Genomic DNA, 115,343 nt, shown 5'->3' with positions numbered 1-115,343 from the left:
TCCGGCGAAGCAGCGCGACCGCCGACTTTCCCGGCGGCTCGAATTCGAGTGCGGGCGGCAAGCCCCATGATTGGGAACGCGAGGATTTGATGCTCGGTACGTCGACGACTCCCTACGACCTGAGATTCCGCCTGCTGGGCATTCCCGTCCGCGTTCATCCCATGTTCTGGCTCGTCTCGGCGATCCTCGGCTGGCAAGACCAGCATTTCGAGCGGGTCGTGCTCTGGGTAGGCTGCGTGTTCCTCTCCATTCTGGTGCACGAGTTCGGCCACGGCCTGACGTCCAAGCACTTTCGCGACGCCCCCTGGATTCTCCTCTACAGCATGGGGGGGCTCTGCTACTCCGAGCGACAGGGAACCAAGGGGCAACGACTCGCCGTGATCCTGGCGGGCCCGGGCGCGGGTTTCCTCCTCTTCCTGGTCACCCTGGTCGTCTGGACGATTTTGCTCGGGATTTCGCCGCGCGAACATTTAGCCCTCATCCTCTTCCTCATCGTCGGCGTCAAACCCGATCCCGTGGCCCTCTTGAACGCCTTTGGGAAGTTCGGTCTGGGCGAGACCGGCATGATGTTCTGGGCCTATTACTTCCTCATCCGCATCAACTTGCTGTGGACGTTCGTCAACTTGTTGCCGATCTGGCCGCTCGACGGCGGCCAGGCGAGCCAGATCATCTCCTCCGTCGTCGACCCGAGAAACGGCGTCCGGCGCAATCACATCCTCTCGTTGGTGACCGCCGGAATCCTGGCCGTGATCGCGGGGGTTCGGACCTCGGACCTGTTCCTGACCTTCTTCTTTGGGATGTTCGCCTACCTGAATTTCCAGGTCCTCCAGTCGATGCACGACGCCCGGTCGCTGGGCGTCGGCGACGACGACTGGTGGCGGCGTTGACCGAGACCGAGGTACTTAGTCGACGAGGTGTCTCAATCCGCCATCTATTTCGTATGGTGTTCCACGGAATCAGACCAGGCGTCAAGACGGCAGGTCGGGGGGTCCCCTCTTTCTTTTGCCGGCCTCATGCCTGAAAATCACTTGGGCCTTTCCACGAGTGGATTCCCAACAAGGGATGAGGCCCTTCGGCCAATAGAGCGCGAGAGCAGAACGAACATACATGCGCCCACGCATCAAGAAGTCACAGGCATCGCGAGGGAAGCAGTCGGACGAAGCGGAAGCGAAGGTCGGCGACGCCCCTCGGAAGGGGGCGGGCTCGCGACGAGTTCGCGCGGCGAGCGATCACGAAGCGGCCCCCGTCCTCCACGCCAACCGGTTGCCTCTCTTGCCGTTGCGTTCCGATCTCGTCTTTCCTCAGACGGTCGTTCCGTTAGTGATCAACCGTGCCAGCGGGATTCGGCTGGTGGACGACGTGCTGGTCGGCGAGCGCCTCGTCGGTCTGGCCAGTCAGCTTCACCCGGAGATCGACGACCCCGGCGTCAACGACCTGTTCCCGACGATCTGTGTGGGAACCGTGCTCAAGATGCTCAAGTTCCCGGACGGTTCCACACGCATCGTCTGTCAGGGGCAAACGCGCGCCAAACTCGTCCGCGTCGTTCAGACCGAGCCGTATTTGATCGGTGAAGTCGAGCCCCTCGAAGAGGTGGAAGAGGAAGGTGTCGAGCTCGACGCCCTGGTGCATCACGTCAATCGACTCTTCCAGCGGATGGTCGACCAGAGTCAGCAGATTCCCGAAGAGCTTCAGGTCGCCGCGATGAACACCCGCGAGCCCGGCCGGCTCGCCGACCTGCTGGCGTCAAGCTTGCCGTTCTCGATCGAGGAACGGCAAACCCTGCTCGGCGAGGTGAACGTTCGCATTCGCCTGGAGCGGCTCGGCCAGTATCTGTCGCGCCAGCTTGCAGTCCTCGAACTTTCCACGAGGATTCAGGAGCAAGTGGGCTCCGAACTTTCCAAGGCCCAGCGCGACCACTTCCTCCGCCAGCAGATCAAGGCGATTCAGGAAGAGCTCGGCGAAGGGGAAGGCGAGAACCCCGAAGTCGCCGAGCTGTGGGAGCGGATCAAGGCCGCCAATCCGCCGGAAGAAGTCCAGCGCGAGGCGGAGCGAGAGCTTGAGCGTCTGGTCGGAATGCACCCGAGTTCGGCCGAATATTCGATCGTCCGAACCTACCTCGACTGGCTGGCGATCCTGCCCTGGGCCGTCGCGAGCCGCGACCGGCTCGACCTTCGGCGGGCGCGGAAGGTGCTCGACACCGACCATTACGATCTCGAGAAAATCAAGGAACGCATCCTCGAGTACCTGGCCGTTCGCAAACTCAAAAAGGATATGAAGGGCCCGATCCTCTGCTTCTCCGGCCCTCCCGGCACCGGCAAGACCTCGCTCGGCAAGAGCATCGCCAAGGCGCTCGGGCGCGAATTCATCCGGATCAGTCTGGGAGGCGTCCACGACGAGGCCGAGATTCGCGGACACAGGCGGACGTACGTCGCGGCCATGCCCGGGCGGATCATCCAGGGGCTGCGCAAGGCCGGCACGAACAACCCCGTGTTCATGCTCGACGAGGTCGACAAGCTCGGCGCCGACTTCCGGGGCGATCCGTCGGCCGCGCTCCTCGAAGTGCTCGATCCCGAGCAGAATTCCAGCTTCCGCGATCATTATCTGGACGTGGACTTCGATCTTTCGAAGGTCATGTTCATCGCCACGGCGAACATGCTCGAAACGATTCCCTCGCCGCTCCTGGACCGGATGGAGGTGCTTCATCTGCCGGGGTACAGCGAGGAAGAGAAGACGCTGATCGCGCAGAAATACATCATCCCCAAGCAACTCGAAGCCCATGGGCTAGTCGCCGACGATCTCGAGGTGACCGATCAGGCGGTCAGGAAGGTGATCGCCGATTACACGCGTGAAGCCGGTCTCCGGAACCTGGAGCGGGAAATCGCGGCCCTCTGCCGCAAGGTCGCCCGCCGCCGGGCCGAGGGCAAGCGCCGATCGGTGACCATCGGCCCCACGCAGGTCGCCGAGCTTCTGGGGCCGTCGCGCTTCTTCCGTGAGCTGGTCGATCGGACGGGTGTTCCCGGCGTCGCCACCGGCCTGGCCTGGACGCCGACCGGCGGCGAGATCCTGTTCATCGAGGCGACCGGCATGGCGGGCAAAGGGGGGCTGACGCTCACCGGCCTGCTCGGCGACTCGATGCGCGAGAGCGCCCAGGCTGCGATGAGTTACCTTCGCAGTCACGCCAAGCTGCTCTTGCTCGACCCCTCGCGGATCAGCAAGACCGACGTTCACATCCATGTTCCGGCCGGCGCCGTGCCGAAGGACGGCCCCTCGGCGGGGGTCGCCATCGCCTCGGCCCTGATCAGCCTCTTCCGGGATCAGCCGATCACCAATGAGCTGGCGATGACCGGTGAGGTGACGCTCACGGGGCGCGTGCTGCCCGTCGGCGGCGTCCGAGACAAGATCCTCGCGGCTCGGCGGGCCGGAATCCGGACCGTCTTGCTGCCCCGGCACAACGAAAAGGACCTGGTCGAGCTGCCGCCGGAGGTCAAGGCCGACCTGACCTTCCGACTGATCGACACCCTCGACGACGTGGTGCCGCGGTTGTTCGAGCCCCCCTCGGCCAAGCCGCGACAGAAACCGGAACCGGTCAAGCCTTCGACTGATCCGCTCGATTCGGTGAAGCGCAAGAAGGTGGCCGCGCCGAGCGACCCCAAAAGCGACCTGCCGCCCCAGAAGCCGCACCGCCGCTCACGAAGTCTCTAACGAATTCGGACAAGACTCCCGCCCCGGCCGGAAGTCGCGCCGCCATCAGGCGGTTGGCTTCCCGGCCTGATCCGATCGACTGATCCTGGCTCTGCTTTCTCATGCGATCAAATTCTTCCGACGGCTGCCGTGTTTCGCTGAACGGCCTCACGCGATCGTTCGCCGGCGCCCAGGCTCTGAAAGGCGTCGACCTCGAGTTGATCGGGGGCGAAGTCCACGCCCTCTGCGGGGAGAACGGGGCTGGAAAGAGTACGCTCATCCAGATCCTCGGCGGCGCCATCCGGCCCGACGGCGGGTCGATCTCGATCAACGGCCGTGAGGTTCGCTTTCCCAACCCCGCTGTCGCGATCGAAGCGGGGATCGCCGTCATTCACCAGGAACTCAGCCTGGTCGACGCCTTCTCGGTCGCGGAAAACCTGGCGCTCGGGAGTGAGCCGCGGATCGGACCCTGGATCGATCGCCGAGCCATCCTGCGGCTGGCTCGCGAGCGACTCGAAACGCTCGGCTTCCCACTCGACCCCGCCGCGAACGTCGCGTCCCTGTCGGTCGGCCAGCGGCAGCAGGTCGAGATCGCCAAGGCCCTGGGAGGCGAGGTGCGGGTCCTGGTCCTCGACGAGCCGACGGCCGCGCTCTCCCGCGCCGAGACCGAGCGACTCTTCGACGTCTTGAGGAGCCTCCGCGAGCGAGGGGTCGCGATCCTCTACGTTTCCCACCATCTCGAAGAGGTTTTCGAGATCTCGGATCGGATCACCGTGCTCCGCGACGGCCGGCGGATTGGAACCTGGCCGAGGTCCGAGCTTTCCCTCGATCGGGTCGTCGCCGAGATGGTCGGCGAGGCGGTGGACGTCCGCCAACGATCGGCTCGCAAAACGTCGGGCGACCCCATGCTTCGGGTCTCGGGGGCGACCGGCAAGACGCTCCGAGGCGTCGATCTGACGGTCGCGCCCGGCGAGGTCGTCGGGCTGACCGGGCTCTCCGGCGCGGGCCAAGAAGAACTGGCTTCGGCCCTCTTCGGCTCGGCCCGGCTCGCCTCAGGCGAGATCGTATGGAAAGGCCGTCCCTTCCGCCCCCGGCACCCGATCGAGGCGAGCGAACAAGGCGTCGCGATGGTGCCGTCCGACCGCCGTCGACAGGGGCTCATCCCGACGCAAGGGATCACCGAGAACGTGGCGATCGCCAGCTACCCTGCCCTGTCCCGCTGGGGATGGATCAACGGGAGACGTCGACGCGCGCTGGCCGCGCGCTGGTGCAAGACGTTCGAGGTGGCCGCGGCAAGCCTCTCGCAAAAGGTGCTCACGCTCTCGGGAGGGAATCAGCAGAAGGTTTTGCTCGCCCGCTGGGCGGCCCGCGATCCCGAGCTGTTGATCCTCAACGAGCCGACCCGAGGGATCGACGTCAAGACGCGAGAGGCGATCCACCGCTGGGTCGACGACCAAGCCGACGCCGGGCGCTGCGTCTTGCTGGTCTCGTCCGACACCCAAGAGCTGACGCGCCTGGCCGACCGCTGCGTCGTGCTGCGAGCGGGCCGCGTCGCGCGACGACTCGAACCGCCGGACTTGAGCGAGCACGCCATCGTTGCGGCCATGGTCGAGAGCTGATTCCCCTCAGCACACGCCCTCCAGGAAACCCGACATGCCCTCCCAGCTCCGCCCGTTACTCACTCGCCTTCCCCAGATCCTCCTGATCTCAGCCGCGCTCGTCTTGATGCTGCGCACCGACCGCTTCTTCACGCCGGGCACGCTGGCGAGCATCCTGACGCAGGCGAGCATCGTCGGCGTGCTGGCGATCGGCCAGACGTTCGTTTTGATCGGCGGCGGGTTCGATCTCTCGCAAGGAGCGATGCTCGCGCTGACGGCGGCCGTGGTGGCTCACCTGGCCCAGTGGACCGGCTCCGGCCCGGCCTGCATGGCGGCGGCCCTGGCCGTGGGCCTCGCGCTGGGCGCGCTCAACGGCTTCTTCGTGGCGGTGGTGCGGACCAATCCGTTCGTCACGACGCTCAGCAGCCTCCTGATTTATCGAGGGGCCGCGTTCATCGCCCTCGGCGGCCAGCCGTTCGCCAACATCCGGGTCTTCCAGGCGATCGACGCCGGTTTCAAGATCAAGATGAGGATGGGCGACACGTACTTGCCTTATCGCGGTCTGATCTTCCTTGTGGTCACCTTGCTGGCGTGGATCACACTCCGGAGAAGCGTGTTCGGGCAGCACATCTACGCCCTTGGCGGCAACGCCGAGGCCGCTCGGCTGGCGGGGGTCCGCACGGTTCGGCTGCGCGTCGCCACGTTCGCCCTCAGCGGCCTGGCGACGGGCGTCGCGACGGTCCTCTACCTCTCCTGGGTGCGGGTCTCGAAGGCCGACACGGGGACCGGCTTCGAGTTCGATTCGATCGCGGCGTGCGTGGTCGGCGGCGTCTCGCTTCAGGGGGGCCGAGGGAGCGTGGTCGGAGCGGCGGCCGGCTGCCTGTTGCTCCAGGCGCTCCGGACCCAGATCACGATGAGCGGGTTCCCCGAGGAATACCGGACGCTCGTCACCGGCCTGGTGATCCTCACGTTCGCCGCGGCCGACGCCCTCGCCCGCCGGAGCGAGCGAGCTTGATCCCCAGATGATCTGGCAGGAAAGCCGGCTTTCGCTTAGCTTTCCGGATCGTTCGTCGGCCGTTCGGGCCGATGCGCTTCCCACGGAAGGAAGGCGAGGTTCGCATGAAGATCCGGCATCCGCTCTTGATCCAGGCCGTCGGGCATGCAGGCTCGTTCCTGATCCGTCGCCTGGGCCGAACGCTCGATTTTCACTTCCGATACGACGATCCGGTCGTCGACCCGGAGGTTGCGCGTCGGCTCGGCCAGCGGTACATCTACGCGTTCTTTCACGAGGTCATGCTGTTTCCGGCCTATTACTGGAACTGGCCGGAGATGCACATCCTCATCAGCGACCATCGCGACGGCGAGATGATCACGCAGGTGGTCAAACGACTGGGCTTCGGCGTCGTCCGAGGCTCGACGACGCGCGGCGGCACTCGCGCGCTTCGTGAGATGAGCGTGCGGATCGATCACGGCAACCTCTGCGTCACCCCCGACGGCCCGCGCGGACCGCGGCGGCACGTTCATCAGGGGATCGCCTATCTGGCGAGCCGGACCGGTCTGCCGGTGGTGGGAGCGGGGATGGCCTTTCAGAACCCCTGGCGCGCGAAGAGCTGGGACCGCTTCTGCGTCCCCCGCCCGTTCTCCAAGGCCGCCTGCGTGACGCCCGCGCCCCTCTTCGTGCCCCCCGACGCCGATCGCGAGACGCTGGAAGAATGCCGCATCGAGATCGAGCGGCGGATGCAGGCCGCCACCGTCGAGGCGGAGGAATGGGTGGAAAAGCTCTGACCAGGGCTCTTTGATCTTGCAAGAAAACCTCGTCGCCACTACTTTGCGGATGCATTTCCTGGCGATCCCATCTCGGCGGCTGGTCACTCCGGTCTTCGGCCTGCGATGCGACGACATCCCTTGAAACAACCCCCACTCAAGCAGCCGATCCGGTGTTTCCTCCTGGTACTGGCGGCCGGCCTGGGAGGCATGCTGGGCGTGGCGCGTTGTTTAGAACCTGATCCTCGCGGCTTCGGCACGCACAGGCAGCTTGGACTCGGTCCTTGCGCCTTCGCGGTGATGACGGGTCGTCCCTGTCCCTCCTGTGGAATGACCACGGCGGTCGCCCACGCGACGAGGGGCCGGCTGGATCGGGCCTGGAATTCCAATCCGGCCGGCGCGTTGCTGGCGGTCTCTTCCGTCCCTCTGATCGGCTGGTTGATTTTATGCTCATGGAAGCGGAGGCCGATCGGCTTCCGGACGGTCGAAGGGCCCCTGCTGGGGCTGCTTCTGTCGATCGTCGTGGTAAGTGCGGCGTTCTGGTTGATGCGAATTCTCGGTGGTCCGGTCTACCTGGCCCCAACCGGCGCGGCGCCGGTTCCTGGCCCGGTCCAGCTCGCCCCCGAAACAAGGAAGGAGGGGCTGTAGGATGAACCCCCGAACGATGACAAGGATGCGACGTGCCGCCGTCTTGACGACGGCCCTGGTAGGGATCATTGCGCTGACGGGTTGCGATCCGCGCCCTTTCTTTTATTTCCTCCAGCCGTTCGAGCCCACGATTCCGGCCCCTGGGCCCTCGCTCAAGGGTAAGAAGGTCGTGGTGCTGACCCACGTGACCGCGACCACGCAGGCTCACTTTCCAGGTCTCGAGCGCGACCTCGCCCGCCAGTTCACGAGCAACCTGCGGAAGGCCAAGAAGGTCACCGTCGTCGAGCCCGAGAAGGTGGCGACCTGGATCGAAGGCCATCCCCAGTGGACCGACCCCTCCGACGCCGCTCGCGACTTCGAGGCCGACTTCGTGATCTTCCTCGAAATCGAGCAGTTCCAGATCCAGGAGCCGGGCGACCTGAACGTCCTTCAGGGGAGCGCCAAGGTTCACATCCAGGCCTTCGAGCTGGCGCACCCGAAGAACAGCAAGGGCAAGGAACTCAAGGATCAACCCAAGGAGTCGTTGTCGAAGTACGACGACTACCAGGAGACGACCTTCCCGGTCCGCGGCCCCGTTCCGATGGACTCGGGGATCGGCCAGGCGGCGTTCAAGAACAAGCTGCTCCAGGTGGTCTCCAACGAATGCTCATGGCACTTCATTGAGCACGCCCAGGAAGACGTCGTGCAGGACGTTCGCTTCAATCAGCGCTGACGCGTCGACGTCCCCTTAACGCATGACTCGCAACGAACCCACGAGAACCAGGAAGGCCGGGCGGTCGATTCGTCGACCCCCGGCCTCCTCTTCGTTCCAGGACTCGGGCGGCGCCGGCGGCTGGTGACCCCAGCGGCCGGGGCGACTTCATCATTTCCGCACCGATCAAATGGAAGCCTGTTGAGATCGGCCGATCCGCGTTGTATGATTCATCTTGAAGTCAGCGAGAGCTTCATCCCACCGCAAAATTTCCGCCCCGCCTTCGCCTCCCTCCCCCTGGTGTCTCGGTCTCCGCTCGCTCGGGGACGACCGAAGCACTGCTCACGAGGAGAATTCCCATGCACGTCGATCGCCGATCGTTCGTGCGCACCCTCATGCATTCGATTCCGACGATTGCAGTCGCCCGCGCGCTTCGGGCGGACGATCAATCGTCGAAAGGGGCTTCGCGGCCGATCCGGGTGAGGATCTGGAGCGAAGGTCTGGCGGCCCGTTCGGTCTACCCCGATGGGATCGACGGCGCGCTGGCCGGACCTCTCGGCCGAACCGCCGACGTGGAGGTCGCCCGGGCGAGCCTCGACCAGCCTGAAGCCGGCCTCTCGGACTCGGCCCTGGACGCCACCGACGTCTTGATCTGGTGGGGTCGCTACCGACACGACGAGGTTCCCGACGATCGCGTCGAGGCCGTGGTCGAGCGCGTGCGCGCGGGGAAACTCGGTCTGCTGGCCCTGTATACGTCCTGCGGCAGCAAGCCGTTCCGTCGCCTGATGAACAGCATGCCGTGCGAGCCTGGAAGCTGGCGCGAGGACGGCAAGCCTGAGTTCGTCACCGTCCGCTCCCCGGAGCATCCGATTGCGCGCGGGATCGGATCATTCACGATTCCGCAGAGCGACATGTTCTCGGAACCGTTCGCGGTCCCCGAGCCCGAGTCGGTCGTGCTCGTCTCGAACTGGGAGCGCGGCGAGACGGTCCGCAGCGGACTGACGTGGTCCGTCGACAAGGGCCGCATCGCGTATCTACGGACTGGGTCCGAATCCTATCCGATCCTCTTTCACCCCTCGATCCGCCAGATCGTCTCCAACGCGGTTTTCTGGTGCGCCCATCGATCGTGAGCGAACCATTCGCCGCCGGGCTTCGTATTGGCTCCGACGACGGGCGGACGTCGGCCGTCTCGGAAGTCCACCAAGTGGTTGACCGGCGCGGGGCGCCCCTTATAATCAGACCAACCTCGTAGGAAAAGCGAAGTCAAACTTCGCCGTTGAGTCGTCGGCCCAGAAAAAAACCGGGATGAAGCGATTCGCCCGGCCTCAGTGACCAGCTTCAACGCTTTCTACGGAAAGCTGAATGTTCGGATGAGCGCTGATCGACCGGCTCGTCGAGCCGGTGCAAAGCTCCTCGTTGAGAAACCGATCGGTTGTTCGAGTTGACGACGCGGAGACGCCCCACCCAGGTCTCCCGTCCAGAACCCAAACCCCAGACGGAGTGAGCATCGATGCGGAAAGTCCTTTTCAGCATGGTCGTTGTCGCGTTGGCGATCCCGGCGTTCGCGGGCGAGCACTACAACAAGGCCGTCAAGATCGGCCAGAAGGCCCCCGCCTTCTCCGGCATCCCGGCCCAGGCTCCCAACGGCGAGGAAACCAGCCTCTCGCTGTCCGACATCAAGGAGGATGTGGTCGTCCTCGCGTTCCTCGCCAACCACTGCCCCGCGGTCCAGGCGGCCGACGACCGGATCATCGACTTCACCGCCGACTACAAGGACAAGAACGTCCGCGTGATCGCCGTCAGCGTCAACGACGTCCAGGAAGACAAGCTCCCGGGCATCAAGAAGCACATCGCCGAGAAGAAGATCAACTACGTCTACGGCTACGACGAGAGCCAGGCGATCGGCAAGGCGTACGGCGCCTCGGCCACCCCGCACTTCTTCGTTCTCGACAAGGATCGCAACATCCGCTACATCGGCGCGATGGACGACAGCGTCATGAAGGAAGAAAAGGTCACCAAGCACTACCTGCGCGACGCCGTCGACGCCTTGCTCGCCGGCAAGACCCCGGCGGTCGAAGAAACCGCCCCGAAGGGTTGCGGCATCCAGTTCAAGAAGGGCTGAGCCGGCCTCGCCTTTGCGCGAGCACACGACGGTAAACCGCATCGAGCCGCCGAACCCTCGTTCGGCGGCTCGATTTGATTCGGTCGCAAGCGCCGACGCAGCCCGGCGACGCAAGGGGCGCGTCGGACGCCGCGACTTCCCCGCCCGGACATCGACCCAAGGGATCGAAAACGCATGAATCTCCCACGATATGCAGCCGTCGCGGCGGTTTCCCTGGCCGGCCTGCTCGCCTCGGCGGGCCACGACCTCACGCCCGCTCGCGCCGACGATTCGAACGCGGGTTCCGTCAAGCTCGAACGTCTCTCCTGGTCCGACTTCCAGAAGCGCATCGCCTCGAACACGCAGGCGAAATGGACGGTCGTCGACGCCTGGGCCACCAACTGCGGCCCTTGCAAAGAGAACTTCCCCCACCTCGTCGAGTTGCACAAGAAGTACGGCTCCAAGGGGCTGGCCGTCGTTTCCCTCTCGCTCGACGACCCCACCGACGAGAAGGCCGTCGCCGACGCCGAGAAGTTTCTCAAAGAGAAGAAGGCGACCTTCACCAACGTCTTGCTCAGCGACGATTCCGGCGACGGATTCGACAAGTTGAACATCAGCGCCATCCCAGCCGTATTCCTGTATGGGCCCGACGGCAAGGAAGTCAAACGGTTCACGATGGACGACCCCAACAACCAATTCACCTATGAAGAGGTCGAACGCGAGGTCGCGTCGCGACTGGCCGACGGCAAGGCTTCGAATTGATCTTGGGAAGCCGCGCTCGCCTGTGATAAGATGAAAACTTCGACCAGCGATCATCGAGCAGACTCGTTCGTGTCGATCGTCGCCGGATTCGCTCTGGTCGTCACTCCCAATCAGACAGAAACGACGGCAATGAAAGACGCCATTCATCCGAAATACGTTGACTCCGTGGTCACCTGCGGTTGCGGCACCACCTTCAACACGCGCAGCACCAAGCCGAAGATCTCGGTGGAAGTCTGCTCGCAGTGCCATCCGTTCTTCACCGGCTCGGTGAAGTTCGTCGACGCCGCGGGCCGTGTCGACAAGTTCAACAAGAAGTTCCAGGGCACCTACGGCAAGGCCAAGAAGACCGCCGAACCCGCGAAGGTCTAGTCCGGTCGTCGGTTGATCATGAAGCGGCCCGCGGGACCCAAAACGTCCCGCTGGGCCGTTTCCTTTGACCACGGCGAAGCCGTCCCGAAGTCTTCGCCGGGTCGCGATTCCGTGCGTTCGCGAGTTCTCGACGCTCTCATCTCCTGGATTCCCCCTTCGTGTTCGAGAAGCTTCAGGCGGACTATCGACGATTCCTCGAAATCGAGCAGGCCTTGCTCGATCCGGCCGTCACGGCCGACGTCTCCCGGGTCACCGCGCTTTCAAAAGAGCGTGGTCGGATCGCCAAGATGGCGGTTCTCTACGGCCGTTACCTCGACCTCGGCAAGCAGATCGAGGAAGCCGAAGCCCTGCTCGACGCCGAGTCCGACGCCGACATGCGCTCCTACGCCGAGGGAGAACTGGCGATCCTCCGCGGTCGCCAGGAAACCGACGCCGAGAATCTCCGGAACCTGCTCTACGACCGCGAATCGGGCGCGGATCACGCGGCGATGATCGTCGAGATCCGGGCCGGCGCGGGGGGCGACGAAGCGGCCCTGTTCGCCCGCGACCTGTATGAGATGTACCGGCGATACTCCGAGACGATGGGCTGGAAGTTCGAGCTCCTCGACATGGAAGCCACCGAGCTCGGCGGCTTTCGCGAGGTCTCGTTCAGCCTGAACGGCGAGGGAGCGTTCCGCTGCCTCCAGTTCGAGAGCGGCGGTCATCGCGTTCAGCGGGTCCCCCAAACCGAGACGCAAGGACGCATCCACACCTCCGCCGCCACCGTGGCCGTCTTGCCGGAGCCCGAGGACGTCGAGATCGAGATTCGCAACGAGGACCTCCAGATCGACGTGATGCGGTCCGGCGGCCCCGGCGGCCAGCACCAGAACAAGACCGAGAGCGGCGTGCGGATCACCCACCTGCCGTCGGGCATCGTGGTGAACTGCCGCGACGAACGCAGCCAGCACAAGAACAAGGCCAAGGCGTTCCGGGTTCTCCGTACCCGACTGTACGACCAGCTCCACGAAAGCGCCCAGAACCAGCGCGACCAGGCGCGCCGGACCCTGATCGGGTCGGGAGACCGCTCCCAGCGGATACGCACATACAACTTTCCGCAGAATCGCGTGACCGACCATCGGATCGGCCTGACGCTGTACAACCTGGATCAGGTGATCCAGGGGGATTTGGCCGGATTGACCAAGGCCCTGATCGACCACGATCGTCGCGAACAACTGGGCGACATCTGAGGCGTCCGCGCGGAAAGGGAGAGTCAGTCATGGGAGACGCGCACGTCGGAACCCCCTCGACGCCCGCTGGGGCCGCCGTGGGCGCGGCCGAGAAGTCGGAAGACTCCTGGTCGGTCGGTCGACTGCTGACCTGGACGACCGACTACCTCCGCAGGCGAGGGTCGGAGAGCCCGCGGCTCGACGCCGAGGTCATGCTGGCGTCGGTCCTGGAATGGGAGCGGGTCCAGCTTTACACCCACTTCGAGGACGTCGTCGGCGAACGCGCCCGCGACCGCTATCGAGAGCTGGTGAAACGCCGGGCCGAGGGCGCGCCGGTGGCGTACCTCGTGGGCCGGAAGGAATTCTACTCGCTGCGCTTCGACGTCGCGCCCGGGGTCCTGATTCCACGTCCCGAGACCGAATTCGTGGTCGTGGAATTCCTCGAAGTCGCGAAGGCGCGCGAGTCGGTTCGCGCGGTCGACGTCGGCACGGGTTCGGGATGCCTGGCCGTGGCCTGCGCGTACCATCATCCCGCGGCGGAATTCGTCGCCGTCGACCTGTCCCGCGACGCGCTCGACCAGGCCCGCAAGAACGCCGCTCGACACGATCTCACCGGGCGGATCGAATTCCTCGAAGGCGACCTCCTCGCCCCGGTCGCCGGCAGGCCCGCGTTCGACGTGATCGTCTCCAACCCGCCTTATATTCCGAGCCGCGAGATCGAGGCGCTCGAAGCGGGGGTCAGGGATCACGAGCCCTTGCTCGCGCTCGACGGCGGCCCCGACGGACTCGCCGTCGTGACCCGCCTCATCGCCGACGCCGTGCCGCTGCTGAAGTCCGGCGGGCATCTCATCCTGGAGATCGGCTCCCCCCAGGAGGCCGACGTCCGCGACCGGATCGCGGCGCATCCGGAGTACACCCTGCTGCCGACGGTCCGCGACCTCCGCGGTCACCCGCGCGTCATCCAGGCCGTGCGGAACTGAAGCGACATCTTCGCCTTGGGTCGCGCAACGAACCTCAACGCGGCGCGTCGGGCGCCAGGTTCAGACCGACCTGAGGAGGCCGATGGTCGTGAGCCGGCGTCGGCGCTTCCCCGTGCGACCGCATGCCGACGAGCTTCAACGCGGCCCGGTAACGATTGCTGACGCCGAGTTGAGGATAGAGACCGCCGACCAGGATGAGGGCGGAAATGATCAGCACCGAGGCTCGTTCGGAAGGGCGAACCTGAAGATCGATCGTCGAGGGATAAGGCCGACCCGTGAAGATCCGGAAATACGCCTGGATCACCGCAAGACCGTTGAGCGCCGTGACGACGACGACCAGGGGCGCGACGAGCGGCAGGGCCTGAACGGCACCCTCGACGACCAGCTCCACGCCGACGAACCCGACGGTGCCGGGAAAGCCGATACTGGCCAGCCCCGTCAGCAGGAACAGCCCGGCCATCATCGGGATCTGCTCGTACAAGCCGTGAAACTCCGTCAGCAGGATGCGGCCCACGCGCGACTCGACGCAACGCAACGCCAGGCCGAACCCGGTCATGGACAGCGCGACGGAAAGCCAGAGGCTGAGCGAGCCGGTGAGCCCCACGGGCACGGCGGTCTCGATGCCGACGAGCACCAGTGAAGAATGGCTCAGGAACAGGTAACAGAAGAAGCGACGCGCCTCGCGTTGGACCAGAGCCATCCCGGCCGCATACAGGGCCGTGAAGAGGGATATCATCGAGATCGCCTGGAGAGCCCACTGCGGCGCCACGGGCAGGATGATCCGGGCGACGCCGTAGACCCCGACCATCGGCGTGACGAACAGGATCGCGGTGCCCAGGCTCGCGTGCTCGAAGAGGTCGGTCATCCAGCAATGGACCGGAACGACGCCGCTCCGCACCAGGACGGCGGCCGTCAACAAGAGGATCGCGATGAGCGATTGCTCTGACGACGAGGCCGTCCGCTCGACGGCGATCTCGCCGAGGACCAGCAGCAGAATGAACAGGCCCATGTGGGCGAGGTAGACGCGGGTCGGCTTCTTGTTTTGGCGAAGCTCCAAATAGGGAGGAACCGTGCCGAGAGCCAGCAGCGCCACCAGGCCCCAGGGGATCGCGCAGGCGAAGGTGGCCAGCAGGATCGCCTCCGACGTCAACGACCGCTCGAAGGAGAACACGCGAGCCTTGGCCCGCATCGTCGAGAGGATCGTCAGGAAATAGAGCAGAGCGGTCAGCGCCAGCAACGGCGCGCTCAACTCGTCGACCACGAAAACGTTGCGGCCGAACAAGTACGCCAGCGGGCTCCACGAATCCCGAGCGTCGTTCGTCTGGAGCGATTCGAAGTCGACCCAGCCGCCGATCATGCACACGAGAGTCAGACCCGCGACGATCAAACCGTGCCGGCGCGCGTCGTCGGGATCGCTTCGGAATCGGACCCACAAGGCGCCGATCAGCGGGATGAAAACTCCCAGCTCGAGCCAGGGAAGGCGAAGCACGTTCATCACAACTCCTCAGCCGTCGGCGCGACGGACGCGACGTGGTCCGACTCGCGCGAGATTCGCCCCGTAAGTAGATCGGTCCAACGTCGCTCCATCCGGTCGCACCACCGGAATCCCCTCATGAACGGGCGAACGATGAAACGGTCGAGCCCACCGTCGAGCTGACCCCGGTCCAGTCCGATCCGGTAGAGCCTCTTCCGCGTCGCGGCCGAAAGCCAGCGCCTTGAGAGGCTGTCGTCGTAATGCAGATGGCCGCCGATCGCGTTCTCGAGCTGGTGGTAGTCGTGAAGTAGCGAGGGCGAGCGAAGCAACTGAAGCGTGCGCTGGCACACGTGGCCAATGATGTGGATCAACGGCAGGTAGCGAAAGCCCAGGCCGATCTCCGCCGTGATGATCCCGACCTGAGTCAGCGACGCATAAGCCAGCGCGCATTTCACGTCGGTCTGCACCCGGCCGGCGATCACTCCGAAGGCGGCAGACGCCAGGCCGATCGCCACGACCGCGATGCACAACAACGTCGACAACTCCAGGATCGGGCTGACGCGGAGCAGCAAATAAACCCCGAGGTGTACCGAGAGCGCGCCGTAGAAGGCGGCGCTCGACGGCGTCGGTCCTTCCATCGCCCGAGGCAGCCAACCCGAGAACGGGATCAAGCCCGACTTGCCCGCCGCAGCGATCAGGAGCAAGAGCCCCACTCCCAGCGCCTGGGCCGACGTGAGCGCCGCCTCGCCGTGCGGCCAGGGCCCTGATCCCGTCAGAACGGCGAAGTCGCCCGAACCCGTGACGTGATGGAGCATCAAGGCCGCGATCAAGAACGCCGCGTCCGAAATCCGGTAGACCGACCAGATCCGCTGCGCGTTGAAGACCGGGGCGGGCCGCTCGTGGAAGAACGCCACGAGCAGGGCCGACGACAGCCCGACCAGTTCCCAACCAAGGAACAACGTCTCGATCGTGCCGGCCAAGGCCGCGACGATCATGCCTAGCAAGAACACCGCGAAATACAGGAAGAATCGACGGTAGCCCGGCTCACGGTGCAGGTAGCGGTTGGCGAACGCCCCGACGACGCCGACGATCACGAACGACAACGCGGCGAAGGGTATGGAGAGACGGTCGAAGACGAACTTGAGCTGAAACCGGAAGCTCTCCTCGGGAAGGGCGACCCAGTCGCCGATCTCGACGGGGACGTACCGAAGTCCCGTCCAGAGCATGATTGAGAACATCGTGACGACCGCGAACAGGCCGCAGCAAACGCAAGAGGCGGTCCAACGCGCTATGGCCTCTTCGCTCAGAGGGCGCGACGCCAGACTCGCGAGGCCGAATACGCTCAACAGCAGCGCCGGCGCCCCGATCGCGGCGAGCCCGAGCACGTCGAAAATCCACGGATTCATGATCGAGGCTCCTGGTCGTTCCGGGCTTTCGGCGCCGAGCTGGGAAGAATCGAGGCGAACCCCAAGTAATCGCGCCAGCCTCGATACCACGCGGACGACGAAGGCGACGTCGGCAGGCTCTCGATCGGACCGTCGTAACATTGAAACCGGCCGTCTCGGTAGACGCGTATGGTCGGAGAATCGTAATCGAGGGTCGCCATGTGGACCCAGCCGTTACGGACGAGGCGTTCGACGTTCGGGTCGGCGGCGATCAACGCGGCGAGGATCTCGGGCGTCGTCTCCACGATGAACAGCATCCGCATCGGCTCGTGAAGCTCGACCATCTGCCAGGGAAGCCCCGGGCGAAGGTCGCTGGCCGCCCCATCCATCACGCCCAGGAGGGCGGTCACGTTGTGCGGCAGCTTCGTCCCACAGCCGTAACCCGTCGGATCCACTCGGGAGAAGTAGTACTCCAGGCTGATGCCTCCGCAGACCGGAACGACGGCGCGCATCAAGCCCCTGAGGATCGTGCCCTGAGCATCGTCCTGCGATGCGTCGTACGAGGTGAGGAAGGCCCGGCGATCCATGAACAGCCCGCGTGTCCGCGAGCGACGCCCGACGAACGTGAAGGCGTTCGTGGCATGGCCGCATTCCGCTCGGGTCTGCGAGAGGTCTTCGGCCCGTCCCTCCACATGGCGGAGAGCCTCGTCGACCGTCAAAGTCAGCGGGGCCGACTGGAACCTCCGGCATCGTTCGTGCGCATCCCGTCGGCGAGCTTCCTCAAGGGCGTTCGTCGCCCTCTTGAGGTTCTCCTCATGCGACGATGGCAGGCGATCGAGATCGAACCAATCGAAACCGTCGCTGCACGTATTGTGGTAGGCGCCGACGAAGTGCACGTCGTCGGGAATCACCAGGCCGGTCTGGGCGAGTCCCTGCCGCACGCGCGGGTCGTTCGCCATCTCGGCGAAGGCGCGGGCATTCGGCCCGCCGCGAGCTCCGCCACAGGCGCCGCAGTCATAAGCCGCCGCCTGGGGGTTGTTGAGGCTCGACGAACCGTGGCCTGCAACGATGACGAGAGGCGCGAACCCAGCCGTCATGCCGCAACCTCGGAGCAAGCCGTCGACGATCGCGGTCCTTTCCCCGAGGGAGTATCCAAGCCGCCCGTTCCCGGGATCGTCCACCTGTTTGCATTGTTCCAGGGTGAGCTGAGTCAGCGGCGGCGTCATGATCCGGCTCAAGAACCGCCTCAGTCGCGCGGTCCTTCTTGGCAGCAGGACGCGCATGACCAACGGGACCGTCGCCAGGGAACCGAGCAATCCCGTCAGGAAGCCGCCGACGAAGCTCCGAGATCCGATATGCAGGCGATGCGAAGTCCGGCCGATCCAGCGTCGCACCAACTCCTGAAACCGGCTGGCGTCGCCCAACGAGCGTAAGGGGACTTCGCGGACGTAGTGGGTCGGCTTGATATTGACCGGGCAAAGGGGACGGTAGTGCGCCTCGGCGACCCCGCGATAGTACATCGCGACGCCGTAGAAGCCGGCCACGCCGAACGTCTCGCAATCGGGGTCGACCTCTTCCAGGTGGCGGCGAAGCGACTCTTCCCGGTCGTCGAGGCAGTGGACGGTCTGGAAGGCGGGTCTGGCCGCGGCCTCGACGCCGGTCACCGATCCAACGGTCGAGTTCGGGTGCGTGATGAGCGCGTTGAAGACCTGGTGGTAGTAGCGCCGTTCGTACGCCAGATGATAGATGCGTCGGCGATCGAAGCTGCCGAACGACTCGATCTCGGCGACGAGCCGCGCCCACTCGGTCTTCGAGAGACGAGTCAGCTCGGCGGGGCTCCAGCCTCGAAGTTGCGCCAACTGGAACACGAGATAAGCTCGCTGATCGGCGCTCGACCGTTGCGGTGGAGGAAGAAGGGGGGTCAGCTCTCCCCGCATTTCACGCAGGTCGACGTCCTTCTGAAGAACTTCGCGACCCGCCCATCGCAGGGCCAGCCGCTCGAGGATCAGTCGCACGGCCAGGAATTCCGTAAGCGTCCCCGCCGGCGCGGGGCGGACAGTCCATTCCGCGTTCGTCTCCATCTGCCTGAGCATGCCGGCCCAGCCGCGCAGGGCGATCAGCGTCTGCGTGATGTATTCCTCGCGATCCGACTCCGGGACACCCAGGAGATCCAGCGACTCGGCGATGGACCCCAGCGGCGAGAGTCCGGCTCGCTCGATTCTTCGCAGCTCCTCGGGCAAGGGAGCCAACCACTCGAGGACGGGGCGGGAATCGCCGTACAGGTCGAGGAAAGCCCGATAGAAGCCATCGTCCCGATTCGGTAGGGGCCACGCGCCAAACCCCTGATCGAGGAAGGCCCCGCAGAAGCGAATCAGCACCTCGTGGGCCAGCAGGTCGGTGTCTTGCCCCGAAGCCTGGAGCAGAAGATCTCGGTGGCGGAGAGGGGGCGGCGGCGAGACCGGCTGCTTCGCGGACTGGACGCCGTTGCGGCAGATTCGCCAGAGCAGCGTGAGCGTGAAGGCTTCCCAACGCTCGGTCGACCAGTTTTCCGACTTCGAGGCGCCGAACTTCGCGATCAAGGAGTCGACGAGCTGACGACTCTCATCAGCCGATTGGGGCGACTGCGTCAGATACTCTCTCATGACCCAGTGCCGGGTGTGGTCGACGAGCTGGAGCCGAACGTCGGGCGACGTTTCGCTTCGGAACCGACGGAGCGCGTCGGACTCGACGATCAACCAGTGCAGCTCCGCGTCGGTGCCGAGCCGGAGCGGATGCTCGAGCATGGCGAGGCGGAGGTGGTATCGCGTCCCCATGAAACCGATCAACTGGTCGGCCTGATCGCCGAGGTCGTCGATCAGCACCGAGGCCAGGTCGTCGGGTGTGATCCGACCGCGCGCCAGCTCGCGTCGAAACGACTCCTCGGGCGGATAGGGATGACACCCGTAGGTCGTCGCCCCTTTTCGAACCGCCACATCGAACGTGTCTTCTTCGAAAGCGTGCAGCGTGTTGTGATGCACGAAGACGGTGATGGGCCCTTGCGACGGCAAATAGTGGGACGCGTGTTCGATCTGGTGTTCAAGATCGCGGAAATTCGTGGATTCGTCGGAAGTGGTACGAACGAGTGCTTCGCTGACGCTTGTGTCATTCACGGAAGGTGCGCCCCGAATCCCTGAGACCTGAGCCATTGGCGAATCGCTATATCGAATTATTCCACGGAGGTCCAACCGTGCAGCGCCTCCGCTGATTCATGCTCGATACGCGCCCGGGCGCACGTCCGCATGTCGAGAAGTTCGTAAGACCACGAAAACAGTCGAAAGCACGTGAGTCGACGGTCGAAACGAAACCGCGATTGGACGGCCTCCAAACCGGCACCGCCGACCAGACGAGAAACTTCAAATTCGTCTGGTCCCACGCGGACCAAGGGCTTCACCCGAGTCGAAAACAGCTCGACGCGTCGAGTCAGGGGGAAATCGACGGTCCGAGTCCAATGGGAGGGAACTGAGCCTCGGACGATTTTTACATTAAATATCTTCAACGTAAACGTCATCGCTGTCAATGCGGTTCCGGACTTCATTGATCCATGCAACACATCGACATTTCGCGATGGCGTCTGCGCCGCGCTTCGGCCCAAACGTCGAAAGCCGCGAAGCCCCGGCGGCGTCTCGGCGCCTCTGTTTGGAGAGAGTCGCCGAGACGCCGCTGGAGCCTCGCGGCATCGTGGTTGGATTGGAGGCGAACAGCGAGGACGTTCGGTCTGAACGTCTTTACTCGCCGGCCGATGCGGTGGTCGGCTTGACCGGCGTTCGGACGTGGACGATCTCGATTTCCGCCGTCTGGCTCGACGCCTTGGAGGCGCCGCCGACCGCGAGGATCGAATCGTCGGGGCCGGGCAGCAGCCGGTGAGTCAGGCGCGGGAGGGCCCAGGCGCCGACGGCTTCCCATTTGTCGCCGGCGTCGTCGAGGCGGTAGATCCGTCCGGACGAGCCGCTGTAATAGAGCCGACCGGCGATGTCGAAAGCCGAGGTTCCGAAACCTTCGGTCCGTCCGCCGCCGGGGAGTTCGGGCCCGCGCGACCAGGCGCCGGACGCCGGGTCGTAGACGTCGACCCGACGGTCGACCGTCATGCCGCCGCCGACGAGCCCGCCCAGAACATAGAGACGGCCGCCGTGACTGGCGACGGAGAGCGCCCGGCGCTTGAAGGGCTGAGCGATCGTCTTCCAGCCGTCTTCCGGCTTATCGAGGTTGAAAGCGACCGCCGAATCGAGGAAAACCGACTCGTCGGACTCGCCTTTCATGTGCCATCCGCCCGCGACGTAGACCGTGCGGCCGACCACGATGGCGTCGTGCGTCGAGCGCGGTTCGGGGAGCGGCGCGAGCGCGGTCCAGCTCTTGGTTTCGGGGTCGAACCGGGAGAAATCGGCGACCGAGTGAAGGTCGTGCTCCTCACCCGTCTTGTTCTTGGCGACCATGCCGCCGATCCGGTAGAGCGACTTGCCGTCGGAGACCAGGGCGAGCCCCTGGAGATCCTGCTGGAGCGGAAGTTCTTCCCAGGTCTTCCGATCTTCCAGGTTCAGACGGCGGAAGTGCTTGGCCGTCGTCTCCTCGCTGTAGCTGTGAGTCTTGCCGACGTGGCCGCCATAGACGTAGAGCCACTTGCCGAGCACGGCGCCGCCGAAGCTGTTGACGGCCGGAGCGGGGATCGTGGCGAACGTCGTCGCCTTGACCGCCGACTGTCCGCCGAGCGCCTTCTCGGCGGGCGTGAACGTGAGCGTCGCGTAGTAGCGGGTCTCGGCGTACGCCTTGCCGTCCTTCTCGCCCGGCGTCCGATCGATGAAGTTGGCCCACAGAGCCGTCTTGCCCTGCTCGAAATTCTCGACGACGGCGCGGCCCTTCTCGTCGGTGGGCAGCTCGGTCGACTCGCCGGCGGCGGGGTAGACCTTGATTCGAGCCTTGTCCACCGGCTTGCCGTTGAACAGGACCTCGATCTGGGGCTTGCCGTCGGTCTTGACCAGGCGAACGCGGAGCTTGTCGCCGTGCTCCTTGACCTTCTCGCCGACCGGCTCGGTCTGAGCGCGGGCCGTGTAGTAGAGGTGGTAGGTCTTGTCCCCCTTGGTCTTCACGCCCAGGTCGCGCTCGGCGTCGACCAGGGTCGGCGGGTTGCCGGCCCAGTAGGCGTCACGCGTGGCTTCGGTCAGCTCGGAGGGCGTCGTCTGGCCGTCGACCGTGATTCGAAGGTCGGTGACGTACTTGACGAACTTCGAATCGGGCTCCGGATCTTCATTGAAGAAGGCCTGGATCTTCGACTCGCCGGCTTTTCCGGCGGACTCGACCTTGATCCAGATGAAGTGGGCCCAGGCGGCTTGAGGCAGAATCAACGCGGTCGCCAGGGCGGCGCCGAGGAGTGCTTTCGATCGAACGGATGTCATGAAAGTTGGCTCGCTAGAGAACGGAGGGAAATCAGGTTGATGTCGAAGGGGTCGGGTTGATTCGAGGTGTCGCGCTCAGCCTTCGGCCGGCAGTTTGAGGCCGCGTTTGCGGGAGGCCGCCTTGGCTTCTTGCTCGCGACGAAGCTTCCGCAGGGCCTCGTCCGCGGCCTGGGCCTGCTTGCCCTCCTCCGAGTCGGCGCTGACCACCGGACTCGAGGGGGGGGACACGCCGCCACCGCCGCATCCGGACGCCGCCCTGGCGGCGGAGAGCGCCAGGAGGATCGCAAGAAGTCTCGTCAAGGTCTTCAGTGTCATGAACTTCGGACTCCTCTATAGATCCCGATGGCCACGATTAGAACGCGTCGGAAGAGACGACTTCGCCGGCGTTCATGGTGGAAAGCGCCTGGTACACGCTCGGGGCGATCGAGTCCTTGATGGTGCGAACGGTGCCGTCGCCGAACAGGAAGTTGGTCGCACCGGGGTGGGCCGACCGGAAATTCGGCAAGGCCTGACCGGGAAGCGGATACGCGGCGCCGGGGGGTAGATCGAACAGGTCGGTAGTGGATGCGGCGCCGCAATCGTTGAGCGCGTAGGCGGTGCCGACCGAATCGACGGTCCGGGCGATGAGGCCGCCGATGATCCGAGCCGTCACCCCACCTCGCGTCCACGTCCGCGAGCGACCGTAGGCCATGAACATCAAGTTGTCGTAGTAGACGGGAACCGTCGGATAGGCCGCCGCCAAAGGCAGGCAGACCCGCGTCGTGGTGCCGGAAGCGTAGAATTTGTTGCGAGCGTTGCCGCCGGCCGCCTCGCCCATCAGAAATGTGTTGCTGGCGCCGTCCTGGAATTCGGCCAGTCGCGTGGCCGAGTCGAAACCGAACGGCCCCATGCGGTTGGTTTCGCCGTACCCGCGAACCACGAACCGTCCGGCGCCGCCGTTGAAAAGGTAATCGGTCACGGCCGCCTTCTCGACCGACCAACCGTCGCTCGTCGTCGTGCCGACTTCACCCACCGCACGATTCGACGGGCAGAGGAACATGCCGAACTGGAGAGTGAAGGCGGTGCTGTTGCCCCACTGCGACCACCCCTGTATCGGGAGCGACCCGCCGGTGTTCAAACTGAAATTGAAGACGTTGTAGCCGTTCGTCTGCTCGATATAGGGCAGCAAGAAGCTGTACCCCGTGTAATTCATATAAACATAGCCGTAGCCCCCCTGCGAGGCCGGGGGCAGAGAGTTGACCGAGTCGACGTAGTTGTGAAGCGCCAGGCCGAGCTGCTTCAAGTTATTGGTGCACTGGATGCGTCGGGCGGCCTCGCGGGCCGACTGAACGGCGGGTAGAAGCAAAGAGATCAACACCGCGATGATCGCGATGACCACCAACAGCTCGATCAAGGTGAAGCCGCCGGTTGAGCGTAGATTTCGTTTCACGGGAGGAATCTCCGGTCAGTGGCTCGGCAGGAAGTTGACACTGAGTTCAAGTGTCAACGGTGAGATTCAGGAGTCGCGTCCGAACAAACCCTCTGCTCGGCATGGCCATGGCCCCCTAAAGGGCCCCCAAGCCGTGGCGGACGGGGTTTCTTCGTCGTGGGTTGAGGCGGAAGGCTGGCCCATTACATTGCGACTGAGATTCAGTCTCATCGCCAGACTATAAGCGGCGTTTCCGCGCAAGTCAATGAACGGCCTCGAAGATTGGGGACATTTAAGAGAGGGGGGCTCTGAGCCACGGCGCGCAAGCGGAAGGCGGCGACGGGGCCGGAAGGGAGGAGACGTCGGTGGAACCGGACGATTACGCCGGCGGCCGCTTGGGAGGGATGGAGCGAAGGCGTTCGGAGAGGGTCGCCATCAGGGGCCAGCGATCACGCTTGTTGACGGCGGTGAGACTTCGAAGGACCTCGCAAAGCTCGTCGGAAAGCTTGGGTTTCAGCCTAGCGGGGTCGTTTGCGGGGAGGCTGAACCTCTGGAGCAAGGTATTGGCGGAGGCGGGCGTATCGTAAGGGTGCCGATCGGTCAGAAGCGCGTACGCGACGACCCCGAAGCCGAAGATGTCGATCCGTTCGTCGATGGGTTCGCGGCGAAGCAGTTCCGGAGCCATAAAGAGCAGGCAGCCCGTCCGGTTCCCGGGTTTTCTGAAGGCGGCGGTGTTGGGCACGGAGAGCCCGAAGTCGATGAGCTTGACCTTCTGGTCGCGATTGATCAGGAAGTTGCGCGGATTGACGTCGTGATGAATGAAGCCCGCCTCGTGGACGGCCGCCAGCCCTTCGGCGGCCTGGGCCAGCCACTCGACCCGCTCGGCCGTGCGCCCGAGCTTGGCTTCTTGAACCCGGTCGAAGCTGACTCCGTTGATGTATTCCATCACGAGATAATGCTCGCCGTTGCTGGTCGAGCCGTATTCGAGGGTGCGGATGACGTTGGGATGTCGGACCTGGATCGCGATGGCCCCTTCCGGCGGACGGGCCTCGTGACGCGACGCCCGGGCCACCGCGGCCTCGTTCTGCTCGCGATTCTGGACCTTCAAGCAGATCGTCTTGCCGGTCTCGGTATCCATCGCCTTGTAGACGCGCGACATGCTCCCCTGCGAGGAGATGTCGGACTGGATCATGAATCGCTTCTGAAGAACCACCCCGGTCCGGCAGGGCTGACCTTCCGAAGGGCTGGCGGCGAACATCCCCTTCAGCCTGCCGATCATATCGCCACCCTCCTCGCATGCACGTCTTTAGATAACTATCGGGAGCCGACGAGACCGGGAAATCACGAGGTTCCCGCTTAAGTGCTTCCACGCGCTCCAAACAATCCCCGGATTACTACGATCGATTCGATCCCGCGTGACGTTTCTGAGGGGAGAATTCGCGTGACCGGCGAGAATGACACGAATCTGGAGAACCCAAAACTTTCGTAGTCCCGTGCCGATACGACATAAGGCTCAGCGTAACAAGCATAGAACCAACGACTTAGGTTAAACCGAGTCACTCGACTGGAGGAACGCGCGAGAAGATGCGTCCCGAGTGGGTGTAAAGCACGCCCGCCGTTCGCGCGAGAATTCGTTTGCGGCCGTCCTGGTCGTGGAAGGTCGCGACCTTCGTCAATTTCGGGGCGTTCGCGGGCCAGTTGTCGAATTCGGATTCCAGCAAGAGTGCGTGCCGACTCTCCGGCGTGACGGGGTATTCGATGTGCTGGGGGCTGTGGAGTTGCTGCATGGGCCGACCGATCGCCCACGCCAGATCTTCGGGCCAATCGTGGATCGTGTAAAGGGTCCAGTTCGGCAAGATCCATTGGCCGATCGCCCGGCCCCAGGGCCCCTGCCCATGCCGGTAATTCCACTCGGGAGTGTAGTATCCCCAGTGGACCAGCTTGAGGCAGACGGTCATCAGCAGCATGGCGGCGACCGATCGCCGGGCGCTTCGGGTCTCGACCGCCCGCCAGACCAGGCCGAATACGGCGATGCTCATGACCACCACCACGACTCCCAACGGGCGATAGTAGGGCATGGCGACGGTCATGATGAAGCCCCCGTACAGGGCGACGACCATCCAGACGGCCGTCAGCGCCAGAACCGTCCCGAGGAAGAGACGGCGCGTCCGAGGGTAAAGCACCCCGCTCCAGGCGGCTTCGAGGGCGGCGGCGGCCGCAACGAGGATTCCCACCAAGGCGACCGTCCTGCAAACCGTCGCCAGCCCGGGGATGATCGTGCCGCCGATCATCGCGGCGACGCCGAGCTGGAGCCAATCCAGCACCAGGCCCGATCCATTCTCCCTGACGGTCTTTCGCAACGAGGGACTGAGCATCAGCAAGGCGAACGGAGCGAGCGGGAGAGCCAGCAGGAAGACCTCGACCCCCAGGGTCCAGTCCGGTTTCTGGGTCAACGGCCACGCCAGCGCCGCGGCAGCCGCCTCGATCGACCCGACTTTGATGGTCCAGGCGAGCCAGGCCGACGACGCGATCATCGGAGGCAGGATCAGCCGGTAGGAAAAATCCGCCTCCCGGCGGCCCAGGACGAGGATCGCCATGACCAGCAGAACGAGCGGCGGCCACCCCCCGGAGAGGAAGGCGAGGGCCGCCCAGATTCCCGTCTTCCAGTCCGAGGCCCCGTTGAGCAGCCGGTCGATCGCGGCGATCGTCGCCAGGCCCGTGACCAGGTCGAGCCCCGCGCTGCTGGAGTGGTCGAGCAAGGCCACCGAGCCGAACCAGGCGAATCCGAATAGAAGGCTCAGGCGGACTTTGCCGGCTTCGATCAATCGCCGTGCGACGATCCAGCCGGCGACCATCCCCGCGACGGCGGAAGGCCAGAGCACGGTGCCGCTCTCTGGACGGCCCGGCTCCTGGGTGAAGAAAAGCAGCCTGCTGAGGGCCACGCGGAGCGGCCAGACGTCGGGCTGCCACTGGCCGAAAACCTGTCCCAGGGGGCTGAAGGCGGTGCTCGCGGCCAGTCCGATCCGGGCGTCGGCGGATCTCAGGTCCGAATCGGCGCCGCCGAACAGGACGAAGCAGAGGCCGAGAGCCACCAGGACCGGACCGCACCAGGCGACCGGGTCGGGCAGTCGCAAGACGACCCTGGCCTCGTCGGCCCTGAGCTTTCGAGAGCCGTCGACGCGCGTGGTCTGAATCCCGTCAATGGCCATGATCCGCCTCCTCGACGACCGGAAGTTCCGCAAGTTCCGCCTTCTCGACCGCCGGGCGTTCTGGCTGAACACGGTCGTCGATCGTGACCGGGTTATGCAGGACCGTATCCGGCTTGATCTTGGTCATCGCGAAGATGTAGCCAGGAATCCAACCCTCCCGGTACGTCTGCCTGCGCATCTCGGCCGCCACGTCTTTCACCGTCCACCCGTCGCGTTCATACCGGTAAAGCGCCACCGCCGAGCCGGTCCGGCACGTCCCCCGGGCGCAGTGAACCAGGACCGGGCGGCGGTCGGGATCGTCGACCGCTTCGAGGACCTTGCGGAACTGGGCTTCCTCGCCGAAGCCGTCGCCAGGCATGGGAAGGTTGAGGAAGCCGACGCCAAGCTGCTTGGCGAGCTCCCGCTCCCTCTGCATTTCCTCACCGGGGAGCTGGAAATTCACCACGGTCCGGATTCCGTACCGCTTGACGGCCTCGGTGAGCTGGTCGCTCGTGAGCTGGCCGCTGCGATACAGGACCCCGTGCTTGACCACGTCCCAGTGATCCCATTGCAAGCGGTTGTGACGGTCGAGCCAGGCCATCCATGCGGCCCCGCCCGCGGTCGTCAAAATGATCGCGCCGAGGAGGATTCTGCGCATCCGCCGTTATCCTGTGCTGAAAGGATGAACCGTCCATGGTTCCGCACCGCTCGGAACGGGTCGGCAAACAGTCCAGAGGGGCGAGAAAGCCCATGCCGAGGCGGCCGGGCATGGTAGGAAACCCCCTGGGTTCGGTCAATCCGAACCGAGGCCCCGTCTGATCGCGCCGACGGGCGACCTGCTCGCGGAATTGGGTTCGTTCGCTCCCACCAGGACGCCCACGAACACGCTGTAATACACTGAAGTCAAACAGTTTATAACCATCTGGCCGATTGGGTCCGTTCGCGCTGAAACACGCCCGGTCGAGACGATCCAGCACCGTGGCCGGCCTACCCACCGGCTTGGAGGCCGCGGACGTCGAATTGGGTTCCTTCGCGCCGAACTACGCCTCGTGGATACGCTTCAACCCCGCTCGACGCAGCTCGGGCGGATTGGGTCCGTTCGCGCCGAAAGCCGCCGATTCCTCGCCCCGACGTCCTTCCCGCCGTCCCGGCCGAATTTGGGTCCGTTCGCGCCGAAAACCTTGGAACGGCGACCGGCCGTTCTCCCTGTAAGGCATTTGCACAACACTCTTTGCATCGACACAGAGGATTCGGGGATTGGGTTCGTTTGCTCACGTTTCCCGTGCTGGCGCTTGGTCGGAGCCGCACGGCTCTCCCGTTTCAACGACGCGCCGATTGGGTCCGTTCGCGCGTTTTTTTTTGGGTCCGCCCGCGTCCTGTCCGCCTCCTCTCGAGGGCCGATCACGATTGGGTCCGTTCGTCGCTTTTTCGATGCCCCCAGCGCCGGCGGAGGGAGGCTCCCGCCTGTGAAACGCGCACCTACCGCCAGATTGACAAAGAGACGATCACCCGCTGATTCACCATTATGAATATACGACCTGGGACGACCCGCCGAAGACGCTCTCCGAGGTTCGGCATATTGATCCTGGAGAGTGGAGGGGCGTCCGATCGCTGGCGCTTCGAGTTGCCCTGAGAATTCCGGTCTGTGGTTTGCCGTAGGGGCCCGATCGCCGAGCGTGAGCGGTCGGTGTGAAACGAACCGGGCACCCACAAGGGGCGCCCCTACCGGCCTCGGGCGACCGCAGGCCCCCATTTTCATCAGGATGGGTGCCGCCTCGGCGGCATGACCGATTGCTCTGTAAACAACCCGTGGGACGATCGGGGAGCGAAATGGAAGCCCGAAGCGCCAGCGAGTGAATTCCCCGCTGGCATGCCGAATCAGCGAACGCAAAACAATGCACTCGCTGGCGCTTCGGGCTTGTACTCGGACCCGGCCGACGCGCCACCCCATTCTCATGAGGTCGGGTGTCTCCACGGCGTCATGATGGTTAGTATCGCGGACCTACCCGCCTCGCTCTGCTCGTGGTCCGACTTGCCCCCCTGGTTTTTAAGCCATACGATGAGACGAACGACACGAGTTCTTCGCGGCTGCGCGCCGCGATTCGATTCACACAGGGCCCCCCTCGATGCCGCAGCTTCAATCTCCCGGCCTGCTCGGACGCCGAAGCGGAACGGTCCGAGCCATCGCAATCGGGCTCGTCTTGACCAGCCTCGCCGTCGATCGGGTGCAAGCCGACCCGCCGCAGCCGGCGAAAAAGGACAGCAGCGTCCGGGCCAGGCCCAAGGACGCCGTCCTGACGACGTCGATCGAACCGGCCGAGGCCAAGCCCGGCGACACGGTGCAGTTCCGTGTCCACGTCAAGCTGAATCCGACCTGGCACATCTACACCCAGGCCGAGAAGCAAGTTGGCGACGGCCCCCGCAATACGATCTTCGACCTGTTCGACGCTGGCGGGCTCGAAACGGCCGGCGACTGGTCGGCGTCGAAGAAGCCCGAGGAGAAAGCCGAGCCGGCCTTCGAGAACAAGGTGTTCCAATTCTTCGAGGACGAGGTCGTCTGGAGCATCCCGCTCCAGATACCGGCGACCGCCGAAGCCGGCAAGAAGACCGTCCGGTGCCAGGCCTACTATCAGATTTGCAACCCGAAGCAATGCAGTATTGCGGGCCGCTGGACGTTGCCCGACGCCGTCGTGACCATCGTCGGAGGCGGCAAGGCCAAGGCTGAGGTCCAGGCTCCCGCCGGCGCCGATTTCGACGCACCAAACTCGGCGGCGGGCCCCGCGAAGAAAGACAGTAATCCACGCGTCCGACCCAAGGGCGTGACATTCACCCCGACCGTCGAGCCCGTGGATGTGAAGCCCGGGCGGACGGTGAAATACAAGGTGACGGTCAAGCTCGATCCCGGTCTTCACGTCTACCAGTTCGCCAAGCCGGGGGTGCCTGGCAACGGCCCGACGCCGACCTCGTTCGACTTCTTCGACACCGGCACGCTTCGGCCTTCCAAGGAGTGGAAGTCGTCCAAGGACCCGGTCGCCAAGCCGGAGCCGGCGTTCGGCGACAATGTGATCGTCGAGTACTTCGAGAACGAAGTGACATGGTCTCTCGACCTCGAAGTGCCGTCCGACGCAAAGCCCGGCAAGCACACGCTCCGTTCCCAGGCTGGATACCAGATCTGCAACGAGAATTCGTGCTTTCCCCCGGTCTATCAGACGCTCGCCGACGTCGAGATCAACGTCGTCGCCGGCGACGGCCCGGCCGCGAACGTGACGGCCCCCCCCGCGCCGGCCGCTCCCTCGGCCCCACAACTGACAGCGACCGAGTTCAAAACGCCGGCCCCGGCCGCCAAGCCGGCCGCGCCGATCAGCGAGACCCCGGCGGGTGCCGAGGCCAAGACGCCGGCCGTCGCCGAAGCTCCAGCCATCGCCGCAACCTCAGGCCCTGTCGTTGCGTCGGCCGAAACGCCGGCCCTGGCCGCCAAGGCGGACGCGCCGATCAGTGAGATCGCGCGCACGGCTCAGCAGGGGTTGATTCCGTTTCTGATCGCGTCGGCCATCGGCGGCCTGTTCGCCCTGGCGATGCCCTGCGTCTGGCCGATGATCCCGATCACGGTCAACTTCTTCGTCAAGCAGGGCCAGAACGGCTCGGGAAAGACGACGGGGCTGGCGATCGCCTATTGCCTGGCGATCATCGGCATCTTCACGTCCGTCGGGGTCTTCTTCTCGTTCTTCTTCTCGGCCGCCTTCCTTCAGAACCTCGCCAACAACCCATGGCTGAACCTGGCAGTCGCCGGGCTCTTCCTGGCCTTCGGGATGAGCCTGCTCGGGGTGTTCGAGTTGAGCCTGCCCAGCTTCGTGCTCAACGCCTCGTCGCGCGGCGAGAGCCGGGGCGGCCTGATCGGCGTCTTCTTCATGGCGCTCACGCTGACGATCACGTCATTCACCTGCACGTTCCCGGTCGTCGGCGGGCTCCTGGTCATGGCGGCGGGGGGCAATTTCCTCTATCCGATCCTTGGCCTGGCGACCTTCGCCTCCGTCGTCGCGTTGCCGTTCTTCGTGCTGGCGCTGGCGCCCGGCATGCTTTCGAAGCTGCCTCGGAGCGGCGACTGGATGAACTCGGTCAAGGTCGTCGGCGGGCTCGTCGAGATCGGCGCGGCCTTGAAGTTCATCAACACCGCCGAACTGGCCTACGTCACGCCGGAGAACGCCTGGTTCGACGCCCAGTTCGTGCTCACCGCCTGGATCATCCTCTCGGTGGTTTGCGGAATCTATCTGCTGGGTCTGTTCCGCACCGATCATGACTACGACGAGGTGAAAGTCGGCCCCGGCCGGATCATCTTCGGCTGCATGTTCCTGGGGCTGGGACTCTACATGGCCCCCGCCCTTTTCAACAAGCCGCCGCAGGGCCTCATCTGGGACCGCCTGATCGTGGGCATCCTGCCGCCGGACTCGTCGGAGTTTTCGGCGCCGGATGTCCCGCTCCTCGCCGCCGGCGGCGAGTCCGCTCGCGAGGTCAAGGCGACGTCGACCGACCCTGTCCAGGCGGAACGGGAAGAGAAGAAACTCCACGGCGTGATCTGGGGAATGAGCCTCGATCTGGCCAAGGAGGAAGCCAAGACCCGGAAGCAGCCGATCCTGATCGACTTCACCGGCGTCAACTGCGCCAATTGCCGGTTGATGGAACGGCGGGTGCTGCCGCGACCGGACGTCGTCAAGCTGCTCAAGGAATTCGTCACGGTCCAGCTCTACACCGACTTCGTGCCGATCGCCTCGCTGACGGCCGACCAGCGCGAGGACCTGGCCCGCAAGAACCAGGATCGCCAGCTCGACCTCGCGGCCGAGCAGACGAACCCGTTCTACGTCATCATCGCCCCGGACGGCAAAATCCTCGGCTCGCTGGGCGGCTACAACGAGCCGGCCGTGTTCCAGGACTTCCTCACCAAGGCGCTGGGTAAAGCGCATGGGGAAACGAACGTCGCCCAGGCGAATAGTCGTTGAAGCCTCTGACAGCCATCAAGATTGGCTGTCGCGAGCATACCTTCTCCCCTTGCGGGAGAAGGTGGCCGAAGGCCGAATGAGGGGTGGACGTAACAGGGGTTCGCCCAACGCCTCGGCGATCGAATACCCCTCATCCGCCGCTGCGCGGCACCTTCTCCCGCAAGGGGAGAAGGGGTTCGACCGCTCCCCGCGCTCTACAGCATCGATCGATAGAGCGGTTCAAGGCCCAGTTCTTTGCGCACCCGCTCGACTTCGAGCGGATCGTTGACAGGGAATTCCGGGGTGTGTCCGGATAGAACGGCCAACACGTCGCGGGCGACTCCCGTCGCCATGTTCTTGAGCCCTTCCTCGGTCTGGGCCGCGCTATGGGGCGTGAGCATGACGTCCGGACGGCAGATCAAGGGGTGATCGAGGGGGGGCGGCTCCACGTCGAAGACATCGCCGCCGTATCCCCAGAGCAGTCCCGCGTCGAGGGCGTCGGCCACGGCTTCCTCGTCGACGACCGGCCCTCGGCTGGTGTTGATCAGGATGCAGCCCGTCTGAACCTGGGCGAGCGCCTGGCGGTTCATCATCCTCCGCGTCGTCGCGTCGAGCGGGACGTGCATCGAGATATAGTCGGCCGTGCGGAGCAGCTCGTCGAACTCGACGCGCCGGGCCGCGGCGCGAAGCTCGACGTCTTCCGGAGCGGGAACGACGTCGTGATAAATCACCTTCATGCCGAACCCCAGATGGGCGATCTCCGCCAGCTTACGTCCGATCCGCCCGAAGCCGACGATCCCGAGCGTCTTGCCGGCGATCTCGCGGCCGCGCATGCTCGTCCGCGCGTGGTAGTTGCCGGCGATCAGCTCCCGCATCATCTTGGGAAAATGCTTGGATAGACCGATCATCATCGCGAAGACGTGCTCGCAGACGCTCTCCGTATTCGCCCCCGGCGTGTACACGACCTGAACGCCGTGCTGGGTCGCGGCGGGGATGTCGATGTGGTCGAAGCCGACCCCGTGACGGCCGACGACCTTCAGCCGCTTGGCCCAATCCAGGACCGAGCCGTCGATCTTGCCGGCGGTCCGGAGGATCAGGCCGTCGACGTCCTGAATTTCCTTTTCGAGAGCCACAAGGTCGGTGGCGCTGACCGTCCGGACCTCGGCCGCCTCGTTCAAGAGGCGCATCCCGGATTGATCCATACTGGTCAACATGAGAATGGTCGGCCGATCGGCCATGGCGTGTCACCCAAAACTTGACGATTCGACGGCGTCCGACCCCGGGCGCACCGCGCGGTGGACCAGGTCCAGACTGACATCGCGGTCGAGACGATCTATTATAGGAAGGACCCCAGGCCCGCGACGCGGGTTCGGGACGTCGAAATACATTAAGACCAAACCCGGTTCCTGGCAATCCACACGGATTCGAGCCCCCATTGTGAACGACCAGTCCAAGGCGAAGTGGTTGCTCGGCCTCGTCGTCTTGACGGCTCTCGCCCTCCGGCTGGCCGTGATGTCGACCGGCTCGGGCCGGTTCGACGACCCCGACAATTACCTCCCATTGGCCCGGTCGATCGCCGCCGGCGACGGCTTGACGCTCCGAGGACGGCCGACGGCCTATCGTCCGCCGCTCTATCCGCTGATCCTGGCGCCGCTCGCCGCGCTTTCCGGCGAGCGCCTGCTCGCGGCCGTCGCCGGGCTTCACCTGCTGCTGGGAGCGGCGACCGCCGGCCTCGCATTCCGCACCGCCGAGCGCCTCGGGCTGGGGACGATGCGGGCCACGGCCGCGGGTCTGATCGTCGCCTGCGATCCGGTGCTCGCCTGGCAGGCTCGGTTCGTCATGACCGAGACGCTCGCCGCCTTCTTGCTCGTCGCCGCCCTCGCCGAGTTCGCCCGAGGAGGCCGATGGAGTCCCTGCCTGGCGGGAGGAATCCTCGGCCTGGCGGGACTCTGCCGGCCCAGCGCCTTGCCGGGCGCGGGGCTCACTGTACTGGCCGCTCTGGTCGTCCCGCCGGGAGGAGCCCGCGAACGGTTCCGCCGGGGCGCGGGGATTGCGATCGGCGTGGTCGTGGTCCTCTCACCCTGGGTCGCGCGGAACGCCTGGGTCTTCGGCGAACCGGTCTGGACGACGACGCACGGCGGTTACACCCTGGCGCTCGGCAACAACGAGGTCTATTACCGCGACGTCCTGGAGGGGCCGCCGGGGCGGGTCTGGACGGGCCGCGATCAGTGGCTCTGGTGGGATTCGGTCAACAAACGCACGGCCGGGATGAGCGAGCCCGAGGCCGATCGATTGCTTCGGAATTCGGTCGTCGAACTCGCCCGAAGCCGGCCCCGGATGTTCCTCCGCGCCTGCCTTGCGCGGCTGGCGACGTTCTGGAGCGCCGTCCCGGCTGAAGGCGTCTACGGCCGCGCGACGCGCCTGATCACCGGCGCGTGGACGATTCCGCTCTGGACGGCCCTCGTGCTGGGCGCGTTCCACCCTCGTTTCCGACGCTGGCCGGGGATCGCGGTTCCCATGGCGATCGTCGGCTTGTCGGTCGTCCACACGCTGTACTGGACCGACATGCGGATGCGAGCGCCGATCGTGCCGGCGATCGCCCTCGTGGCGGCCTCGGCCTGGTGGAAAAAGGATCAGCGGGCCATCGCGGTCTCTTGCGTCGTCTCGTCTACGACGGGCTCGGCCTGACGGATGAAGACGACCCAACGCGACATCGAGAAGCTGATGGCCGTCGCCGCGATGATGCCGACCACGGCCGCCGCCAGACGGTGATCCGAGAAGAAGGCGAACCGGCCCGGCAGGTAGAGCCGCAACGAGAGGCTTACCGCGATCCCGAGCGCATTGCCCAGCGCGTAGGTCAAATACTGTCGGGGAATCGAGCCCGCGCGGGAGTCGCTGAACGTCAACCGGCGGTTGAGCGCGAAATTCCAGGTGAGCGCGACGAGGATGGAGAGCGAGCCCGCCACGGCCAGCGGCCACGCGAATCCCGATCCCGCGCCTTCAGGCGATTCAAAGCCGATCCGCTTGAACAGCCATTGCAAGAAGGCGTAAAGCGAGAGGTCGACGAACATCCCGGACGCGCCCACGAGGCAGAACTGGACCAGTCGTGAGAACGTGCCGAACCGATGGTCGAGGACGCGCTTGATCTGCTTCACGTCGTCGAAGCGGACCGGAACGAGCTTTCTCTGATCGTCGCGTCCCGTGTTGACCGGAACGTCGAGGAGTCGGCCGGAGCACCAGGTCAGGACGTCGAGGAGGATGCGCGAGCCCGAGATCGTCGGGGATTCGGTGATCAGCGTGCGGACGGCCGAGCGGCGGATCGCGGCCAGGCCGGAGAGCCCGTCCGACGTTCCCAGCGCCAGCCGGCCGAGGACCGCCAGCGCCTTGAGCCGCATGCCGCGCAGGGTCAACCCGTTCCGCCCGGGCCGCGGCACGCCGACGACGACGTCGGCCGTGCTCGTTCGGAGCGATTCCAGGACCTGCAAAAGCGCCTCGGGGGCGTACTCGCGGGTGGGGTCGAGAACCAGGAGGATGTCGCCCGTCGCGGCGGCCAGTCCTCTCCGGAGCAAGCTGACGTGGTTGGCGTCTTCCTCGACGATGCGGATCAACGGGTGAAGACCGACGAATGCGTCCGCATCGGCGATCCGTTCCGAGAGCACGACTTCCACCGAGTCCGCCCCGCCCTGCTCCTGGAGAATCCGCTGGTAGCTCGCCAGGTCGTCGCCGCGGATCGTTTTCTCCGCGGTCCAGGGAATGATCAGGCTGATACGGCTCATGCGGTCGGTAGACTCCAGACAGGCCTTCCGTGTCGGTGAAGCTCGGCGTTCAGATCGGCGTCGCGCGCTCGATCCAGCCGCCTCCCAGGACCAGGTCGTCCTGATAGACGGCGACAACCTGGCCGGGCGTCACGGCGGTTTGCGGCGAATCGAAGACCACGCGCGCCTCGCCGTTCGCAAGCGGGATCACCGTGGACGGGACGGCGGTGTGCTGGGCGCGGATCTGCGCCAGGCACCGGGTCGGGCCGTCCGGAACGGGCCCCTGCCAGTTGAACCGAGAGGCTTCCAGCCCGGACTTGGCCAGCGCTTCGCGCTTGCCGACGGTGACGGTCCGGGTCGTCGGCTCGATCTGGACGACGTAGCGAGGCGCGCCGACGGCGATCCCCAGCCCGCGCCGCTGACCGATCGTGAAGCCTTCGATCCCCGCGTGCGTTCCCAGCACCTGGCCCGCCTCGTCGACCATCGTCCCCGAGGTGTCGCGGTCCGGGCGACGCTCCTGGACGAAGTGGAGGTAGTCGTCGTCGGGAACGAAGCAGATTTCCTGGCTCTCCGGCTTGTCGTGGACCGGAAGATTCTGTTCGCGGGCGATCGCCCGCACGTCGGCCTTGGCGAGTTCGCCGATCGGGAACAGCACCCGGGCGAGCAGCTCGGGAGCGAGGCCGAAGAGGACGTACGACTGGTCCTTGGCACGATCGAGCCCCCGGGCGACCCGATTCGATCCGTCGGCCGCCTGGGCGATCCGCGCATAGTGCCCGGTCGCGACGAAATCGGCCCCCACCTGCTTTCCGTACTCCCAGAGCCGGCCGAACTTCAGCCAGATGTTGCACATCACGCAGGGGTTGGGCGTCCGACCGCCGAGATACTCGTCGGCGAAATAGTCCTTGATCCGCCCGAACTCGCGCTCGAAATCCAGCACGAAGAACGGGACGTCCAGGCGGTCGGCCACGCGCTGGGCGTCGACGGCGTCGGCGACGCTGCAACAGGTCTTGGCTCGCCGTTCCTCGCCCTCGGCGTAGGCTCCCGTGCGCATGAACAGGCCGACGACGTCGTATCCGCGCGCCTTCAGCAGGTACGCGGCCACGGAGCTGTCGACGCCTCCGCTCATCGCCAGAACGACACGCTGGGGCTTGGTCAAGGGTCAGGGTCCGTCGAGGAGAATCCGGGGCGTCCATTCGACCGCCGGGCACGACGCGGCGGTCGCGGGAGGATCGTCCCAACAAATGAGACGAACCCCTCTGAGATTATAGGCGGGCGTCAAAGCAAAGATCCGGCCGCGACCTCTCGCGAGGGACGCGGCCCTTGATCATTTGCCGGCGGCTTCGGCCTTGGCCTTCTTGGCGGCGATCTTGACGGCGCGTCGTTCCACCTTGGCGGCCTTCGCCTCGATGGCGGCGGCGCCGGTGTTGAAACGCTCCTTGAGGCGGACGGCCTTGCCCGAACGCTCGCGCAGGTAGTAGAGCTTGGCCCGACGGACCTTGCCCGACCGCTTGACGACGATGTTGGCGATCCGGGGCGAATGGATCGGGAACTTCCGCTCGACGCCTTCGCCCTGGACGATCCGGCGGACGACGAACATCTCGCGGGTGTTGGCGCCCGACCGGGCGATCACCACGCCGTTGAAGATCTGGATACGCTCTTTGTCGCCTTCGAGGATTCGGACGTGGACGTCGACCGTGTCGCCGATCTCGAACTTGGGCGTCTCCGCCTTCATGCTGCTCTTTTCGACTACCGTGAGCAACTGGTTCTGCATGACTCTGACCTTTCCAAACGGCCCATCGTGTCGCGGGCCAAGAATTCCGCGTTCCGATCTCTATCTATTTTTGGGTGGATTCGCGTCCGGGAGGGTCCCCGGTCGGCTTACCGGCGATGCTCGCGACGCCATCGGGCGATCGCCGAATGATCGCCGCTGAGGAGAACTTCCGGGACGGTCAGGCCTCGAAACTCGCGAGGCCGGGTGTAGTGCGGATACTCAAGACCGCCGTCCGGCCCGAACGATTCGTCGACCGCGCTTTCCGCGTCTCCGAGCACTCCCGGAATCAGTCGGACGACCGCGTCGACCACGACCATCGCGGCGACCTCGCCTCCTGAGAGGATGAAATCGCCCACGGAGAGCATTTCCGGTTGCAAGATCTCGATGATACGCTCGTCGAAGCCTTCGTAGCGACCACAAACAAGGACGATTCGACGCTTTCCGGCAAGCTCCCGGGCGCGGGCCTGGTCGAACCTCGGCCCTTGCGGGGAGAGGACGATCAAGTCGCCCGGCGGCTCGGCCATCGCCCGCACGGCTTCCGCGGCGGCGACGACCGGAGGGCTCATCAGGACCATTCCCGGCCCCCCCCCGAACGGTCGGTCGTCCACCTGCTTGTGCCGCCCCTCGGCCCACCGGCGGATGTCCCACCGCTCGATCTGGACGAGTTTCTTGTCGATGGCCCGGCTGACGATGCTCTGGTCGAGGAACCCGTTGAAGAGATCCGGGAACAGCGTGAGCACATCGATCCGAAGCGGCGGCGCGGGAGCGGAAGCGGAGACGGACATGACCGACCCGTTCTGATTCAGGAGGCCTGCGGCGCGACGGTTTCCGCGGCCGCGGGGGCCGGAGCCGCCGCCGGAGTTGCAACCGGCTTGGGCAGTTCCCAGTGCTCGCCCGGAGCCGGCTTCTCGATCTTGAACCGACGCAGCAGGGCCGCGACCTTGTCCGACGGCTGCGCGCCGACGCTCAGCCAGTAACGAATCCGGTCGGCGTTCAAGACCGTCTGGGTCTCGTTGTTGCGCGACATCGGATCGTAGTGGCCCAGTTCCTCGATCGACCGTCCGTCGCGAGGAGCGCGGGAGTCCATGGCGCAGATCCGGAAGAAGGGTCGGTGACGGCGTCCAAACGATTTCATTCGAATACGAACCACTCGCGTTCTCCTCTCAAAACTTCGGGGTCGATCCCCACTCGGGTCCCGCCGGCGCGGCCGGATCAGGACGTCAGCAACACGACTTCTGAGACGGGGCCCCGGGCCGTCTCGGGCGTTCGACCGGCTCGTCGCCGGTCGGGGCGGGCGTGGATTCAAATAGGCGGGGCGAGAGCCGCGAACCTCACGGAGCGGCGCTCACGAGGGCGTAGGCCGGTCGCGCTCGTCGCGTCGTTTTTTCCGTTCTTCTTTTTCTCGCTGCTTGCGGAGCTTTTCCTTCTCTTTGGGCGTCAGCCGCTTGCCGGTGCCCACTTTGGGAGAGAACAGGCGAGCCCCGGGGTTGTTGGCGGCGGCCCGACCCAGTCCGGTCAACGCCTTGAGCTTGTCGAGCATCGTCATCTGGGCCATCTGCTTAACGAAGGCGGCCATGGCGTCGAACTGCTTGACGAGGCCCGAGACGTCCGAGGGGTCGACGCCGGCGCCCGCCGCGATCCGGCGGCGACGGGAGATGTCGATCAGGTCGGGACGGCTCCGCTCGCGCTGGGTCATGCTGTCGATGATGCCCTGGATGCGCTTGATCTCGCCGTCGGCGTCCAGGCCGCTGAGGTTCTCGGACATCTGGCTCATGCCCGGGAACATGCCCATGACGTCCTGGACCGAGCCCATCTTCTTGATCTGGACGATCTGCTGGCGGAAGTCGTTGAGGTCGAACTTCCCCTTGGCCATCCGCTCTTGCTGGCGAAGCGCCTCTTCCTCGTCGACCGCGGACTGCGCCGCCTCGACCAGGCCGACGACGTCGCCCATGCCCAGCATCTGGCCGACCAGCCGCTCGGGGTCGAACGGGTCGAGCTTGTCGAGCTTCTCCCCCTTGCCCACGAACTTGACGGGGACGCCGGTGACGCGACGGACCGAAAGCGCGGCTCCGCCTCGCGCGTCGCCGTCGAGCTTGGTCATGATCACGCCGTCGAGTTCGAGCGCGGCGTTGAACGCCTCGGCCGAGGCGACGGCGTCCTGCCCCGTCATGGCGTCGCAGACGAAGAACACCTGGTGCGGCTTGACCTTCTTCTCGATCTGGACCAGTTCGGCCATCAACTCGTCGTCGACGTGTAACCGGCCGGCGGTGTCCAGGATCAGGGTGTCGCACCCGCGCCGATTGGCCTCGATCAGGGCGTCCTGACAGACCTTGACGGGGTTCGAGTTCTCCTGCGTGTAGACGGGGACGCCGAGCTGGGCTCCGATGACCTTCAACTGCTCGACGGCGGCGGGGCGCTGCAAGTCGGCGGCGACCAGCATGGGCTTGCGGTTCTGCGACGTCAGCAGCTTCGCGAGCTTGCCGCTGGTCGTCGTCTTGCCCGAGCCTTGCAGGCCGCAGAGCATCAGGACCGTCGTGCCGGTCTTCTCGAACCGGATCGTCGGGTCGGACGGCCCCATCAGGTCGACCAGCTCGTCATGGACGATCTTGACGATCTGCTGCTCGGGGCGGACGCTCTTGACGACCTGGGTGCCGACCGCCTTGTCGGTGACGCGCGTCATGAAGTCTTGGACGACGTTGTAGTTCACGTCGGCCTCGAGCAAGGCCGTGCGGACTTCGCGCAGGCCTTCCTTCATATTCGCTTCGGTCAAGACGCCGCTGACGCGAAACTGCCGAAAGGCTGATGAGAGACGCTTTTGTAGATCGTCGAACATGCTCGTCGGGCTCACAGTCGAAAAAGATCGCGAACCGACGAGTATAATGCGAAGCAACCCGCCTGGCAACGCAACTTCAAGCGATCCACTCCTTGCGGAGCGATTGGAGCCGCGAGAAGACCGGCTTCGCGGTCGAATCGCCGCGGTGCAGGCCGCCGTTGGGGTAGACGTGCGGCGACGCGTCGCTCGCTTGAAGCCATTTGACCGACCGGACGAACGGCTTGGCGATCGCCAGCGAGACCCAGCGGGCGGCCCAATCGGCCTGGAGCGCCTCGCTCGGCGGCTGCGGCCACTGCCAGGGTTCGACCTGGACGTTCGGATCGGCGGCGGCGTCGGACTCGACCGAAGACGGCGCCACGAGCTGCAGATGCAGCGGCACGTTCAGCAACGCATAAAGATCGAGCAATCGTGAGAACTCGAACAGATCCCGCATCTGGCTCCCGGGGTCGGAATACCCCGGCGCGATCTCCAGCGCGATGCATGAGACGCCCACGTCGGACCGGATGAGGTAGTCGCACAGATGAAGCGGGCCGAGCTGGAACCGGCTGCCGCTCATCCATTCCGCCCAGGGCCGGTCGACTCCCAGGCAGAGCTGGGCGCTGGAATCGGCCTGTCGGGCGACCTGGATCGCCCGCGCGGCGATCCGGATCTGATCCTCCTCGCCAAGCCCGAGGATCTCGTGGCCGGCGGGGCGGTGCACCACTTGCCAGAACGAGACCTTGCCCTTGTACCTCGTCACAGCCTGCCGCACCAGATCGGTGGCGAAACCGCTGATCGCGTCGGGATCGCCGTCCCAGAGCCAGATCCAGTCGGGCAGCGCCGCGTTTCGGAACTCGATCAGCGGCCCGACCTCGACGTTCAGACGATGGCGGCGACACCACGCGAGCTGGGCGTCGATCAGGTCCCAGCGGAATTTCCCTTCCGTGGGGGCGAGATCCCGCCACGAGACGCTGACCTGCGCCGCGTTCATCGCCGACGGCCACTGGGCGGAACCGGCGATCTTCTCGGGGTCGCCGCCGAGGACGCATCCCAGTTGGGTCGTGAGCTTGCCGGCCGAGGCCAACCGATTCTGGAGGACTTGCCCCAGGTACGACTCGGTCAAGAGATCGCCGGCCTTGCTCGAAGCCTCAAGGCTCGCCTGAGACGCTTCGAAACAGACTTCGGGCTCGTCGCCGTGCATCGCGGCGCGGACGAAGGCGCGGCGGGCGACGGACAGCACGTCGGCCAGCTCCGAGGTCGTTCGCAGGCCCATCTGGGTCCAGTCGGCCATCTGGTTGCGGACGTCGTTGAGCTTGCCCCGGGCCAGTTCAAGCGACAGCACATAAGGCGACGGCCGCTCGCTGAGCGTCGCCGTGCCGACGACGGGCGTGCCGTAGCCGGCGATGGGCCAGGGAACGAACAGACGGCCGCTCTCGCTGTTGTCACGCGAGCATGTCATCAGACCGTTGCGGATATCGACGCCGAGTCGGCCCGGCGTTCGATCGAGCCCCGCGATGTACGCCTTCCGAAAGCCCGCCGACCGCCGATCCGAATCGTTTGAAGGCAGTCGAAACTTAAGTACCCCCATGCCTTCCGTCCATCCGAGACCATCGGTCTGCGTTCCTGACACCCAGCGGGTCGAGCGACGAATTCCTCCGGCCGACCTTCGTAAAGGCCCGCGCCGGGTCGCGATCCATCCCTGCGCCTCGCACGTCCGGCCGGAGCTGGACCAGCCCCGGAGATTCGACTGTTCGTCGCTCCGGCTGGCTTTCCCTCCCTCCAAGATAGCCCAGCGTCAAAGAGTTGAACAGAGAGCGACCCAATCAGAGCCCGCCGCGCGAGTTGGGCGGGCCGCCGTCGCTCCCCCGTTTTCTTCTCCAAGAAGGCCGGATACTCTAGTCCAAATGTCGCCATATCCGATCGAGGACTTGAGTCGGCCCTTGAACGGCGACGCCGAATCCTCTCACCGCTTCGTCGACGACGGCGGACTGCGAGCCTCGCGCCGAGTCGCTCAGTCGACGCTCAACGAAGAGTCAACCCCATGCCCTCCGTACTGATCGGTCCGTTGCTCATTCGCAACCAGCCCGGCCCCTTTCGCACGATCTTGACCGAGGCCGGCTTCGACGTGATCGACCCGGCCGGCGAAGACAACGCGGTGAGCCGCGACGAGCTGGTCAAGCATCTGCCGCACGTCGACGCCATGGTGGTCGGAGCGGAGCGGCTGACCCCCGACCTCTTCGCGATCGCCCCCAAGCTCCGCGTGGCCGCCCGCACCGGGGTCGGCTACGACATGGTCGACCTCCCCGCCGCTCGCGCCCACGGGGTCGTGGTGACCATCACCCCGGGGACGAATCAAGAGAGCGTCGCCGAGCAGGCGTTCGCCCTCCTGTTGAGCCTGACGCGCAGCGTCGTCCGCAACCACGAGGCGATCCGAGACGGCGGGTGGGATCGGCGCATGGTCGTTCCGCTTCGTGGCAAGACGCTCGGACTGATCGGCCTGGGACGGATCGGCCGCGCGGTCGCGACCCGCGCCCAAGCCTTCGGCATGCGCGTCGTCGCCCACGACGTCGGCCCCGTGACGGAGTTCGACGCCCAGCACGGCATCGAACGCCTCGGCCTCGACGCGCTGCTCGCCGCCTCGCACGTGGTCAGCCTGCACGTCCCCGTCACGGAGGAAACCCGCAACCTGGTCGACGCTCGGTTCCTGAGCAAGATGCGGCCGGGCTCTTACCTGCTCAACACCGCCCGCGGCGGCCTGGTCGTGGAGGCCGACCTCCGCGACGCCCTCGTGGCCGAACATCTCGCCGGCGCGGGGCTCGACGTCTTCCAGATCGAGCCGCCGGAGCCGGGCAACGTCCTGCTGAGCGCGCCCAATCTGGTGTTCAGCCCGCACGTGGGCGGGACCGACAGCCAGTCGATGAGCGACATGGCCGAGATGGCCGCCCGCTGCATCGTCGATCTCCATCAAGGCCGATGGCCCGCCGCCTGCGTGGTGGACGGCTCGCTTCAAAACGGCTGGAAGTGGTGACGCGAGGCGAGAACCAAAAAAAGTGAGCGGGGAATTCGCCCCGCTCACTTTCGATGTAATCAACGGCCGACGAGCGAACTCGATCAGACCTGGAACGACGACCCGCAGCCGCAACTCTTGGCGACGTTCGGGTTGTTGAAGACGAACCCGCGCTTTTCGAGGCCGTCGTAGAAGTCGAGGACCGTGCCGTCGAGGTAGGGGTCGAACTTCTTTTCGACGGCCATCTTGACGCCATGGACCTCGACCACCCGGTCTTTGTCCGAGGTGTCGGTGTCGAAATTGAGGCTGTAGGAGAAGCCGCTGCAACCGCCGCCCTGAACGCCGACGCGAAGCACGGTGCCCTCGGGCAGGCTCTGATCGGTGATGATCTTCTTGACTTCGCCGGCAGCCTTCTCGGTAAGGGTCACGCCCATCGAACAATCTCCTTGTTTCCAGACCGACTCGAAAAACCACCTCGGAACCGCATCGATCCCAGACACTCAATCATACCGCGTCGTCAACTGATTCACACGCCCGTCGTCGCCGACCACGCCGCGCTGTGGGTTCGCAACCGGCCGACGGACTCGGCGACGAGGTCGATCGCATAATCGATCTCGTCCTCGGTATTGAACCGCCCGACCCCGAACCGAAGGCTGGCCCGGGCGGCTTCATCATCGCGCCCCATCGCCCGAAGTACATGGCTCGGCTCGGGTTCGACCGACGTGCACGCCGCCCCCGAGCTGACCGCGACGTCGCGCATGGCCATCATCAGAGCCTCGCCGTCGACGAAGGCGAAGCTGAGGTTGAGATTGCCGTCGAGTCGCAACGTCGGGTGGCCGTTCAACTGAACCTCCGGCACCCGGCCGCGAATCCCGGCTTCCAGCCGATCGCGGAGCCCGCGAATCCTCGTCGAATCTTCCGCCTTGTCGCAAATCATCAACTCGACCGCCTTGTCCAGCCCCACGATCAAGGGAACCGGCAAGGTGCCGCTCCGCAAACCGCGCTCGTGGCCGCCGCCGTCGAACAGCGGCTGCAACCGCACCTGAGGGTCGCGCCGCCGCACGTAGAGAGCGCCGACGCCCTTGGGACCGTAGATCTTATGGCCCGAAAGGCTGAGCAAGTCGACGCCGTCGACCTGGACGTCGACGTCCACCTTGCCCACGGCCTGGGTGGCGTCCGTATGGAAAACGATCTTGCGATCGTGGCAGAGCCGCCCGATTTCCCGGATCGGATTGAGCGTCCCCACCTCGTTGTTCGCCGCCATGATCGAGACCAGCACGGTCGCCGGCGTGAGGGCGGCTTCGATCGCCTCGGCCGAGACCCTGCCGGTCTCGTCGCAAGGAACGAAAGTCACGTTCCAGCCTTCCCGACCCAGACGCTTCATGACGTCGACGACGGACTTATGCTCCGAAGCGGCCGTGATCAGATGATCGCCGCGCCGCTTGAGGGCCGGCAGCGCGCCCTTGATCGCCAGGTTGTTGGCTTCCGTGGCGCCCGAGGTGAACACGATTTCTTTCGAATCGGCCCCGATCCACTCGGCGACACGCGTCCGTGCGCGCTCCACGGCCTCGGCCGCCTCCCACCCGAAGCGGTGCGAGACGCTGGCCGCGTTGCCGTAAATCTCGGAAAAATACGGCAGCATCGCCGCGACGACCCGTGGGTCGGTCCGCGTCGTCGAATGGTTGTCGAGATAAACGGGCGATCGGGACACGAGAGCAGACCTCAATCGCCGTGATCGCTCGCGCGGCGAACTGGATGGGCGGGTCGAAGACGTGCCGGCTGCGTTTTTCAACACTTATCATGCACATTTTATCCTACGCGTCGTCGTCGGTCGAATCAAGTTGAGCAAGAACCAGCCGAAGATCGGCGATCCGGAAAGAATTCCGGGTTGTCGAAATGATGTTGAGGGTGTAGAACGCCGAGTGATTCGCCGGGCGCCAGGGTGGGCGTTTGACTTGCAACAGGACAGGATCGAGCACGGCAGGGAGGCTGGCATGGCATACGACAAGCGACAGGCGGCGGAGGAATTTGCGCGCTGGAGCGAGAGCTACGACCGCTGCGTCCTCCAGTGGCTTTTGTTCGGGCCGTCGCACCGCGCGTTGATCAAGCGGATCGAGGCCGTCGCCGGCCGTAAACCGATCTCGGTGCTTGACATCGGCTGCGGAACTGGCCTGTTCGCGTCGCGGCTTCAGGCCGCGCTGCCTGAGTCGCGGGTCGTCGGCCTCGACCTGGTCGCCGGGATGCTGGCCATGGGGGAGCGTCGCTGGCGATACCACGAGGAGACGGTCTTCCCGGTGCAGGGCGACAGCGAACGCCTGCCGTTCGCCGCCGGCTCGTTCGACTTCATCACCTGCGCCAACAGCTTCCACCATTATCCCAACCAAGAGCAGGCCGTCGCCGAGATGCATCGCGTCCTGAAGCCGGGCGGCCGGCTCCTCCTGATCGACGGATATCGCGACGCCCCCTGGGGTTGGTTCATTTACGACGTCTGCGTGACGTATCGCGAGGGGAACGTCCACCACGCGTCGTCGCGGCGGTTTCGCGAGATTCTGGATCGCGCGGGGTTCCAGGCCGTCGCGCAGAAGGTCCATCGCGGTTTCGCCCCGTTCTTGCTGAATGAGGCCGTCGCCGCCGAGCCGATCCCCGCGTTCTCGGGTCCGCATTTCCGGGTTCGGTCGCCGTCGTCGGTCGCCCAGCGATCGGAAAGCTGATTCGACCAAGGTAAGAGCTTGCTCATGCCGAGCGGCCGAGGGAGTCCGGCCGCCGGCGCGCGTCGGACTCGTGCTTTGCACGCCAGACCGCTTTGGTCCGCCATGTCGGAATCGGCGAGCGAGAAATCGCCTGCTGGCGGTCACTTTGGAGAATGGTCCGGATTGATCCTGACCCGGGATGTGGACTGTCGGCGACGGCTCCGCGCTGGTATATCTGCTCAATCCGCGAGCGAAGCGGACGAGTAGAGACAACCCTGCCGGAAGGCCCTCCCTTTCGCGTCCGTGACCTTCACCATTGCTAGACGCCGGTCGAACAGCCGGCTTGACCGGTCCCAACGAGCCGCGTCTCGTTGCGGCGGGTGGAGCAGGATCGTGCAGCTTGACGTGACAGAATGCAGCCGGTGGGAAGATGCGCTCGGCCAGGTCGGCCGTGGGCTGTGGACCGCCGTCGACGGCGATGGCTCGGTTCGATTCGACCCCGCGCCGGCTCCCTCCGACCGGTCTCGATCGGTCTTCATCCCCGCTTGCCCGCTGGAAAAACTCGGCGAGCCCTCGTTTCGATCCACGCACGGCGTCCGCTACGCATGCGTGGCCGGTGCCATGGCGAACGGGATCGCCTCCGTGGAACTCGTCGAGGCCATGAGCCGGGCGGGAATGCTTGGAATTTTCGGAGCGGCGGGCCTGGCGCTCGAAGTCGTCGACGCCGCCGTGCAGCGAGTTCAGAGTAGTTTAGGAAACAAAGCACCTTACGGCTTCAACCTGATTCATAGTCCGCAGGACGGGGCATTGGAATCGGCGGTCGTCGACCTGTACCTGCGCCGCGGGGTGCGGCTGGTGGAGGCTTCGGCGTTCCTCGACCTGACGTTGCCGGTCGTCCGGTATCGCGTGGCCGGCGTTCATCGCGATGAACAGGGGCGGGTGGTCGCCCCCAACCGGATCATCGCCAAGGCGTCGCGCGTCGAGGTCGCCCGCAAATTCCTGTCGCCGCCGCCGGAACGCTACCTGAGAACGCTGGTCGAGCAAGGGACGATCACCGCCGATCAAGCGGCGATGGCCGCGACGATCCCGATGGCGGAGGACCTGACCGCCGAGGCCGACTCCGGGGGCCATACCGACAACCAGCCGCTGGTCGTGCTGCTGCCGACCATGATCGCCCTTCGCGACCGGCTCGCCGCCGAGCATCGGTACGACCGTCCGTTGCGGATCGGCGCGGCGGGAGGGATCTCGACCCCTTGGGCCGCCGCTGGGGCCCTCGCGATGGGGGCGTCGTATCTGGTGACCGGCTCGGTGAACCAGTCATGCGTCGAGGCCGGAACCTCCGAAGCCGTCCGCGCGTTGCTCGCCCAGGCCCAGCAGGCCGACGTCGCCATGGCGCCCGCGGCCGACATGTTCGAGATGGGAGTGAAGGTTCAGGTCCTCAAGCGAGGAACCATGTTCGCGATGCGGGGGGCGAAGCTCTACGAGTACTATCGGGCTTATAACAGCCTCGAACAGATCCCCGAGGCGGACCGCCAGAGCCTTGAGAAGACGATCCTGCGAGCGCCGGTGGCGGAGGTCTGGGACCAGACCCGCGCGTTCTTCGCGCGCCGCGACCCGGCCCAGATCGTTCGGGCCGAGGCCGACCCCAAGCACAAGATGGCCCTGGTGTTCCGCTGGTATCTGGGCCAATCGTCGAACTGGGCCAACGTCGGCGAGCCGACCCGGACCCTCGACTATCAGATCTGGTGCGGCCCCGCGATGGCGGCCTTCAACGATTGGGTTCGCGGTTCGTTCCTGGAACGTCCCGAGAACCGACGAGCGGCGACGGTGTCGCTCAACATTCTTTACGGGGCGGCCGTGTTGCTTCGTGCTCGTTTCGCCGCCTTCCAGGGCGTCGCGCCGCCGTCCGGCGTCCCCCGATTGACGCCCTTGCAGCGTGAAGAGATTGAGAACCGGAACGTGGGACCTTAACATAGCTGCTCCACCTACAGCCGTTGTGTCGCCCAGATGACCGAGAGCCCCCACCCAGCCCGCATCGACGCTCGAAAGGGAAGTGACTTGACTCAGGCCGACTCCTCGCGACCCGTTCCGGTGGCCATCATCGGGATGGGCTGCCTGTTCCCGATGGCCGACGGCCTCGAGCGCTACTGGTCCAACATTCGCGGCCGACTGGACGCGATCACCGAGGTTCCGCCCACTCACTGGCGGCCCGAGGATTACTTCGACCAGGATCCCAAAGCGGCGGATCGGACGTACGCGCATCGAGGCGGATTCCTCTCGCCGGTCGACTTTCCGCTGCTCGACTTCGGGATCGCCCCACATACCGTGGAAGCGACCGACACGACCCAGCTTCTCGGGCTGCTGGTCGCGAAGAAGGCCCTCGAAGACGCCGGCTACGGCGCGGGCCGCGATTACGCCCGCGACCGGGTCAGCGTGATCCTCGGCGTCACCGGAACCCTTGAGCTGGTGATCCCCCTGGGCGCGCGACTGGGCCACCCGATCTGGCGACGGGCGCTCGACGAGGCGGGCGTCGACGCGGAAACCGCCGCCGACGTCGTCCAGCGGATCTCCGATTCGTACGTCGGCTGGCAGGAGAACTCGTTCCCCGGGCTCCTGGGCAACGTGGCGGCCGGCCGGATCGCCAACCGGCTCGACCTGGGGGGGGCCAACTGCGTGGTCGACGCCGCGTGCGCCAGTTCGTTGGGCGCGGTGAACCTGGCGATGCACGAGCTGGCCTCCGGCCGCTGCGACGTCGCGCTCTCGGGCGGGCTCGACACGTTCAACGACATCTTCATGTACATGTGCTTCAGCAAGACGCCGGCCCTGTCGCCGAGCGGCGACGCGCGGCCGTTCGCCGCGTCGGGCGACGGCACGATTCTGGGCGAGGGCCTGGGCGTCCTCGTGCTCAAGCGGCTGGACGACGCCAAGCGCGACGGTGATCGGATTTACGCGGTGATCCGGTCGATGGGGGCTTCCAGCGACGGCAAGGGGCAGTCGATCTACGCCCCAGTGGCGAGCGGGCAGGTCAAGGCGCTCCGCCAGGCTTATGAGCAAGCGGGCGTCACTCCCGACTCGATCGAGCTGATCGAGGCCCACGGCACCGGCACCCGGGTCGGCGACGGCGTCGAGGTCGAGGCCCTCGAAGAGGTCTACCGAGGCGCCCGGCCGGACGGTCCGTGGTGCGCTCTGGGCTCGGTCAAGTCGCAGATCGGCCACGCCAAGGCGGCGGCCGGCGCGGCGGGGCTGATCAAGGCCGCCCTGGCCCTTCATCACAAGGTCTTGCCCCCCACGATCAAGATCGACCGGCCCATCGACCCGTTGGCGAGGGACGGATCGCCGTTCTATCTCAACGTCGACAATCGCCCCTGGGTTTCGACCGGAAGGCATCCTCGCCGCGCCGCCGTCAGCGCGTTCGGCTTCGGCGGCAGCAATTTCCACTGCGTGCTCGAAGAGGTCGAGCCCGATCGCGCGGCCGTCGACTGGGGCGGCGACGTCCAGCTCCTGGCCTATTCGGCCGACGACCCGAAGGCTCTCGACAGCCTGCTGCCGCGCTGGTCCGATAAAACGTCGTGGCCCGAGGTTCGGGCCGAGGCCGCTCGGAGCCGATCGGCGTTTCGGTCGACTCATCGAGTGCGGCTCCTGATCGTTGCGCAACGCGGCGAGGAGAACCTGCCGGGCTTGATCGAGGAGGCCCGCGACCGCCTGAAATCGTCGGCCGCCGCCACGAAAACGGTCAGGGCGCGACGCGTCTTCTTCGGCGAGGGGGACGCACCGGGACGGCTGGCCTTCCTCTTCCCCGGTCAGGGCTCTCAGTACGTCGGGATGCTTCGCGACCTGGCCTGCCGGTTTCCGCGCATGCTCTCGGCCCTCGAAGCGGCCGACGCGGCGACGACGTCGATCGGCGCGCGGCTGAGCGATCGGATCTATCCGCCGTCCGTCTTCTCGGACGACGAGCGCCGACGGCAGGACGAGGCCCTCCGCGACACCCGATCCGCCCAGCCGGCGATCGGCGCGGTCTCGCTCGGGCTGCTTCAGATCCTCGGTGATTTTGGCCTTCGCCCCGACATGGTCGGCGGCCACAGCTTCGGCGAGTTGACCGCGCTGCACGCGGCGGCAAGGATCGACGCTCGCGCTCTCGCCATCCTGGCGAACGAGCGCGGCGCTCTCATGGCCGATTGCGCCGGCGACAAAGATTCCGGCGCCATGCTTGCGACGTTCGCGCCGGCCGACCAACTCGCCGAATTCTTGCGGCGGCATGCGCTCGACGTCGTCGTTGCCAACAAGAACGCGCCTCGTCAATGCGTTCTTTCCGGCCCCAAGGCCGAGATCGAGCGAGCGGAAGCCCTGCTCGCGACCGAGAAGATCACGGCGAGGCGGCTGCCGGTCTCGGCGGCCTTCCACAGCCGGTTCGTCGCCAAGGCGCGCGGGCCGCTGCTCGACGCGCTCGGCGGCGTCGAGGTGAAGCCGGGGACGATCCCGGTCTTCGCGAATGCGACCGGCGAGCCTTACCCCGCTTCGGCCGATGGCGCTCGTGAGTTGCTGGCCGACCAGCTTGCCCAGCCGGTCGAGTTCACGGCCATGGTCGAGGCCATGCACCGCGACGGCGCCCGGACGTTCGTCGAGGTCGGGCCGGACGCCAAGCTGTCGGGCCTGGTGGCGTCGATCCTTGAAGGGAAAGCCCATGCCGCCCTCGCCGTCGATTCGGCGCGCGGCGAGGCCGGCGACCTCGTCGGCCTCGCGACGGTCCTCGCGAGCCTTGCCGCGTCGGGCTATGCGCTCGATCTCCCGCAATGGGATTTCGGCTTCCAGCCGCCGCCCCCGGCGACCAAGCGAAGCGGCCTGACCGTCCCGGTCTGCGGCGCTCATCCTCGCCCTGTCTCGAAACCCCGACCCGCGACTCCGGCCCTCGCGAAACCGGCTGTCAAAGCCGAAGCCCCGCCGCGGCCGATCGCATCGCCCACGACTTCCACCGCCGGCCTCGTCGCCCCGTCGCCGACGCGGACAAACCAGCAAAAAGCCCTTGTCGAGCGGACCATGAATTCCTCTCAGAACCAAACCCTCGCCTCCTCGAACGGCCACGCGCACGCTCCCGCCCCTTCTCGACTCCCGGCGCCGCGAACGACGTCCGCTTCGAACCTGGCCCCGGTCTTCCAGCAGACGCACGACCACCTGCTCGCCCTCCAGCAACTCGCCCAGCAGACGGCGCAGCTCCATCAGCAGTTTCTCGAAGGCCAGGAAGCGACCCAGCGGACCTTCCAGACGCTCCTCGAACAGCAATTGCGGCTGGCCGGCGACGTCGCGCCTCGTCCCGCCGCGCCGGTTTCGCAACCCGCCGCCGTCCAGCCCGCCAGCCTGCCAGCCAAGCCGCCGGCTCCCAAAGCCGTGACGCCCCCACCTGCCCCGGTCGCCCCTCCGGCCCCGGCTCCGGTCAAGGTCTCGGCGCCGGCCACCAACGGCCGACACGTCGAAGCCCCGCCCGCCCCCGTGTCGAACGTCTCGGAAACGGCAAAGGTGTTGCTGGAGACGGTGGCCGAGAAGACCGGCTATCCCGCCGACATGCTCGAGCTCGACATGCAGCTCGACGCCGACCTCGGCATCGACTCCATCAAACGCGTCGAGATCCTCTCCGCGCTCCAGGACCGGCTCCCCCACGCCCCGGCCGTCCAGCCCGACCAGCTCGGAACGATCCGATCCCTCCGTGACATCGTCGCCCTGCTCAATGTGGGAGGCGGAACGATCGCGACGCCGCAGCCGGCGCCGGCCGTCAGCGTCAACGGCGACGCCAAGGTGGCCGAGGTGTTGCTGGAGACGGTGGCCGAGAAGACCGGCTATCCCGCCGACATGCTCGAGCTCGACATGCAGCTCGACGCCGACCTCGGCATCGACTCCATCAAACGCGTCGAGATCCTCTCCGCGCTCCAGGACCGGCTCCCCCACGCCCCGGCCGTCCAGCCCGACCAGCTCGGAACGATCCGATCCCTCCGCGACATCGTCGCCCTGCTCAATGTGGGAGGCGGAACGATCGCGACGCCGCAGCCGGCGCCGGCCGTCAGCGTCAACGGCGACGCCAAGGTGGCCGAGGTGCTGCTGGAGACGGTGGCCGAGAAGACCGGCTATCCCGCCGACATGCTCGAACTCGACATGCAGCTCGACGCCGACCTCGGCATCGACTCCATCAAACGCGTCGAGATCCTCTCCGCGCTCCAGGACCGGCTCCCCCACGCCCCGGCCGTCCAGCCCGACCAGCTCGGAACGATCCGGTCCCTCCGCGACATCGTCGCCCTCCTTGACGGCGGCGCGGCCGAACAAGCCCAGCCTGTCGCGCGTCCCGAGCCCGTCGTTCAACGAGAGACGCGGCCGGCGGTCCGCCTCGATCGCCTGACGCCCCGTCCTCGTCCGCTCGACGCTCCCGACACTCGCGAGACGATCCGCCTGACGCCGGGGGGGGAAGTCTGGATCACGGACGACGGATCATCGCTCACGGCGGCCCTCGAAACGGCCCTAGTCGAGCGGGGCCTTCGCGGCCGGGTGATCTCGACGTCCGATCCAGTCGCGGCGACGAATGGTCAACGGCCCTGCGGTCTGATCGTGGTCGCGCCGGCCTTGGGCGCCGACGACTCGTTCGTCAAGAACGCGTTCCGGCTGATCCGCGCGGTGGGCCCGATGCTGCGAGGCCAGTCGGCCCAGGGAGGCGCGGCGGCTCTCTTGACGGTCTCGCGGCTCGACGGCGCGTTCGGTCTCGAAGGGCTCGGGGCGTCGGTCGAACCGACGTCCGGCGGTCTCGCCGGGCTCGCCAAGACGGCGAGCTGGGAATGGCCCGAGGTGCATTGCAAGGCCGTCGACCTGGACCGAGACGCGTCTAACGTCGATGACTCGGCGCAGAGGATAGTCGAGGAGCTGATCCGATCGGGTCCCGCCGAGGTCGGTCTGTCGGCGAGCCGGACGATTCAGGTCGCGCTCGACCGCGTGGAATGGCTGTCGGGCAATCATCGCCGCCGGCCGGTCGTCGATCCGGGGGATCTGGTCGTCATCACCGGGGGCGCCCGGGGGATCACCGCCGAGGCGGCCGTCGCGCTCGCCGCCGAGTTCGGTCCTCGGCTGCTCTTGCTGGGCCGGACGCCGGTTCCTGATTCCGAACCCGCGTGGCTGGCCGCTCTCGACGATGAGGTCGCCGTTCGCTCGGCGCTCCGGCTCCATGCGACCGAGCCGATGACGCCCCAGAAGCTCAACGAGCGCGGCCGGCAGATCATGGCCCAGCGCGAGATTCGCCGGAACCTCGAACGGATCAACCGGGCTGGTGGCAAGGCGATGTACCAGTCGGTCGACGTCCGCGACCGCGCGGCCGTGCGGGCGCTCATCGATCAGGTCCAGGCCGTCCACGGGCCGGTTCGCGGCCTGATCCACGCCGCCGGGGTGCTGGCCGACCGTCGAATCGACGACCAGACCGACGACCAGTTCGCCCTGGTTTACGACACCAAGATCGACGGCCTGAACGCCGTTTTCGAGGCGATCGAGCCGACCGCGCTCCGCGTCCTCGGCCTGTTCTCGTCGTCCACCGCGCGGTTCGGCCGAACCGGTCAGGTCGCTTACGCGGCGGCCAACGAGGTGCTCAACAAGTGGGCCCAGGTTCAGGCCCGTCGGCTTCCCGACTGTCGCGTCGTCTCGTTCAACTGGGGCCCCTGGGACGGCGGCATGGTGACCTCCGCCCTCCGGCCGTTGTTCGAGAGCGAAGGCGTCGGGCTGATCCCGCTCGCCGACGGCGCCCGCCTCGTCGTCCGTGAACTCCAGGAGTCGCGCGAGAATCCGGTGGAAGTCGTCGTCCTCGCCGATCCTCCGCAAACCGGCGAGCCGACTCCGACGCCGACGCCGGAACCCGAGCGTTCCGCCAACGACGACCTGCGCCCGGCCTTCGACCGCATCGTCGACGTCCACGCTCTGCCGGTGCTCAAATCGCACGTCATCGACGGTCACGCCGTCCTGCCGATGGCCTTGATCATGGAATGGCTGGGCGAGGCGGCTCTCCACCGGCATCCCGGCCTGGTCGTCGAGGGTCTCGACGATCTGCGGCTGTTCAAGGGGGTGGTTCTTCGCGACCACAAGCCGGTGACGGTGGCGCTGCACGCCGGCAAGGGAGATCGCCGAGGTTCGGCTCTGGCCGTCCCGGTCGAGATGCGTGGCTCACTCGACGGCGGCCGCGAGATCGTCCACGCTCGGGCCGTGGTGAACCTGGCCGAACGGCACGTCGAAGGCCGTCGCACGCTGACCGAGGGGAACCTGCTTCCGCTCGCCGCCGATCGTGACGAGATCTATCAGCGAAGCCTGTTCCACGGCCCGGCCATGCAGGCGATCGAGCGGGTCGAGGGCTGCGACGAACAGACGATCGCCGCCTGGGTCTCGACCGCCCCCGCGCCGGCTTCTTGGATCGCCAAGCCGTTGCGTCAGCAGTGGCTCACCGACCCGCTGGCGATCGACGCGGCGTTCCAGTTGATGATCCTCTGGTGCCTTGAGCGGACGGGCTCGGGCTCGCTGCCGACGGCGATCGGGTCGTATCGGCAATTCCGCCGTCGGTTCCCGGACGACGGCGTCCGGGTCGTGGCGACGGTCCGGCAGTCGAGCGATCGTCGGGCCGTGGCCGACGTGGAGTTCCTCGACTCGCGCGACGAGCTGGTCGCGCGGATGGAGTCGTACGAGTGCGTGATCGACGCCTCGCTCAACCTGGCGTTCCGCCGCAATCGCCTCACGCATCTTGAGACGGCTACGAACTGACGATGATCGAGCAACGCACGTCCGCTGTGGCGATCGTGGGCATCGGGGCGATTCTCCCCGGCTCACCGACCGCCCGAAGTTTCTGGCGCCTGGTTTCGGCGGGACTCGACGCGACGACGGAGCCGCCGCCCGGTCGTTGGCTCCTCGACCCGTCGCGGGCCTACGATCCGCTCGTCGGCCGGGCCGACCGCGTCTACACGACGCGCGGGGGCTTCACCGACGACGAGCCGCTCGACGTCGGCGATCTCGCCATCGACCCCGCGCTCGTCGCCCGGCTCGATCCGACCTTCCGCCTCGCGCTGCGTACGGCCCGCGACGCCTGGAACGCGGCGAGGACCGAGACGATCGACCGCTCCCGCGTCGGCGTGATCTTCGGCAACATCGTCCTGCCCACCGAGACGACGTCGTCCCTCACCCGGGAAACCCTGGGACGGACGATCGAGGACGCTCTCGGAGTTCCGCCGTCCGGTCCCTCGAACGACGAGCCGTATAACGCGTTTCCCGCCGGCCTGCCCGCGAGCCTTGTCGCCCGCGCGTTGGGCTTCGGAGGCCCGGCCTTCACGCTCGACGCCGCCTGCGCATCGTCGCTCTACGCGCTCAAGCTGGCCTGCGACGAGTTGACGACGGGCCGGGTCGACGCGATGCTCGCGGGGGGCGTCTCGCGTCCCGACGCACTCTACACCCAGATGGGCTTTTCCCAGCTTCGCGCGCTCTCGCCGCGCGGCCGGTCGGCCCCGTTCGACGACGAAGGCGACGGCCTGATCGTCGGCGAGGGCGCGGGCCTCTTCGTCCTCAAACGGCTCGATGACGCCATCCGGCAAGGCGACGTGATCCACGGCGTCATTCGCGGGATCGGCCTCTCGAACGACCTCCACGGCGACCTGCTCGCCCCCAGCAGCGAAGGTCAGTTGCGCGCCATGCGCGCGGCCTACGACCAGGCGGGATGGTCGCCCGACGACGTCGACCTCGTTGAGTGCCACGCGACCGGCACGCCCGTCGGCGACGCGGTCGAAGTCGAGAGCCTCAAGGCCCTGTGGTCGGATCATTCCATCGAGATCCCGGGCCGCTGCGTGATCGGCTCGGTGAAGTCGAACGTCGGTCACATGCTCACGGCGGCCGGCGCGGCGGGGCTGCTGAAGGTGCTGCTGGCGATCGAGCACAAAGTGCTGCCGCCGACGGCCAACCACACGAACACGTCGCCGCGACTCGGACTGGACGAGAGCCCGTTCCGCGTCCTCAAGACCGCCGAGCCGTGGCCGCCGGCCCCGTCCGGCCGCCCTCGACGCGCGGCGATCAGCGGGTTCGGGTTCGGCGGGATCAACGCTCACATGCTGATCGAAGAATGGACCGGCCAGCCGGTTGCGATTGAGTCGACAGTCAAAGCGCCCGCCTCGCCGAGCAAGCCGGTGGCGATCGTCGGCGTCTCGGCCCATTTCGGCCCCTGGCGCGGGCTGCCGGCTTATCAACATCGCGTGCTCGGCGGCGAGACTGATTCGAAGGCGGGACACCTGCTCGACGGCCTCCGGGTCCGGGTGGGACGATTTCGGATACCGCCTCTCGAACTGGAGTCGATGCTTCTCCAGCAGTCGCTCATGCTTCAGACGGCGGCCGAGGCGATCGACGACGCGCGCTGGTCGTCCGATACCGGCCTGCGAACCTGCGTCGTGGTCGGTTTGGGCCTCGACCTGAACACCACGAACTTTCAACTCCGCTGGTGGCTGACCGCTCGGGCGCCGGAGTGGAACGCGGAACTCGGCTGGAATCTCTCCCCGCGCGAGCTAGACGACTGGATCGTCGAAGCCTGCGATGCGATCCACCCCGCGCTCTCGCCCAACCGGACGATGGGATCATTGGGAGGTCTGGTAGCCAGCCGGATCGCCCGCGAATTCCGGATCGGCGGGCCGAGCTTCACGGTCTCGTGCGACGAGAACTCGGGCCTGGAAGCCCTCCGCGTGGCGGCCGATTGGCTCGCCCGGGGCGAGGTCGATTCGGCCGTCGTCGGCGCCGTCGACCTGGCGGGCGACGAACGGACGGCACGCGCCGCCGGCAGGCTCGTGGGCGCGTCGGAACCCTTCACGCCCGGCGAGGGGGCCACGGCCCTCGTCCTCAAGCGCCATGCCGACGCCGTCCGCGACGGCGATCGAATCTACGCGGTGATCCGCGATCCGCGAGCTGTCGGCGTCTCGCTGGATTCGGTCCGTCGCTCGATCGGCTGGACGGGCGCGGCCGAGGGACTGGCGGCCGTCGCGGCGGCGGCCGTCGCGCTCGACCGGGCGATCCTTCCGCCTTCAGACGCGATCGGTCCCCGTTACTGGCTCCAGAACCGCGAAGACGGCCCGCGCGTCGCCGTGGTCCGTCAGCAAGGGCTCGGCGGGCTCGATCAGACGATCGTCCTCGAAGGCGTCGACGACCCGTCGCGGCCCACTCGAACCCGGTCGCTCGGCCCCCATCCCCGGGCGATTTTCGCGGTTGGCGGGCGTGACGCGACCCAACGCGCCGCGCGTCTGGCGAAGCTTGAGAGCCTGGCCGCCGAAGACCCGTCGCGGCCCATCGAAACCCTCGCGCGGCTCTGGCATCAAGCCGGTCTCAACGAAGCGGAAACGCCCGCACTGGCGCTGATCGCCGCCGACGCCACGTCGCTCGCGCGGGCGATTCGAGCCGTCCGCGACGATCGACCGATCGAGGGAGTCGAGTTCTTCCCGCCGAGGCTCGACTGGGACGGCCCGCCGCAAGTCGCGCTGACGTATCCGGGGCTCGGCAACGTGTTCGCCGGCATGGGGAGCCAGCTCTCGGCGCTCTGGCCGGAACTGCTGGGCGAGCTGGAGAGTCGTTACGCGACGGTCCGCGACCAGTTCGCGCCCGATGCCTGGTGGAACGGTCCGCTGCCGACTCGAATCGACGACCACCGCCCCGCGATCCTCGGCCAGATCTCGGTCGGTTCGCTGACGACGGCTCTCTTTCAGAAGCTAGGCGTGAAGCCCGTCGCGGCCGTGGGTTACAGCCTGGGCGAGTCGGCGGCACTCGTCGCGCTCGGCGCGTGGGCCGACCGCGACGACATGCTGAAGCGTCTCATGGCCTCGCCGCTGTTCGCCACCGACCTGGCGGGCCCCTGCTCGACCGCCCGCCGCGCGTGGGGACTGGCCGACTCGGAGCCGGTCGACTGGGTTGCGGGGATCGTCCCGCGCTCGGGCGACGACGTCGACGCGGCGATCGCCGGCGTCGACCGCGTCTACGTTTTGATCCGCAACGCGGTCGACGAGTCGGTGATCGGCGGCCAGGGCGACGCGGTGCGCGGGGTGTTGCAAACCCTGCGTTGCCCGTTCCTGCCGCTCCCGCTGGTGAGCACCGTCCATTGCGAGGTCGGCCGGGCCGTCGAGTCCGAGTACCGGGCGCTCCACGAGCTGAAGACCGCGCCGGTGGACGGCGTGACATTCTACAGCGGCGTCTGGGGGACGGCCTACACGCCCGATCACGAGACCGCCGCCGCCGCGATCACGGCCCAGGCCGCTCATGTGATCGACTTCCCGCGCGTGGTCGAGAAAGCCTACGCCGACGGGGTTCGCGTCTTCCTCGAAATGGGGCCGGGCTCGTCGTGCACGCGACTGATCGGCCGCATCCTCGGCGATCGTCCCCACCTGGCCGTCTCGGCCTGTCCCGCCGAGGGGGACGCCCTCGACGCGGTCTTGCGAGCCCTGGGCGAACTGATCGCCGCCGGGGTTCCGGTCGACCTGGGATTCCTTTACGACGGAGCCCTTGAAGGTCAAGCCGACGACGCCCCCGGCGATCGCCGTGAGATCGTGATCGATCGCGGCCGCGCGGTGGTCGGGCTGCCTTCGGCGCCGCGACTCGTCCCCGCCGAGCGGGTGGCGGAACCCGACCGGCCGATCGATCCCGAGCCGGCGCTCGGCCTCGTCGATGTTTTTCTTGCGCCTGATTCGCCCGCCGCGGTCCTGGATGATTTATCAAGCATGTCCAATCCGATCGCTCACCAACCGACGCTCAACCTCTCGGCCGAAGGCCCGAGCGAATCGTCATCCCCCTTGCTCCGTCAATTCCTGGAAACCCAGCTCGCCGCGAGTCGGGCGCATGAAGCCTTCCTGCGGTTGTCGCAGGGGTTTTCCGAATCGATGGGGCGACAGATCGCCCTCGAATTCGACCTGCTCGACGCCGGCGAACTTCCTGTGACGGCCGCGCCTGTCCTGGAAATGCATAGAAACGAAGCACCGCCGGCCGTCTCGACACCGTCGCCCGCGATCACGTTCGAACCCGTCGCCCTCGACCGCGCGCAGTGCCTGGAATTCGCGATCGGATCGATCGGCGCGGTGCTCGGGCCCGCGTACGCCGAGATCGATTCGCATCCGACGCGGGTCCGGTTGCCGGACGAGCCGTTGATGCTGGTCGACCGCATACTGACCATCGAGGGGCGGCTGGGCTCGCTCACGAGCGGCCGGGTGGTCACGGAGCACGACGTTCTGCCCGGCGCCTGGTATCTCGACGGCGGCCGGATCGCGCCTTGCGTGGCCATCGAGTCGGGTCAGGCCGACCTGTTTCTCGCGGGTTATCTCGGCATCGACCTGATCACCAAGGGGCTGGCGGTCTACCGTCTGCTCGACGCCACGGTGACGTTCCATCGCGACTTGCCGGCGCCGGGCGACGTGATCCGCTACGACATCGTGATTTCGAGCTTCTTCCGGCAGGGCGAGACCCACCTGTTCCGGTTCGGGTACGACGCCACGGTGAACGGCGAGCCCCTGATGACCATGCGCGACGGCTGCGCGGGGTTCTTCTCGGAAGCGGCCCTCGCCGCCGGCAAGGGGATCGTGCCGCGACCGCTCGACGCCAAGCCGCGCCCCGGCGTGCGGCCCGACGACTGGCGCGACTTGACGCCGTCCACACCGACGACGCTCGACGCCCGGCAGGTTGACGCCCTTCGCGCGGGGGACCTGCACGCGGCCTTCGGGTCGCCGTTCGATCAGATCGATATGGCCGATCCGCTGCCGTTGCCCGGGGGCCGGATGACGCTCGTCCATCGGGTCGAGACGCTCGATCCTCGGGGAGGCCGGTTCGGGCTGGGCCTGATCCGGGCCGAGGCCGACATCCATCCCGACGACTGGTTCATGGTCTGCCACTTCGTCGACGATCGGGTGATGCCCGGCACGCTCATGTACGAGTGCTGCCAGCACACGCTGCGGATCTTCTTGATGCGGCTAGGCTGGGTGGGCGCGGCCGACTCGGTCCGCTACGAGCCCCAGACGGGCGTCGCCAATCGCCTGCAATGCCGCGGCCAGGTCGTCGCGACGACCCGGACCGTGACGTACGAGATCACGATCAAGGAGCTGGGCTACGGCCCCGAACCGTACGCGATCGCCGACGCCCTGATGTTCGCCGACGGCAAGCCGATCGTCGAATTCACCGACATGGGGCTGCGGCTCTCGGGGACGACCCGCGAGGAGCTGGAACGGCTCTGGGAAGGCGCCCGGACGTCGAAGCTCGTTTATTCGCTCGACCAGATCCTCGCCTTCTCGACGGGCGCGCCGTCGGACTGCTTCGGCGAGCGGTTTCGGCCGTTCGACTCCGAGCGGTTCATCGCCCGGCTGCCTCGGCCGCCGTATCAATTCTTGGATCAGGTGACGATCCTCGAAGGCGACCTCTGCGTTCAAGCCGTCGGCGCGTCCGCCGAAGCGGAATATACGGTCCCTCCCGACGCCTGGTACTTCGACTCGGACCGTCAGCCGCACGTCCCGTACGCGGTGCTGCTCGAAGCGGTTCTTCAGGCGTGCGGCTTCGTTTCGGCCTTCATGGGCTCGGCCCTGACGAGCGACGGCCCGCTCAAGTACCGCAACCTCGGCGGCCGAGGCCGGCAGCATCGGATCGTCGATCGGAACTCCGGAACGCTCCGGTCGAGCGTCCGCGTCGTGAAGATCAACCGCTCGGCGGGGATGCTGCTGCATCATTTCGAGATGTCGATCCACGACGCCTCGGGCCTGGTGTTCGACGGCGACACCTACTTCGGCTTTTTCCACCCCGACGCGTTGATCGATCAGGTCGGCGTCCGCGAGGCGGTTCCTTACGAGCTGACCGACGACGAGCGGCGGATTTCGCGGTCGTTCCCGTTGCCGGACGCCGCGCCGTTTCCCGACCGGAAATGGCGGATGGTCGAGCAGGTCGACGCGTTCGTGTCGCAAGGAGGTCCGAACGGACTCGGTTTCATCGAGGGGAGCGGTGCCGTCGATCCCGGGGCCTGGTTCTTCCAGGCTCATTTCCTCGGCGACCCGGTCTGGCCCGGTTCATTGGGGTTGGAATCGTTGCAGCAACTCCTTAAAGTCGTTGCTGCCGAGCGTTGGGACGCGGGCCCGGACGCGGTGTTCGATTCGCCCGGGCTGGGCGTCGAGCACGGCTGGACCTACCGTGGGCAGATCGCGTCCACCAATCGCCGCGTGACGACGCAGGCGGTGATCACCGCCGTCGACGACGATCGACGGCTCATCACCGCCGACGGCTTGTTGCGGGTCGACGGCAAGGTCATCTACCAGATGAGCGGTTTCACGCTCGGCCTGCGATCGCGCTAGACGCGGTCGGTCGAGGGCGACGGCATCCAGGACCGGCGGGGCCCATGGGATCGATGAAATACGAGAACGTCTATATTGAGGCGTTCGGCTACGAGGTCGCTCCGGTGGTCGTCTCTTCCTCCGAACTGGAGGAGCGGCTTGCGCCGGTGTATGAGGCTTTGCACCTGATCCCCGGCCAGCTCGAAGCCCTGACGGGGATCATCGAGCGGCGTTGGTGGGAGGAAGGGCATCGGATCTCCGACGGCGCGATCGTCGCCGCACGCCGCGCCCTTGAGGCCGCCGACATTCCCGCCGACCAGGTCGAAGCCCTGGTTTACGGGGGCGTCTGCCGCGAGTACTTCGAGCCCGCGACGGCCTGCCGGATCGCGTCGGAGCTGGCGATCAGTCCGGGGGCCGTGATTCACGACCTGAGCAACGCCTGCCTGGGCGTGCTCAGCGGCATGATCGACGTCGCCAACCGGATCGAGCTCGGCCAGATCCGCACGGGGATGGTCGTCGCCTGCGAGACGGCCCGCGAGATCAACAACGTCATGATCGAGCGGATGTGCCAGAACCCGAGCATGGATTTCTTCAAAGAGGCGCTGGCCACGCTGACCGGGGGTTCCGGGGCGGTCGCGGTCCTGCTGACCGACGGCCAGCTTTCGCGAACCAAGCGGCGGCGGCTGCTCGGCGGCGCGGTCCAGTCGGCGCCCCAGTTCCACGACCTCTGCCGCTGGGGCGTCGAGGCGGTGAAGCCGCTGACGAACGGTCCGCTGCAACAGTTCACGTCGACCGACGCCACGGCCGTGCTGACTCACGGCGTCGAACTTGGGGTGAAGACCTGGCAGTCGTTCCTCCGCAAGCTGGGCTGGGTCAAGGAGCAGGTCGACAAGGTCGTCTGCCACCAGGTCGGCGGGTCGCATCGCGACACGATCTTGCGATCGCTGGGACTGCCGATCGAGAAGGATTATTCGACGTTTCCGTATCTCGGCAACATGGGAACCGTCTCATTGCCGCTGACCGCCGCGCTGGCCGAAGACCGGCAGGTTCTCCACCCTGGCGACCGGGTCGCGTTCCTCGGAATCGGCAGCGGCCTGAACTGCCTGATGCTGGGCCTGGAGTGGTAAGCAGGATGACGGGAACGACACGCAACTCCAGCCCCGAACTCGGGGAATTCCTGGCCGCCCACCCGGGCCGCGACTTCGATCGCGACGGCCTGCGCTATCATTACCTGGACGAAGGCGAAGGCCGCCCGGTCGTCATGGTCCACGGCAATCCGACGTGGTCGTTCTACTATCGTCGCCTGGTCGAGGCGCTTAGCCCCTCGCACCGCACGATCGTCCCCGACCACATCGGCTGCGGGCTCTCCGACAAGCCCGGCGACGACCGGTATCGCTACACGCTCGAAAGCCGCGTCGACGACCTGGAACGCCTGCTCGACCACCTGGGGATCGTCCGCGACGTGACGCTCGTGGTCCACGACTGGGGGGGCATGATCGGGTTGACGTACGCTGCTCGCCGGCCCGAGCGGATCGCCCGCCTGGTCGTGCTCAACACGGCGGCGTTCCACATGCCGACGGACAAGCGGTTCCCCTGGTCCCTCGGCGTCTGCCGCAACCCGGCGCTCGGGTCGCTCGCGGTCCGGGGGCTCAACGCCTTTGCTCGCGGGACGGCGGTCATCGGCTGCACCAAGGAGCGGATGCCGAAATCGCTCCGCGACGCCTACGTCGCCCCTTACGATTCGTGGGCGAACCGGATCGCGGTTCATCGGTTCGTCCAGGACATCCCGCTTCGCCCGTACGACCGGTGCTACGACCTGGTGAGCTGGGTCGAGAGCCGGTTGCACTTGCTCCGCTCGGTCCCCATGTTCATCGGCTGGGGGATGAAGGACTTCGTGTTCGACGCGCCGTTCCTCAGAGAATGGGAGCGACGCTTCCCGCTCGCCGAGGTCCACAAGTTCCCCGATGCGGGTCATTACATCCTCGAAGACGAAGCCGAGACCTTGATTCCGCAGATCGCGAGCTTCCTGGACGCGCCCGAGTCGCCGTCGTCCGTGACCGCGACGCAGGCCGCCGAGGGTTGACCCGGACATGAACACGCCGAGTCAAGACGTCGAGGACGCCCCCGCGTCCGTTCCCATCGCCGACGATCACCTGGCCAACATCGCCCAGCACCTGCACGACATGGCGAACCGCCAGCCGCACCGGGCGGCGGTCGTCGTGCCCCAGGGGCGCGGGGCGGCGGGCCAGATCCGTTACGGCCACTTCACGTACGGCCAGCTCGACCGCGACAGCGACGCGATCGCCGCCGGTCTGATCGAGGAGGCCGTTCCCCGAGGCAGCCGCGCCGCGGTGATGGTCCGGCCGGGGCTCGACTTCTTCGCGCTGGTCTTCGGCCTCTTCAAGGCGGGCGTCGTCCCGGTGCTGATCGATCCGGGGATCGGGCTCAAGAGCCTGGGACGCTGCCTCGACGAGGCCGAGCCGGAAACCTTCATCGGCATCGCCCCGGCGATCGTCGCCCGACGCGTCCTCGGTTGGGGCCGCGACACCGTCCGGCGCGTCATCCTGGCGGGCCAGGGCAAGTGGCTGAACAGCCTGGCGACGGCCTCGCTCGACACGATTCGCCGGCGAGGTCGCGAGGCGATCGCGAGCGGGCGGATTGCGACGCCGGTCTTCCGGGGCGTGAAGCCCGACGAGCCGGCGGCGATCCTCTTCACCAGCGGCAGCACGGGCCCTCCCAAGGGGGCCATCTACACCCACGCGATCTTCCTCGCGCAGATCGAGTGCTTCCGATCGCTCTACCAGATCGAGCCGGGCGAGATCGACCTCTGCACGTTTCCCTTGTTTGCGCTCTTCGCCCCGGCGCTCGGGATGACGTCGATCGTCCCGCAAATGGACCCCACGCGCCCCGCCCGGGTCGCCCCGGAGAAGCTGTTCGAGGCGATCGACGATTTCGGCCCGACCAACATGTTCGGCTCGCCGGCGCTTCTGAAGCGCGTCGGCCCGGCCGGCGTGGCCAAGGGCCTGAAAATCCCGACCCTCCGCCGCGTGGTCACGGCCGGTGCGCCCGCGTCGCCCCGGGTGCTCGAAACCTTCGCCCGGCTGCTCGAACCTCCCGCCGAGATCTTCACGCCGTACGGAGCTACCGAGTCGTTGCCCGTCGCCTCGATCGGCAGCGCCGAGATCCTCGGGGAGACGGGTCGCCAGACGGACCTCGGCCGAGGCGTCTGCGTCGGCCGTCCGGTCGGCGACATCACGGTCAAGATCATCCGGATCAGCGACCAGCCGATCCCCGAGTGGAGCGATGATCTGGTCGTCCCGGACGGTGACGTCGGCGAGGTGATCGTCTCCGGTTCGGTCGTCACGCGCGAGTACTACGGGCGGCCCGAAGCCACGGCGCTCGCGAAGATCATCGACTCGGCGAACGAAACCTTCTATCACCGGATGGGGGACGTCGGCTACCTCGACGATCGCGGCCGGATCTGGTTCTGCGGCCGGAAGTCGCACCGGGTCGTGCTGAAGGACGCGACGCTGCACACGATCTGCTGCGAGGGCGTGTTCAACGCTCATCCTGAAGTCGCGCGGACCGCGCTGGTCGGCGTCGATCGCCCCGAAGGAAGAATCCCGGTCCTGTGCGTCGAGCCGGTCCGCCGGCTCGGCCGCCGCGACCGCGAAAGGGTCCGGGGCGAGCTGCTGGAACTCGGGTCGAAGTTCGATCACACAAGGCGGATCACAACGATCGTGTTCCACCGCGCGTTCCCCGTCGACATTCGCCATAACTCGAAGATCTTCCGCGAAAAACTGGCGGTCTGGGCCGCGAGGAAACGGCCATGACGCTCGACCCGTCCCGCCCCGTGCTCGTGACCGGAGGCGGCGGATTCCTGGGATCGGCCGTCGTGGCCCTGCTCCGCGCCAAGGGGCAGGCCGTCCGCACCCTGACCCGGCGTCACTATTCTCAGCTCGACGCGCTCGGGGCCGAGCAGATTCAGGGGGACATCGCCGACGCCGGTGTCGTCGCCCGCGCGGTCGAAGGTTGCGACGCGGTCTTTCACGTCGCGGCCAAGGCGGGCCTCTGGGGGCCCGAGCACGAGTACCGGCGGACGAACGTGCAGGGCACCAAGAACGTCGTCGACGCCTGCCGTGCTCACGGCGTCCGCAAGCTGATCTACACGAGTTCCCCCAGCGTGATCTTCAGCGGGAAGGATCTCGAAGGCGTCGACGAGTCGATCCCCTATCCCGACCACTACGAAGCGGCGTACCCCCGCACGAAGGCCGAGGCCGAGAAGCTGGTTCGCAAGGCGAACGACGGCGCGCTGGCTACCGTCGTCCTCCGGCCGCACCTGATCTGGGGGCCGGGAGACAACAACATCCTGCCCCGGGTCTTCGCGCGAGCCCGGGCGCGGCGGTTGTTCCGGATCGGGCGTCGCAACCCGTTGATCGATCTGACGTACATCGATAACGCCGCTTCAGCCCACATTCTGGCCGCCGACCGCCTGGACGTCGGCTCTGCGGTCGCCGGCAAGGTCTACTTCATCGCCCAGGGCCAGCCCGTGCCCGTCTGGGACATGATCAACCGGTTTCTCGATATCGCCCATCTGCCGCCGGTGAAGCGCACCGTGCCGAAGTCGCTGGCCGTCGCCCTCGGCCGAGCCTTCGAGGTCTGCTACGGCGTGCTAAGGCTCTCCGGGGAACCGCGGATGACGCGGTTCCTCGCCCATGAGCTTTCGACGGCGCACTGGTACAATCTCGACGCCGCGCGCCGGGATCTCGGCTATGCTCCTCACGTCAGCATCGAGGAAGGCCTGCGCAGGTTGGCCGCCTCGCTACAACAGGACCAGACCGAGATTTAGCGCGGTATGCTTTTGGGTTGCAGACCCCCGGTGTGCGCAGGAAGTCCGTTTCGTTGTAGGGGCGCCCCTTGTGGGTGCCCGAGTCGCCAAGGCCGCCGCAGTTGCCGACGCCGATCGGGCGCCCACAAGGGACGCCCCTACGCATGCAACCCAATCGCAAAACCTGTCTGGATCGCGGGCCGAGGAGAGACGACATGAGCCCTTCCGTCTATGCGATCGCCACGATGGACACCAAAGGGCGAGAGCTGCTGTACACGGCCGATCGGCTGCAGTCGGCGGGCGTGTCGGTCGTGATCGTCGACGTCGGGACGCGAAACGATCCCGACGACGAAGCGGACGTGTCGCGCCAGACCGTCGCTTCGTTTCAACCCGAGGACGAGACAGGCTCAAGCCTCGATCGCGAGGAACGGGGCGCGGCGATCTCGTCGCTCAGCAGGGCGTTGACGAGGTTTCTTGTCGCCGAGCACAAGGCGGGGAAGGTCGCGGGGGTGATCGGGCTCGGCGGCAGCGGCGGCACCGCGCTGATCACGCCGGCGATGCGCGCGTTGCCCGTCGGGTTGCCCAAGCTGATGGTCTCGACGGTCGCGAGCGGCGACACGTCGCCTTACGTCGGCTGCACCGACATCTGCATGATGTATTCCGTCGTCGACGTCGCCGGCCTGAACACCGTTTTACGGACCGTGCTGGCGAACGCCGCGCACGCGATGGCGGGGATGGTGAAGGACGCGGTCGCGATCGAGGTCGAGCGGCCTGCGCTGGGCCTGACCATGTTCGGCCTGACCACGCCTTGCGTCACGGAGGCTCGCGAAGAGCTGGAGCCCCTGGGGTACGACAGCCTGGTCTTCCACGCCACCGGGACCGGCGGCCGAGCGATGGAGCAGCTCGTCGCCTCGGGTCTGATTCAGGGGCTGCTCGACGTCACGACGACCGAAGTCGCCGACTTCCTCGTCGGCGGAGTCTTTCCATGCACGACCGACCGGTTCGAGGCCCAGATCGCGGCGCGGATTCCCTGCGTGATGAGCCTTGGCGCACTCGACATGGTCAACTTCGGCGCGCGGGCCACGGTTCCCGAGAAATATCGCGACCGCCTTTTCCACCAGCACAACGAGCAGGTCACGCTGATGCGGACGACGGTCGACGAGAACCGTCGCTTTGGCCGTTGGATCGGCGAAAAACTCAATCGCTGGCGGTCGCCGGTGTCGCTCCTGATACCGGAGCGCGGCCTGTCCGGACTCGACGCGCCGGGCAAGCCGTTTCACGACCCCGAGGCCGACGCCGCCCTGTTCAACGAGCTGGAGGCGACGGTCCACCAGACCGCCGACCGGACCATCCGGCGGTTTCCGCTGCACATCAACGACCCGCAGTTCGCCCGCCAGCTCGTTCGAGCCTATCTCGAACGGGCCGCGCTGGGTCGCGATCCGAAATGACCCTGGAGTTCCTGACATGGCGGAAACGCGTTCGACGATCCTGGAGAGCTTCCGCAAGAAGGTCGCGGCCGGCCTGCCGATCATCGGCGGCGGGGCGGGGACCGGCCTGAGTGCCAAGTGCGAGGAGGCCGGCGGGATCGACCTGATCGTGATCTACAATTCGGGACGGTTCCGGATGGCGGGCCGAGGCTCGCTCGCGGGCCTCATGCCGTATGGAAACGCCAACGCCATCGTCAAGGAAATGGCGTACGAGGTTTTGACCGCCGTCGACCACACGCCGGTCGTGGCGGGCGTCTGCGCGACCGACCCGTTCATGATCACCGACGTGTTCCTTCGCGAGCTGAAGGAGCTGGGCTTCGCCGGAATCCAGAATTTCCCGACCGTCGGCCTGATCGACGGCGTCTTCCGCGCGAACCTCGAAGAGACGGGAATGGGCTTCGACTGCGAGATCGCCTGCATCAAGAAGGCCCACGAGCTGGATCTGCTGACCACGCCCTACGCCTTCGACCCGGACCAGGCGCGGAAGCTCACTGAAGCCGGTGCCGACTTGATCGTGGCTCACATGGGTCTGACGACCAAGGGGAGCATCGGCGCTCGGACGTCGCGGTCGATCGACGACTGCGTCCGCGACGTGGCCGAGATCGTCGCCTCGGCCCGATCGGTCCGTGACGACGTCCTCGTCCTGTGCCACGGCGGTCCGATCGCCATGCCGGACGACGCCCGCTACGTGCTCGATCGCGTCGAGGGACTCGACGGCTTCTACGGCGCCAGCTCGATGGAGCGATTGCCGACCGAGCAAGCCATCGCCCAGCAGACGCGCGATTTCGTCGGCCTGCGGCGCGGACGCGGCAAGCCGAAGTCCGAATAAGGCCTCGAAGTGATCAGCGACCCGCCGACGCCGAGCCCGCGACCGCCGAGCGGGCCGGGAGCAGGACCGTGAAGCAGGCGCCGCCGCCGGGATTGTTACGGGCGGTCAGCCGGCCTCCCAGCTCGCGGACGATCTCGGAGGCGAGATACAAGCCGTAACCGCTCCCCCCTTCCCTCGTCGTGAAGAACGGTTCGAAGATCCGCCGCAGGTAGTTGTCGGGGATTCCCGGTCCTTCGTCGAGGACTTCCATCCGGACCCATTCGGTCTGGCCCTCGTGGACGCTGTCGGTCCGTAGCAGAATCCCCCCCTCCTTGCCCGACGCGGCGATCGCCTGGTGGGCGTTGGAGAGAAGATCGAACAGGACCTGCATCAGCCTCCCCGCGTCGCCGTGAATCTCGTGCAGATGGCCGCAACGGGTCTCGACTCTCACCTGCCGTTGATTCGGCGGCAACCCCTTCGTGAACAGGTCGACCGCCTCCGCGAGCAGCGAACCCACGTCGACCGGCTGGAGGTGCACCGGGCCGGGCCGGACCGCCGCCATCAGGTGCTCAAGCCGGAGTTGGAGCAGACTCGACCCGCGAAGGATCGAGTCGACCCACTGCAAGTCGTCGTCTCGGTCGTGAAGGCTCAATCGCAGCAGCTCGGCGCTGCCGCGGATGACCGAGAGCGGCCCCCGGATCTCGTGGACGATCCCCGCGAGCAACCGACCGACCTGCACCAACTGGCGATCGAGCACCGCCAGATCCGAGAGCTTGCGGTACTGGACCAGGCGCCGGACGCGCGCCAGGATCAACTCCGGAGCGGAGTCCTTGGTCGTATAATCGTCCGCGCCCGCATTCAAACCCGCCAGGACGCCGGAATCGTCGTGGCCTACGGTGAGGATCAACACAGGGGTTCCGGCGATCGCGCCGTCGCAACGAATCGCCTGGCACGCCGCCGTCACGTCGAGATCGGGAAGCGCGGCGTCGAGGACGATCAAATGCGGCCGGACGTCGCGTGCCTTGAGAACCACGTCCTCGCCCCGCGACGTCTCGAAAACGGCGTACCCGCCGTGCGATAAAATCGAGCGGAAACGCGCCCGGTCGGCGTCGTTGTGATCGACGAGTAAGACGGTCGCCTCGGGCTCCACTACGTGTTCCTCGCTCGTCAGCGGCGTGTCGTGGCAAAGGCGTCCGGTGGTTCGGATCGACGTCGCGGACGATGCACGCCTGCTGCGAAGCACGCAACGCATCGACCGAAGCCCAGACTGGATCGCGTCTTGGTCTGATACTGGGATATAATACCTTGACCGGTCAATGCCGCGGATAGAATTTGAGGAACGAGACGAAGCCGGACCTTCAGGGACGACCTTGTAACCAAGAGGCGGACGACCGACCGACCGCCTCGCGCACCAGCCGAGACATGGGGCCACGATGATCGCCACTCCCGCCGCAGTCGACAATCCCGGCCTCGCCGCCTTGCCGTTCGAGACCTATCGGCAGGCTCCCAACGCCGAACTCAACGAGCGCATCGAGGCGGTCAAGCGCGAGCTGGGCGATGCGCTCCTGATCCTCGGCCATCACTATCAGCAGGATGAGGTCATCCGGTTCGCCGACCTGCGCGGCGACAGCCTGAAGCTCAGCCAGCTTGCGGCCGAGAGCCGGGCCTGCCGTGCGATCGTCTTTTGCGGCGTGCATTTCATGGCCGAGACCGCCGACATCCTCTCGCGCGACGAGGTGACCGTCCACCTGCCCGACATGGGCGCGGGTTGCAGCATGGCCGACATGGCCGACCTCGACTCCGTCGAGGCCGCCTGGGCCGACCTCGGCGAGCTTATCGACGTCGAAGACCTCACGCCGGTGACCTACATCAATTCGACGGCCGAGTTGAAGGCGTTCTGCGGACGCCACGGCGGCATCGTCTGCACCAGCACGAACGCGCGCAAGGTCCTCGATTGGGCCTTCGCCAAGAACAGTCGGGCGCTCTTCTTCCCGGATCAGCACCTCGGACGCAACACCGCGCGGGCGATGGGCATTCCGCTCGACCGGATGCACGTCTGGAACCCCCGGCTGCCGCTGGGGGGCAACTCGGTCGAGGCGATCGAGAACAGCCGCGTCTTGCTCTGGCGCGGGCATTGCTCGGTCCACCAGATGTTCAAGCCGGCGCATGTCGGCCAGTTCCGCAAGCAGTTCCCCGGCATCAAGGTTCTGGTGCATCCGGAGTGCATGATGGAGGTCGTCGAGCTGGCCGACCTGGTTGGGTCGACCGAGTTCATCATCAAGACGGTCGAGAACGCCCCCGCGGGCAGCACCTGGGCCGTCGGCACCGAGCTTCACCTGGTCAACCGGCTGGCCGCCGAGAATCCCGACAAGACGATCCATTTCCTGTCGCCGATGGTCTGCATGTGCGCGACGATGTCCCGGATCGACCTTCCCCACCTGGCCTGGTGCCTGGACAATCTGGCGCGGGGCACGCCCGTGAACCAGGTCAAGGTCCCCGACGAGACCGCGCGATGGGCTCGCGTCGCCTTGCAGCGGATGCTCGATCTGCCTTGACACAGGACGGGCTCGCGCATGACGACGCGTCCACGCGCGCGGCTCACACCCTTCGACCCGACCTTTCGCGATGGTCTTGCGGGGCTTCTCGGTTGCATGGTGTGGAGCCGGCGGCTAAGTATAAATCTATCCAAAACGACGACGCGCAGACGACGGCCCCATCAACGCAGAGAGCGAGTCTCGAAATATGGCTCTGATGACACGGCAGCAGTCGACGGTCTCCCAGGCGGATCTCGACCTGATCACGCACGCGAGCCATTGGAACCCGTTCACGATCCTGGGTCCGCATCCCTCGTCCACCAAGGAGGGCTCCAAAGGCTGGACGATCCGCGCCTTCTTGCCGGAAGCCCGCCGGGCCAGCGTCGTCGACCTGTCGCGCGGCGAGCCCGGCAAGCTCTACCCGATGGAGAAGACTCACGCCGACGGCTTCTTCGAAGCTTCGTTCCCCGACCGCTCCGAGGCGTTTCCCTATCGGCTCAAGATCGAGAACCATGAAGGCCATTCGTGGGAGCTGGTCGACCCCTACGCCTTCGAGCCGGTGCTCACCGACTTCGACCTGCACCTGCTGGGCGAGGGGACCCACCTTCACAACTACGAGCGCCTGGGAGCCCATCTCCGCACCCATCAAGGGTTTCGAGGCGTCAATTTCGCCGTCTGGGCGCCCAACGCGCAGCGCGTGAGCGTGGTCGGCAATTTCAACCATTGGGACGGCCGCAGGCACCCGATGCGCAACCGGGGCGCCACCGGAATCTGGGAGATCTTCATCCCCGACCTCTGCGAAGGCGAAGTCTACAAGTTCGAGATCAAGAGCCGACACCACGCCTACACCGTGCAGAAGTCCGACCCTTACGGACTTGCGGCCGAGTTCCGGCCCAAGACGGCCTCGGTGGTCTGGGACATCTCGCGGTTCTCGTGGGGCGACACGGAGTGGATGGCGAACCGGGCGCAGCGGCAGGCGCTCGATCAGCCGATGTCGATCTACGAAGTCCACCTCGGCTCCTGGAAGCGCAAGGTCGAGAAAGACAACGGCTTTCTCAGCTACCGCGAGCTGGCCGAGCAACTGGTCGCCCACCTCAAGCACAGCCACTTCACGCACATCGAGCTGATGCCGATCACCGAGCATCCCTTCGATGGAAGCTGGGGCTACCAGCCGGTCGGCTACTTCGCCCCCACGGCGCGGCACGGCAGCCCGGACGACTTCGCCTACTTCATCGACCACCTCCACCAGAACGGGATCGGCGTGATCCTCGACTGGGTTCCCGCGCACTTCCCCAATGACGTGCATGGGCTCGGGTACTTCGACGGCACCCACCTGTACGAGCACGCCGACCCCCGGCTGGGCGAGCATCGCGACTGGGGGACCAAGATCTTCAACTACGGCCGGCCGGAAGTCCGCAACTTCCTGTTCGGCAACGCTCTGTTCTGGCTCGACCGCTACCACATCGACGGCCTCCGCGTCGACGCCGTCGCCTCGATGCTCTATCTCGACTACTCCCGCGAACCGGGCGAGTGGGTCCCCAACATCTTCGGCGGCAATGAGAACCTGGAAGCCATCGACTTCCTCAAGCAGCTCAACGAGATCTGCCATCGCGAGCATCCCGGAATCCTGACCATCGCCGAGGAATCGACGAGCTGGTCGGGCGTCTCGCGGCCCACTTATCTGGGAGGGCTCGGCTTCAGCCTCAAGTGGAACATGGGCTGGATGAACGACACCCTCCGCTACTTCGCGAAGGACCCGGTCTATCGGAAGTACGAGCACGGCGGGCTGACGTTCAGCATGATCTACGCGTTCAGCGAGAACTTCATCCTCCCGCTCTCGCACGACGAGGTCGTCCACGGCAAGCGTTCGCTGCTCGACAAGATGCCCGGCGACCTCTGGCAGAAATTCGCCAACCTCCGCCTTCTCTACGGCTACATGTACGGCCACCCCGGCAAGAAGCTGCTGTACATGGGCGACGAGATCGCCCAGTGGCGCGAGTGGAACCACGACGAGAGCATCGATTGGCACCTCCTCGACTGGCCCGACCATCGCGGGGTCTTCCAGCTCGTCACCGACCTGAACGCGCTGTACAAGCATCAGGCGTCGCTGCACCAGATCGACTTCGACTGGCAAGGCTATGAGTGGCTCGAACTCCACGACTGGGAGAACAGCGTGCTCGCCTTCCTGCGCCGGGCGAAGAACTCGGAAGACGCGATGGTCGTGGTCTGCAACTTCACGCCGGTCGTTCGCGACGACTACCGCGTCGGGGTGCCGACCGAAGGGTTCTACGAGGAGATCCTCAACACCGACGCCGACATTTACGGCGGGTCGAACGTGGGTAATCACGGCGGCGTCTGGTCGCATCACGAGCCGCACGCCGGCCGGCCGTTCCACATCTCGCTCCGCCTGCCCCCGTTGGGCGTCCTCTTCCTCAAGGTGCCCACAACCGCCGGCGCGGGACCGAAGAAGAAGTAACGCGGGCCATCTGCGCAGGATCAAAATACAAGCCCGAAGCGCCAGCGAGTGCATCCTCCCGGCCGGCGTGCCGAGTAAGCGAACGCAAAACAATGCACTCGCTGGCGCTTCGGGCTTCCATTCGGAGGCCGCCCGCGCGACTCCGCGGCACTCCATTTTCATGAGGCCGGGCCCCTCCCACGGCGTCATGATGGCTTTTATTCCGACAATTCGGCCCGGCGGCCGCAACTCAGCGGTCGTCGAAGTCTTCGAGCTTCGGGGTCTTCCCGCGAGCGCCCCGGGCCGGGGTCGTCGGCTCGGGGACGCGCGTCGACTGCGGCACTAGCTCGTCGATCGCGACGTTCCAGGTCACGTGGCCGATCGCCACGGTCGCCATCCGTTTTCGCGGATCGATCTTCACGACGCGCCCGGGGCGGTCGTAGCCCATCTTGGGAACGACGACCCGGTCTCCCGGCTGCAGCCGCGCGCGGGCCTCGATCAGCGAATCCTCGCGGCGGCTCTCGCGCTGGAGGGTTTCGAGCTGTTGCGCGAGGGCTTCGCGCGTCAGCTCGGCTTCGGCCTGCGCCTCGATGGCCGCCTGGCGCGCTTCCTCGGCGTCCTTGCGCATCCGGGCGACCATGTCCCACTCGGGCTGAGACGATCCCGTTTGCTCTTCGAGGTACTTCTCCGCGCGGGCGACGAGATGTTCGGGAAGGCTCAGTCGGCGGGCGATTTTGAGGGCGTTCGACTGCCCCACGTCGCCGATGTGGACATGGTACTTCGGCTGAAGGCTCTCGATGTCGAACTCGACCGCCGCGTTCTCGGCCCGAGGGTTCGAGAGGGCGTACGTTTTGAGGTCGCCGATGTGCGTCGTCACCATCGCCAGGACGCCGATGCTGTCCAGCTCGTCGAGGATCGCCCGACCGAGCGAGGCGCCCTCGGCCGGGTCGGTTCCCGCGCCCAGCTCGTCGAGCAACACCAGCGACCGCTCAGACGCCTTGCCAATGATCTCGGAGATCCGCCGGATATGCGACGAGAAGGTCGACAACGATTGCTCCAGGCTCTGCTCGTCGCCGATGTCGGCGAGCACGTCGTCGAAGACGGGCAGTTGCGAGCCCTGCGACGCCGGGATGTGCAGACCCATCTGCGACATGATCGACAGCAGCCCGACCGTCTTGAGCGCCACCGTCTTGCCGCCCGTGTTCGGTCCCGTGATCACCAGCATCCGGAACCGGAGGCCGAGATGAACGTCGATCGGCACGACCTCACGAGGGCGCGGCGCGGGGCTCGCTGAGACGGCCGAGGCGGCTTCCGCCGGAGCGGACTCCCCAGACTCCGGATCAGCCTCGACCGCAGCGCCACGGGCCTCCTGGGCCGGCGGAGCGGGAAGCGGTTCGAGTCCCAGGGCCGGATCGCGGCGGAGGATGGCTTCGAGCAGCGGGTGTCTCGCCTTCCGCAGCACTAGCTTGCCGTCGTTGCTGATGTCGACGGCCGTCATCCGGTAATCGAGGCTGTACCGCGCCTTGGCGAAGATCAGGTCGATCTCAGCCATGACGACCAGGGTCCGCAGCAGCGCGTCGCCGACCTGCCCCACCTGGGCGCTCAGCCACCGCAGGATGCGGCGGATCTCCTTCGCCTCGCGCGCCCGAATGTAGGAGAGCTGGGCCGACTTTTCGGCGATGGCCGTCGGTTCGATATAGACCGTTTCGCTGCTGGCGCTGGTGCGCTGAACCGAGCCCGAGATCTCGCCGCGATGCTCCTTGGCGACGGGGATCACGTAGTGATGGCCGACCATCGTGAAGTTGGGATACCGCAGCGCCCGGCGGATTTCGGGCGAGCGAAGCATCGACCGCAGGGTCTCCTGGATTCGCTCCTCTACCTGGCTGATCTCGCGACGGAGGGCCGCGAGGCGACGGCTGGCCGAGTCGAGCATCTTGGCCCGGCTGTCCAGGCAGCCCTCGATCGCCGTGCTGACGCCGGAGAACTCGCCGACCTCCTGGCGAAGACCGCCGAGCCGGGGGAACCGATCGCCGATCCGCACCAGCCAGGCGTCGAGGTTCCCCATCGACCGAAGCGTCTCGGCGACCTCGGCAAGTTCCTCGGCTTCGAGCATCGCCCCGACCTGGGCGCGGCGGACGAGCGGTCGAATGTCGTGCAGCCCGCCGAGCGGCGGCTGAAGGCCCGAGACGATCGCCTCGGCCATCTCGGTCGTGAGCGCCTGCTTGGCGTGGATCTCGCCCGGATCGTGGAGTGGTTCCAGGCCCCGAGCGGCGTCCTTCCCCAGCGAGCACGCCGCGCGCGCCGCGACGAGGGCGCGGATCTTGTCGAGACCCAGAAGATCGAGCGTGTGGCTGTCCATATCGCCTCGCGGCTGACTCACGGTCGGCCCCGCCCCGAACCACCGGCGCGGGGGCGGCTGCGAGGCGTGATTCCTTGGATGACACTCCGACACCGGCGTCGGTTCGGCACGTCATTCGATTATGACGAGTCGACGCGGTGCGAGACCATGCCGATCGCGAAGGTCGTCCTCCGATCGCCGCCGCTTCAAGCTGTCAGCGCGGGGGGCGCGGCGCGAAAAGCTTGAGGCCGGCGGCGGGCTTCGTCGAGGGATCGGTCGGAGGCTTCGCGGGGGTCGCGGTCGCCGACGCGGTCGCGGGATCGGCGGCGGCGTCGGTCGTCGCCTGGGCGATGATCGGCTCGACGGCGCGTCGCCAGGCGGCGACCTCGGTCCCTTCGTCCTTGCCGGTGAGCTTGCGGAGCGCGCCCACGGACGCCAGGCGGATGGCCGGGTCTTCGTGCTCCATGGCGTCGAGCAGGACCTTGTAGATCCGCGGGTCCCGGCTCTTGAGGTCGGCCAGCCCTTCGATGGCGGCGATCCGCGCATCCTCAAGGTGATCGAGCGTCATGATCTGGGCGAGGACCGTCGCGTCCTCGGAGCGCCCGACCTTGCCCAGCGCGCGGCAGGCTTCGATCTTGATCACGGCCTCCTGGTCGTGCACGGCGCGGAGCAAGACGGCGCGCGCGCTCGGATCGCCCAGATCACCGAGACTGCGGCAGATGACGGCGCGGATCGCCACCGGCTCCTTGCCGCGCTCGTACTTCTCGATCAGCGTCGCGACCGCCTCGCTCTTCTGCTCGGAGTTGTCGTAGAGGTCCTTCGAGCCGAGCTTGGAGTAGGCGACGTAGCGGACGTTCGGGTCGGGGTTGTTCCGGACGTGCCCGAGGAAGCTGCGCGCGGTGGTGCCCACGTAGGTCGTGCAGCCCGCCGCGCAGGCGGCCAGGACGACGGAGAGGCGAGCGATCGCTCGCCGATTCGCGCGGGTGCGGAGAATTCCCTCGTCCATGAGCGTGGAACCCATCCTTGATCGAGTGGTCGACCGGACTCGCGGACCGCGTCTCGTTGATCCGCCGTCCTGGCGGTCACGCGAGAAAGCCGCAAGCCGACTTGTGCGATTGGAGACGGGAAATGGTCCCGCACAGCCATCCTGCCGGACTGGCGCGGGGATCTTAGCCTGGAACGTCCGATCCGCCAAGAGCGAGTTGCACGCCGACCGAAGGCGTCGCGCGGCCGCCCCCGCCGGCGCAATGAAAAAGGCCGAGATCCGTCACGAATGAGGACCCGGCCCTGGTGGTTTCTTCGTTGCTTCGCCGACCGTCGTTCAGGCGGAGGTGTTCGAGGTCGAGTCGGAGCCCGAGCCGGCCTGGTGCTTCTCACCCAGCTTGGTGCCGTGGTACTTGAAGAACGCGCCGTCCTTCTTGCCCCGCTTGATGAGCTTCTTCGTCTGCAGCGAGTCGAGCTGCTTCTGGTTCTTCTTGGTCGCCGTGACGCCGGCTTCCTTCGAACCGACGACTTCCTTCAAGAGCGCCGCCTGAGCGTCAGTCAGCTTGATGACCGCGGCCTTCTTCGGCGCGGCCTTCTTCACGCCGGCCGCCTTCGCGACGGGGGCGGCCTTCTTCGGCGCGGCGGCCTTCTTCGGAGCCGCGACCTTCGCCTCGGGCTTCGGGGCGGGGGCGGCCTTCTTCGGGGCGGGGGCGGCCTTCTTGACGGCGGTCTTGGTCGCGGCTTTGGGTGCGCTGCTCTTCGTCGTCGTCTTCGTCCTGGCCATCGGTGTCACCTCGTCGACTGACATGTTCTCGTGACTGACCATCTCTCATAGAGCGGTCCCTGCGCCAATTCATACCAAATCTTTGACATAGTGGAAGAGGAAGATACGTGGAAACCGTCGATTTTCTCGGAAATTTTCGGGTTTTTCGGCCGCGCGGACTCGTCGCATCATCGTACGTTGGGACTCTTGTCCGGCATAATTTGCAAGCGTCTCGATGTCTTATCTCTTTGATTCATTGCGGGTTCACCCCGTAAAACACAGGCTTTTCGCGAATGCGGCTTCTCGTTGAACGCGCCTCAACACCCTCGGAGCGCGCTCCGAGGCGACCAAGAGGCCCGGCCCGGCGCGACGCGAGGCCGCGCGGCGTGCCGCGAGTTCGACGGTGCGAAACCCCACCACGCGAGAGGTCGGCGGAAGGCCCTCGCGATGATGGTCCACACCGGCCATGTGAGCCTCGTGAACCGCGCGTCGAGAGAGCCCTTTCGAAGACCCGTCGCAGCCCGCGCTTCGCCCCCGCGCCACGCGCTTCGACGGCCTTTCGTCGAGCATCGCCGACCCGCGACGAAGGGTCTCGTTTTCGACCTCGCATCACGGGCGGCCGGCGCCGATTGAACCGCGCCGCTCAAGGTCCGGATACAAGCCCGAAGCGCCAGCGAGTGAATGCTCCCGACGGCCGACCGCCGATTCACTCGCTGGCGCTTCGGGCTTGTACGAGGTCGGGCGTCCCGACGTCGTCATGCGCTACGATCGCGCGAACCCTTCGCGTCGGTCCAACCGGACCGGGTCCAATGAGCCTCGCGACACGCCGACGCGCCGGTCTCTTGTGCCTTGCACAACGCGCCGTCATGAGGCACAATTAGTGGACAAAGAACCACAGTGGGATCGAGAGTCGAGAATCGGGCGAGGGGTTCTGGTGATCACGCAAATCCGAGGTGTTCTCCGGTCGGTGAATGACGAGGCTCTGACCCTGGCGGTCGAGCCGTTCGAGCTCGAGGTCTTGATACCCGAGCACACGCGCAGGCAGCTTCAGGGGAAGGTGGGCGAGTCGATCACGTTGCACACGACGTTCTACATCGAGGGGCAGGCGATGGGGGGCAAGATGGTCCCTCGCCTGATCGGCTTCCTCTCGCCGGTCGACCGCGAGTTCTTCGACACCTTCTGCTCGGTCGACGGCGTCGGCGTTCGCAAGGCGCTCCGGGCCATGGTCCGGCCGGTCCGCGAGCTGGCCCGGACGATCCAGGAGCAAGACGTCAAGGTGCTGGCCACGTTCCCCGGGATCGGCGAGGCGATGGCCGAGCGAATCGTCGCCAAGCTGCGCCGCAAGGTCGGCATATTCGCCCTGATCGTCACGCCCGAGGGAGCGGGGCCGCTGTCGCATGCCAACGGCGAGGCCGAAAACGCCGAGCCCGACGTGGTCCGCGACACGTTCTCCGCGCTGCTGTCCGTGGGTCACAGCGAGATGGAGGCGCGAGCCGCCCTCGACCGCGTGCTCTCAGGCAAGAAGAAGTTCAAGTCGGTGGCCGATATGATCGAAGCCATCTACCAGCAGAGCAAGCCGTGACCGGGCGTAAGCTTCGCCGGGGGAGCCAGCACTAAGGAGGATACGATGGCGCGCGAAGTGAAGATCAAGGGAAAGCCCGACGACGACGACCGAGCCCCGAGGTCCAAGGCCCCCCAGAACGACGAGGGCGAGCCGCAGCCCAAGGCCGAGGCGGGCGACGAGAAGCTTCGTCCCCAGCGGCTCGGCGAGATCGTCGGCCAGCGCGCCGTCGCCGAACGGCTGTCGATCGCCCTGTCCGCGGCCCGCAAGCGCAACGAGCCGCTGCCGCACATCCTCTTCGACGGCCCTCCCGGGCTGGGCAAGACGACCTTCGCGAGCGTCCTCCACAACGAGCTAGGCGTCGAGCTGAACCTGACCAGCGGCGCGTCGCTCGATAAGAAGATGGACGTCATGCCGTACCTGACCAATGCGTCGGAAGGCTCGATCCTCTTCATCGACGAGATCCACCGCCTGCCCCGCGCCGTCGAGGAGTTCATCTACCCCGTCATGGAAGACTTCCGGGTCGACGTGGTGCTCGGCGAGGGGATGTCGGCGCGGACGATCAACCTGCCGCTCAAGAAGTTCACGATCATCGGGGCCACCACCCGCAGCGGCATGCTCTCGGCCCCGCTCCGGGAGCGGTTCCACATGCACGAGCATCTGGAATTCTACGACGCCGACGACCTCGCCCGGATCATCAACATCAACGCCGCCAAGCTGCGGACGACCGTCACGCCCGACGCCGCCTGGGAGCTGGCCAGTCGCAGCCGAGGCACGCCGCGGATCGCCAACGCCCGGCTCCGCTGGGTGCGCGATTACGCCGTGGCCTGCGCCGACGGCGAGATCAACCTGGCCATCGCCCGCGACGCGCTCGACATGCAGGAGATCGACTCCGAAGGCATGGACAAGCAGGACAGACGCTACCTTGAGACCCTGATCCGGGTCTTCAAGGGAGGCCCGACCGGCGTCGAGGCGCTGGCCGCCACCATGACGATCTCGCTCGACACCATCCGCGACGAGGTCGAGCCGTTCCTCCTCCGTCGCGAGTTCGTCGTCCGCACCCCGCGCGGTCGGGTGGCCACTTCGGCCGCCTACCGTCACCTGGGTCTCGTCGAACCCGAACCGGAGCCGGACCCGCTGTTCGGCCCCCAGCGCCGGCTGTTCGAGTAATGAAGCAGGGGCCGCTTCAGGCTTCGAGCGGCGTCGTCGCCCGCCGCAGGCGGTCCCGGACGGCGTCCCACGCGCCGCCCGCCGGGGGCATCGCGACGACGATCAGATCGAGCCCCTGGGCGTCGAGCGCGTGCAGCGAGGCGTACAGGTTCTGGGCCGCTCCGATCGGGTCGGGATGCTCGATCACGACCACGTGCTCGGGAAGTCGATCCCGATCCAGACGTTCGAACGCCAGCACCCCGGCCCGTTCCGGCCAGGCGACGTCGAACACGTCGCGAACCGACTCGACTCGCAACGCGCGCGTTCGGGGCGCGTAGTGGACGGCCAGCATGCCGGGGCTCGACGGTCGATCCGGCGGCGGCGCCTCGGGGGACGTCGGGCCGGCGAGATCCCCTTCCTTAAAGAAGGGGGCGAGATCGTGCCAGCCGATGGGGCCCGGGCGGAGGATGCGCGCCGGGGCGCTCGTGAGGTCGAGGACGGTTGATTCCAGGCCGACGGTCGTCGGCCCGCTGTCGAGAATCAGGTCGATCCGGCCGTCGAGATCGGCCAGGACGTGCTCGGCGCAGGTTGGGGAGATCCGGTTCGACCGGTTGGCGCTCGGGGCTGCCAGCGGGGCGCCGACGCGCGCGATCAAGGCGCGGGCGACCTTCGGCGCGGGGACGCGCAGACCCACGCTCGGGCCGCCAGCCGTCACAATGGCCGGGATCGCCGGCGTCTTCGGCACGATCAAGGTGAGCGGGCCCGGCCAGAAGCGGTCGGCGAGCCGCTGGGCCGATTCGGTCCAGGCGGTCGTGAACGTCCGCGCGTGGGGGACCCCTTCGACGTGGACGATCAAGGGGTTGAACGACGGCCGCCCCTTGGCCTCGAAGATCCGGCCGACGGCCTCGGCGTTGGTGGCGTCCGCCCCCAGGCCGTAGACCGTCTCGGTGGCGAAAGCGACGAGGCCGCCTTGCGACAGAATCGCGGCGGCCTCCTCGATGATCTCGGGTTCCGGATGATCGACGTCGACGGCTCGAACGCGCGTTTTCATGCGACGATCGAGCCTCCGGCGACGGTCACGGGAGCAAAATGGCGGCGGCGACGACGGTCGTCCAGAGGCCGTCCTTGTGGCCGACGGCGGTCTGGGTGACTTCCTTCGTCTTGGTGATGACGTCGGCGATCTTCCAGATCTCGCGCTTCTCGTCCCACGAGCTGTTGGGGTTGAACTCGACCCCGAGGATCGTCGCCAGCATTTCGGCCGCGAGGTCTTCGGCGTAGTCGGCCGCCGACTTCGCGGTCTGGCCGTAGGAGTGGTGCTCGGAGAGGTAGCCGAACTGATCGCGGTCGCGCGGGATGGCGACGCCCACGCTGGCGGCGACCAGGCGATTGGGCTCGGCCGTCGCGCTCTCGCTCATCACGACGTGGACGATCTGGCCGGGGCTGAGGTCTTTCAACCCCTGCTCGATCGTGACCTCTTTGCAGCGCGGCGGGAAAATGCTCGAAACCCGCACCAGGTTGTAGCAGGCGATTTGAGCGTCCCGGAGGGCCAGCTCGAAGCTGGTCAATTTTTCGCGGTGGGTGCCCACTCCCTTGGTGAAGAACAGCTTCGTGGGTACGTACATCTCTTGCTTGAATCCTCCCGCGCCGGTCAGTCGCGTTCGTCTATCGAACGCCGACCAGCCCAGTCCAGTCGATCAACTCGCGTCGTCTCCGCACGTCGCGCCCTGTTTCATGAGCATTGAATTATCATGCGCTCGCCGTTTTGCATCAAGACCACACGCACCGCGTCGCCTCAGTTCATCATCGCCGCCGCACCGATCTTGCCGCGCGAGCACAGCCCTGAGAAACCCGAGAGGATCGAATCGCATGGGCTTCCGATGAAGAACTCGTGAAGGACGCCTCGCGCTGCGACCCTCGCCACGCCCAGCCTCCGATCCGGAGTTCTCCCGTTGCGGGTCGGGCGATCGAAAGTCGAGATGCTGGCTGTCCAACCGCCGGGAAGGGTAGAATGACAGGAGCAAGTGTCAAAGTTACGGAGGAGTGGCTCGCATGAACCATCTGAACAACGAATTCGACGCGGACGCGGGCGATGTGGCGGAGGTGACGCTGGATCGCGCGGCCAACGTGCTGCTAATGGATTCATCCAATTACGACAACTATAAGCAGGGCCGCAAATACCGCTATTACGGCGGGTACGCCACCAAGAGTCCGGTGCGACTAGCGGTGCCCAAGCATGGGCATTGGCATGTGGTGGTCGATCTGGGAGGCGGGCCTGGACAGGTGCGCGCTTCAACTCGCCTGCTCTCGGGCGCGTCGGTATGAAGAACGAATACCGGCAGGTCGTCAAGCTGGCCCAGCCGGGTGAGCTGAAAGCCTACGTGGTCTTTGAACATCAACTCGACCTGCTGGCCCAAGGCTCTCCGGCTTCATTGTAGTACCTCAACTTCGCGCTCTTCTTCCTGGGAATCGCCGCGACGTCCTTTGGAACGATGGCGACCGCGCCGCCGAGCCAAGACAGGATCTATTATACATTTCTCATAGTTTTCATAATCACGCTGATCGCTGGTGCCGTGCTTTCCGCAGTCTGGTACTCCATGCACAGGTCGGTTGCGAGTTTGGTCGACGAAATCAAGGCGCAGATGCCCGCAAACCCGGTCGTGGAGCAAAGCTCCTCGGAGCCATTGGACGAGGGTGAAGCGAGACTTCACACCAGTTCGTAGATTCCGCCGCTCATCCCCCGCGCCGTCACAACGGGTTTCATCAGTGGGCAGTGCCCACGCTACGAAACCTCGCGTCAGGGTGTTCGACTCGCCGCGTTGCACGGCTGGGCGTCCTATGAGAAGCGAGGATGATGGGGCTCGAACCCACAACCTCCGGCGTGACAGGCCGGTGCTCTAACCAATTGAGCTACATCCCCAACGTATATCGCGGCAAGGTGGGCGGCACCCACCTTACGAAACCTCGTGGCGAGTGTTCAACCCGCCGCCTTGCATGGCCGAGCGCCATAGAGAAGAAGCGAGGATGATGGGGCTCGAACCCACAACCTCCGGCGTGACAGGCCGGTGCTCTAACCAATTGAGCTACATCCCCAACGCATGTCGCGTCAGATGATCTTAGGTTAGTGTTCGTACAAAGCGAAGTCAAGCCCAGGGGTTGCCCGGTTCTTGGGGGACGATTAGTCTAAGGTCGCTTTGTAGGAATCAGAGGACCTGGAACGGGGTGGGCCCCGATTTCAAGGTGCGAGAAACGGACGTCGGAAGCAGAGGGATAGCGTCGTGCAGGTCTCGAAGGCAGTCATCACCGCGGCGGGACGGGGGGCGCGTCAGTATCCCGCGTCCGACACCGTGCAGAAGGCCATGTCGCCGCTGGTCGATCGCGACGGGCTGACCAAGCCGGTCCTCCAGATCATCGCCGAAGAGGCTCTCGCCAGCGGCATCGAAGAGATCTGCGTCGTCGTCGCGCCGGGGGACGAGGCGGTCTACCGCGACCAGTTCCGGACCTACGCCAACAACCTCCGCGCGGCGTACCGCGACGCCAAGTGGGCCGACGACCAGGCGCGCAAGCTGCTGGAACTCGAACAGCGGCTGACCTTCGCCGTCCAGGCCGAGCCCAAGGGCTACGGCCACGCGGTCTGGTGCGCCCGCGAGTTCGTCGGCGGCGACTCGTTTTTGCTCCTGCTCGGCGACCACCTCTATCTCTCGGCCGAGCCTCGCCGCTGCGCCCGGCAGTTGATCGATCTCGCCACGGCCGAGGGCTGCGCGGTCTCGGCGGTCCAGGCGACTCGCGAGCATTTGATCCACCAGTACGGCACGGTCGCCGGCCGCCGATTGGCCCAGCGGACCGACGTCTACGCGATCGACGAGATCGTCGAGAAGCCCAACCCGACGCTCGCCGAGCTTCGGCTTCAGGTCCCCGGGCTCCGCGCCGGGCATTACCTCTGCTTCTTCGGCATGCACGTCCTGACGCCGACCGTCTTCGAGCTGCTCGACGAACTGGTCAAGGGGGATGTCCGCGAGCTGGGCCAGATCCAGCTCACCACGGCCCTCAACATCCTGGCGAGGCGCGAGAAGTATCTGGCCCTGGAGACGAAGGGCTCGCGGTTCAACCTCGGCGTCAAGTACGGCGGCGTCGAGGCCCAGGTGGCTCTGTCGATGTCCGGCGTCGATCGCGAGCAAATCCTCGCCGTGCTGCTCGAAGCCGTGGCCCGCATCGAGCGGGCGAGCCCTCGCTAGAGCGTTGAGCGTCCGCCGGCACCTCTCCTCACATCGCCTCCGACTCCTCGCGGTTCTAGAAACACAATGGCTGCACTCGGCACGACCCTCATCGAAACGATCACCAGCTCGGAGCCCGAGACCCGCGACCGCTCGGCCCGTGGACTCGTCGCGGCGGCCAGCCTGTCCGACAAGCTGCGGGCCTGCGAAGACCTGGAGCGGTTCCGCCGCGACAGCGACAACCTCTACCAGCGCGTCCGGGCCTCGCTCTTCCTGCACGCGATCTACCGCTACGAAATTCAGGAAGACCCCTCGATCCGCCAGTCCGGTTTGATCCCGTTCGGCGGCTTCATGGATCTGATGGAGCGCAGGTACGAGCAGGCGATCACGGCGTTCCGGCTCGCGATGAAGGACGACCGGCCCAACGGCGCGATTTGCAGCGCCCTGGCCCAGGCCTACGAACAGATCGCGTTTCAGACGTTGGCCGACCAGGTGCGGCGGTCGGTCCGGAGCTGCGCGGGGAACCGCTGGATGTTCCGGGTCGGAGGCGTCGACGAGCATCCGTTGCGACTCGACGCCCGGCTGCTCGACCGCGCGTCGGAAGACGGGCTCTATCCGATCCTCACCGAACAGACGCCGGTGCGGCTCGACCTCTCGCACAGCGGCTGGTCCGACATCTTCTTCCTGGGCATGGATTACCCCGAAGGCGCCCGGGTGCTGAACATCTCGGTCGATCTCGGCGTCCACGGCCGCGACGACCAGCCCTCGCCGCCGATCGAATGCCGGCTCCGGGTGATCGCCGAGCCCCTGCTCCGGCTCACCAGCCTCGACCTCAACGCGACCAAGGACGTCGAAACCCTCGACGAGCTGTTCAACTTCGGCAACGACTACCTGGGTCTGGTCAAGGCCGGCGTGATCGCCTCGGGACTCGTCCCCCCGGCGCTCGAAGGGACCGCCGTCTCGCTCGCCGACCTGCTGGCCCGGGTGGTCCGTCCCGGCCACGGTCTGGAGATCGTCAGCAAGGTCAACGACATCCCCAAGGGCTCGCGCCTGGCCGTTTCGACCAACCTGCTCGCCTCATTGATCTCCCTCCTGATGCGGGCGACCGGCCAGACGAAGAACCTCACCGGCCCCTTGGAACTCGACGAGGCCCGCGTGGTCGTGGCGCGAGCGATCCTCGGCGAGTGGATCGGCGGCTCGGGGGGCGGCTGGCAAGATTCCGGCGGCGTCTTCCCGGGCGTGAAGCTGATCTCGGGCGTGCCGGCCGGCGAGACCGACCCCGAGTGGGGGATCAGCCGGGGACGCCTGCTGCCTTCGCATCAACTGATCGCCGGCGACGCGAGGCCCGACGGCTCGGCCTCGTTCCCCGACGCGCTGGCGCGGAGCCTGGTGCTGGTTCACGGCGGCATGGCGCAGAACGTCGGCCCGATCCTCAACATGGTGACCGCGAAGTACTTGCTCCGCGGCGACGCCGAATGGCAGGCAAGGCAAGAGGCGCTGGCGATCTTCGAGAAGGTGCGCGGGGCCGTCGAACAGGCCGACGTCCGGGCGCTGGGCGAGGCGACCACCCGCAACTGGGAAGGGCCGCTCAAGGGGATCATCCCCTGGGTCACGAGCGCGTTCACCGAAGGGATCATCCGCGAAGCGAAGAAGGCGATGGGGGACGATTTCTGGGGCTTCCTGATGCTCGGCGGCATGTCGGGGGGCGGGATGGCGTTCTTCGTCGCTCCTGAGCGGCACGACGAGTTCCAGTCGCGGATCGGCGCGATCATGAGCGAGGTCAAGGGCTCGCTCGACGACGCCTTGCCGTTCGCGATGGAGCCGGTCGTCTACGACTTCCGGATCAATCCCCGGGGGACGTTCGCCACACTCGACGACCAGGGATCGGCCATGATGCCGCCCCGGTACTACACCCTTCAGGCCCCCCGGATGATCGCGGCGGGGACGGCGAACCTCGACCAGCTTCGCAAGGCCGACATCGACCACTTCGCCAACCACTGCGCCGAGACTCCCGAGCTGCTCCGCGTCTTCCGGACGATGATCAACAACCTGTTCCCGGTCACCCGAAGCGCATCGGATTCGACGGCCTCGCGGTGGGAGGAGCAGGCTCAGACGATCCGCCGCGAGAACGGCTTCGACCCGGTCCAGCACGAGAGCCTCCGTGAAGACCTTCAGCGCGGGCGGATCGGCCTGGCGCGCAACCGGCTGCCCGTCGACCTGGAGATTCGCGACGTCGACGACAGCGACCTGATCGCCGCGCACGACCGCATCCCGAAGGCCGCGATCGAGGCCGGCGAACGGATGATCCGCCGCGGCGAGGTCGCCGTGGTGTCGCTGGCGGCGGGGGTCGGCAGCCGCTGGACCACCGGCGCGGGAGTGGTCAAGGCGATCAACCCGTTCGTCACGCTGGGAGGCGTCCACCGCAGCTTCCTAGAGATCCACCTCGCCAAGACGCGGGCCGTCCAGAAGGCACTGGACGTTCGCATCCCGCACATCGTCACGACAAGCTATCTGACCCACGAGGCTATCGAACGCCACCTGGCCGACACGCAAAACTACGGGCACGACGGCCCGGTGTTCCTCTCGCGCGGGCAGTCGATCGGTCAGCGGCTGGTCCCCATGACCCGCGACCTCTCGTTCCTCTGGGAGGAGTCGACTCACGAAACGCTCGACGAGAACAAGCAGAAGGTCCGCGAGGCCGGCCGCCGCGCGATCCTCGAATGGGCGCGGTCGCAGGGCGAGGGCTCCGACTACACCGACAACCTGCCGGCCCAACTCTTCAATCCGCCGGGACACTTCTACGAGGTCCCCAACTTGCTGCGGAACGGCCTGCTCGCGAAGATCCTCGTCGAGCACCCGAACCTGAAATGGCTGATGGTCCACAACATCGACACCCTGGGCGCGATCGTCGATCCGGGGGTGCTCGGCCTGGCCGTCGAAGCCGGCGCGAGCCTGAGCTTTGAGGTCATCCCACGCCGGATCGACGATCGTGGGGGCGGGCTCGCGAAGGTCGCCGGTCGGCTCCGGCTGTTGGAGGGGCTCGCGCAGCCGCGCGAGGACACCGAATTCGGCCTCCGCTATTACAACTCACTGACGACCTGGGTCCGGATCGACGGCCTGCTCCAGACGCTGCACCTCTCGCGCGACGACCTCGGCCGGTCGCCCGAGAAGGTCGCCGCCGCCGTGCGGGCTCTCGCGGCCCGGGTGCCGACCTACGTGACGATCAAGGACGTGAAGCGGCGCTGGGGGCACGGCCAGGAAGACGTCTTCCCCGTCGCCCAGTTCGAGAAGCTCTGGGGCGACCTGACCTCGCTCCGCGACCTCCCCTGCTCGTTCCTCGCCGTCAGCCGCCGCCGCGGCCAGCAGCTCAAAGACACCGCCCAGCTCGACGGCTGGGTCACCGACGGCAGCCGCGACCATGTCGAATCGCTCTGCGCGTTTTCGAGGTGACCCCCATCGCCCGCGCTCACGCCGGGCAGATCCCCGCCAGGTCGCGGATGGCCGCCTGGGCGATGGGGGACGGGCAGGACCAGACGAGGAAGAAGAGGGCCTGGCGCGCCCAGCGCTGGGCCGGTTCGGAGCGGAGGAAGCCGCTGCCTTTGCGAGCGGTCAGGTAGGCCTGGGTCGTTCGCAGGGCCAGGGCGTTGGCCTGGGTGCGAAGCTGGCCGGCGGACGAGGAATCGCCCTCGCCTCGGGCGCAGGTCATCAGCAAGTCCCAGGACTGCCGCCACGACTCGGACAGGACGTCGAGCGGCTCAGCGAGGTCGTCGCGGCCGAGCGCCAGGGCGGCGGCGAGACCGCCGATCGCCGCGGCCGACTGGCCGAGGGCTAGGGCCGAGGTTTCCAGCCCCGCCGTGCCGACCACGCCGGGCTGCGACGAGATCTCGGTCGAGGGGCCGAAGAGGATGTCGGACTCGTCGATCTCGACTCCGCTGACGACGACCTCGGCCGTCCGCGACGCCTGGAGCGCCGCCAGGTCGAACGCGGGCTTGACGACGACGCCGGGGAGGTCGGTCGGGAGCGCCAGCAGGACCTGGCGGTCGTCGTCGAGGAACGCCCCGGTGACGAGGACGTCGGCCCGCTCGGCGGCCGTCACCCAGGGCATGCCGCCGTCGAGTCGATAGCGGCCACCGCCGATCTCGGTCGCGACCAGGGCCTTCGCCCCGAGCCGGCGCGAGGTCGTGAGCTGGGAGATGCCGACGGTGGCGACCGCGCCGTCGGCGATCGCCGACAGCCATCGACGGGCGGTCGGCCGGTCGGCCGAGCCGGTCAACCGGCGGATGGCGGCGTCGTGCTGCGAGAGGATGAAAACGGCCGTCAGGCTCGCCTCGGCAAGCCGCGCGTAACGCTGGACCAGGAGCGGACGCGGGCACTCGCCGCCGCCGAACTCGGTCGGGATCGACCACCGCGTCGCGCCGGCGTCGACCAGCAAGCCCCACAGCGTTTCCGGCCATTCACCGGCGATGTCGGCCGGGCCGTCGGCGGCGCGCAGGGCCTGCGTGACGTCCACGATCGCCGACTCTTCGGACTCGGGTTCCGTCCAGGAGATCACGTCGTTTTTCATCCTTTCCTCGGGTGCGACAATCCCAGGCTGCGTCGGGTTCCATCGTCTCACAAGGTCGCAGACGATGTCATCCCAGATCGGCGTTTCGGATGATCTTGCACGATCCGGGCTTAGCCGATAAAGTCTCGCCGCCTCCGCGAGCCCAGGAACGACCGGAGCTCATCCGTTCGAAAGGAGCAGCCGATTTCCGCCTCCACGACTGATCGCCCGTCCGAAGTCGGCCCTTCGACCCGTTCCGCTCGCCGCCGACTGTTCGCGAAGTCCGGCGCCGACGCGACGGGCGACGGCCGCGACCTGACGCGCGGCGACCGCGAGGCCGAGATGGCGCTCATTCGCGACCTCTGGGCGCAGCAACGCGAGTACGTCGCGTCGCAGAACGTGACCGGCGCGTACCTCGACTACCTGGAAGCGCACTTCTCGATGTCGCTCACGCTCCGCCGCCGGCTGGCGATGATCGACTGGCTGGCGAGCCGGATCAAGCCGACCGACCGCGTCCTCGAATGGGGATGCCAGCACGCCGTCGACTCGTGCATCTACCGGCTCCGATTCGGTCCCGAGATCGAGCTGCACGGCTGCGACTGCGTCGCCGCCGACTCCTACCGCCCGTTCTACGAGTACAGCCGGCTCCAGTACGCCGTGATCCAGCACCCCTACGTGCTCGACTACGCCGACGGCTTCTTCGACGTCGTCACCAGCAACGGCGTCTGGGAACACGTCGACTACGAGTACGAGTCGCTCCGCGAGGTCTTCCGCGTCGTCAGGCCCGGCGGGCGGTTCCTGGTCTCGTGCCTGCCCAACCGCCACAGCTATACCGAGGCCGTCCAGCGCCGGATGGGACACACCGCCCACGATCGGCTCTACACGATGGACTCGGCCCGAGCCCAGTTGAAGGACGCCGGCTTCGAGGTCGTGTCGACCGAGTACCGCCTGGTCGTGCCGACGATGCTCAACGGCTTCCCCGACCGCGTCAAGAACCTGTACCAGAAGTTCGACCGGCCCGTCTGGCTCGCCAACGCCCTGCTCGAACGCACCTGGCCGTTCTACCGCGTCGCCAGCAACCTCATGCTCGCGGCCCGCAAGCCGGAGTAAGGCTGAGGCATTGCCTCCATCTCACGTGGCCGGAAACCGTCCAGGTGAGCGCGATGAGTCAGCCTTGAAGATCGGCTTCGCAGAGGATCTCGAAGCCCATGTCGTGCAAGGTCCGGCTGGCTTGCTCGTTGTTGTCGATATGCATGGCGACGGCCGAGCGGCCGCGCGGATGCACGATCAGCGGATAGGCGTAATGGATGTTGATCTCGGCCCGCAGCAAGGCCATGCAAAGTTCCGCCAAGGACGATGACGCGGCCGGAAGCTCGGCGGCGACCAGTTCGTTTTCGGCGAAGGCATGCTTATTGAGAGAAAGAATCTCTCGTCCTTGCTCGGGATGGCTGAGGATCAGCCGGAGGATCGAGCAATCGGCCGAGTCGGAGATGGTCAACCCGACGATCTTCACCTTGGTGCCGTGAAACGAGCGGACGACTTCCAAAAGCTGGCCGACCCGGTTCTCCAGGAAGACGGAAAACTGAGTCACCGTCGGCCAGTTGCGCCCATGGATGGTTTCCAGCTCGACTTCGTTGCCGCTGTCGTCCTCGCCAAAGCTCATGGGGCCCCTCGCGTACCTGGGCAAGACAGTCCGAGACGTAATAGCCATCTCAAGTTAATGCGGTTCATGCACTCAGGTCAATCCTTTCCTCTGAACACCGGACGCCGGAACCAAAGAAAGCGGAAACCATGTACGCTGGACTCGCCTACATCCTCTGGCTCGTGCTCGCTCCCTCGCGACAAACCCCTCCGGACACGGTGCCGGCCGTCGTACGTGAAGCCCCGAGCGACCCCGACGCCGACCGGCTCAACCGCCAGTTGCTCGACGCCCACAACCAGGCTCGGGCCGACGCCAAGCTGCCTCCGCTGACGATCGACGCAAAGCTGACCACGGCCGCTCGACGCCACGCCGACGACATGGCCGAACAGGAAAAAATGACCCACGAAGGGAGCGACGGCTCCACCCCCGACGAGCGCGTGAAACGCGCGGGTTATCATTATGTTCGCACCGGTGAGAACATCGCGGCGGGGCAGTCGGGAGTCGACCAGGTGCTTGAAGCCTGGATGGAGAGTCCGGGCCACAAAGCCAACATCCTCGGACCGTTCACCCAGATGGGAGCGGCGCGGGTGATCGACGAGTCGGGCGAGCCCTACTGGTGCGTGGAGTTCGGCGAGCCGATCCTCCGCCTGAACCCGGCCGAGGCGGCCGCGAAGGCGGTCGAGAACCTGAACGCCGCGCGGAAGGAGGCGGGGGCCGACCCGCTTGAAGTCGACGCGAAGCTCGCGGGAGTCGCCCGCAAAATGGCCGTCGCGGCGGCAGAGGCCGACACGCTGCCCCCCGAAAAGGCGGACCAATCAGAAAAACCGAAACTGCCTGACCTCGTCCAGCTTCTGAAGCAAGCCGGCGTCCCGTTCTCGAAGCTGAACCAAAGCATGGCTTCGGGCAATCCGACGGCCGACGACGTGGTAGAATCGTTGTTGAGAAACGAGAAGCAGAAGGAGATGCTGCTGGGGCCGTTCAAGACCGTGGGTATCGGTTATGCGAATGGCTCCGATGATACGCCGTTCTGGTGCGTCCTGGTGGTCGAGCCATGACGCGAACTCCCTCGGAAAGTCATGGCCGGCGGGCATTTCGTGCGATGGTTTGGTCGCGGACTGCCGAATAATTTGAGGTGGCGAGTTCGAATAACCGCGCGCCTGGAAACGTCATTTCGGATGACGGCCTCGGCCCGTCGCGGTTCGGAACTTCGGTTGGAACAACCCGGTCAATAGACGAAGCAACGGGCCCGGAGCGGGAACGTCCTCCCCTCTCATCGTCGGCCCCGTCCAGAAAGGTCCTACCCAATGACGTGGCGACGCCTTCACCTGGTCCGGGCCCTCGCGGCCTCGGGACTGGTCAGCAGCCTTATGATCCTGGGAAGTCCCCTCGCGACCGCGCAGGCGGTCGACTCCGAGCCCTCGACGCTTCCGTCGGGAGCCGAGACCGAAACCGTCGACCTCCTCAAGGCGAGCAAGGCGGGCGACCTCAGCGTCACCGCCCGCGGCCAGGGGCAGGACAAGGTTCGCCTGACCATCCACAACACGTCGAGCAAGCGGCTCAACGTCATCGTCCCGCCCGGCCTGGTCGCCTCGAGCGCCGCCGGCCAGGGGGGAGGCCGGGGCTTCCAGAGCATGGGCCTGGGGATGATCACCAACCGGCCGGGAGCCTTCGGCCAGTTCCTCGGCGCCCAGAACGCGACCGGCCTGCGATCGGTGCCGGTCGCCGGGTCGTCGTCGAGCGCCTCGGTGGCGGTCCCCGTCGGTGAGACGCTCGACGTCTCGATCCCGGCGGTCTGCCTCAACTACGGCGTCGACACGCCGACCCCGCGCGACAGCTTCACCCTCGTGGACGTGGACGAATACAGCACCGACGTCCGCGTCCGCAAGGCGCTTCGCAGCCTCGCCCTGCTGGGCACCAGTCAGGGGGTCGCGCAGGCGTCGATGTGGCGGATCTGCAACGGCGTCGCCTTCGAGGCGATGGCCTCGCGCGACGGCAAGGTCGTCAACGATCACGAGATCGCGCTGGCGGCGCGGTTCGTCGACGCCGTCGACGCGTCGAACGCCGACCTCGTCGACCCCTCGCTTCTGACCGAAGGCCGCGTCTACGTCCAGATCGTCGCTGAAGGCGCGTTCGCCGCCGACGCGAAGCGGCTGAACGGCAAGCTCGAAGGGCTTCGCCTCCTCGGGCTGCCGATCCAGTCGGTCGACGGCGACCAGCCCCCCTCGGCCAAGGCCCCGGCCCTGTTCGTGAGGCTCACCGTCGCCACCTCCGAGATCGGCGAGACTCGCGGCCGCGTGAACGTCAGCTACTGCTCCAGCGAAGACCATTGGCGGCCGCTCGGCAAGACCGCGTTCAGCGACCACTCGTCGCTCGCGGTGCTCGATTCGTCGAGCCTGGTTCAGAGCCTCGAATCCGAGCTGGTCCGAACCTTCGTGACGGTCACGCCCGCCAAGCGAACCGTGACCAGCACGATGCTTCGAGTCGAGAACCGGCTGCCGTTCACCCTGGCGTCGGTCCGGCTCCGCGCCGGCACCTCGCCGGGCTCCCCGAGCGTCCCGTTCGCGGCGGTGGGCGTCGGCCCCGCGCGGTCGGCCCTGCTGCCGATCCAGGCCGGCCAGGCGGTCGTCGAGAGCGCCGACCTCAACGGGCTGTAAATCATCAATCGAGTGAACCCTTTCGCTCGATCGAACGTAGACAACCCGGAGCGCCGGCGGACCGTTTCTCGCGGTCCCTCCGGCGCTCTCTTGTATTTCAGCCCCGGTCCTAAAGGGGTTCGCTCGCCGACTCTTGCCGGGGCTCTCCTCTTGCCGCTAAGATAAGATTCTGGTGTATCTTGCGTGACCCCTCGCGCGGCCGGACCACCCGTCCGGACGCGGCCACCCCAGAGACGCGCGTCTTCCCATGCCCCTTGAACGTCGACGAATCTTCTTTTCGGGACGGGTTCAGGGAGTCGGGTTTCGGGCGACGACGACCTGGCTGGCGCGTGGGTTCGACGTCGCGGGGTATGTTCGCAATCTTCCCGACGGCCGGGTCGAGGCCGCCGCCGAGGGGGATTCCGCTGAGCTTGACCGGTTCGTCGCATCGATCCAGTCGGAGCTGGGCGGTTTCATCAGAGAGCTGGATTCCTCGACCGAGCGGATCGACGGCCCCACGTTCACGGGATTCGTCGTCCGCCGCTGATCCGGGCCGGAACGGCCGATCGTCATCATCGATTTTCGTTCTCTTCGACCTACCTTCCGACCAGAGCACTATGAAATCACTCACCATCGCGGTCGCGACCGCCAAGGAAACGATCCGGCAGCCGGCGTTCTTCGTGATCGCCTTCTTCGCCGCGGCGCTTCTCGTCGCCACGATCTTCGTCCCGTACTTCACGTTCGGCGAAGACATCAAGATGTACAAGGACACCGGTCTGACGACCATCTCCTTCTTCTGCATGCTGCTGGCTCTGTTGACGGCCAGCTCGACGGTCGCCGAGGAGATCGAGGGCAAAACGGCCATCACCCTGCTTTCCAAGCCGATCAACCGCCGCCAGTTCATCATCGGCAAGTTCCTCGGGATCGAGCTGGGCGTGCTGGCCCTCTACCTGCTGCTGGGCGCGCTGTTCGCCGCGGGCGTCTGGTACAAGAACGCCTACGACATGCGTGAGACGGCCGGGGCGGCCGAGAACGCCAAGCGGCTGGCGCAGGTGATGCAGGTTCTGCCGGGCCTGGCGCTGGGCTTCTTCGAGGTGACGATCCTGACCGCGATCAGCGTGGCGATCTCGACCCGGTTGCCGATGCTCGTCAACCTGATCGTCTGCATCATGGTCTTCTTCCTCGGCCACCTCAGCCCGGTGCTCGTCGAAGCGACCAAGAACGGCCAGCAGTTGATCCACTTCATGGCCCAGCTCTTCGGGTGGGTTCTGCCGCCGCTCGAACTGTTCAACGCCGGGCCGTCGATCTCGACGGGCGCCGTAATCCCCTGGGTGGGATACGTTCTTCCGGCGTTCGGCTGCTGCGTGTTGTACAGTGGAGCAGCGCTTTTCTTCGCGTTCCTGCTCTTCGAGGACCGCGATCTGGCGTGAGGCTGGACCGAGATCGACCCCGGCGCGATCGACGTCGCTCGTCAGGCGGCGTCGATTCCGCTGGATGACGAGACCGAGACTCGGTTCCCGAGTCTCGCGCCCCGCGTTCCGGATCGAGGATCGTCCCAGGCACGACGGAGCGGAGACTCGAATCCACCCCTTTGGACCCCCGCGGGGAGTTCACGCATGCAAGCGGCAGCCTACCTTCGAGCCCGTAAACTCCTCCGCTCCAACCGAGACGCCCTGGTCGCCCGAATTCTCGGGGTGGTCGAATCGCTGGTGGCGCTGGCCCTCCTGGTGACGGCGGCCCTGTTCGCCTCGCTGCTGGCCTCGCGAGGCGAGATCAACGTCACCCACGGCGACGTCCCCGGTCTGCCGGCCTGGAGTCGAAGCCGCCAGGTCGGCGAGTCGGTCCAGTACGAGCAATACGGCGACTCGGGACTCTTCCCGCTGATCGGCGGCAATCTCCACAGCCCCAATCCGGTCCATCGCGTCGGCGCCCGGGTTCTCGACCGGCTGACCGGCGTCGTGGCGCCGCTGCGGAACAACCTCGGGGCGCTGGCGACGTTGCTGGCGGCGGGCCTGGTCTTCATTCTGCTGCTGTCGATCCTGAGGCAGATGCGGCGGGCGGCGATCGCCCGCGCCGTGACCGGGCTGACGACGAATCTCCGCAACCAGATTCATCGCCAGATGTACCGGCTGGGCCAGTCGTCGCTGCCGACCGAGGGCGTCGGCCCCGTCGTCAACATCTGGACGCGCGAGGTCAACGACGTCCGCGACGCCCTGGTCGCCGACTTCGACGTCGTGCCGCGGATGCTCGTGCTCGGGGTCGGCCTTTCGACCATCGCCCTGTTGACCTCGCCGATCCTGACGCTGTTCCTGACGTCGTTGGGTCTTCTCGTCTGGATGACCTCGCGGGTGATGGACCGCGACGCCCGGCTCGCCCACGACTCGGCCCTGCGCGACGCCTCGGTCCAGATCTGCCTGCTCCACGAGGATCTCGGCCTCTTGCGGACCGTGCGCGTCTACGGGGTCGAGACCTACGACCGTCAGCGGTTCGACGAACACCTGGAGCGGTTTCGCGAGGCCGACTCCCGCCGGATGCTCACCGACGCCAGGCCCTCCACCACGACCGCGCTGCTCTACGGCGCCGCCACGGTCGCGGCGCTCGGCCTGCTCGGCTACAACATCCTCGTCAAGGAACATATCTCGATCGCCACGATGCTGATCCTGACCGCGTCGCTGGCGGGACTCGCCCTGCCGATCGCCGACTGGCTCCGGATGCGCCGGACGGTCCGCCTGGCCGATCGCTCGGCGGCCGAGATCTTCGAGTTCCTGGAGCGCTCGCCCGAGCTGCATCAGAACGTCGGGGCGGAGTTCCTGGCGCCGCTCAAGGAGCAGATCGCCCTTGAGGACGTGACGCTCGAAAGTCGTTCCGGGCGGACGCTCCTCGACCACGTCACGCTCGAAATCCCCGCCCGCGCCCGCACGGCCGTCATGGGCATGGACGACGATTCCAAGCTGGCCCTCGCCTGCCTGATCCCCCGACTCATCGACCCGCATTCGGGCCGCGTCCGGATCGACGGCCGCGACCTCCGCGAGATGACGCTCGAATCGGTCCGGGCCCAGGTGGCGACGGTCCTTCAGGCCGACATGGTCTTCACCGACTCGATCCTCGTGAACATCGGCCTGGGCGACCCCCGGAACACGCTCCAGCGCGTGATCGAAGCCGCCAAGATCGCGCACGCCCACCACTTCATCCAGGATCTGCCGCACGGGTACGACACGATCATCGGCCCGCTCGGCCACTACCTCAAGCCCGACGAGCAACTTCGGATCGCCCTGGCCCGAGCCTATCTGCACGACCCGTCGATCCTGATCGTCGAAGAGCCGGCCTCGCCGATCGACGACGAGATCCGGCTCCTGCTCGACGACACCCTGTCTCGACTCGCGGTCGAATCCACGCTGATCATCCTGCCGCACCGGCTGGCGACCGTTCAGGCCTGCGACAACGTGGTCCTGCTCGACAACGGCCGGCTCGTCGAGATGGCCTCGCCGGCGCAGCTCCAGGCCGACAGCAAGCTGTTCCGCCACATCCTTTACACCGAGTTCAACGCCTACGCGACCGGCGAGATCGAGGCGGGGCAAGTCCCCGCCTGATCCGCCCCGCGTCGTCCTCAGAAGAAATCGTCGACGGTCGGCGTGATGACGAGTTCCGGCACCCGGGCGCGGGGGTGCAGCTCGACCAGGAACTTCACGGCCGCCGCGACGTCTTCCGGCTGAAGGATCGCCGCGCGACGCTCCTGGCCGACGGGGACCGGGCGGGCGTCGAGGATCGGCGTGTTCACCTCGCCCGGGTAGATCACCGTCGAGCGAATCCCCCGCTCGCGCTCCTCGCGCCCCAGGCAGAGCCCGAGCGCCGACTGGCCGAACTTCGACGCCGAGTAACCCGCCCCGCCCAGAGTGCTCGCGCGCACGCCCGAGATCGAGCAAACCTGGATCACCAGGCCGTTCTTTCGCTCCCGCATCCCCGGCAAGACCTCGTGGAGCAGGTTGAACGAGCCCGTCAGGTTGGTCGCGATCATGCGATCCCAATCCTCGGGCGACAGCACGTCGAGACCCCGGTGGCGGACGTTCGTGCCGGCGTTGCTGATCAGCACGTCGATCGAGGAGAACGCGGAAACGACCGTCTCCACCATCCGCTTGACCCCCGCGCGATCGGCGACGTCGCACGGGGCGAGGATCGCGCGGTCGCCGTTGGCCAGCAGCGCTTGCGTCGCTTCGAGCTTCTTGGGGTCGCGGCCGACGAGGGCCACCCGCAGACCCATCGCCGACAACGCCTGCGCGATCCCGCGGCCGATGCCGCTGCCCGCTCCGGTGACCACCGCGGTTTCCAGCTTCTGACTCATGGCTCTTTACCTCGACCTGCTAGAGCGGTTTGCGTTTGGGTTGCACTCGTAGGGGCGTCCCTTGTGGGCGCCCGAGTCGCCAAGGCCGCCGCGGTTGCCGACGCCGATCGGGCGCCCACAAGGGACGCCCCTACAGAGATACGGGCTTCCTGCGCACACCAGGTTTGTGCAACCCAAACGGTAAACCTCGCTAAAAACGAAAAGGCCCCGCGCTCGATTGCCGGCGCGGGGCCTTGAGACGGATCTGGATTGTAACCCGGAGCAGTCGCCCAAGGCGACGCCCCGCCCGCGCTCAGCTCTTCGAGGCGTTCCAGGCTCGCACGCGGCTGACCGCCTTCGTTCCGTCCGACGAATTCGCCCACTTATTCATCGCCTGGACGAGCTGCCCAAGTCCCGACTGGCCGAGCTTCGAGCTTGAAGCGGCTTGCACGGCGTCGTTGGAGCTGAGCGGCTTGCCGTTGAGATACAGCACGACGTCGAGCGTCTGCTGCGCGGGCGATGTGGGCGCCGTAGGGGGGTTCTGGGTCTCCGGAACGTACGAGACCGGGATGCTCGGCGGGACGACCGGAGTCGTCGGCGGCGTCACCACGGGGGTCGTCGGCGGCGTCACCACGGGGGTCGTCGGCGGCGTTTCCACGGGGGTCGTCGGCGGCGTCACGACCACAGGCGGCGTCACGACCACAGGCGGCGTGACAACGGGCGGCGTCACGACCACAGGCGGCGTCACGACCACAGGCGGCGTGACAACAGGCGGCGTGACAACGGGCGGCGTGACAACGGGCGGCGTCACGACCACAGGCGGCGTGACAACCACGGGCGGCGTGACAACGGGAGGCGTGACGACCACGGGCGGCGTCGTGGAAGCTCCGGGGACGAGCGAGGCCGACTTGGCGAGATCAAGACGGCCAAGGCTGATGCCCGTCGTGGCGTCGTAGATCGGGGTGGCACCCTGCTTGAGCCAGCCGGTGATCTGATCGACGGTCGGCAGCGTGTGATACCGCGACATGTAGAGCTGCTGGAGCAGCACGACCGAGCCCGAGACCAGCGGAGCGGCGAAGCTCGTGCCGTCGACGGTCGAGTAGCCGTTGTCGCCCGAGGGCGCGACGATCCCCGCGCCGGGAGCGGCGATGTCGGTGGCCGTCGCCCCGCCGAGCGCCGTGCCCAGCCGCTGGGCGTTCGAGAGCAGCTTGTCGTTCGAGTCGGTGGCAGTGACGCTGATCACGCCGTCGACGACCGCCGTGAAGCCCTCGCCCTGTTGACCCGTGAAGCTGTTGCCGGTGGCCGAGACCACGGCGATGTTCATGGTTTTGAGCTGCTGGACGAGCCCGGTGATCTGCTGACCGACCCCCGCGTCCTGGGCGAACCAGTTGCGGGCGTAGTTGCCGCCGTTGGACAGCGACATGTTCACGACCGAGATGTTGTACTCGCTGTGATGATCGACGACCCACTGCAAGGCACTGGCGATGCTGGTGAGGTCGGCCGCGTTGTTGTCGCCGGTGACCTTGAGCGCGACGACGTCGACCCCGGGCGCGACGCCCAGGTGGCTGGGATCGGAGCCCGCGATCAGGCCGGCCACGGAGGTGCCGTGCTGCGACGTGGTCGCCAGAGGGTCGCCGGAGCCTTTGGCGAAGTCGTAACCGGCGATCACCCGGGAGTTGGCGCCGAAGCCGCCGCCCAAGGCCTTGTTGTTGTAGTCCACGCCGGTGTCGATCACCGCCACGGTCAGGCCGCTGCCGTCGATGTTGTAGTTCTGTCGCGTCTGGGCCGCGCCGATGATCGGATCAAAGACCGTCGGCGTGCCGGTGGCGACCGTTCCGGCCGGCGTCTCGGTGGTCCGCGACAGCGTCGCCCGCTGGAAAGCGGCGGCACGCGTCGCGAACGCATTCGCATTCGCCGCGCCGGTCCGGGCCGCTTGGGCGTTTAGCCTGGCCGCCTTCAACTGGACGTTGGCGTTGACCTTGGTCGGAGTGGTGGCGTGGGCCGCGACGATCCGTGTGTGATGGGCAGCTTCAAAATGCTTAGCTGCGCCAGGATTCGGAAGGCTCGTCCCGAGCCCGGCCGAGAGCAGTTGCCGCACATCAAGCTCTTCGAGCCCGACATGTTGCCGCCTGCGCTTTGGGTCTCGAGGACGGTTGCCATTCAGGGTCCAAGCCATAGAGCGAATCTCCCCAGACGGCCGCCAAACCATTGGCTCAGGCCGCCCCGCGATTCGGTTGTGAACGCTCCCCTTCCATGGCGGGCGTCGACTCCCCTGCCGTTGCTGTCCGGCGGAGACTCGAAACCCGGAGAGTCCGCCCGAGTCAAACTCGGACGAAGTTCCACGGAGCGCGTGACAAGGTTGTGAGGCGCGAGAAGGGCTCTCGGGGCGGACGAGGAGCGCGACGCGAGGTCCGGTGACTTCGACGACCGCGTGGATCTCCTCCTTCGCCTTGGGCCCTTCAGCCCGAGCGCGGAGAATCGACGGCGGACCAGGTTGGGACTCAAGGGGCTGGGGACACCCTCGACCCTTCGCCTGGGACCGGCGACTCGGCTACAAACTCCTTGAGGTGAGCCGGGCGGTTTCCATCGTGCCCGACTCGATCGGAGGAGGGCCGACATGCGGCCTTCCTCCACCGGCGCGGTTCCACTCGCACCGGCTCGACCGACGACGCCTCGGCCCAGCCTTGGGCTCGATCACGACGACGGCCATCCCTCCCCGACCGCTTCCCATTCCGTATTGTGCCCCATCATGGGACGCACTAGAGTGAGGGCGAATCAGGTCGGCGCCGGTTGAGAACAGGTCTCCTCCGGTGCCCCTTGTATCGGATTCGATCCAAGCCGAGGTCCGAAGGAAAAATGGAAAATGTCGCGGTGATTCCGGCGCGGTTCGCTTCGACCCGACTCCCCGGCAAACCCCTTTTATCCGACACCGGGCGGCCACTGATTCAGCACGTGGTGGAAGCCGCACGACGCGCGAAATCGTTGGGACGCGTCGTAGTCGCCACCGACGATCGACGGATCGCCGACGCGGTCGCGGCCTTCGGCGGCGAATTCGTCATGACCCGCGCCGACCATGCGACCGGCTCCGACCGCGTCGCCGAGGCGGCTTCCCTCCTCCCCGAAGCCGCGATCATCGTCAACATCCAGGGGGATGAGCCCGAGATCGAAGGATCGACGATCGATCATTTGATCAAGCTCCTGGAAAACGACCCCGAGGCCCCGATGGCCACGCTGGCGACCCCGATCCGCGACGGGGCGATCTATCACGACCCCTCGTGCGTCAAGGTCGTGGTCTCGACGCGCGGCCGGGCCCTCTATTTTTCGCGGAGCCCGATCCCCTGCCACCGCGACGGCCTCCCCGACTTCCCGACGGCCGAGCCGCCGGCCGCGTTCCTCCACCTCGGCCTTTACGCCTACCGCCGCGACTTCCTGTTCAAGATCAGCGGCCTGCCCCGCTCGCCTCTCGAAGCGGCCGAGAAGCTCGAACAGCTCCGCGTGCTCGAAGCCGGATACCCGATCGCGATCGGCGTCGTCGAGGAGTCGAGCATCGGCGTCGACACCCCTGAAGACTACCGACGCTTCGTCGAACGCTGGCGACGGGCGCATCCGGGCTGAGCGTTCTAATACTCCGTTGGACGACGATTATGGATAGGTCATTGCCGACTCTGGATCCATCACTTGGATGCGATTTTCATTGTCCTCGTCTTCGTGGTGTTTTTGAGATTGTGCGTAGCGCACTTGCGATGGCTAACTCGCAAGGCTCTCCAAGCCCTGAGCGAATGGGCTAAATCCGAACACATCGAGTTGATTGACATTCGACCGACGAAATGGAAGCCGCCCTGGTTCCTCCCGGATCGGATGAGGGTCTTCGAGATTTGCGTCGTCGACTCAACCGGGCGCAAGCGGAGGGGGCGAGCCGTCTGCGGCGATCCGTTCTGGAGGATCTCCGACAGGACGGTGTCCGTCGAGTGGAACGCCGATCAGGATCTGGAATGACGGGAAATCGATCCGATCGGCGCAATCGACTCAGGTCCGCAAATCGCGACGAGCCGCGTGGACGAGTTCGTCGAGCTTCGACAGGAATCGCGAGCGGTCGGTCTTCGCAAATGGAGCCGGGCCGCCGCCGAAGGTCCCGCCTTGCCGGAGCATGTCGTGCAGGGCGCGGGTCGCCAGGGCGTCGCCGATCGCGTCCTCGGTGAACTCGAACCCCTTGGCGCCGAGCACCCGCGCGCCGGTCTCGATGCAGCGCCCCGCGAGCGGGATGTCGGACGTGACGACGACGTCCCCTTTCACGGCCCGCTCGGCGATCCAGTCGTCGGCGACGTCGAACCCGCCGCTCACGACCACCATCTCTATCAGCGGCTCGGCAGGGACCCGGATGACCGAGTTTGCCACCACGAACACCTTCAGCTCATAGCGCCGGCCCACCCGGTAGATCTCCTCTTTCACCGGACAGGCGTCGGCGTCGACGTACAGGGGCATGAACATTCCTCATAAGCCGTGGGATCGCTGTCATCAAGCGTACCCGCAACCGCCCCGCCGGGCCACTTCGCGAGACCAAGAAAATAACGCGTCGGCGTTCCGGCGGGAAAATCGAGGGGAAAGTCCCCAAGCGTCCGCGTGGCGAGGAGGTGGGTCGTGTCGTCACACGAGAAATCGCAAAAACGAACCTGACTCCTTCCGCCCCGTCGCAACGATCTTAAATCGCGCCCGCGCGGAGAGGGGATCGATCATGTCATCACACAAGAAAGCGCAAAAGCCGAAGCGGTTGTTCTCCGAGAAGAACCAGGCGCGTCGCGCCCCACCGATCCTGCACTCGGAGACGAAGGACTGGGGGCCGAGCTACATCGGCGAGTTCGATGAATTATACGAACCGACCGAACTCGACTACCTGCGCGTCTTCTACGAACGCGGAGTGCTTGCCCCCGATGAGCCCTTCGACTTCGACTCGGAGGACCTCAACGAGTTCGGGCGATTGAAGATGTCGGTCGTCTTGAAGGAATTCGTCCGGCCTGTCTGGGATGAAGAGCAGAGCGAGAGGGCCCTGTCGAGTATGTTGCTCGTGGCGAGCCTGGCCTGGAACCTCGCTCTGAGTTCCGATGCGGTGGACGAGGCGGAGGTTCGGAGCTTATTACTCGAAGGCCGGTATGAAGGCGTGCCGGCGGACGAGGACGAGGTCGAGGCGGCCATCGATTTCGTCCGCTTCATGATTGGGCGCAAGCACGCGTATTTCGAGAACGAGAAGCGCCCCATCCTCAACGCCACGATCGAAGTGCTGCCGGACGGCCAAAAACGACTCCTGGTCGTCTCGGGCCTGACCCAAGCCGACCTGCCCGGGCCCGACGCCATCCAGCTTCCCCCCCCCGCCGCAGGGGCGTGACTTACCAGCCGCAAGGACAATCCGCGCGTTCCTCACACGGAACCGCGACCGCCTCGCTTCGTGAGGAGAATGATTTGGACCGATTGCCTCGCCGGTCCGCCTGGCGGCGACCGGCGACGGCGCGGCGGTTCCGACGGTCATTTATGGGATTGCTCGTGGGCCGTCTTCGTGTGGGCGTGGGCCTTCTCGCTGTGCTCGTGGGCGGCGGTCGCGTGTTGCTTGGCCTCCGCGTGCTCGCCGATGTCGTGATGGTGCGCCGCGGCGTGATGGTGATGCGCCGCGGCGTGATGGTGGGCCGCCGCCTGATGGTGATGCTCCGAGGCGGGATGCTTTGCTTTATCAGCCATCGTCGATCTCCTGAATTGTGATCTCCCGGCCGTCAGCATGGTGCGACCACCATCACTCGGCCGAGATTAAGAGATCGCAATAAACGTGCCGAGGTCGGTCGAAACCAATCGCCGTCCGCCTCGGGCCGCCTGGCTCGGTGTCAGTCGTTGAACAGGCGGCTGACGCTCTCGCGGCGGCGGGTGGCTGTGACGAAATGCCACAGACGCGGGGGCCGGGGCGTCCACACCATGGCATCCCGCCACAGCCACCTGAGGCCGCCGTGACGCACCCGTTCGGCCAGGTCGTGGGGGACTCGGCGAGGTGAGCAGGGCCGGCTCCCATTCCCAGGACGACCCGGGGCCGTCGGCTACCAACCACCATGGACGCACGGTAGGATGGAGGAGATATAAGGAGAACTGGAATGCGACCCACACCTGTCCAACTCCGCGTCTTGACGATGGTCTACCTGGCGGCATTCCTATGCACGGCTGTCGGTCACATCATCCTCTGGTTCTGGGAATGGGAGAGAGGGAGCATCTATCTCCCCGCGACCACTTACATGACATTGGCGATGTGCTACATGGCCGTCGTCTTGCCCATCTTCCAGATCCTCGCCTCTCGTCGGCCACTCCGAAATCCGGACTCCCCTTGGGGAATCTTCGCGCAGCGAAAGCCGGGCAAGCTATGGGAGTTGATGCTAGTAATCGCACTGATCGCCCCGATCTATCCCCTCCTCGCCCAGTCTCAGAGCGAGCGCGAACGCATCAGGGCAGCACTGACCTTTAAATGGGATCAGACCGAAGCCCTCATCAAGAGAGTGTTTCGGAATGGAGAGGTTGAGCCGCTCGAGGAAGCAGCCCGCCTTGAGGCGCTGGCCGCGGAAAGCCTCGCCAAAGACGCCCGCGGCGAGTCGTGGGAATCGGTGACCTGGGCCGAGCGATCGAAAATGTACGCTGAGGACGCGGTGCTTTTGCGCGAAGGAGCAGCCCATCGCGCCGAACTCCGGAGACAAAGCGAGGAGTATCGGGCCAAGCTGGAATTAGGTTCTTCGAAGGACGAGGGCCGTTGACGGCGACGGGTGAGCCATGCGACGCGGCCGGATGACGACAAGACGGTGGATGGCGGTCGTCGCCGTCGTCGCCCTGATTGCAAGCTGCCTCGCGATGGAGGACCGGAGGCAGCATACGATGATCGCCCGCCAGCAGTCCGCCCTGCTGAACGAGGCGGCGGCCCGCGATCACGCCCTCCAATTCCTCGAGGCGAATGATCCCGAAGCGGCCAAGGCGTGGCAGGCGGTCGCGGCCTACTACGCCGGGCTCATCGAGAAATACCAGGACGCCGCCTCGCGCCCGTTCTCGTGGGTCGAGCCGGACCCGCCCAACCCGGCGCTTACAGCGCCCTCGCCTCCCTGATGACCGTGCACGCCAGGCGAGCCCGAGCGAACGAAGTCAGGCCCGTCCGACTTGCTTCGTTCGCACGCAGACGCCGGCTCAGTAGTTGAACAGGCGGCTGACGCTCTCTCGGCGGTGGATCGACATGATGGCGTCGGCGAAGAGGTTGGCGATGCTCACGACCTTGCAGCACGGGGGGAGCGGCTCGAACCGGTAGCCGATCGTGTCGGTCAGGACCAGCTCCTTGATAGGCGAGCGGGCAAGCTTCTCGGCCGAGCCCTTGGAGAAGACGCCGTGCGAGACGCAGGCGTAGACGTCGCGCGCCCCGCGCTCCTTGCAGGCCTGGGCCATCTCGATCAGGGTGCCGCCGGTGATCGTGAAGTCGTCGACGATCAGGACGTTCTTGTCCTTGACGTCGCCCACGATGTCGAGCATCTCGGCCTTCTCGTCGTGGCCGCGTCGAACCTTGTTGCCGAAGACGACCGGCGCGTGGATCATCTCGGCGAACTTGTACGCCTGCTTGCCGAAGCCGACGTCGGGCGAGCCGACGACCAGGTCGGGGATCTCCTTGCGCCGGAAGTAGTCGACGAGGACCGGCATCGCGTACAGATGGTCGACGGGGATCTTGAAGAACCCCTGGATCTGCGGGCTGTGCAGGTCGAGCGTCAAGACCCGGTCGGCGCCGGCCGCCTCGATGCAATCGGCGCAGACGCGCGCCCGGATCGACACCCGGGGCTCGTCCTTCTTGTCCCCCTTGGCGTAGGAGAAGAACGGGATCACGGCCGTGACCTGCGTGGCGCTGGCGCGCTTGAAGGCGTCGATCCAGAACAACAACTCCATGAAGTTGTCGTTGACCGGATACTCGGTCCCCTGGATCACGTACACGTCGCGGCCGCGGACGTTTTCGAGCACCCGGACGAATACGTTGCCTTCGCTGAACGTCTTCGTCTCCGACTTCGCCAGATCAACCCCGAGGTGCTCGCAGATCGACTTCCCCAGCACTCCGCTGGCGCTCCCGGCGAAGACTTTCAGCTCCCCGTAGGGATCGACCCGGTTCGACGACGTGCAGATCAGAGACTTGTCCTGGCTCACAATGATCGCCCTGTTGCACGGGTTTGGCATGGCCGAAAGGGGCGCGCCGTAAACGTCGCGACCCCGACATGCCTCGTCGATCCTCCACCGCCCACACTTCATCTTAACATCGCGAGGGGCGACCGGCCAACCGCGAAAGCCGAGCGTTGGAACGCCCGTCGTTGATCCTACGGTCCCACAGCTCGATCGGACCGAGACCGGAAAGTCCTGTCGAACGGCGGCCAGTCGTTTACAATGAGTCCGAAGTCGAAATGACTCCATCCCACCTACCTACGCGCATCCCTCGACGAGGAGCAGAAGCCATGCAGGGACGTCGGTTCGAGAATGTCGGCCTTTGGGGCTGGTTGACCCTGGCCGTCGCCTTGCTCGCCGGGTCGACGTCCATTTACGGCGGCTCGCTCCAGGAGCCCGCCGAGCCGAAGCCCAGCCTGGACGGCGCGGTCGGCTGGATCAACTCGGGGCCGATCGAGCTGGAGTCGCTGAAGGGGAAGATCGTCCTCCTCGACTTCTGGACCTACTGCTGCATTAACTGCCACCACATCCTCCCCGACCTCGAAAAGCTTGAGAAGAAGTACGGCAAGGAGCTGGTCGTCATCGGCGTGCATTCCGGCAAGTTCGACGCCGAGCGCGACACCGAGAACATCCGAAAAAAGGTCGCCGAGTACCGGATCAAGCATCCGGTCGCCAACGACGCCGAGATGAGGATCTGGGAGCGGTTCGGCGCCAGCGGCTGGCCGACGCTCACCTTGATCGATCCCGACGGCAACGTCGTCGGCTCGCGCAGCGGCGAAGGCAATTACGAGCTCTTCGACAGGGTCATCGGCGAGCTGGCCGCCAAGTTCCGCAAGGCCGGCAAGCTCAACGAGAAGCCAATCGAGTTCGCCACCGAGGAAAGCCAGTACGCCGACAAGGCCCTGCTCTTCCCGGGCAAGGTCCTGGCCGACGCCGGGAGCAACCGCCTGTTCATCTCCGACACCGGCCACAACCGGATCGTCCAGACCGACCTGAACGGCGGCGACCCGGTGGTCATCGGCGACGGCGGCCACGGACTGGTCGACGGCTCGTACGCCAAGGCCCGGTTCAACCGCCAGCAGGGCATGTGCCTTGAAGGCGACGTCCTCTACGTCGCCGACACCGAGAACCACGCGATCCGCGCGATCGACCTCAAAAAGAAGGAAGTGACCACCGTCGTCGGCGACGGCCAGCAAGCCCAGCACGATCCCCGACACGTCTTCGTCGGGCCGGGCAAGACGTCGCAGATTTCGAGCCCCTGGGACGTGATCCAGATCCCCGGCTCGCGGACCATCTACATCGCCATGGCCGGCCCGCACCAGATCTGGAAATTCGACCCGGCCGACGGCACGGTCCGCTCGTGGGCCGGCTCCGGGCGCGAGAACATCCTCGACGGCGACCTCAGAGACTCGAATTTCGCCCAGCCCAGCGGCCTGGCCACCGACGGGAAACACTTGTTCGTCGCCGACTCCGAAGTCTCCGGCGTTCGGATCATCACCGGCCTGAGCGGCCCCGAACCCAAGGTCGGCCGGATCGTCGGCAAGGGCCTCTTCGATTACGGCGACCGCGACGGCAAGGGGCCCGAGCAGGTCCGGCTCCAGCACTGCCTCGGCCTCGCCTACGGCGACGGCAAGCTGTTCATCGCCGACACCTACAACAACAAGGTCAAGGCCTGCGACCCCGCCACCGCCACCGTCGCCACCTTCGTCGGCACCAACGAGTCCGGCGACACCGACGTCCCCCCGACGTTCTACCAGCCCGGCGGACTCAGCGTCGTCGGCGACAACCTCTACGTCGCCGACACCAACAACCACAAGATCAAGGTCGTCAACCTGAAGACCAAAACCGCCCGGACCCTCGAAATCCCGGCCCTCAAGCCCCCGGTCCCCCTCCCCTGACCCGCTCGCTCGATTCCGGACCGACCTCACTGTGGCCAGCTCCAATAGGGCCGGTCCGGGCTTCATCCCGCTTGCGATTTCCTCCGTCTGGACGATAATTAGAAATCCGTCTAAATGCGAAGCTCGGACGAAAGGTGGGAATCGCCATGCTTCAAGTGCTGCCGATCGTGCTGATGATGGTGGTCGCGGGGGACGTGAAGGACGACGCGCGGACGTTTCTTGAGAAATGCCAGGCGTCCAGATTCGAGGAGGCGAGTGCGAATTTCGACGCCAAGATGAAGGAGGTGCTGCCGCCGGCCAAGCTGTCGCAGACCTGGGAAGGCCTGATCAAGCAGCTCGGCCCGATCACGAAGACGGGCGAGCCGCGCGAGGACAAGGTCGGCAAGTCGCGGCGGGCGAAGATCCGTTGCGAGTTCAAATCCACGGCCCTCGACGCCCTGGTCAGCTTCAACGCCGAAGGGAAGATCGAAGGCTTCTTCCTGGTCCCCGCCGAGGACTCGAAGACGGCCGAGGGAGCCACCAAGCGGGCCGATCCGCCGTACGTCGACCGGAGCAAATTCACCGAGGAAAAGGTGACGGTCGGAGCCGAGGGTTGGCCGTTGCCCGGCGTTCTGACCCGGCCGAAGGGAACGGCCAAGTCGCCGCTCGTGATCCTGGTCCACGGCTCGGGCCCGCAGGACCGCGACGAGACCATCGGCCCCAACACGCCGTTTCGCGACCTGGCCCACGGCCTGTCGAGCCGGGGCGTCGCCGTGCTGCGGTACGACAAACGGACCAAGGCGCATGTCGCGCGGTATGTGGCAGACCCGGCCGTCGTGGCCAAGATCACGATCAAGGAAGAGGTCGTCGACGACGTCCTTGCGACGATCGCCCAGGCCCGGCGGATGTCGGGGATCGACCCCGACCGCGTCTTCGTCCTGGGACACAGTCTGGGAGGCACGCTGGCCCCGCTGATCGCTCAGAAAGACGGCAAGCTGGCCGGCGTCATCCTCATGGCGGCCTCGAACCGTCCCCCGCACGAGTTGATCCGCGATCAGCTCGACCATATCAAAAAGGTCGACCCCGACCAGGCCGTCGAGCTCGCCAAGGACAAGACGATCGACGAAGCGCTGGCCCGGATGAAGGCGGGCAAGGCCCGCGACGACGAGAAGATCCTGGGCGCGTCGGTGTATTACTGGAAGTCGATGGCCGCCGTCCAGTCGGCCAAGCTCGCCGGCAGCCTCGCCAAGTTGCCGGTGCTGGTCCTCCAGGGGGGCCGCGACTATCAGGTTACCGAGGTCGACTTCGATGCGTTCCGCCAGGCGCTCAAGGGGCGGGCCAACACGGCCTTCCACCTCTATCCCGATCTCAACCACTGCTTCCAGAAAGGCGAAGGCAAGGCGACCCCCGCCGAGTACGGCAAGCCGGGGATCGTCGACGAGCGCGTGATCCGCGACGTGTCGGGCTGGGTCCGATCGATCCGCTGAGGGCCGAAGACGAATTCCCTTCTCCCCTTGCGGGAGAAGGTGCCGCGCAGCGGCGGATGAGGGGTATTCGATCGCCAAGGCGTTCGATGCCCCCATCCTATTACGACCACCCCTCATCCGGCCTTCGGCCACCTTCTCCCGCAAGGGGAGAAGGCATGCTCGCAACAGCCTATCTTGATGGCTGTCCGAACCTCACGATTCCTCAGCCGTGGTCTCCGTCCGCAGGCGGAGGCCGATCGGCAGGGCGTCGCCGAGCGCCTGGCCTTCCTGGGCGGCTTCGAGTTCGTGGTACTCGCGGACGGGCTTCAAGACGTCGTCGTCGGCGCCGAGGGTCGACAGGCGGTCGAGCACGCGGTCGCGGATCGGGTCGGCCAGGTCGCGGGCGCGGTCGCCGGAGTAGCGGGCGATCTGGCTGAGGGCGAAGATCGCGTCGGCGGTCTCGCGACCGGCGGCGAACTCGCGGGCGAGCAAAGCTTCGGCCCAGCGCTCGGCCTTCTCGCGGCCCACGACCGTATTCGCCAGGCCGTACAGCGGCACCCGCGCCCCCAGCCTTCCCAGGCACCAGAGCACGTAGCCGGCCGGCGCCGGCCGGGCCAGCTCCTTCACCAGGACGCTTCCGAGTTGCTCCTTGACCTCGGGCGCGAGCCGTTCGAGGCTCGACGCGCACCGCCACATCTCGGCCGTCTCGTGCGCCTCGGGCTTGGGCCGGCCGGCCTTCTTCGAGGCGCTGACGCCCTTCGCGGGGAGCAGGAATGGGGCGAGCCGACGATGGATCTCGTCGTGATGCTGGCGATTCAGACCGGCCGCGACGCGCCGCCAGAGAATCCACCACTCGGCCCAGCACTGGACGTCCTTGCCGTGCCGGACCCCTTGATGGAAGACCGGCCAGAGGGCCTTGATGCGGATCTCGTCAAGCGGGAAGCCTCGGCCCGGCCGGAGCGCGTAGCCGACGATGTTGTACCATCGCGATTCGTGCTGCGGGCTCTTGGTCCGCTGGTCGGCCAGGTCGCGGAGCGGCTCCCAGAACGCGCGCAGGGCCGACGGCGGCCAGCCGTCGCGCTGGACGTCGAGGATCTCTTCGAGCCGCTTGACGAGCCGCGACGGGCCGGTTTCCGAGCTGGCGGCGCCGGCCGACGACTGGAAGGCGGTCTGGATCGCCGCGATCGCCGCATCCAGCTCGGTCTGCTCGATGATGATCCGGTCGGTCTCGACGCCCGCCACGGAGACGGACGTTTGCGGGGTCGTCTGGCCGGACGGCCCGCGAAGCTGGATCTGGAGCCGCCAGCGGCGGTCGTCGGTCCGCGACTGGCACCAGAGCTCGATGGTGCCGATCTCGGTCACCCGCGCGGCGAGGCGGACGGCCACGCGCTCGGCCTTGGCCTTGCGGCCGACGCGCATCAGGCTTTGCAGCGGCGGCAGCTCGCGGATCGAGTCGGGGTCGGCGGCCACTAGATCGCCCGGCCGATCGTCGGGCCGGACCGAGCTGCTGGCCAGCGGGAAGACGACCGGCTGTCCCATCAACAGATCGAAGTCGCGCCCGGCGACGTCGACCTCGTCCCCTTCCTCGACGTCGCGGGGGACGACGCAGAGCCACGGCTTGGTCGGGTCGCCGGTTTCAAGCCCGACGTAGAACGACCGCGCGGTGCCGCCGCCGATCCGGATGCCGCCGCCGCGACGGACGACCCCGTAATACGCCGCTCCCTGGGCCACGGCGAGGTCGAGCGAGACGTTCGTCAGCACGCGCGGGGCGTAAGGCGGGCCGGGATCGTCGGCGAACCACGAGCCGACGACTCGCACGATCCGCTCTCGAAGGCTGTCGGGTGTGAGCGCGCCACCGTTGAACAGGATCGCGTCGGGCCGCGCGGGGCGGTCGTCGGGCTGCTGCCCCCCCTGCCCGATCGCCTCGGCCCGGTGGCGGCGGAGGAACGCCGAGAGGTGCTTGGGGACGGCCGGATCGGCGACGAACGGCAGGCCGAACTCCTGGAGCCCGAGCTTCGCGCCTCGGTCGGGCTCGGTGCCGCGCTCGACCATCGGGAAGAAGCCGGCGATGGCGATCTCGCGGACCTCGTCGCGCGTCAGCTCCGACTGGATGCTGCCGCCGATCAGCTTCGAACCGCGTCCGGCGATCGTCACCGGCCAGCGCTCGATCGGCGGCCGCTGGTCAAGCAGGAGCTTCTCCTTGGCCGTCCGGCAGGCGAACCGCAGGGCGCTCCACTGCTCGGAGTCGAGCCGCAGCCCGCCGAGTTTCCGCTCTACGTGGTGGGCCAGGGCGAGGTCGATGTTGTCGCCGCCGAGCATCAGGTGATCGCCGACGGCGACCCGCCGAAAGCCCGGGCCGGTCGGCGTCTCGGTCACGGTGATCAGGCTGAAGTCGGTCGTGCCGCCGCCGATGTCGCAGACCAGGATCAACTCCCCGGCGCGAACCTCGCGCTGCCAGCGGTCCTGGTGGGTGACGATCCAGCAATAGAACGCGGCCTGGGGCTCCTCCAGCAGCGTGACCGAAGCCAGCCCGGCGCGTTTGGCGGCCTCGATCGTCAGCTCGCGCGCGGCCTCGTCGAACGAGGCGGGGACGGTCAGGACGACCTCCTGCGCTTCGAGATTCCGCGCGGCGTCGCCGCCGGCCATCGCGTGGTTCCACGAATCGCGGATGTGGATCAGGTAAGCCGCCGAGGCGTCGACCGGCGAGACCTTCTTGATCCCGGTGGGAGCGCCCCAGGGGAGGATGGCGGCCTCGCGATCGACGCCCGGATGGCAGAGCCAGCTCTTGGCGCTCGACACCAGCCGGCTCGGCACCTTCGCCCCTTGAAGCTGGGCGAACTCGCCGACGATCCGGTCGTTCCCCTCGCTCCAGGGCAGAAGCGCCGCGCCCGCTGGAAGCTCAGGGCCGCCCGCCAGGTACAGGAACGAGGGGAGCGTCGGCCGAGGCGCGGTCTCGCCCGGCGCGACGAGCTGCGGCACGTTGAACGGCCGGATGTCGGCCGCCGGCCGCTCACGCCCCTTCGTGTCGACGTACGCCACGGCGCAATTGGTCGTCCCCAGATCGATTCCGACGATGTAGCGTGATCGTGTCATCCGCGGCTCTCGACGCCCCACTGCTCACGGTGCCTTTTTCGTCCACTAACCCATCATAATGCCGCGTGTTCGTCTTTCCCACCGCGGCTCAGGCCGCCGAACTCCGGGCGCGGGCCAGCCGTGCGTGGACGGTCGGCCAGACGCGGTCGGGCGACAGCTCGGTGAAGCATTCGAGGCGGTCGCAGTTCTTGACGAAGCTCGGGGCGCACCAGACGCAGCTCTTGACCACCGCCGCGCGCGGGCCGTACGGGCCGGTCAGCTTGGGATCGGTGCAGGTGTAGATCCCCACCACCGAGGCTCCGGCCGCCGCCGCAAGATGGATCGGCCCGGTGTCGTTCGAGAGGTACAGGTCCGACTGCTTCGCCAGTGCCGCAAGCTGAAGCAGGCTCGTCGCCCCGCAGAGGTCGACGATCGGCGCGCCGGCCAGCTTCTCTCGCAGCGCGTCGACCAGCTCGCGATCCTCGCGACCGCCCACGGCGATCAGCCCGGCGCCGAACTCGGCGGCCGCTCGCCGCGCGATCTCGGCGAAATGCTCGACCGGCCACCGCTTGGTCAGCCAACGCGCGCCGATGTTCAGGATCAGGCGAGGCCCGGGAATACTCGCCAAGGTCTTCCGAGCCCACTCCTCGTCCAACTCGCGGATCGGCAGATGGAACGAAGGCTCGGCGGGCGCCGCCCCGAGCGCCTCGGCCACCCTCATCACGCGGTCGACGGCGTGGACCGAGAGTCGGGAGGCCGAAACCCGATGCGTGTAGAACCACCCGGCGCCTTCACGGGCGTCGTCGAGCCCCACCCGCAGGGCCGCGCCCGTGGCCGCCGTCATGATCCCCGACCGCAACAGCCCTTGCAGGTCGATCGTCAGGTCGAACTCGTCCTTGACCAGCTCGCCGCAAAGCTTCGACATCGCCAGCACGCCGCGCCTCGTGACGCCCGAACCGCCCTTGTCATAGGCGATCACTCGGTTAAGGTCGGGATGGCCTTCGATCAGGCCTCGGAAGGCCGAATTGACCACCCAACTGATGTGGGCGGTGGGCCAGAGCGTCCGGAGCGCCGGGAGGATCGGCAGCGAGTGGACGACGTCGCCCAGCGAGCTAGGCTTGATGATGCAGATGCGTTCAGGTGCCAGACGGGTTACGTCTTCCGATAATGATCCCATCGCCGGGGAACTCCCTTTCCCTATGCTTTCTTGGCGACGTAGCGTAGCTCGGACGTCCGTTGAGCACAACCCGGCAATCGCCTTCCTGACCGAACCGAGGACCGACCGCCGATGTTCTTATCCTGTCTCGTGATCTGGGCCGGCGTCGCCGTGTCGGCCGTCGACGTCGACCGCGGCGAGGTCGATTTCCGACCGGGTCCTGAAGAGGGTTCGGTTCCGGCCCCCTTCCGGCTTGAGCCGGCGATTTTCGCCTACGAGCGGACTCCGGTCTTCTCGACGCCGCGCTATACCGTTTCCCGGCTGACCTTTCCGTCGCCGATCGAGACGCCCGACGCGGCGAACAACGTGGTTCACGCCGAGTATTTCGCTCCCGTCGGCTTTTCCGGCAAGCGGCCGGCGGTCGTGGTCCTTCATATTCTGGGGTCCGATTTCCCGCTCTCCCGCTACATGGCCGCCCGTCTGGCCGACCGGGGGGTCGCGGCGCTGTTCGTCAAGCTCCCCTATTATGGCGAGCGTCGGCCCACCGGAGGCCCCGGTCCGGTCCCCCGGAAATTCCTATCGGACGACATCGAGCGGTCGATGCGATCGATGCGGCAAGGGGTCTGCGACGTCCGCCGGGCCGCGCGATGGCTGGCGACGCGCCCCGACGTCGACCCCGATCGGCTGGGCGTGACGGGGATCAGCCTGGGCGGAATCGTCTCGTCGCTGGTCGTCTCGGTCGATCCCCAGATCCGCAGCGGCGCGCTGTTGCTCGCCGGCGGCGACCTGTCGAAGGTCCTCTGGGACATGCCCGAGACCGCGCCGTTTCGCAAGATGTGGACGGAGTCAGGCCGAACGGTCGACGATCTTAAAAGGCTGACCGACCCGTACGATCCGCTCACATACGCGGCCGGCATGGCAGGTAAGCGCGTGCTGATGATCGCCGGCAACGTCGATGAAGTCGTGCCGCCGGCCTCGGCGAAAGCGCTCTGGGAAGCGGGGGGAAAGCCGCCGATCGTCTGGTGCGATTGCGGCCACTACTCGGCGGTCGGCTACCTGCTGCCGGCCATTCGCCGGACCGTTGATTTTTTAGGCGGCGTCGACCCGCCCCGGCCCGCAGATTCGCGCGCATCTCCCGCAGGTTGAATCGGCGATCACGGCGGCGGGGCGTCGGCCTTAGTTTCGATTGTCAGATTACGGACTTAGGTGTATTCTGCGCGAAAATCCTTAGGGAAAGGCGGATCCAACCATGTCTGGAGAGGGGGTTTCCATGGCGGCCACGGTCACGAGCGTCTTCTTGTACGTCAAAGACGTTCGCCGGTCGCTCGAGTTCTATAACGAGGTGGTCGGCGCCGAGGTGCTGCAAATGCACGCCGAGGAGGACAACGGGCCGCTCACCCTGGCGATCCTGCGGATCGGCCAATTCACGCTGATGCTCCATCCCCAGGAGCCGCACGCGGAGGAGTTCGCCGACACCCGGCTCGGCGTGGGAATCCACCTTCAGCTCCAGGTCGACGACGTCGACGGCTTCCACCAGCACTGCATCGACCAGGGAGCCTTAATCAGCATCTCGGGCGAGCCGACCGACCAGGACTGGGGATGGCGCGAGTTCGCCCTCCGCGATCCCGACGGCTTCGTCTGGTCGATCTACCAGGACAACTCGGGCGGTCAGTGGACCGGCTGATCGTCACCCGGTTCGCAACGGGCCAGAATCGCGGCTGCCCCGGCGAGCACGGCGGTCTCAATCCGTAAAATATTGGGCCCCAGGCGGATCGGACGCCAGCCCAGCGACACGGCCAGCGCGCGTTCGGCTTCCGTGAAGCCCCCCTCGGGCCCGACGGCGAGCCGAACGACCGCGCCCCGGACGATCGCCGGCCAGCCCTCGGGCGAGACGCCCGCCGGGTCGGCCAGAAGCTTCAGGCCGTCGGACCGTTCGAGGAACGCCCTCAGATTCGTGGGAGCGTCGATGTCCATGAGCCGGCTCCGGCCCGACTGCTTCGAAGCCTCGACGACCGTCTTCCGCAGCCGGTCGAGCTTCGATCCGCGCGGATCGACCACCGACCGCTCGGTGATCAGCGGCGCGAGCCGGGCGACTCCCAGCTCGACGGCCTTCTCAACCAGCCAGTCGAAGCGATCGCCCTTGGGTACGGCCGTTCCGATCTCGATCAAGCAAGGGGGCGCGGGATCGGACGTCGGCGGGCCTTCAGGTTCGAGCCAGGCCGCGTCTTTCCCGCACTCGACCACGCGGGCGACGTACGACAGGCCCGCGCCGTCGAACAGCTCGACCCGATCGCCGACCGTGTGCCGGCAGACC

Annotated in this window: 81 protein-coding genes, 2 tRNA genes and 1 pseudogene (1 of these 84 only partly in view); 47 read left to right on the top strand and 37 right to left on the bottom strand. The window is 66.5% G+C overall.

From position 1 onward, the window contains the following. Positions 1–89 precede the first annotated feature (89 nt). From BSF38_RS31485 to prmC, 13 genes are all read left to right on the top strand, one after another. A complete protein-coding gene (locus tag BSF38_RS31485) occupies positions 90–887 on the top strand; it encodes a metalloprotease (protein WP_076349527.1) in 798 nt (265 codons plus the stop codon). 220 nt (positions 888–1,107) lie between these two features. Then, positions 1,108–3,702 carry an endopeptidase La gene (lon, locus tag BSF38_RS23400; RefSeq protein WP_076349526.1) on the top strand — a complete coding sequence of 865 codons (2,595 nt, stop codon included), beginning with the start codon at positions 1,108–1,110 and terminating at the stop codon, positions 3,700–3,702. 101 nt (positions 3,703–3,803) lie between these two features. Further along, entirely contained in the window at positions 3,804–5,300 is a 1,497-nt protein-coding gene (locus BSF38_RS23395; protein ID WP_076349525.1) for a sugar ABC transporter ATP-binding protein, read from the top strand. Between the two features lie 34 nt (positions 5,301–5,334). Then, a complete protein-coding gene (locus BSF38_RS23390; RefSeq protein ID WP_076349524.1) occupies positions 5,335–6,294 on the top strand; it encodes an ABC transporter permease in 960 nt (319 codons plus the stop codon). A 104-nt stretch (positions 6,295–6,398) separates the two neighbouring features. After that, on the top strand, positions 6,399–7,064 hold the full coding sequence (locus BSF38_RS23385) for a lysophospholipid acyltransferase family protein (RefSeq protein ID WP_076349523.1): 666 nt from the start codon (positions 6,399–6,401) through the stop codon (positions 7,062–7,064). Positions 7,065–7,169: 105 nt separating this feature from the next. Beyond that, positions 7,170–7,691, top strand: a complete 522-nt coding sequence (locus tag BSF38_RS23380; protein WP_338044210.1) for a DUF2752 domain-containing protein — start codon at positions 7,170–7,172, stop codon at positions 7,689–7,691. Positions 7,692–7,716: 25 nt separating this feature from the next. Beyond that, positions 7,717–8,403 (top strand): hypothetical protein, encoded by a 687-nt coding sequence (locus BSF38_RS23375; RefSeq protein ID WP_237170580.1) that lies wholly within the window; start codon positions 7,717–7,719, stop codon positions 8,401–8,403. 338 nt (positions 8,404–8,741) lie between these two features. Next, entirely contained in the window at positions 8,742–9,512 is a 771-nt protein-coding gene (locus BSF38_RS23370) for a ThuA domain-containing protein (protein ID WP_076349520.1), read from the top strand. 380 nt (positions 9,513–9,892) lie between these two features. After that, positions 9,893–10,504, top strand: coding sequence for a thioredoxin family protein (locus BSF38_RS23365; RefSeq protein ID WP_076349519.1), 612 nt, complete (start codon positions 9,893–9,895; stop codon positions 10,502–10,504). A gap of 174 nt (positions 10,505–10,678) precedes the next feature. Continuing rightward, positions 10,679–11,245: a TlpA family protein disulfide reductase gene (locus tag BSF38_RS23360; RefSeq protein WP_076349518.1), complete on the top strand. Its 567-nt coding sequence runs from the start codon at positions 10,679–10,681 to the stop codon at positions 11,243–11,245. 129 nt (positions 11,246–11,374) lie between these two features. Then, positions 11,375–11,614, top strand: coding sequence for a 50S ribosomal protein L31 (rpmE, locus tag BSF38_RS23355; protein ID WP_076351354.1), 240 nt, complete (start codon positions 11,375–11,377; stop codon positions 11,612–11,614). 158 nt (positions 11,615–11,772) lie between these two features. Then, entirely contained in the window at positions 11,773–12,840 is a 1,068-nt protein-coding gene (gene prfA, locus BSF38_RS23350) for a peptide chain release factor 1 (RefSeq protein WP_076349517.1), read from the top strand. Positions 12,841–12,869: 29 nt separating this feature from the next. Next, entirely contained in the window at positions 12,870–13,799 is a 930-nt protein-coding gene (gene prmC, locus BSF38_RS23345) for a peptide chain release factor N(5)-glutamine methyltransferase (RefSeq protein ID WP_083713316.1), read from the top strand. A gap of 34 nt (positions 13,800–13,833) precedes the next feature. On the opposite strand, the gene BSF38_RS23340 is transcribed toward prmC, so the two are convergent. The 9 genes from BSF38_RS23340 to BSF38_RS23300 all read right to left on the bottom strand — a co-directional run bounded on the left by BSF38_RS23340 (position 13,834) and on the right by BSF38_RS23300 (position 27,338). Beyond that, on the bottom strand, positions 13,834–15,294 hold the full coding sequence (locus tag BSF38_RS23340; protein ID WP_076349516.1) for a proton-conducting transporter transmembrane domain-containing protein: 1,461 nt from the start codon (positions 15,292–15,294) through the stop codon (positions 13,834–13,836). Then, positions 15,294–16,679: a proton-conducting transporter transmembrane domain-containing protein gene (locus BSF38_RS23335; protein WP_076349515.1), complete on the bottom strand. Its 1,386-nt coding sequence runs from the start codon at positions 16,677–16,679 to the stop codon at positions 15,294–15,296. Before BSF38_RS23335 ends, BSF38_RS23340 begins: the two co-directional genes overlap by 1 nt. Further along, a complete protein-coding gene (locus BSF38_RS23330) occupies positions 16,676–19,807 on the bottom strand; it encodes a YbcC family protein (protein WP_076349514.1) in 3,132 nt (1,043 codons plus the stop codon). Before BSF38_RS23330 ends, BSF38_RS23335 begins: the two co-directional genes overlap by 4 nt. A 615-nt stretch (positions 19,808–20,422) precedes the next feature. Next, a complete protein-coding gene (locus BSF38_RS23325) occupies positions 20,423–22,084 on the bottom strand; it encodes a Kelch repeat-containing protein (protein WP_076349513.1) in 1,662 nt (553 codons plus the stop codon). A 75-nt stretch (positions 22,085–22,159) separates the two neighbouring features. Further along, positions 22,160–22,399, bottom strand: coding sequence for a hypothetical protein (locus BSF38_RS30890; RefSeq protein ID WP_076349512.1), 240 nt, complete (start codon positions 22,397–22,399; stop codon positions 22,160–22,162). Positions 22,400–22,436: 37 nt separating this feature from the next. Then, positions 22,437–23,513, bottom strand: coding sequence for a DUF1559 domain-containing protein (locus BSF38_RS23315; RefSeq protein WP_237170579.1), 1,077 nt, complete (start codon positions 23,511–23,513; stop codon positions 22,437–22,439). 358 nt (positions 23,514–23,871) lie between these two features. Continuing rightward, positions 23,872–24,771, bottom strand: a complete 900-nt coding sequence (locus tag BSF38_RS23310; RefSeq protein WP_076349510.1) for a serine/threonine protein kinase — start codon at positions 24,769–24,771, stop codon at positions 23,872–23,874. 277 nt (positions 24,772–25,048) lie between these two features. Further along, positions 25,049–26,701 carry a hypothetical protein gene (locus BSF38_RS23305; protein WP_076349509.1) on the bottom strand — a complete coding sequence of 551 codons (1,653 nt, stop codon included), beginning with the start codon at positions 26,699–26,701 and terminating at the stop codon, positions 25,049–25,051. After that, positions 26,691–27,338: a tyrosine-protein phosphatase gene (locus BSF38_RS23300; protein ID WP_076349508.1), complete on the bottom strand. Its 648-nt coding sequence runs from the start codon at positions 27,336–27,338 to the stop codon at positions 26,691–26,693. The genes BSF38_RS23305 and BSF38_RS23300 overlap by 11 nt, the downstream gene beginning before the upstream one ends. Positions 27,339–28,806: 1,468 nt before the next feature. On the opposite strand from BSF38_RS23300, the gene BSF38_RS23290 reads away from it, so the two are divergent. After that, on the top strand, positions 28,807–31,674 hold the full coding sequence (locus tag BSF38_RS23290; protein ID WP_076349506.1) for a protein-disulfide reductase DsbD family protein: 2,868 nt from the start codon (positions 28,807–28,809) through the stop codon (positions 31,672–31,674). A gap of 194 nt (positions 31,675–31,868) precedes the next feature. On the opposite strand, the gene BSF38_RS23285 is transcribed toward BSF38_RS23290, so the two are convergent. Continuing rightward, positions 31,869–32,867, bottom strand: coding sequence for a hydroxyacid dehydrogenase (locus BSF38_RS23285; protein WP_257787833.1), 999 nt, complete (start codon positions 32,865–32,867; stop codon positions 31,869–31,871). Between the two features lie 223 nt (positions 32,868–33,090). On the opposite strand from BSF38_RS23285, the gene BSF38_RS23280 reads away from it, so the two are divergent. Then, entirely contained in the window at positions 33,091–34,341 is a 1,251-nt protein-coding gene (locus BSF38_RS23280) for an ArnT family glycosyltransferase (protein ID WP_076349504.1), read from the top strand. Here the strand turns inward: BSF38_RS23280 and BSF38_RS23275 are convergent. The 7 genes and pseudogenes from BSF38_RS23275 to BSF38_RS23245 all read right to left on the bottom strand — a co-directional run bounded on the left by BSF38_RS23275 (position 34,287) and on the right by BSF38_RS23245 (position 41,579). Next, on the bottom strand, positions 34,287–35,429 hold the full coding sequence (locus BSF38_RS23275) for a GtrA family protein (protein WP_076349503.1): 1,143 nt from the start codon (positions 35,427–35,429) through the stop codon (positions 34,287–34,289). The genes BSF38_RS23280 and BSF38_RS23275 overlap by 55 nt on opposite strands. A gap of 49 nt (positions 35,430–35,478) precedes the next feature. Then, entirely contained in the window at positions 35,479–36,564 is a 1,086-nt protein-coding gene (gene mnmA, locus BSF38_RS23270) for a tRNA 2-thiouridine(34) synthase MnmA (protein ID WP_083713310.1), read from the bottom strand. Positions 36,565–36,837: 273 nt separating this feature from the next. Beyond that, positions 36,838–37,179 (bottom strand): annotated as a pseudogene (gene rplS / locus BSF38_RS23265) (50S ribosomal protein L19); the annotation flags it as partial. Positions 37,180–37,286: 107 nt separating this feature from the next. After that, positions 37,287–37,964, bottom strand: a complete 678-nt coding sequence (gene trmD / locus BSF38_RS23260; protein ID WP_076349501.1) for a tRNA (guanosine(37)-N1)-methyltransferase TrmD — start codon at positions 37,962–37,964, stop codon at positions 37,287–37,289. 17 nt (positions 37,965–37,981) lie between these two features. Next, positions 37,982–38,266 (bottom strand): 30S ribosomal protein S16, encoded by a 285-nt coding sequence (gene rpsP / locus BSF38_RS23255; protein ID WP_237170577.1) that lies wholly within the window; start codon positions 38,264–38,266, stop codon positions 37,982–37,984. A 258-nt stretch (positions 38,267–38,524) separates the two neighbouring features. Continuing rightward, positions 38,525–40,012 carry a signal recognition particle protein gene (gene ffh, locus BSF38_RS23250; RefSeq protein ID WP_076349499.1) on the bottom strand — a complete coding sequence of 496 codons (1,488 nt, stop codon included), beginning with the start codon at positions 40,010–40,012 and terminating at the stop codon, positions 38,525–38,527. Positions 40,013–40,088: 76 nt separating this feature from the next. After that, entirely contained in the window at positions 40,089–41,579 is a 1,491-nt protein-coding gene (locus BSF38_RS23245) for an endo-1,4-beta-xylanase (RefSeq protein ID WP_076349498.1), read from the bottom strand. A 453-nt stretch (positions 41,580–42,032) separates the two neighbouring features. Between BSF38_RS23245 and BSF38_RS23240 the strand changes: the two genes are divergently transcribed. Continuing rightward, positions 42,033–43,019, top strand: a complete 987-nt coding sequence (locus BSF38_RS23240; RefSeq protein WP_076349497.1) for a phosphoglycerate dehydrogenase — start codon at positions 42,033–42,035, stop codon at positions 43,017–43,019. Between the two features lie 83 nt (positions 43,020–43,102). Here the strand turns inward: BSF38_RS23240 and BSF38_RS23235 are convergent, their stop codons facing one another. Both BSF38_RS23235 and BSF38_RS23230 read right to left on the bottom strand, forming a co-directional pair. After that, positions 43,103–43,432 carry a HesB/IscA family protein gene (locus tag BSF38_RS23235; RefSeq protein ID WP_076349496.1) on the bottom strand — a complete coding sequence of 110 codons (330 nt, stop codon included), beginning with the start codon at positions 43,430–43,432 and terminating at the stop codon, positions 43,103–43,105. 92 nt (positions 43,433–43,524) lie between these two features. Beyond that, on the bottom strand, positions 43,525–44,709 hold the full coding sequence (locus BSF38_RS23230) for a cysteine desulfurase family protein (RefSeq protein WP_076349495.1): 1,185 nt from the start codon (positions 44,707–44,709) through the stop codon (positions 43,525–43,527). A gap of 283 nt (positions 44,710–44,992) precedes the next feature. On the opposite strand from BSF38_RS23230, the gene BSF38_RS23225 reads away from it, so the two are divergent. From BSF38_RS23225 to BSF38_RS23180, 10 genes are all read left to right on the top strand, one after another. After that, entirely contained in the window at positions 44,993–45,709 is a 717-nt protein-coding gene (locus BSF38_RS23225; protein WP_076349494.1) for a class I SAM-dependent methyltransferase, read from the top strand. 372 nt (positions 45,710–46,081) lie between these two features. Then, positions 46,082–47,659, top strand: coding sequence for a PfaD family polyunsaturated fatty acid/polyketide biosynthesis protein (locus tag BSF38_RS23220; protein WP_076349493.1), 1,578 nt, complete (start codon positions 46,082–46,084; stop codon positions 47,657–47,659). A 36-nt stretch (positions 47,660–47,695) separates the two neighbouring features. Next, positions 47,696–54,454, top strand: coding sequence for a type I polyketide synthase (locus BSF38_RS23215; protein WP_076349492.1), 6,759 nt, complete (start codon positions 47,696–47,698; stop codon positions 54,452–54,454). A 2-nt stretch (positions 54,455–54,456) separates the two neighbouring features. Next, positions 54,457–61,023, top strand: coding sequence for a beta-ketoacyl synthase N-terminal-like domain-containing protein (locus tag BSF38_RS23210; RefSeq protein ID WP_076349491.1), 6,567 nt, complete (start codon positions 54,457–54,459; stop codon positions 61,021–61,023). A 53-nt stretch (positions 61,024–61,076) separates the two neighbouring features. Beyond that, positions 61,077–62,129 (top strand): 3-oxoacyl-ACP synthase III, encoded by a 1,053-nt coding sequence (locus BSF38_RS23205; protein WP_076351348.1) that lies wholly within the window; start codon positions 61,077–61,079, stop codon positions 62,127–62,129. A 5-nt stretch (positions 62,130–62,134) separates the two neighbouring features. Then, entirely contained in the window at positions 62,135–63,085 is a 951-nt protein-coding gene (locus BSF38_RS23200) for an alpha/beta fold hydrolase (protein WP_076349490.1), read from the top strand. A gap of 7 nt (positions 63,086–63,092) precedes the next feature. Continuing rightward, the gene (locus BSF38_RS23195) at positions 63,093–64,835 is read left to right on the top strand and encodes a fatty acid CoA ligase family protein (RefSeq protein ID WP_210405636.1); all 1,743 of its coding nucleotides are present in this window, start codon (positions 63,093–63,095) and stop codon (positions 64,833–64,835) included. Then, positions 64,832–65,851, top strand: a complete 1,020-nt coding sequence (locus BSF38_RS23190) for an NAD-dependent epimerase/dehydratase family protein (RefSeq protein WP_076349489.1) — start codon at positions 64,832–64,834, stop codon at positions 65,849–65,851. Before BSF38_RS23195 ends, BSF38_RS23190 begins: the two co-directional genes overlap by 4 nt. 194 nt (positions 65,852–66,045) lie before the next feature. After that, positions 66,046–67,278, top strand: a complete 1,233-nt coding sequence (locus BSF38_RS23185) for a Tm-1-like ATP-binding domain-containing protein (protein ID WP_210405635.1) — start codon at positions 66,046–66,048, stop codon at positions 67,276–67,278. A 16-nt stretch (positions 67,279–67,294) separates the two neighbouring features. Then, positions 67,295–68,146 (top strand): phosphoenolpyruvate hydrolase family protein, encoded by an 852-nt coding sequence (locus BSF38_RS23180; protein ID WP_076349487.1) that lies wholly within the window; start codon positions 67,295–67,297, stop codon positions 68,144–68,146. A 13-nt stretch (positions 68,147–68,159) separates the two neighbouring features. Here the strand turns inward: BSF38_RS23180 and BSF38_RS23175 are convergent, their stop codons facing one another. Continuing rightward, on the bottom strand, positions 68,160–69,368 hold the full coding sequence (locus BSF38_RS23175) for an ATP-binding response regulator (protein WP_237170575.1): 1,209 nt from the start codon (positions 69,366–69,368) through the stop codon (positions 68,160–68,162). Positions 69,369–69,558: 190 nt separating this feature from the next. Here BSF38_RS23175 and nadA point away from each other — a divergent pair, with 190 nt between their 5' ends. Continuing rightward, positions 69,559–70,680 carry a quinolinate synthase NadA gene (gene nadA, locus BSF38_RS23170; RefSeq protein ID WP_076349485.1) on the top strand — a complete coding sequence of 374 codons (1,122 nt, stop codon included), beginning with the start codon at positions 69,559–69,561 and terminating at the stop codon, positions 70,678–70,680. A gap of 187 nt (positions 70,681–70,867) precedes the next feature. Next, a complete protein-coding gene (glgB, locus tag BSF38_RS23165; RefSeq protein ID WP_076349484.1) occupies positions 70,868–73,135 on the top strand; it encodes a 1,4-alpha-glucan branching protein GlgB in 2,268 nt (755 codons plus the stop codon). Between the two features lie 229 nt (positions 73,136–73,364). On the opposite strand, the gene BSF38_RS23160 is transcribed toward glgB, so the two are convergent. From BSF38_RS23160 to BSF38_RS30445, 3 genes are all read right to left on the bottom strand, one after another. Then, the gene (locus BSF38_RS23160; protein WP_237170574.1) at positions 73,365–75,494 is read right to left on the bottom strand and encodes an endonuclease MutS2; all 2,130 of its coding nucleotides are present in this window, start codon (positions 75,492–75,494) and stop codon (positions 73,365–73,367) included. A gap of 172 nt (positions 75,495–75,666) precedes the next feature. Then, complete coding sequence (locus BSF38_RS23155; RefSeq protein WP_076349482.1) at positions 75,667–76,458, bottom strand: HEAT repeat domain-containing protein; 792 nt, start codon at positions 76,456–76,458, stop codon at positions 75,667–75,669. Between the two features lie 315 nt (positions 76,459–76,773). After that, positions 76,774–77,220 (bottom strand): hypothetical protein, encoded by a 447-nt coding sequence (locus tag BSF38_RS30445; RefSeq protein WP_099092117.1) that lies wholly within the window; start codon positions 77,218–77,220, stop codon positions 76,774–76,776. Between the two features lie 913 nt (positions 77,221–78,133). On the opposite strand from BSF38_RS30445, the gene ruvA reads away from it, so the two are divergent. Then, positions 78,134–78,781: a Holliday junction branch migration protein RuvA gene (gene ruvA / locus BSF38_RS23145; protein WP_076349480.1), complete on the top strand. Its 648-nt coding sequence runs from the start codon at positions 78,134–78,136 to the stop codon at positions 78,779–78,781. 45 nt (positions 78,782–78,826) lie between these two features. Beyond that, on the top strand, positions 78,827–79,930 hold the full coding sequence (ruvB, locus tag BSF38_RS23140) for a Holliday junction branch migration DNA helicase RuvB (RefSeq protein ID WP_076349479.1): 1,104 nt from the start codon (positions 78,827–78,829) through the stop codon (positions 79,928–79,930). Positions 79,931–79,946: 16 nt separating this feature from the next. Here the strand turns inward: ruvB and BSF38_RS23135 are convergent, their stop codons facing one another. Then, positions 79,947–80,960 carry an L-threonylcarbamoyladenylate synthase gene (locus BSF38_RS23135; RefSeq protein ID WP_076349478.1) on the bottom strand — a complete coding sequence of 338 codons (1,014 nt, stop codon included), beginning with the start codon at positions 80,958–80,960 and terminating at the stop codon, positions 79,947–79,949. 25 nt (positions 80,961–80,985) lie between these two features. Continuing rightward, positions 80,986–81,531 (bottom strand): pyruvoyl-dependent arginine decarboxylase, encoded by a 546-nt coding sequence (locus tag BSF38_RS23130; protein WP_076349477.1) that lies wholly within the window; start codon positions 81,529–81,531, stop codon positions 80,986–80,988. Positions 81,532–81,958: 427 nt separating this feature from the next. Between BSF38_RS23130 and BSF38_RS23125 the strand changes: the two genes are divergently transcribed. Further along, complete coding sequence (locus tag BSF38_RS23125; protein ID WP_076349476.1) at positions 81,959–82,231, top strand: DUF1883 domain-containing protein; 273 nt, start codon at positions 81,959–81,961, stop codon at positions 82,229–82,231. A 521-nt stretch (positions 82,232–82,752) separates the two neighbouring features. Here BSF38_RS23125 and BSF38_RS23115 read toward each other — a convergent pair. Beyond that, positions 82,753–82,826, bottom strand: a tRNA-Asp gene (locus tag BSF38_RS23115). 99 nt (positions 82,827–82,925) lie between these two features. Continuing rightward, positions 82,926–82,999: transfer RNA gene (locus BSF38_RS23110), tRNA-Asp, on the bottom strand. A gap of 185 nt (positions 83,000–83,184) precedes the next feature. Between BSF38_RS23110 and BSF38_RS23105 the strand changes: the two genes are divergently transcribed. Together BSF38_RS23105 and BSF38_RS23100 are read left to right on the top strand one after the other, a co-directional pair. Beyond that, the gene (locus BSF38_RS23105) at positions 83,185–84,141 is read left to right on the top strand and encodes a sugar phosphate nucleotidyltransferase (protein ID WP_076349474.1); all 957 of its coding nucleotides are present in this window, start codon (positions 83,185–83,187) and stop codon (positions 84,139–84,141) included. A gap of 66 nt (positions 84,142–84,207) precedes the next feature. Next, on the top strand, positions 84,208–87,570 hold the full coding sequence (locus BSF38_RS23100) for a UTP--glucose-1-phosphate uridylyltransferase (protein ID WP_076349473.1): 3,363 nt from the start codon (positions 84,208–84,210) through the stop codon (positions 87,568–87,570). Positions 87,571–87,586: 16 nt separating this feature from the next. On the opposite strand, the gene BSF38_RS23095 is transcribed toward BSF38_RS23100, so the two are convergent. Continuing rightward, positions 87,587–88,672 (bottom strand): acyl-CoA dehydrogenase family protein, encoded by a 1,086-nt coding sequence (locus tag BSF38_RS23095; protein WP_145952286.1) that lies wholly within the window; start codon positions 88,670–88,672, stop codon positions 87,587–87,589. Between the two features lie 333 nt (positions 88,673–89,005). Between BSF38_RS23095 and BSF38_RS23090 the strand changes: the two genes are divergently transcribed. Further along, the gene (locus BSF38_RS23090; protein WP_076349471.1) at positions 89,006–89,773 is read left to right on the top strand and encodes a class I SAM-dependent methyltransferase; all 768 of its coding nucleotides are present in this window, start codon (positions 89,006–89,008) and stop codon (positions 89,771–89,773) included. 58 nt (positions 89,774–89,831) lie between these two features. Here BSF38_RS23090 and BSF38_RS23085 read toward each other — a convergent pair whose 3' ends face one another. Continuing rightward, positions 89,832–90,326: an acetolactate synthase gene (locus tag BSF38_RS23085; protein ID WP_076349470.1), complete on the bottom strand. Its 495-nt coding sequence runs from the start codon at positions 90,324–90,326 to the stop codon at positions 89,832–89,834. A 128-nt stretch (positions 90,327–90,454) separates the two neighbouring features. On the opposite strand from BSF38_RS23085, the gene BSF38_RS23080 reads away from it, so the two are divergent. The 5 genes from BSF38_RS23080 (at position 90,455) to BSF38_RS23060 (ending at position 96,528) form a co-directional block, all read left to right on the top strand. Further along, positions 90,455–91,360: a CAP domain-containing protein gene (locus BSF38_RS23080; protein ID WP_076349469.1), complete on the top strand. Its 906-nt coding sequence runs from the start codon at positions 90,455–90,457 to the stop codon at positions 91,358–91,360. Positions 91,361–91,609: 249 nt separating this feature from the next. Next, on the top strand, positions 91,610–92,959 hold the full coding sequence (locus BSF38_RS23075; protein WP_076349468.1) for a hypothetical protein: 1,350 nt from the start codon (positions 91,610–91,612) through the stop codon (positions 92,957–92,959). Positions 92,960–93,206: 247 nt separating this feature from the next. After that, positions 93,207–93,485, top strand: coding sequence for an acylphosphatase (locus BSF38_RS23070; RefSeq protein ID WP_076349467.1), 279 nt, complete (start codon positions 93,207–93,209; stop codon positions 93,483–93,485). A 70-nt stretch (positions 93,486–93,555) separates the two neighbouring features. After that, positions 93,556–94,368 carry an ABC transporter permease subunit gene (locus BSF38_RS23065; protein WP_076349466.1) on the top strand — a complete coding sequence of 271 codons (813 nt, stop codon included), beginning with the start codon at positions 93,556–93,558 and terminating at the stop codon, positions 94,366–94,368. Positions 94,369–94,554: 186 nt separating this feature from the next. Then, positions 94,555–96,528: an ABC transporter ATP-binding protein gene (locus BSF38_RS23060; RefSeq protein ID WP_076349465.1), complete on the top strand. Its 1,974-nt coding sequence runs from the start codon at positions 94,555–94,557 to the stop codon at positions 96,526–96,528. 17 nt (positions 96,529–96,545) lie between these two features. On the opposite strand, the gene BSF38_RS23055 is transcribed toward BSF38_RS23060, so the two are convergent. Then, positions 96,546–97,277 carry an SDR family oxidoreductase gene (locus tag BSF38_RS23055; protein ID WP_076349464.1) on the bottom strand — a complete coding sequence of 244 codons (732 nt, stop codon included), beginning with the start codon at positions 97,275–97,277 and terminating at the stop codon, positions 96,546–96,548. 292 nt (positions 97,278–97,569) lie between these two features. Beyond that, positions 97,570–99,354 carry a S8 family peptidase gene (locus BSF38_RS31775; RefSeq protein ID WP_083713304.1) on the bottom strand — a complete coding sequence of 595 codons (1,785 nt, stop codon included), beginning with the start codon at positions 99,352–99,354 and terminating at the stop codon, positions 97,570–97,572. A 758-nt stretch (positions 99,355–100,112) separates the two neighbouring features. On the opposite strand from BSF38_RS31775, the gene kdsB reads away from it, so the two are divergent. Further along, the gene (kdsB, locus tag BSF38_RS23040; protein WP_076349463.1) at positions 100,113–100,871 is read left to right on the top strand and encodes a 3-deoxy-manno-octulosonate cytidylyltransferase; all 759 of its coding nucleotides are present in this window, start codon (positions 100,113–100,115) and stop codon (positions 100,869–100,871) included. Between the two features lie 411 nt (positions 100,872–101,282). Here the strand turns inward: kdsB and BSF38_RS23030 are convergent, their stop codons facing one another. Further along, the gene (locus BSF38_RS23030; RefSeq protein WP_420819232.1) at positions 101,283–101,744 is read right to left on the bottom strand and encodes a YaiI/YqxD family protein; all 462 of its coding nucleotides are present in this window, start codon (positions 101,742–101,744) and stop codon (positions 101,283–101,285) included. Positions 101,745–101,988: 244 nt separating this feature from the next. Here BSF38_RS23030 and BSF38_RS23025 point away from each other — a divergent pair, with 244 nt between their 5' ends. Then, positions 101,989–102,636, top strand: coding sequence for a hypothetical protein (locus BSF38_RS23025; RefSeq protein ID WP_076349461.1), 648 nt, complete (start codon positions 101,989–101,991; stop codon positions 102,634–102,636). Positions 102,637–102,773: 137 nt separating this feature from the next. Here BSF38_RS23025 and BSF38_RS23020 read toward each other — a convergent pair whose 3' ends face one another. Then, the gene (locus tag BSF38_RS23020; RefSeq protein WP_076349460.1) at positions 102,774–102,983 is read right to left on the bottom strand and encodes a hypothetical protein; all 210 of its coding nucleotides are present in this window, start codon (positions 102,981–102,983) and stop codon (positions 102,774–102,776) included. Between the two features lie 437 nt (positions 102,984–103,420). Here BSF38_RS23020 and BSF38_RS23015 point away from each other — a divergent pair, with 437 nt between their 5' ends. After that, a complete protein-coding gene (locus tag BSF38_RS23015; RefSeq protein WP_145952285.1) occupies positions 103,421–104,032 on the top strand; it encodes a hypothetical protein in 612 nt (203 codons plus the stop codon). Positions 104,033–104,063: 31 nt separating this feature from the next. Continuing rightward, positions 104,064–104,375, top strand: a complete 312-nt coding sequence (locus BSF38_RS23010) for a hypothetical protein (RefSeq protein ID WP_145952284.1) — start codon at positions 104,064–104,066, stop codon at positions 104,373–104,375. A 78-nt stretch (positions 104,376–104,453) separates the two neighbouring features. Here the strand turns inward: BSF38_RS23010 and BSF38_RS23005 are convergent, their stop codons facing one another. Then, complete coding sequence (locus BSF38_RS23005) at positions 104,454–105,476, bottom strand: ribose-phosphate diphosphokinase (protein WP_083713302.1); 1,023 nt, start codon at positions 105,474–105,476, stop codon at positions 104,454–104,456. A 272-nt stretch (positions 105,477–105,748) separates the two neighbouring features. On the opposite strand from BSF38_RS23005, the gene BSF38_RS23000 reads away from it, so the two are divergent. After that, positions 105,749–107,356 carry a thioredoxin-like domain-containing protein gene (locus BSF38_RS23000; RefSeq protein ID WP_076349457.1) on the top strand — a complete coding sequence of 536 codons (1,608 nt, stop codon included), beginning with the start codon at positions 105,749–105,751 and terminating at the stop codon, positions 107,354–107,356. A 146-nt stretch (positions 107,357–107,502) separates the two neighbouring features. Then, positions 107,503–108,822: an alpha/beta hydrolase gene (locus BSF38_RS22995; RefSeq protein WP_083713299.1), complete on the top strand. Its 1,320-nt coding sequence runs from the start codon at positions 107,503–107,505 to the stop codon at positions 108,820–108,822. Between the two features lie 192 nt (positions 108,823–109,014). Here the strand turns inward: BSF38_RS22995 and BSF38_RS22990 are convergent, their stop codons facing one another. Next, positions 109,015–111,894 carry an Hsp70 family protein gene (locus BSF38_RS22990; RefSeq protein WP_076349456.1) on the bottom strand — a complete coding sequence of 960 codons (2,880 nt, stop codon included), beginning with the start codon at positions 111,892–111,894 and terminating at the stop codon, positions 109,015–109,017. An 88-nt stretch (positions 111,895–111,982) separates the two neighbouring features. Then, complete coding sequence (locus BSF38_RS22985; RefSeq protein WP_076349455.1) at positions 111,983–113,050, bottom strand: glycosyltransferase family 9 protein; 1,068 nt, start codon at positions 113,048–113,050, stop codon at positions 111,983–111,985. A gap of 111 nt (positions 113,051–113,161) precedes the next feature. Here BSF38_RS22985 and BSF38_RS22980 point away from each other — a divergent pair, with 111 nt between their 5' ends. Together BSF38_RS22980 and BSF38_RS22975 are read left to right on the top strand one after the other, a co-directional pair. Beyond that, entirely contained in the window at positions 113,162–114,175 is a 1,014-nt protein-coding gene (locus BSF38_RS22980) for an alpha/beta hydrolase family protein (protein ID WP_076349454.1), read from the top strand. Between the two features lie 124 nt (positions 114,176–114,299). Continuing rightward, the gene (locus BSF38_RS22975) at positions 114,300–114,713 is read left to right on the top strand and encodes a VOC family protein (RefSeq protein WP_076349453.1); all 414 of its coding nucleotides are present in this window, start codon (positions 114,300–114,302) and stop codon (positions 114,711–114,713) included. Here BSF38_RS22975 and BSF38_RS22970 read toward each other — a convergent pair. Continuing rightward, positions 114,698–115,343, bottom strand: partial view of an RsmE family RNA methyltransferase gene (locus BSF38_RS22970; RefSeq protein ID WP_076349452.1) — the 3' portion only. The gene runs 83 nt beyond the window's last position; only the last 646 of its 729 coding nucleotides appear in the window; its start codon lies off the right edge, out of view — the gene reads right to left on this strand; it ends in the stop codon at positions 114,698–114,700. The two genes, BSF38_RS22975 and BSF38_RS22970, sit on opposite strands and share 16 nt — an antisense overlap.

Origin of the sequence: Paludisphaera borealis (assembly GCF_001956985.1) — a bacterium.
Taxonomy (GTDB): domain Bacteria; phylum Planctomycetota; class Planctomycetia; order Isosphaerales; family Isosphaeraceae; genus Paludisphaera; species Paludisphaera borealis.
The sequence above is the reverse complement of the archived record's forward strand: the minus strand, read 5'-3'. Positions and strand labels throughout refer to the sequence as shown.

Bases quoted from the DNA above. Each gene is read 5' to 3' on its own strand.
- BSF38_RS23055 (WP_076349464.1), bottom strand. From the start codon at position 97,277: ATGAGTCAGAAGCTGGAAACCGCGGTGGTCACCGGAGCGGGCAGCGGC.
- lon (WP_076349526.1), top strand. From the start codon at position 1,108: ATGCGCCCACGCATCAAGAAGTCACAGGCATCGCGAGGGAAGCAGTCG.
- BSF38_RS23235 (WP_076349496.1), bottom strand. From the start codon at position 43,432: ATGGGCGTGACCCTTACCGAGAAGGCTGCCGGCGAAGTCAAGAAGATC.
- BSF38_RS23290 (WP_076349506.1), top strand. From the start codon at position 28,807: ATGCCGCAGCTTCAATCTCCCGGCCTGCTCGGACGCCGAAGCGGAACG.
- BSF38_RS23010 (WP_145952284.1), top strand. From the start codon at position 104,064: ATGACGACAAGACGGTGGATGGCGGTCGTCGCCGTCGTCGCCCTGATT.
- BSF38_RS23200 (WP_076349490.1), top strand. From the start codon at position 62,135: ATGACGGGAACGACACGCAACTCCAGCCCCGAACTCGGGGAATTCCTG.
- BSF38_RS23190 (WP_076349489.1), top strand. From the start codon at position 64,832: ATGACGCTCGACCCGTCCCGCCCCGTGCTCGTGACCGGAGGCGGCGGA.
- kdsB (WP_076349463.1), top strand. From the start codon at position 100,113: ATGGAAAATGTCGCGGTGATTCCGGCGCGGTTCGCTTCGACCCGACTC.
- BSF38_RS23025 (WP_076349461.1), top strand. From the start codon at position 101,989: ATGTCATCACACAAGAAAGCGCAAAAGCCGAAGCGGTTGTTCTCCGAG.
- BSF38_RS22990 (WP_076349456.1), bottom strand. From the start codon at position 111,894: ATGACACGATCACGCTACATCGTCGGAATCGATCTGGGGACGACCAAT.
- BSF38_RS23085 (WP_076349470.1), bottom strand. From the start codon at position 90,326: ATGAGCTTTGGCGAGGACGACAGCGGCAACGAAGTCGAGCTGGAAACC.
- BSF38_RS31485 (WP_076349527.1), top strand. From the start codon at position 90: ATGCTCGGTACGTCGACGACTCCCTACGACCTGAGATTCCGCCTGCTG.
- BSF38_RS23325 (WP_076349513.1), bottom strand. From the start codon at position 22,084: ATGACATCCGTTCGATCGAAAGCACTCCTCGGCGCCGCCCTGGCGACC.
- BSF38_RS30890 (WP_076349512.1), bottom strand. From the start codon at position 22,399: ATGACACTGAAGACCTTGACGAGACTTCTTGCGATCCTCCTGGCGCTC.
- BSF38_RS23305 (WP_076349509.1), bottom strand. From the start codon at position 26,701: ATGGCCATTGACGGGATTCAGACCACGCGCGTCGACGGCTCTCGAAAG.
- BSF38_RS23375 (WP_237170580.1), top strand. From the start codon at position 7,717: ATGCGACGTGCCGCCGTCTTGACGACGGCCCTGGTAGGGATCATTGCG.
- BSF38_RS23300 (WP_076349508.1), bottom strand. From the start codon at position 27,338: ATGCGCAGAATCCTCCTCGGCGCGATCATTTTGACGACCGCGGGCGGG.
- BSF38_RS23030 (WP_420819232.1), bottom strand. From the start codon at position 101,744: ATGTTCATGCCCCTGTACGTCGACGCCGACGCCTGTCCGGTGAAAGAG.
- BSF38_RS30445 (WP_099092117.1), bottom strand. From the start codon at position 77,220: ATGGCCAGGACGAAGACGACGACGAAGAGCAGCGCACCCAAAGCCGCG.
- glgB (WP_076349484.1), top strand. From the start codon at position 70,868: ATGGCTCTGATGACACGGCAGCAGTCGACGGTCTCCCAGGCGGATCTC.
- BSF38_RS23100 (WP_076349473.1), top strand. From the start codon at position 84,208: ATGGCTGCACTCGGCACGACCCTCATCGAAACGATCACCAGCTCGGAG.
- BSF38_RS23155 (WP_076349482.1), bottom strand. From the start codon at position 76,458: ATGGACGAGGGAATTCTCCGCACCCGCGCGAATCGGCGAGCGATCGCT.
- BSF38_RS23135 (WP_076349478.1), bottom strand. From the start codon at position 80,960: ATGAAAACGCGCGTTCGAGCCGTCGACGTCGATCATCCGGAACCCGAG.
- BSF38_RS23060 (WP_076349465.1), top strand. From the start codon at position 94,555: ATGCAAGCGGCAGCCTACCTTCGAGCCCGTAAACTCCTCCGCTCCAAC.
- BSF38_RS23240 (WP_076349497.1), top strand. From the start codon at position 42,033: ATGCCCTCCGTACTGATCGGTCCGTTGCTCATTCGCAACCAGCCCGGC.
- BSF38_RS22985 (WP_076349455.1), bottom strand. From the start codon at position 113,050: ATGGGATCATTATCGGAAGACGTAACCCGTCTGGCACCTGAACGCATC.
- BSF38_RS23210 (WP_076349491.1), top strand. From the start codon at position 54,457: ATGATCGAGCAACGCACGTCCGCTGTGGCGATCGTGGGCATCGGGGCG.
- BSF38_RS23385 (WP_076349523.1), top strand. From the start codon at position 6,399: ATGAAGATCCGGCATCCGCTCTTGATCCAGGCCGTCGGGCATGCAGGC.
- BSF38_RS22975 (WP_076349453.1), top strand. From the start codon at position 114,300: ATGGCGGCCACGGTCACGAGCGTCTTCTTGTACGTCAAAGACGTTCGC.
- BSF38_RS23360 (WP_076349518.1), top strand. From the start codon at position 10,679: ATGAATCTCCCACGATATGCAGCCGTCGCGGCGGTTTCCCTGGCCGGC.
- BSF38_RS23080 (WP_076349469.1), top strand. From the start codon at position 90,455: ATGTACGCTGGACTCGCCTACATCCTCTGGCTCGTGCTCGCTCCCTCG.
- BSF38_RS23125 (WP_076349476.1), top strand. From the start codon at position 81,959: ATGAACCATCTGAACAACGAATTCGACGCGGACGCGGGCGATGTGGCG.
- BSF38_RS23005 (WP_083713302.1), bottom strand. From the start codon at position 105,476: ATGCCAAACCCGTGCAACAGGGCGATCATTGTGAGCCAGGACAAGTCT.
- nadA (WP_076349485.1), top strand. From the start codon at position 69,559: ATGATCGCCACTCCCGCCGCAGTCGACAATCCCGGCCTCGCCGCCTTG.
- BSF38_RS23215 (WP_076349492.1), top strand. From the start codon at position 47,696: ATGACCGAGAGCCCCCACCCAGCCCGCATCGACGCTCGAAAGGGAAGT.
- BSF38_RS23285 (WP_257787833.1), bottom strand. From the start codon at position 32,867: ATGTTGACCAGTATGGATCAATCCGGGATGCGCCTCTTGAACGAGGCG.
- BSF38_RS22980 (WP_076349454.1), top strand. From the start codon at position 113,162: ATGTTCTTATCCTGTCTCGTGATCTGGGCCGGCGTCGCCGTGTCGGCC.
- rpsP (WP_237170577.1), bottom strand. From the start codon at position 38,266: ATGGACTCCCGCGCTCCTCGCGACGGACGGTCGATCGAGGAACTGGGC.
- BSF38_RS23195 (WP_210405636.1), top strand. From the start codon at position 63,093: ATGAACACGCCGAGTCAAGACGTCGAGGACGCCCCCGCGTCCGTTCCC.
- BSF38_RS23130 (WP_076349477.1), bottom strand. From the start codon at position 81,531: ATGTACGTACCCACGAAGCTGTTCTTCACCAAGGGAGTGGGCACCCAC.
- BSF38_RS23020 (WP_076349460.1), bottom strand. From the start codon at position 102,983: ATGGCTGATAAAGCAAAGCATCCCGCCTCGGAGCATCACCATCAGGCG.
- BSF38_RS23075 (WP_076349468.1), top strand. From the start codon at position 91,610: ATGACGTGGCGACGCCTTCACCTGGTCCGGGCCCTCGCGGCCTCGGGA.
- BSF38_RS23275 (WP_076349503.1), bottom strand. From the start codon at position 35,429: ATGAGCCGTATCAGCCTGATCATTCCCTGGACCGCGGAGAAAACGATC.
- BSF38_RS23180 (WP_076349487.1), top strand. From the start codon at position 67,295: ATGGCGGAAACGCGTTCGACGATCCTGGAGAGCTTCCGCAAGAAGGTC.
- ruvB (WP_076349479.1), top strand. From the start codon at position 78,827: ATGGCGCGCGAAGTGAAGATCAAGGGAAAGCCCGACGACGACGACCGA.
- BSF38_RS23000 (WP_076349457.1), top strand. From the start codon at position 105,749: ATGCAGGGACGTCGGTTCGAGAATGTCGGCCTTTGGGGCTGGTTGACC.
- BSF38_RS23365 (WP_076349519.1), top strand. From the start codon at position 9,893: ATGCGGAAAGTCCTTTTCAGCATGGTCGTTGTCGCGTTGGCGATCCCG.
- BSF38_RS23370 (WP_076349520.1), top strand. From the start codon at position 8,742: ATGCACGTCGATCGCCGATCGTTCGTGCGCACCCTCATGCATTCGATT.
- BSF38_RS23090 (WP_076349471.1), top strand. From the start codon at position 89,006: ATGGCGCTCATTCGCGACCTCTGGGCGCAGCAACGCGAGTACGTCGCG.
- BSF38_RS23380 (WP_338044210.1), top strand. From the start codon at position 7,170: ATGCGACGACATCCCTTGAAACAACCCCCACTCAAGCAGCCGATCCGG.
- trmD (WP_076349501.1), bottom strand. From the start codon at position 37,964: ATGTCCGTCTCCGCTTCCGCTCCCGCGCCGCCGCTTCGGATCGATGTG.
- BSF38_RS23395 (WP_076349525.1), top strand. From the start codon at position 3,804: ATGCGATCAAATTCTTCCGACGGCTGCCGTGTTTCGCTGAACGGCCTC.
- BSF38_RS23335 (WP_076349515.1), bottom strand. From the start codon at position 16,679: ATGAATCCGTGGATTTTCGACGTGCTCGGGCTCGCCGCGATCGGGGCG.
- BSF38_RS23065 (WP_076349466.1), top strand. From the start codon at position 93,556: ATGAAATCACTCACCATCGCGGTCGCGACCGCCAAGGAAACGATCCGG.
- prmC (WP_083713316.1), top strand. From the start codon at position 12,870: ATGGGAGACGCGCACGTCGGAACCCCCTCGACGCCCGCTGGGGCCGCC.
- BSF38_RS23245 (WP_076349498.1), bottom strand. From the start codon at position 41,579: ATGGGGGTACTTAAGTTTCGACTGCCTTCAAACGATTCGGATCGGCGG.
- BSF38_RS23310 (WP_076349510.1), bottom strand. From the start codon at position 24,771: ATGATCGGCAGGCTGAAGGGGATGTTCGCCGCCAGCCCTTCGGAAGGT.
- BSF38_RS23015 (WP_145952285.1), top strand. From the start codon at position 103,421: ATGGTCTACCTGGCGGCATTCCTATGCACGGCTGTCGGTCACATCATC.
- BSF38_RS23225 (WP_076349494.1), top strand. From the start codon at position 44,993: ATGGCATACGACAAGCGACAGGCGGCGGAGGAATTTGCGCGCTGGAGC.
- ffh (WP_076349499.1), bottom strand. From the start codon at position 40,012: ATGTTCGACGATCTACAAAAGCGTCTCTCATCAGCCTTTCGGCAGTTT.
- BSF38_RS23390 (WP_076349524.1), top strand. From the start codon at position 5,335: ATGCCCTCCCAGCTCCGCCCGTTACTCACTCGCCTTCCCCAGATCCTC.
- BSF38_RS22995 (WP_083713299.1), top strand. From the start codon at position 107,503: ATGCTTCAAGTGCTGCCGATCGTGCTGATGATGGTGGTCGCGGGGGAC.
- BSF38_RS23205 (WP_076351348.1), top strand. From the start codon at position 61,077: ATGAAATACGAGAACGTCTATATTGAGGCGTTCGGCTACGAGGTCGCT.
- rpmE (WP_076351354.1), top strand. From the start codon at position 11,375: ATGAAAGACGCCATTCATCCGAAATACGTTGACTCCGTGGTCACCTGC.
- BSF38_RS23340 (WP_076349516.1), bottom strand. From the start codon at position 15,294: ATGAACGTGCTTCGCCTTCCCTGGCTCGAGCTGGGAGTTTTCATCCCG.
- BSF38_RS23070 (WP_076349467.1), top strand. From the start codon at position 93,207: ATGCCCCTTGAACGTCGACGAATCTTCTTTTCGGGACGGGTTCAGGGA.
- BSF38_RS23185 (WP_210405635.1), top strand. From the start codon at position 66,046: ATGAGCCCTTCCGTCTATGCGATCGCCACGATGGACACCAAAGGGCGA.